This window comes from Bacillus sp. FSL H8-0545 (assembly GCF_038006105.1).
Lineage (GTDB): Bacteria > Bacillota > Bacilli > Bacillales > Bacillaceae_G > Bacillus_A > Bacillus_A cereus_U.
The window spans coordinates 578357-693699 of record NZ_JBBOUO010000001.1; the positions used below are offsets into that span (position 1 = coordinate 578357).

The window sequence follows — 115343 nt, forward strand, 5'->3', positions numbered from 1 at the left end:
TACATCATCCTCCTTACTTAAATTTCCTTTTTATCGTAACAAAGTGGTTAAATATGGTCAAATTACTTTACGATAGGTTATCAATTATAGACGATATTTTACAATATCATTACTGTACATTTCAGTGAGGTGAAAATATAACAAAAAGCCTGATAAAACAACGTTTGTAAGCAAAGTATTGCGATCCCTTTGTTTTGCTTTTTTATTGTATCATATAGTATAATATTCAAAATCAGGTGGGATTTTTTCTTGAACTGTGTGCTGATAAAAGTCGGAAAATTTTCTCAGCATTATAGGTTGATAAAGTTATGTCGTAACAGGAAATATAAGAACAGATATATAAATAAATAATAAAGAAAATAAAAAACGAAAATGAGGGGAATTTTATGAACCAAAACCAATTTGACTGTCGTATTTCAGAAGAAGACGTACAGATGTTAAGAGCATTAGCTCATCCATTGCGTCTACGTTTAGTAATGGAACTAATGCAGCGTGGAACATGTAATGTAACACAATTACAAGAGGTATTAGAAATTCCGCAATCAACTGTTTCGCAGCATTTAACGAAATTAAAACAAAATAAAGTAGTACGCTTTGAGAGACGCGGGTTAGAAGTGTACTATCAAATTCATAACGATAAAGTAAGTGAAGTAGTAAAAACATTATTTTCTTAATTTTTGAATATTATGGAAAGAAGACGTGTGAAATATACGTCTTTTTTTATTTGGAAAGGATGTAATAATAGGAAGATTTGAGAGCGTATATATTAGCGCGTGAGAAACAAACAAACTATCGGTTGAAGTACTAAATTGACGGAATATATTCTGAAGGGATATGAAAAGATAGAAAGGAGTGTTGTAAGCCAAAGGAGGAACAATATAATGGATGTAAAACGTGTGAAACAGATATTATCTTCTTCAAGTAGAATTGATGTTACATATGAGGGAGTCCCCGTATGGATTGAGAGCTGTGATGAGCAGAAGGGGAGTGCTCAAGTGTATGACATATCCAATCCAGGAGAGAGCGTTCACGTGGATGTGACGGCTTTAGAAGAGATGTAATAGAAAAGACGCTTCTAATTGTAGAAGCGTCTTTTTTGTGTTATTCCATCATACTTGCAACTTTTTTAGAGCAGAGAAGAAGTACAAATCCTAGGACGATAACGATAATACCGATACTTGCAAATACTTCAAGATAGCCTAATGATTGTGTAAAGGAAGCAAGCTTACCAGCTAACCAGTTAGCCATACCTGAACCAGCTAACCATACACCCATTAGTAATGATGCTAATTTAACAGGTGCAATTGCACTTACCATTGATAGACCGATTGGTGATAAGAATAGTTCGCCAATTGTATGGAACATATAAGTGATAACGATGAATAATAAGTTTGCTTTAACAGTTATATCAGCTTCATTACTTCCAGTTTTTAGAACCGCTAATGTTAAAACAAGGTAACCTATACCTAGTAAAATCATACCAAATGCCATTTTTGTTGGTACTTTTAAATCGCCACGCTTTGATTTAGAAAGTTTTAACCATAGCATAGATACGAATGGTGCAAGTAGTACGATGAATGCTGGGTTAACTGATTGGAACCAAGATGTTGGAACTTCCCATCCGAAAATTGTACGATCTACGAATTTATCTGTATAAAGTGTTAAAGAACTACCAGCTTGTTCAAATCCTGCCCAGAAGAATACAACGAAACAAGTTAAAATTACAATTGCCCAAGTGCGATTTTTTTCTTGTTTTGTTAAAGGTTTCTTTTCAGTTGCAGGTTGATTTTTTGTTTTTTTACCAACAACTGTTGTTCCTGCTGTACCAAGGTAGCGAGGAGCTAATAAGTTGAAAACAATTTGGCCAATAATCATACCGATACAAGCTGCTAAGAATCCGTATTTATATCCCATAACCATAACGCCATCAACGCTTGTTTTAAAGAAATCTTCTGCTAAAAATCCACAAATAAGTGGAGCGAAGAAAGCACCTACGTTAATACCCATATAGAAGATAGTAAATGCACTGTCACGACGTGAATCATTTTCGTCATACAATTCACCTAACAGTGTAGAAATATTTGGTTTAAAGAATCCATTACCAATAACTAATAGTACTAATCCAAGTAATAGTCCTGTTTTTGTATTCATGGAGAATAGTACAAAGTTACCAATCGCCATAATAATTCCGCCGAGAGTAATGGCATGACGTCTTGTAATATAATGATCAGTTAGCCATCCGCCTATAATTGGCATGAAATATACTGCCGCTGTAAAAGTACCATATAATTGCACTGCAACTGCCTTATCAAATCCTAACCCGCCACTAACAGCAGCAGTTGTTAAATAAAGAACTAAAAGGCCACGCATTCCATAATAACTAAATCTTTCCCACATTTCTGTTAAGAACAACAAATATAATCCTGGTGGATGTTTTTTTGGTGATTGTTGTTCTCCAGCTTTTTCTAATTTTAAAGCTGCATCCATTTTTGTTTCCCCCTAATCCTGTATAACGGATATTTATGTAATTATTTTAATTCACAAAATATTTAGAAGTCAATAGAATTATATGGAAATAGCAAGAAAATTTCTAAAAAAATCTATTTTTCTTCAACCGTTATTGTATTTTTCCCTGAAAACAAGATAATAAGCGTTTTCAAATGTAATAATTGAATTCTAAAAGAAAATAAAATAGTGATTAATCAGAAAATTTAGATTAAAAAATCTATTCTGATATAGAGAAAAAATATTTTATTTACTTTTATAATATAACATATTGGGAATAAAAATACAAAATGAAATAATGTGAAATTTAAATAAAATGAAAAATAACCAGCTCCATAGAAGGGGAACTGGTTAGAAAAATATTATTTAACAAAGCGTTTTTCGATATCATCTAATAGTAGGTTAGCAGCCATTACACCACCAGCTGTATTCCAAATAACGTCGTCAACTTTGTATGCTTTACCATTCTTCACTGCATTTAAATTTTTAAATAGAGGATCATTTATATATTCTTTTTCTAGTTCAGAGCCTTTTTTCTCATTTCCTTTATCGAATGTGAAGTAGAATAATACATCGCCATCCATTGCTGAAATACGTTCTTTAGATACGTTACGTTCTGCGAAATCATTTTTATTTTGATCACCAGGACGTTTAAATCCAAGTTCTTTTAAAATAACACCAGAGAATGTATCACCATGATAAATACGAACATCACCAGGCATAAAACGTACCATAGAAATTTCTTGATTTACTTTATCGCCAAGTTTGCCTTTTAAATCTTTCATACGTGATTCGTAATCAGCTAAAACCTTTTGACCTTCTTTTTCTTTATTTAATGCTTTCGCATAAAATTTGAAGTTATCTTTCCATTCACCGCGTAATGTTTCAGAGAACACAGTAGGTGCGATTGCTTTTAGTTGCTCATATACTTTTTCGTGACGCATTTTGTTACCGATAATTAAATCTGGTTTTAAAGAAGCAATTGTTTCAACGTTAACTTGTCCTTCGTCGCCAACAACTTTTACATCTTTCATTTTGTCCTTAATATGTGGATACCATGGATCACCAGTCCAAGACTTTACAGCACCAACTGGTTTCACACCTAATTCAAGTAAAGCTTCAGTTCCTTCATTCGTTAAAATAACGACACGTTTTGGATTAGCAGGAACTTCTGTTTTACCCATTGCGTGTTCAACCGTAATCATTTCTTTTTTATTATCTTCTTTTGTTGCTTCTTCTTTGTTATTTGACTTTCCACAAGCACTTAAAAGCAGTGAAAATGCTAGTAGAAATACAAATACTGTAAACGATTTCTTTTTCATGAAATTCATTATGTACCCCCTACATGTTGAGAAAATTTTTCAATTGCAAGCATGATATTAAAACTTTGCTGCTCGGTTGTCAATATATATCACTGAAAATGATTATCAGTTTTATTGACAATGCGAATTAAGTTGAAATAAACTAACAACGTATCATTATACATTGAAGGGGAAACGCTGCATGTTATTAAAAACAAATCAAGCAAAATGGATTGGATTATTTGTTGGGATCATTGCAGTCGTTATTTGTATTTGGGGAAGTATTATTTTCGGATATACAAATACGAGTTGGAAATTAGCGTTAGATGCTTTTTTCCATTTTAATGGTTCAAATGAACATATTATTATTCAAAATGTGCGTCTACCAAGGGCACTAATTGCAGCCAGTGTTGGTGCTAGTTTAGCCATAGCGGGTTGTTTAATGCAAACTTTAACAAAGAACCCACTTGCTTCTCCAGATTTTATTGGATTAAATTCAGGTGCTGCTTTCTTCATAGTTGTAGCAATTGTGATTTTTTCCGTTACATCATTATCAGCTTTCACTTGGATTGCCTTTTTAGGAACGGCAGTTGCAGCAGTACTAGTATTCGCTTCTAGTTCTTTAGGAAAAGAAGGGACAACCCCGCTCAAGTTAACATTAGCGGGTGTAGCGATAAGTGCTTTGTTTTCATCATTAACACAAGGGTTACTTGTATTAAATGAAAAGGCGCTGGAAGAAGTTTTATTTTGGCTTGCTGGATCTGTACAAGGGAGAAAGTTAGAAATTTTACAATCTGTATTCCCGTATTTATTAGTAGGTTGGATTGCATCTCTTATGATGGCAGGGAAAGTAAATACATTGATGATGGGAGAAGACGTCGCGAAAGGACTTGGACAACGAACAATTTTAATGAAATCATTCGTACTACTTATTATTGTACTGTTGTCTGGTGGTTCAGTTGCGGTTGCTGGCCCAATAGGATTTATTGGAATTGTTACTCCGCATTTTGCTAGATCTCTTGTTGGAGTTGATCACAGATGGAGAGTACCCTATAGCGGCTTGTTAGGTGCAATACTACTAATCTTGGCTGATATAGCAGCAAGATATGTCATTATGCCACAAGAAGTACCAGTAGGGGTTATGACAGCATTTATCGGAGCCCCATTCTTTATTTATATTGCACGTAAGAGAGGGCTTAGCAAATGAAGAAGTATATTCCGTTTCGTATAGGAAAAGATGGGTTCTCGTTTTTAATGTATAAACGAGCTATTCTAGTCTTATTAAGTTTACTAGCTATTTTAATAGGATTATTTTTTGCCAGTGCAGGGATGGGCGATATGAAAATTGCTCCTTATGATGTATGGCAAGCGATTACCGGAAATGGCGATGAGATGTCAAATATGGTTGTAAATAAGTTTCGTATGCCACGTATTTTAATTGCTATTCTTGTAGGAATCGCACTTGCTGTAGCAGGATGTATTTTACAAGGGCTCGTTCGAAATCCACTTGCTTCTCCTGATATCATTGGAATCACAGGTGGTGCAAGTGTTGCAGTTGTACTCTTTTTAGCGATATTTAGTGATAAAAATAATGCGCTAACAGTAAGCATTCATTATATGCCGCTCGCAGCTTTTGCTGGTGCGACGATTGTTGCGTTTTTTGTATATTTATTTGCATGGAGAAATGACGGGTTATCACCGATTAGTCTTGTTTTAATTGGTGTTGGATTTTGGGCATTAACGAAAGCGGCAACGACTTTATTTATGTTGTTAGCCCCAATTTATCAAGCAAGTCAAGCGAATGTATGGATTACAGGTACTGTTTATGGTTCTTCATGGCAAAATGTTATGGTACTTGCGCCTTGGGTTCTCATTTTAACGGTAATATCATTTATCGCTGCGAGACATTTAAATGCACAAGAGCTAGGGGATGATATAGCAGTGGGACTTGGTGTTCCTTTAACGAAGTCGCGTGTATTTATGTTGTTACTTAGTACAGCTTTAATTGGCGGGGCAGTTGCCTTTGCAGGAGGAATTGGATTTGTTGGTTTAATGGCACCTCATATTTCACGAAGGTTAGTTGGCTCTTTCTACGGTGCATTGCTCCCAGTTGCGGCGATTATCGGTGCAATTTTAGTACTTGCTGCAGATTTAATTGGGCGTACAGTTTTCACACCACTTGAAATTCCAGCAGGGGTATTTACATCAGCAATTGGTGCACCTTATTTTATTTATTTACTTTATAAAAGTCGGAATTCATAAAGGGAGATGAATATGCAAAAAGCATTGGAGACGAAACGCTTGACGCTGTCGTATGGTGAAACAATTATTATTGATGAGCTGAATTTAGAAATTCCAAAAGGGGAAATTACAATCTTCATCGGTTCTAACGGTTGTGGGAAATCAACTTTATTACGTTCACTAGCTAGATTATTAAAGCCAACAACCGGTGACATTTTGTTAGATAATCAAGCAATTCAAAGTATGCAAACGAAGCAAATTGCTCGTCAAATGGCGATTTTACCGCAAGGTCCACAAGCGCCAGAAGGACTTACAGTATTGCAACTTGTTAAGCAAGGACGTTATCCATATCAAACATGGCTGAAGCAGTGGTCAGAAAAAGATGAGGAAATGGTACAAAAAGCGCTTGCGGCAACGGGTATGACAGAATTTGCTGAGCGTGATGTTCATGCTCTTTCAGGTGGACAACGTCAACGTGCTTGGATTGCAATGACCCTTGCACAAGATACCGATATTATTTTACTGGATGAGCCAACTACATATTTAGATATGACTCACCAAATTGAAGTGTTAGATTTATTATTCGAATTAAATGAAACAGAGAAAAGAACGATTGTTATGGTATTGCATGATTTGAACTTGGCATGCCGTTATGCAGACAATATTGTAGCTATTCAGGATAAACAAATATATGCGCAAGGTAAACCAGAAGAAGTTGTTGATCAAAAGTTAGTTCGTGATGTATTCCGTATGGAGTGTCAAATAAGCGCTGATCCGTTATTTGGAACACCGCTCTGTATCCCGCACGGAAGAGGAAGAAGTGTACGTAAAGAAGCTGTTCAGGCGATGAGATAATAAAAAAACGATGAATAATTTTTTATTTAGAATCAAGAGAAAGGCGTTTGGTATATGCACACCAAGAATAATTATATAATGTGCAACATTATATAGACAAAAAGAAGAGGATAGAACAAACAGAGGAATTCTGCTTGTTCTATCCTTTTATTGTACTACAAATGACCTCATTTACTACTACAATGTATTTGCTTTTGTGTAAAGTGATAATAAAGTTATTGAATTTTGTTATGAAATATATATAAGCCTTGCACATTTTATTGTACTAAGGCTCTTTAAAGTTGTTTAATTTCTATCCATTTAATTGCATTTTGCACTCAAAAATCAATAATAAAGTTATTTAATCCTTATTGAACTAAAGCACCTGTTAGTTGAAGAACAACAAAATGAACTGACAAGCAACAGATATGGAAATTTGGCTAAAAAAGTTATCGATTGTATTTACTCGCTTGATTCGCAAACCGAATTGCTCCTAATTAGCCAGTCTTTGATTAGTTCTTGTACTATTTTACGTTTTTCTATTTGAAGCATATGACCAGCACCATCTAAAATGGAAAACGTAGCATTCGGAAATTTTTCTAGAAGAAAAAGGTGATCTTTATAACCACAGATTGAATCTTGTTTCCCTAGAATAATGAGTACAGGTTGTGTAAGTGTACCTACATCATTAAGCGGTTCTTCAGAAAGAAAATACCCTTTCTCTCTCCAATTTGACATTAAAAAATTTTTATTAGCTAATAATCGTCCAGGTTGGATTTCGTTTAAAAAGTAGTTGAGGTTCTCTTTATTTTGATAATTCATCAATGTTTCAAAAGCCATTCTTATATCAGAATCCAATTCTGTTAATAAATCTTCATCTTTTGTAACAACTATTTTTTTAGGAAGATCCCTATCTTTCAAATGAAGTGAAGTAGCCAGCAAACAAATACTCTTTACATTTTTATGTCTATGGTGCAAAACACCTTGTGCCAAATATCCTCCAAATGAAAAACCAATAAGAGAAAATGCTTGGTTAGGAATTGTCATATCAATAAAGTTCAAAATATTTAAAAGCATATCATCTGAAGAGTTGAAATTTTCGTCAATTAAACTTCGACCGTGAGCAGGTAAATCTATATATATCCTCTGAAAACCCTGAATCTTATCAAAAATTGGCTCTATCCAGGCTTTCATAGATTTATGGTCTGTACCCATTGAATGCATTATTAATATTGGAAAGCCATTCCCTACGATTTCATAATAAATACTACCCTTTGCAACTAAGCAATCCATCGGTATTTTTCTCCCTATTCATATCAATTTTATCCAACCTATTTTATGTCAACCTACTATGATATAGTTCTGTACTAAGTTGAAAATACCTTTTGACCGCTTGAAAGAAAGATTTTTAAATAACTTTATTATTTTTTAAATGACTATGTTGTGAATTAAACAACTTTATTGTCATTCTACATTTTGTAGTGGTACATAAAGATGTTCTATTGGAACTGCTCGAATTGCTTGGCTACCCACGCTTCATTGTTTTCTGCAATATATTGTTCTGCCAAGATGAGTCGTTGTACAAGTTCTTTCTTAGACATCTTTATATATTTTCGTTCGGTGTTTTCTATGCTTCGGTCTGCTCGTATACGTCGATAATCAACAGAAGTAAAGGCGACAGAACATTTTTGTAGAGACTGATTGGAATTTGATTTTTGCTTGTATGTTTTGCTGTGTTGTTTATAATACTCATTCAATTGTGGATTTGTCGTAATTGTGTTGGGGTGAATCCCTTTTCCTTCGGAATCAATCTCTTTGGACTTCTCCGATACAGTTTTTAGTGTAACAGGAAGGTTTTGTTTGACCAGAAGGTCAATTGCCCCCTTCCCTAACAGGAGGGAGCGTTGGCTTCGAGATTCATGAACTCCTTTGAGCCATGTTCGATTATTTTTTGAAGGAAATGTTCGGTTCATATGTCTGTTCCTCCCGATATTTTTCAATCAATTCAATCTCTTTTAATTCATTCCTTGCAAGTTTCCGCATCTGTTTTGCCTTATTTACTTCAATCGTCAAACCCATAGAAGCAAAACGCTTTTCCATATCCTTTGATAATTCAATTGTTTCAAGAAGTTCATGCTTCTTTTCAGGTTGCGGAATTTTTGCCACACATCCTAAACATGCCATTTTCACAGGACATACTTTGTCTGTTACACAAGTACCGCCTATCACGTTGTTGTATACACCTACTTTGGCTTTGTATTCCTCCCATTCCCGCTGAAGTTCTTCGGGACTTCGAAGAATCGCCTCATCTAAATCAATATAGTTAGCAATCACGTCATGTAATTCTCCAATTTTTTCAGCTACTTGACTTGGAGTAGGTTCCGAATAATATCTTGTTACATTCAAGTCATGCTGATGGAGCATTTTTGCTACAATGTCAATCGGAATTTCCTGACGTTGAACAGCTTCCGTTGCGAATGCATGACGTAGTAAGTGCGTTTTAATGACAACAGTTTCTCCCTCTTGCGTCTCAAAAAACAATCCATGCAAGAGAAGACGTAGGCAAGAAGTAATCGAATGTGTATTAAATGATTTCTCATTATACTGAAAGAAATAAGGTTTTGGTTCTGGAAATAGGTGCTTTCTGTCACCTCGATACTTTACACTTGGAATTGCGCCATTATAATGTTCTTTCAGCATCAAATTGACTCTCTTTATTAGTTGAAAGGTTTGCTTGCTGATTGGATAAGGTTCAAGCGCATCTCGCCCTTTTGGGATAGCATAAAAAGAGAATTTTAAATCTCCATTTACCTTAATAGCTTGTAGACAATCTTTTTCACTGTTAAGTTGTAATAGTTCGTTGAGCCTTGCTCCTGTTGTTGTGAGAATGTCTACCGCTAACAAACCGAAGGTTGTTGCGACATAAAATGGTTCTACATCAAATAGAATGCCTTCGGCTTTACTGCTGTGAAGAGAAACAAAGGTACTTGTAGATAGAATACCCTTTTGTCTGGACCAAAACGGTCCGGTGTTTCCTGTTAAATTTTCTTCTCCATATCCCCATGAAAACAAGAGTTTTCGTTTCTGCTTTATTTCTTCCTCTGTCGCATTTTGAAACCACATCCCCAACACGCCTGCTTGTAGGATTTCTGTAAACCATAGCCCCTCCGTTACATCGTCATCTTCCAATCGTTCGGCTTTCAAAAACTCTACAAAATAATGATTATTTTCCTTAGAATACGTTCCTGTACACTTTTGGGCTGAGTTTACAATAGATTTTGTAAATGTTTCTTTGTGATAGACGACAAAAGAAGGTTTGTCCCATAAACGAAAATAAAATCGCTCTCCAATGCGTTCAGGCTCTTCATAATGAAACTCTAAAGGTAACATGACATCTCCTTGTTCAGCTTGTAAGCAAGCTGTCAGAAAGGCTTCTCGTAATCGTTTCATCTGATTCCAGCGGAAGTTTGCTTCCGACCGAATTTGAGAAAGATGAGGCACGATGGCATCCGTTTCACTCTTGCGGGTGTTTCGAGCTTGTTCCTTTGCTTGCTTATTAAATGTAAAATCTCGAATATCAAACATAGGTATAGGGAGTAAGAATTGCTGAAAATATTCCTGTTGTTCTTGATTTAACTTTAATACGAGCCATTTCTTAGTGAAATAGGTAACTGCGGTGTAGTTTTGTAGAAATACTGCTCTTTGGCTATTTGAATGTTCGGGATAAATAAGACCTTTCAAATAGTCATACATATGCGTCTCTGTATCAAAATCAGTAAAGGATTGTAAGTCGTAAGCATGAAATATATTTTTAAACCTAACATTTATATATCTGATATTATTATATACTGTTCGTGCATCCAAATTTCTGTCTCCGCTAATAAGCATCGTCAATAGTAATTGATTCTGCCAAGGTGTATCTAAACAATTACTAAGGAAATATTTCACAGGGAATTCATCCAATTTATCTAACAGAAATACACCTCTGCTATCACGCAAATGAAGAATGTGTTCATCCACTTTACCTGCTAATTCCTTATAAAAAGGGGAGTTTGGTGAACTCGTAGTTGGTGTCATCATTCATCCTCCAAATCATCCAATAGTGCTTGTATATCTACTTCTAACTCTGTTTCTTTTGCTGTATCTATAACATTCAGAAGGGGTTTATTAATACGTTTCTGTTTCGGCTGTTCCATGTACTCTTTTTCTTTCTCTGCTATATTTTCAAGCATATTGTCATGAAAACTTCGATATCTTTCTTCGTCAAAGTGATGTTCGTACACTTCAATCGTGTCTTTTTGTTTCCACTTCATGTATTTAATGAGCTCATCTTTTCGCTGTTTAATTTCTGCATTTGTCTTGGAAACATTATAAATCTCACGCATACTTGTCGTGACATACCAATGTCTTGTTTTATGTGGATTTAACCTCATGTCCATCATCTTCATGATCTTATTCCAATGTGGATACCAAGCCTGATACGAAAATGGTGTTCCTCGTTCCGTCAGGAACATGGGTGCATCGTTAGGTAGAGAATCAAAATTCCGCCCTAAATGGTCAATTTTTTTACGCTCTTGATTGATATATTGAAACAGAAGCTTCGTTGTGTTTTTGCTGAACCTCAGAAACTTTGCTCTACGTCCATGACTGCCTTTGTTAAACGTGCTGACTTCTTCAAAGGACTTGCGGGAACGATAATCGCCAATGGTCAATTCAATTACCTCTGAAACTCTCGCCCCTGTCTCAAATAACATACGGACGATGACTTTTTCTCGCAATGACCAATTTACCTGATTACCTGCCTGTTTAACTTTATGATAGAGAAGAGGGTCATCAATAATTTCAGGTTGCCATTCCTCGTTAATGAGCTTGAAGTATGAATCTGTCAAACGTCTATGCACAATTGGGCTTTCTGTTCCTGCTTCGGCAGGCATTCGAGGTTTGTTCTCTCTCACACCTTCGGTATTTGTTTTGTAATCGTCCAATATCGCATGAGAATCGATAAGAGGATTCCGATAGCCATACTGTCTCAGTGTAATCAAGGACTTATAAAATGACTTGAGAGCGGAAAGGAAGCGATGAACGGTATTCGGACTTTTTTTGGAACGATTGACAAAGCGAAAAGAATCTTTTTCCCGTACTTTACAAGCCATTTCGTCCATCAAATAATCTTCCGCAGCGACCCGTATGGCTTCAGGATAATCACTCCATTGTACATGTTGCCCTTGATAGTTGCTGTATTTGTCTAACCAAGTGAAGAACGGCAGAAGGCATTGGAGATACGATAACGCCGTACTTTCTGAAATTTTTCTACTGGCATCATCATAAAATTCTGTCAGTGGTAGAAATACTTTGTTATTCGGTTCAAACACAAGTAATGTATATCGGCTTTGAACACCTTTTGGACAACGTAAGTGGTAATAACTATCTCTCATTTTCAAAGCCTCCTGTTAGATATTCAGACCCACTTATTCCTCTAACCAATTGAAAATAGGAACTTTTGATTGATATTCATGCTGTATTTGATTCCCCATCGCCTCATATTCCTGTTGGGTAAGGTCGTAGATGTGTTTACTTTGCTTCTTTGGTAATTTAAAAGGGATAGTTGTTGGACTCCAATTTTCTCGGATGGCTTTCTTAATAAATCCGTCAGGGTTTTTCACTTTGTTAGTAGATTGTTGCATAATCAATAGAATCTCTAATGTTCGTTTAATCCCAACAACGGACAGAAGAGTAAGAATTTCTTGCGTTGGAGATGTGAGTGTAACTGCCTCATATGCTAATTTGACTAACTCCAATTCGGCAATTTCTTCCTGTACCACTTGTTGACTTTGCTGAGAATCTTCTTTTACAAATCTTGTTCTTTGTTTGATATGTACAAGGTCGCTTTCAGGAATTCTCCATCCTTTTTTATCGCTATTGCAAAATGCGTTTGGAAACTTTCCAGACCGTAGCCATCGCTTAATTGTTTCTTCATGCTTCTGTAAAGTTAACGCCAATTCTTTTACTGTATACATGTTCATGTAAGCACCTCAAAAATAAATGGTTATTTAAAATGGAAACATACATTCTTGTTTAGTGTAACCACACTAATGTTGTTGTAAACAACATTTTTTATGAAATTGTTGTTGTATATGAGGTCATAAAGGGGTCTGCAAAATAAAAAAAGTACATCACTCTTATTGAGCAATGTACCAATACATATATAATGTGCAACATTATATACATCCTTTTGTTTTTGTAAGAGAGGATAACTATTGTTATTTCTTTATTTTACAGAGTACATCGTTTTTTTTATTTTTTGCAAGAAAATAGTAGGAAAAGGGGAATACGTAAGCGACGTTCATATTCTTCTTTACCCTGAAAATATTTTTGATTTGGTGTGGCTTCTTTTAAGTTTGTAATGGTAAATCCGGCTTGTTGTAATAATGTAAAATATTCTTCCGTTGTCCGATGATATTTAATAACTTCTTGATCAATCCACGGCTCAACTCGTTTCCCCGTTTTGAAATAATCATCGACGAGCCAGCTAGTTCTTTTACAACTTGTTTGTAAGCTTGCAAACGAAGAGGTAATAACGGGATGTTGAACGCTAAAGGTAAAGGTCCCGTTTGTTTTTAAAGTTTGAAACACATTTTGAAAAATGATATCAAGATGTTCAATATAATGTAAGGCGAGTCTAGATGTTACTAAATCAAAAGTAGAAGGAGGATAGGTATAGTCTTTGAGGTTTATAAAATGAACAGATCCATTTTTATTTTCTAGGTGCTTACTAGCTTTTTCATACATAAGCTCGGAGCCTTCAATGCCAGTGTAAGAGAGGCATCCATTTTCTAATAATTCTTCGCCAAATTTAGCGTCACCACAGCCTAAATCGAGAATTTGTTTTCCTTGTACATTACCAATGAGCTGAAAGAATGCTGGTTTTTCAAGTACTTCGTTTGGGCTATTTTCTCGATATCTTCGCTTCATATATTGTTCTAAAAACGATTCGTTATTATATATATCAGATTCAGTAAATGCCATGTTTGAAGCCTCCTTGAATATTTTTTTAATTCTATCAAATTCGAAAAGTAAATAATAGATTTCTTTTACTCAATAATATATAATCTAAAACTGTAAGCGTTTTCTTTAAACTATTTTTCTATAACAAATTTCGAAAACGTGTTAAGCTAGTAGAGGGATTATTGGAATTATTGAGATATTAATCCGCTTACATGAACGATGGGAGGCTTCACAATGTCTAGTAAAACACTTGCAAACTTTTTAGAAGAAAATTTAGAGGATTTAAAATCAAAGGGGCTTTATAACGTAATTGATCCGCTTGAAAGTCCAAATGGACCGATTATTACAATTGGCGGAAAAGAATATATTAACTTATCTTCAAACAACTATCTTGGATTAGCGACTGATAATCGCTTACAAGAAGCAGCAATTGGTGCAATTCATAAGTACGGCGTTGGAGCAGGAGCTGTTCGTACAATTAATGGTACTTTAGATTTGCATATCAAATTAGAAGAAACAATTGCAAAGTTTAAGCATACAGAAGCAGCAATTGCTTATCAATCAGGATTTAACTGTAATATGGCAGCGATTTCAGCTGTTATGGATAAAAATGATGCGATTCTTTCAGATGAATTAAACCATGCATCTATTATTGATGGTAGTCGTCTATCAAGAGCGAAAATCATCGTTTATAAGCATTCTGATATGGAAGATTTACGCAAAAAAGCAATCGAGGCAAAAGAATCAGGTCTTTATAATAAATTAATGGTTATTACAGACGGTGTTTTCTCAATGGATGGAGATATTGCAAAATTACCAGAGATTGTTGAAATTGCAGAAGAGCTGGATTTAATGACATATGTAGATGATGCACACGGTTCAGGTGTACTTGGCAAAGGTGCAGGTACTGTAAAACATTTCGGTCTTTCTGATAAAGTTGATTTCCAAATTGGTACATTATCAAAAGCAATTGGGGTAATTGGTGGATATGTAGCTGGAAAACAAAACTTAATCGATTGGTTAAAAGTGCGTTCACGTCCATTCTTATTCTCAACAGCTTTAACACCAGCTGATGCAGCTGCTTGTATGAGATCAATTGAAATTTTAATGGAAAGCACAGAGTTACACGATCGTTTATGGGAAAATGGTCGCTATTTAAAACAAGGGTTAAAAGAACTTGGCTTTAACATTGGAGAAAGTGAAACACCAATTACACCTTGTATTATTGGTGATGAAGTATTAACGCAAGAATTTAGTAAACGTCTAAATGAAGAAGGCGTATACGCAAAATCTATCGTATTCCCAACCGTAGCAAAAGGAATGGGACGCGTTCGTAATATGCCTACAGCAGCTCATACGAAAGAAATGTTAGATGAAGCAATTCGTAAGTATGAAAAAGTAGGGAAAGAAATGGGTATCATTTAATTAACGACATCTTTTGAATAGCTTGCAAATGAGGAGTGGGAAAAATGAAAAAAATTCTAGTAACCGGTTCTTTAGGGCAAATTGGTTCTGAACTAGTAATGAAACTTCGTGATGTATACGGCGCATCAAATGTTATTGCAACAGATATTCGTGAAACAGATAGTGAAGTGGTAACGTCTGGTCCATTTGAAACGTTAGATGTAACAGATGGACAAAAATTACATGATATTGCAAAGCGTAATGAAGTAGATACAATTATTCATTTAGCGGCTTTACTTTCAGCAACTGCAGAAAAAAATCCGTTATTTGCTTGGAATTTAAATATGGGCGGACTTGTAAATGCATTAGAAGCAGCACGTGAATTAAACTGTAAGTTTTTCACGCCAAGTTCTATCGGTGCATTTGGTCCATCAACGCCAAAAGATAATACACCACAAGATACAATTCAACGTCCTACTACAATGTATGGGGTAAACAAAGTAGCAGGAGAATTACTATGTGATTATTATCATCAAAAGTTCGGCGTTGATACGCGCGGCGTACGTTTCCCAGGCTTAATTTCTTACGTAGCTCCTCCAGGAGGCGGAACAACTGATTATGCAGTTGAAATTTATTATGAGGCGATTAAAAAAGGTACATACACCTCATACATTGCTGAAGGAACATACATGGATATGATGTATATGCCAGATGCTTTACAAGCGATCATTTCATTAATGGAAGCTGATTCAAGTAAACTCGTGCATAGAAATGCATTTAACATTACAGCAATGAGCTTTGAACCAGAGCAAATTGCAGCATCAATTCGTAAACACATCCCGAACTTTACAATGGATTACGCTGTAGACCCTGCTCGTCAAACGATCGCTGATAGCTGGCCAAACTCTATTGATGCAACTGCAGCAATGAAAGAGTGGGGCTTTAAAGCAGAATATGATTTAGACAAAATGACAACTGACATGCTTGCTAAGTTAAAAAAAAAGCTTGCAGATGAGTTAGTGATGAATTAATAGGAAGAGCTGATTCTTAGGAATCGGCTCTTAATTATTTTAGGAAGGGAGAAAAGCAACATGCAAAGAGTTGATGTTGTATATGCACTAATATACGATAGCGAAAAAGATAAAATATTAATGGTACATAATGTAGAACAAAACGTTTGGTCACTACCGGGCGGGGCAGTTGAAAAAGGTGAAATGTTAGAGGAAGCACTAGTAAGAGAAGTGAAAGAAGAGACAGGTTTAACTGCTGCACTCAGTGGACTTGTCGCATTAAATGAGAAGTTTTTTGAAGAGAAAGGACATCATGCATTATTTTTTACATTCCGAGCAAATGTAGTAACAGGTGAACTTGGTGCAGAAGATGAAGGAGAAATTTCCGCAATCGAGTGGGTAGATAGAAAAATCGCGAATGAGCGATTCCCATACTACGATGGAGGGTTCGAATTATTATTAGAAGTTTCCATTCCATACAAGTTTCAACCAGAAACAAAGTAAGTTAACGAAGAAAAACAGGAGCCTCGTGGCTCCTGTTTTTCTATTCAATCGTCTTCAGTAATAGTTTCTTCAACAATGGTTTAATCTTCAGGCGTAAATCTTCAGCATGATTTGCAACTAAGAAGTGATGGTTATAAATGTTTTTCATTAGTTGATAAGTCGCTTCTTTTGCTTCGCCTTCTTCGATAAAGATGCCGATTACTTCCATACCACTTTTACGAGCAAGTTTGACTGCTTCGTGCGTATCTAAAATTCCGTCTTGTTGATAGTCTAGTGCAGAAGGTTCACCGTCTGTAAAGACAAGTAAGAATTTATGTTTTTCTGGTCTTTTCGCAAGCTTTTCAGAAACGATACGAATAATATACCCGTCGCGGTTATCTTCTTCTTCGCGAAGTTGCATAATCTCTGGACCGACGTTTGGTAACGTTGAGTTTTTATATGTCACTACTTCATGGATAACGTTCGGTTTATCTTCAGGTTTAGCACTAGAAGCATCTTCCCAAAATCCGCTAATAGCGTGCGGGATTTTTAAAGATTTTAAAGCTTCATGGAATAGGACCACACTCTTCTTCGTTTCTTCCATTTTGTTATACATAGAACCAGAGCAGTCCACTAATAGTTGGAATGCAACGTCTAATTCTTGAGATTCTTGTCCTTTTTTATAAAACATACGCGGCTGCTTTTCAGTATAAATACGAAGGAATTTCTTACGAAGTCTTCCGTAATATTTATCACTATTTGCATTCGTTTTGTTTTCAATTGTTTTTTCGATGATTTTCTTTAATTCTTTTACATCTTTATTAACGACTGATTTGATAGCTTGGTAATCTTTTTTCTCATCAGGATTTGATTTGCGAGCTTCTTTAAATGTATGAGAAGCTCCCACATTATACTTTCCGTATGCGCCGTCGTTTTGGCTAGAAGCATGAGACGCTCTTGCTTCCTCTGTATCAGCACCATCAAAGTTAGATTGTGTACTTTTTTGGGAAGTACCTTGTACAGAACCAAGTGCTTGGTCACCATCTTCTGATTCACGAGCAGTATCACCCATCATATTTGTTTTTGTTCCGCTTTCTAATTCAAAGCGTAAAAAGTTCTCGTTTTCATTGTTTTTATTTTCACGGTGCCATGTCGAGAAGCTTTCATCCATTTTGTTTTTGTTATCATCGTCATCTAGGAGCTGCGTATCATCATTTGCTAATTTTTCAGCGCGACTGTCTTTCTCATCTGCAATAACAGATAAATAAAGCGGGGCATGTCCGAAATAATTATTAAGCATATCACTTTCAAGAAGCCCTTCTAAGCGATAGCGAATTTTCTCAACGATATACATAATATCTTCCGTATTACGGGCTTGGAATGTTTCATGCAAAATTGATTCAATTTGCTCGAAATATTCATTATTAAACATTTCATATTTATCACTCGTTAATGAAAGATAGCATAGACAAAATAGACGGTCACCGTGATAGTTACGAACACGATTTATTTCATTTTGTGAGCCAAAGTAATTGCGATACATTTCTTTTCGGCGTTTAAAAATGTGTTTTGTGCCAGGACGTAAATTTTTGACGATTTCCTCAACACGTAAATCTTCTAATAGAACAAATAATTGTGTTAAAAACTTTTTTAGAGGCGATTCTTGTAATTCAATCGCATAAGAACGAATTAAAGTCATGTCCGAGTAATGTTTATTACCAAGTGCCTTTAAGAACACTTCGCTTTTTAATCCGATTACTGTATCCTCTTCTTTTCGATCATCCCAAAAGTGACTAATGACAACCTTTTTTTCAATTTCGTCGTAGTATGCTTTATAGCCATACTCAAGATAGGCATCGTCTTCTTTTAGAAGAGCATACATTAAGTTTTCCATTTGTAGAAACAGCGACGCATCAATTTTTTTGTCACTAAAAATTTGTCTCATGAATTATTCCTCAAAGAAATAACTTTCTGCTAATTCACGGACAGTCATTTGTTCTGTTTCATCGTTTAATTTTGCGATAATACTACGTTCAATTGCACGCATAACAGGAATATATACACCTAAATCACATGCATCGATAATGCCACGAATACTAGCTGCTTCTTCACTTACGCGTCCATCACGAGCTAAAGGCATAAGATCGCTTGCGAATGCAACGAACTTTTCAATTGTTGCAACATCATTTAATTTTGATTCAGATAGTAATAGTTCTTTTAATGTATCACCTTGAATGTAAGGAACTTCAATAATAACGAAACGGTTTTTTAACGCTTCGTTTAGTTCACTTGTCCCAACATAACCTTCGTTAATCGCAGCGATTACGCGATATTCGTCATCACCGTATACAACTTCTTGTGTAAATGGGTTTGTAATCATTTTACGATAATCTAACGCACCATGAAGAAGTGGTAATGTTTCAGGTTTTGCCATATTGATTTCATCAATATATAAGAAATGACCGTTCTTCATTGCCTTCATAAGAGGACCATTAACGAATGTAACTTCAGATGCACCCTCTTTTGTTTGTAATGTGTTGTATCCTAAAATACCTTCTACATCTAAGTCGACAGAACAGTTAATGCTATGCATTGGTTTTTGGAATAAAGAAGAAAGAGTTTCCGCTAGTACTGTTTTACCACTACCAGTTGGTCCTTTTAATAGAATGTTTTTACCAAGTAAAAGTGCTGTAATGGCATCTTCAATAATGCTGTTATCAGATGCTTTATATATTTTCTTTCCAATTAAATGTGCATTTTCGCCAGCTTCTTGTTTGTTTTTTTCGTGAAGGGCTGAGAGCTGTTGTTTTAAATCAGCGTGTATATGAAATTGTTCTAACATGTATTTCCCACCTAACATTATTTTCATAAAGTAATACATCTTATGATAACTTGTTTTAATATGGTATGCAAAGAAAAGGAGAGAGGGGAAATGTAAAAGAAAAAGCAATCAATATTATATTGATTGCTTATAGCAAAGGAGAAATGAGTCGCATGAAAGACTCTAATATTCGTTTTTTGATACTTCTTTTTTGGAACGAGTTCCATTTAATTTCAGTGGAATGCTTAAAGTCTTCTTCAAAATCATGTTTAATATCATGAACGGTTTCTGATTCATAAAGTACACTAATAATTTCATAATTTAACTCAAAGCTACGTACATCCATATTTGCTGTTCCAATTGTTGCGATCTTATCATCAACGAGTACAATTTTCGCATGCATAAAACCATCTTTATAACTGTAAATGGAAGCACCGGCTTTTAAAAGTGGAGTGAAATAGGATTGAGATGCTTGATCACTAATAATACTATCACTTTTACCTGGATATAAAATGCGTACATCTATGCCGGATATTGCACTTAAGCGTAATAATGTTAAAGTTTCTTGATCGGGAATAAAGTATGGCGTAGCGATCCAAATAGATTTTTTGGCAGAGCCCATAACAGCTAGTAACGTATTACGAATACTTTTATCATCTGAGCTTGGTCCACTTGCTACAATTTGAACAGCACCTTCTGCATTCGAAATTTCTTTACCAGGGAAGTATTGTACATTCATAAATTGATCCCAAGAATAGTTACTTAAACCACTAGAGGCATAGAGCCAATCTTCTAGAAAGATTGCTTGTAATTTATATAATGCTTTTCCTTCTATTTTTAAATGACTATCACGCCAAACGGGAAATTTCTTTGAACGGCCGAGATATTCGTCACCGACGTTGAGTCCTCCAGTAAATCCAATTTCTCCATCTACAATAACAATTTTACGATGGTTACGATAATTGACTGTTTCAAGTAACCAAGCTGAAAAAATAGGATCAAATTCCACAATTTCAATTCCAGCTTCTTTCATAGGCTGTAAAAATCGTCTTCTTAACGTGTTACTTCCGAGTCCATCATAAAGGAAGCGTACAATAACCCCGGATTTTGCCTTCTTTATTAAAGCATCCCGAACTTTTGTACCAATCTCATCGGCTTTATAAATATAGTATTGAATATGTATATGGTGTTTTGCATGCTCAATAGCGTGCAGAATTTCTGAAAATGTTTGATCTCCGTTTGTTAAAAGTTTTGTAGTCGTTCTATCTGCGGCAGGACCGCCTCCAAATTTTTGTACTACTTCTGTTAAATGTATAGAACGCTCATGTAATGGAACTGTAAGAGAAAGTTCTAGTCGTCTTCCTTCTAATATTTCACGGAATAATTTTCTTTGTTCTTCTGAACGATGAAGATGTTTTTTTCTTCTCCAACGGCTACGACCGAAGAGGGAGTATAAAAGAACACCTACAACAGGAAGAAGTGCTAATACTAAAAACCACGCTAAGGTACTTTGAGGAGACCTGTTTTCGATAAAAATAACGAATGAAATTCCTACGATTGTGATGGACCATAGAGCACCAACAAACGTATATAACGAAATAACCGATGTATTTAATAGGAAAAGAACGATAGATACGATTGTAAATATTAATAATAATTGAACGATAGGCTTCTTCATTTCTATAAAATTCCTCTAATCTTTCTTAAATATAGACTTCTTATATAAAAGGTGTAATCTGACATTCTTATTATAAAGTGTTTTGTTTTTTTTACAAAATATAGACATTTTCCCCATGCTTTCCGCATTTGTCCTACATACAGTATATTATTACATTTTTATATAGAAAAGGGGATGAATAAAATGTATGGTCGTCCAGTTGGAGGGTTCGGACATGGCGGATTTCATGGGAGTTTTGGACATTCTCCATTTTTTGGCGGAGGATTCTTTCCTGGATTTGTAGCAGGGGCTTTACTTAGTCCTGCGTTTGGTTATGGCGGATATGGTTATCCATATTATTCAGATACACCATACTATACGGATTATCAGCAGAATCCTTATTATTCCACATATTAAAGAGAGGCAGAACTATATGCTAAAAGGAGAGGAAGAAAAATGAACTATAATGGAAATTATGGCGGATATGATCGGAATCATCACGGGGGTGGAGGGCACCATCATCACGGCGGGCATAATCATCATGGTGGACACAATCATTATGATCATCACCACCATCACGGCGGCGGATGGGGCTGGGGTGGCGGCTCATGGGGCGGAGGATTTTTCCCAGGAAGTTTTGCAGGAGGAGTAGTAGGAGGACTTACAGCTGGAGCGTTAACAGGTGCAGCTAGTGGTGGGGGATATTACCCAGCTCCATATCCAGTAACTTACCCAACGCCATATCCAGGTTACCAGCAAATATCGAATCCATATTATTAAACAAAAAAAGAGGATACCTTCTTTTTGTTTAATAATGTATATATTTATAAAATACTTCCAAAATAAAGGTAAAAATATGTTAATATTTTGTTATTGTAATTCAAAATATTAACTGCCAATTTTAATCTCTATTCCGTTAGTTTGTTGGCAGTTGGATTTACACCTTAATATTTCATGAAAGCAAAGAGATTAGGTGTGAGGCCACATTAGTAGGGAGCAGAGGCTAGTATTGATTAAATTGTCGCTTTATAAATTAAAAAAATGTAAGAGAATACGGTATAATAAGATCAGATAATCAGAGAAGTGAAAAGTCTCTACTATAATTAAAACGGCACTATATTGCTTTTTTTTATAAATAATATTATGTTATTTTAATCGGCCTATTTAGAAAAAATTTGTGATTTATCCCGCATTAACGGGCAGTAAGACTCCCACCTCAAAATTCGGTGAATGCGAGGAAGTTAGGTGGGAGATAACTGCCCGTAAAAGCCCGATTGGTGAAGGCTAATAATCAGTGGGGGATGGACAAAACCCCCACTGATTAAAGTTTCACTTTATGTAAAGGCATATTGTTAGAAAATGAAATATCTCTATTTCTATGAAGAGAAACGAATTGTGTTTTAGTCAGATAGGAAGCAAGGAGAGGTGCGCATGCTAGAACAAAGAGGTCATGCATTATATGACTCTTCATTGCAAGATTTAAAATTAGCATTAGATGAGTCTTCAATTGTTGCTATTACAGACCGAAATGGTCTTATTACATATGTGAATGATAAATTTTGTAAAATATCAAAATATAAAAGAGAAGAGTTAATAGGAAAAGATCACCGTATTTTAAATTCCGGATATCATCCGAAAGCATTTTTTCAAATCCTATGGAAGCGTATTTTGAGTGGAAAAGTCTGGACGGGGGAAATTCGAAATCAAGCAAAAGATGGTACGTATTATTGGGTTAAAACAACAATTGTTCCATTTTTAAATGAAAAGGGAGAACCCTATCAATTTATTGCAATTCGAAATGATATAAGTAGTAGGAAAGAAGCAGAGCAAAGATTACGATTAAGCGAAAGTCGTTATAGGGAACTTGCTTATCATGATGCGTTAACAAGTTTACCAAACCGTTTACAGTTAATTACGACTGTAAATAAGATGATCGCAGAGAAAATAGAGTTTGGCATGATTTACTTTGATTTAGATCGCTTTAAATTAGTGAATGATACGTTAGGTCATATGATAGGAGATTTACTTTTAAGTGAAGTCGCTTCCCGATTGCATTACGTACTAGGAGATAAAGATGTTCTGGCTAGGCTTGGTGGAGATGAATTTGTACTATTAACAAAAAAACATACACAAGATGAGATGAGGCAGTTAGCGACATCTGTGTTGTCATGCTTTCAAGCACCATTTATGCTGGAAGGTCATGAAGTATATATTTCAGCCAGTCTAGGACTTTGTTCCTATCCGCAAGATGGAAAAGACGTTGAAACATTATTGAAAAATTCAGATTTAGCCATGTATAGTGCGAAAGAGCAAGGAAGAAATGGGGCGTGCTTCTTTACAGATGAATTACGTGCGAAAATAAATCGTAGAATGAAAATAGAGTTTGCTTTGCAAAAAGCAATTCGTGACGAAGAATTAAAAGTGGCATTACAGCCCATTATTGATTTGAAAACAAAGAAATGTACTGGTATTGAGGCTTTAGTACGCTGTAAGACAGAAGAAGGTCCTATTTCACCAAGTGAATTTATACCTGTAGCTGAAGAGTGTGGACTTATTATAAAACTAGGAGACTGGGTACTAGAAAAGTCATGTCGATTGTTTAAAACTTTGCCAGAGTATCAAGAGGGACTGAAGTTATCTGTTAATTTATCAATACAACAATTGATGCAAAAGCGCTTTATTTTATCTGTTCGTAGTATATTGAAGCGAACAGGATTTCCACCAAATCGTTTAATATTAGAAATAACAGAAAGTATAGCTGTACGTCATTTTGATTATATTATTGCTACATTACAAGAATTAAGAAGTATGGGGATTTTAATCGCTTTAGACGATTTCGGAACAGGATATTCCTCATTATATTATTTAAAAAAACTACCACTTGATATTGTGAAAATTGATCGTAATTTTATTCGTGAGTTTCATTATGATCACGCACAGCCAGAGCGAACGATTGTAAAATCAGTTATTGAAATTGCCCATAGTTTAAATTTATTAGTGGTTGCTGAAGGGGTAGAAACGGTAGAACAAGAAAGTTTATTAAAATCAATGGGTTGCGACTTTGTACAAGGTTTTTATTATGCGAGACCGTTAGATGTAGGTGAACTAAAAGAAAAGTTATTAACTGACTTTTAATAAAAAAAAGAGAAGCGGAAAGCTTCTCTTTTTTATTATTTTTTTTGTGAATCTTTCATTAAAATTGGATAAAGAATAAGGCCTAATACAAACAACCCAATTCCTAAGAAGAACGTTTTTAAATCAGCAGTTCCTGTTTTAATAACCCAAATGGAATATAAAAATGCTAGTGCAGTAATGATCCCATCTTTTATTCGAGATCCAGGCATTATATCATACGTTTCTCCCGTAATAACTAATTTTAACTGGTACAAGGTAGAAACAAGGTACGGGATTAAATATGCTAATGTCGCTACAACAATAGCGAAATTATATGCTTCGGAAACAGTACCAGAAATCGTTGAAAATAAGAAAATTTGTGTCATCACATTTGTAATAAATAATGATTTTGAAGGACTTCCTTTTTTATTTGTTTTTCCGAAAAACTTAGGGAAAACCCCATTTTTTGCTGCTTGGTAAGGTACTTCTGAGCTAACAACGATCCATCCTACAGTAGAGCCGAATAAAGATACGAGTGCAAGTAAGGCCATTATATAAGCACCCTTAGTACCAATTGCTAAATTTAATGCATCTACTAATGGCTTTTGAGACTCTTTTAAAACGTCTTGTGGAAGAGCACCCATTGTTAGTAGAGTAATTGCCATGTAAATAAGAAGAGCGATGATTAATCCGAAAATCGTAGCTTTCTTAACATCGTGCTGAGATTTTGCGCGGTTAGAGAGCATAACTGCTGACTCAATGCCGATAAACGCCCAAAGTGTTGCAATAGCAGCTGAATTTATTTGTCCACCCAACGAAATAGGTTGTCCAGCTTCATTCATAAATGTTTGACCGTCCCCGAAATTAGAGGCATTGAAAATGAATAATGTGATTACAATAAACATTGTAAATCCGATGATTTTTGCGATTGTTGCAAGAAGGTTCATATTTCCTGCTCTATCAATATTTTGAGAAAGAATATATTGAATTCCCCATAGCATCATACTACATACTATGAAGGTTAAAGCTTTTCCAAGTTCTAATGAAAATCCGTTTGTTGAAAAGAGAATTTGCTTACTTTGTAAAACTGGGAAGAATGTTGATAAATATCCTGCAAAGGAAATAATTACAGATGCTGTAGCAGCCCAGTTAGCAGCCCAGTACCCCCAAGCCATACTATATCCTGCAACTTTACCTGCCTTTTGGGAGGTAAACATTGCTTGGGCGTAACTTTGTGGTCCTGCTTTTAATTCTGGTTTACGAATTGCTAAATTTCCAAATACGAGTGCAATCATAAATACACCAAGTCCTGTAATACTCCATGCAAGTGTAGATCCCATTGGACCTGATACGTGTGCTAAATTTGCTGGGAGCATAAATACGCCACCGCCAACCATATTCCCGATAACAAAAGCTGTTAAAATCCATAATCCCCATTTTTTCGTTTCCATTTTTGTTAACTCCTTTGTAGTAAGTTTTGCTTAAACATCATTTTTTACTAGCATTTTTTGCAATAAAAAAAGAGCCATGTAGATAAAAAATACCTACATGGCTCTTTGCCAAAGCGTAGGTACAATGGGAATAACCCTTGTACCTACGCGTAATTTTTCCGCTAGGTTTCAAGGGTTAAGTATGATGATGATGTTTTTGTGCAAATGTAACTACAGTTGTATAAGTAAGCATAGTTTTTTGCTCCCTTTCTCCTCTGATTTTGAAGTTAGTATACTACATGTTTTTTTGAATGAAAAGAGAAATATAAAAAAATTTATAAAAATACGTTTTAGAGACTAAATATTTACCTATAGTTTTCTTGTACTGGAAAATAAGTGAGAGATTGGCAGAAGAGTATAGCGTGGTATAATACATATAGAACTAGAAGGTGACAAGGGGCTATTGTAGATGATGAGTAAGTATGAACAAATTTATACAGAAATCAGCAAGTCTATTGATAATAAACAATTAAAAGAAGGATGCAAAATCCCATCAGAAACGGAATTAATGAAGCAGTATGAGGCAAGCCGGGGTACTGTAAGAAAAGCTGTAGATTTATTGCAAGAGCGTGGATATGTTCAAAAAATACACGGAAAAGGTGTTTTTGTATTAAAGCGCAAAAATATTGAATTTAACTTTGGTGGTATTGTAAGTTTTCAAGAAGAAAATGAACGTTTAGGACGTTACTGTATTACGGAAGTCGTGGAAATAGAGAAAATGACAGCTACGAAAGATGTAGCAAAGTTATTAAACGTGAAAGAAAAAACGGAAATAGATCATATTAAACGTGTACGAAATATTGATGGAGAAAAAGTAATTTTAGATATAAACCATTTTGTATCGGAGTATATTCCAGGATTAACGAGAGAAATTGCAACTGCATCGATTTATAAATACATTGAGAAAGAATTAGGGCTACATATTAGCTATTCACAGCGGGTAATTGAAGTACAACCATGTACAGATGATGACCGAAAGTATTTAGATTTAAATGGAACAGACTATGTTGTCGTTGTAAAAAACTTTACTCATTTATACGATGGGAGTCAGTTCGAATATACGGAATCACGTCACCGTTTAGATATTTTTCACTTTTCGGATGTGGCGCGAAGAAAATAAAGAGATGGGGCGAAATAATCGTTCCATCTCTTTATTTATAAAAAAATCATCAACTTATATATATGAGTGTTGACTAACTTATATATACGAGTTAATATGTAAGTGTAAACGGTATCAAAAAAAGAAAAGAGGGACGGGAATATGGGGAAAGACTATCGTAAAACAGCAGAAGAAGTGTTGCAGTATATTGGTGGGAAAGACAATATTGAACAAGCTGCGCACTGTGTAACGAGGCTCCGTATCGCTGTAAAAGATGAAAGTAAAATAGATAATGATAAATTACAGTCTGTTTCATTAGTAAAGGGAGCGTTTCATAACGCTGGGGTATTTCAAATTGTAATTGGTCCAGGCGATGTCGATCGAGTATACGCTGAATTGATAACGCTTGCAGGTATGGAAGAATCGACAGTAGCTGACGTAAAAGATTCTGGAAACCAAAAGTTAAATCCAGTTCAAAAGTTTGTAAAAGTATTTTCAGATGTATTTATGCCGATATTACCAGCGATTGTAACAGCTGGTTTACTGATGGGGATTAACAATTTATTAGGGGCAAAGGACTTATTTTTTGATGGTAAAAATTTATTAGATGTTTATCCGAACTTAGGCGGGCTTTGGGACTTAATTAATATGATGGCCAATACAGCATTCGTATTCTTACCGGCACTTGTTGGTTGGTCAGCGACGAAGCGTTTTGGTGGTAGTCCAATACTAGGTATTGTTATGGGATTAATGCTTGTGCATCCGGCCTTATTAAACGCGTGGGATTATGGAAAAGCAGCGACTGGTTTAGAGGGACAAAAGATTGAGTACTTCGATATTTTAGGGTTATTCCAAATTGAAAAGGTAGGGTATCAAGGTCAAATCCTGCCGGTTTTAGTAGCGGCATTCGTATTAAGTAAAGTGGAAATCTTTTTAAAGAAACATGTGCCAAACGCAATTCAATTATTAGTTGTGCCAATTACAACAATCGTTGTAACGGGTGTATTAGCATTAGGGATTATCGGTCCAGTTACACGTCATATTGGAGATTTATTAACAGCCGGATTAGTAGGAGTATATGAAACGGTACCAGCACTTGGGGCAATATTATTTGGAGCATTATATGCACCGCTTGTAATTACAGGAATGCATCATATGTTTATTGCAATCGACTTACAATTAATCGCGCAGCACGGCGGTACATTTATTTGGCCAATGATTGCTCTTTCTAACATTGCACAAGGTAGTGCGGCACTAGCGATGTTCTGGATTTCTAAAAATCAAAATGATAAAAGTATGGCATCAACATCAGCAATTTCAGCGTACTTCGGTATTACGGAGCCAGCGATGTTCGGTGTAAACTTACGAAATACATTCCCGTTCTATGCAGCTATTATTGGATCTGCTATTGCGGCGATATTCATTACTTTAAATGGTGTATTAGCACCTGCTATCGGGATTGGCGGATTACCAGCATTTATTTCTATCATTCCGAAATCGATTCCAATATTTATTGTCGGGATGATTATCGCGGTTGTAATTCCATTTACGTTAACATGGTTATTTGCAAAACGAGTAAAACAGAAGTAGGAGGAAGTTAAACATGAAGGATTGGCATAAAAGTGTAGTCTATCAAATTTATCCGAAGAGCTTTAATAGTTATTACAATAAAGAAACTGGTGATATAAAAGGAGTTACAGAGAAACTAGATTATTTAAAAGAACTCGGAGTAGATTATATTTGGTTAACACCGATATACGAATCACCACAAAACGATAATGGATACGATGTAAGTGATTATTACAGTATTGATCCATCTTACGGAACGATGGAAGAGTTTGAAGAGCTTTTAGAAAAAGCGAAAGCACGTAACATTGAAATCATGCTTGATATCGTTGTAAATCATAGTTCGACGGAGCATAAGTGGTTTAAGGAAGCGAAGGAAGATAGAAATAGCCCATATCGTAATTACTATATTTGGCGTGATGAAAAAAATAATTGGCAGTCTAAGTTTGGTGGATCTGCTTGGAAATATGATGAGAAGACAGAGCAATATTTTTTACATCTATTTGATGAGACACAAGCTGATTTAAACTGGGAAAACGAAAACCTTCGTGAAGAAGTGTATGATATGATGCGCTTTTGGCTGGAGAAAGGTGTAAAAGGATTCCGCCTTGATGTTATTAATTTAATTTCAAAAGATCAAAGATTTTTAAGTGATGAAGGCACCACGGCTACAAGTGATGGGCGTAAATATTATACGGATGGTCCACGCGTCCATGAATATTTACAAGAGATGAACCGAAATGTTTTTGAAGGGAAAGATGTAATTACAGTTGGAGAAATGTCATCTACGACAATTGATAATTGTATTAAATATTCAAACCCAGAGCGTAATGAACTAAGTATGACGTTTAGTTTCCATCATTTAAAAGTAGATTATCCGAATGGTGATAAGTGGACGAAAGCTGATTTTGATTTCATTAAATTAAAAGAAATTATGTCTGATTGGCAAAGTGAAATGCAAAAGGGCGGAGGATGGAATGCGTTATTTTGGTGTAATCATGACCAGCCTCGTATTGTTTCACGGTTTGGTGATGATGAGAAGTACCGAAATGAATCTGCTAAAATGTTAGCGACAGCTATGCATATGCTGCAAGGAACACCGTACATTTATCAAGGGGAAGAAATCGGTATGACGAATCCTAACTTCCATTCTATCGAGAAATATCGTGATGTAGAATCGTTAAATATATATGATATAAAACAAGAAGAAGGATTATCCAAAGAAGAGATTATAGAGATTTTAAAACAAAAATCTCGTGACAATTCACGTACTCCGATGCAGTGGAATGAAGAGGTGAATAGTGGTTTTACAACAAGTACACCTTGGATTTCAGTGGCTGAAAACTTTAAAGAAATAAACGTAGGGAAGGCATTAGAAGATAAAGAGTCTGTCTTTTATCATTATAAAAAGTTAATTGAACTTAGAAAAAAATACAATGTAATTACAGAAGGGAAATATGATGTTTTAGATGGGAATCATCCTAAGATTTGGGCATATACACGTACTGTAAATAATGAAGTATTGCTTGTTATCAATAACTTCTACGGAGAAGAAATAACGTATTCTGCACCAGTGAATGTTCAATTGGATGGAATGAAACAAGAAGTATTATTATCAAATTACAAAGATTCAAGTAAGGATATTACGAAACTTAACTTAAGACCGTATGAGTCAATTGTATATCGATATACGAAATAAAAAGGTTGTATGCCCGCTTGGCATACAACCTTTTTATTTTAAGACGCCGCTATATAAAATCTTTACTTCTACTTCCGGTTTAAATTTTACCTTTTCATAATCCTTATGCCAATTTTTTTTCTTCCATAGACAAATCAGATCGAGTTAATAGTGGTTCAAGAGCTAATTGGTGAATTAAATTGGGGTCTGTTAAAGATTCGATATATAAGATTTTTCCTTTTCCATTTTGAAAAGGAACATCTAATTTTTTATATCATCGGAATGAGAGAGCTTGTTTTCAATGTAATTAATATTTTCCGCAAGTGATGGAAACATAGGCTTCGTTTTATTCGTCTGTTGGTTATTGTTTTGTTCTGTCACATTGTCCACCCCTTTTAGGATTAAATTATCACTGTTAATTTTTGTTTTTTATGAAAAATTTATGCTTGGATTATTTGAAAAAAATTAACTTGAAAGTTACGTTACGTCATCTTCTATACTAAAGAAAATGAGAAGTAGGGGATGGTATATATGACTTTAAAATATATGTGGGGATGGAAAGAAATTTTATATTTATTTGTTTTTGTATTTATTATTGTTCCAGTAACAATTGAATCCATTTTTTATAAATATGCTTTAAATCTATTAGGGAATTCATTATATGCTGGGGTTTTAATGGGATTTATTATGGCAGTTGTATTTACTTTTTTAGTTTATGTGTTTTGCATAAAAAGATATAACTTGTCGTGGGCAGATATTGGGATTCGGAAGCTTTCATGGAAAGATTACTTGTGGACATTTGTAGCGGTTATTTCTTTGATTGTAGTTAGTATTGGTGTATTAATGATAATGGAGAAAATGGGTATTTCCTTTGAAAATAGTAAAACGGATACGGTCCAAAATGATAAATCAATATATTCATTTTGTATCGCGGTAATTGGAGCGGCGGTTATATCACCAATATATGAAGAGATTTTATATCGGGGTGTTTTTTATACGTTTTTTCGAGATAGATATGGCATATGGGGCGGTGTGCTTATAAGTTCAATAATATTTACAGTTGTTCATATTCCCACATATAACACATTACCGGTGAATTTTTTAAGCGGAGTAGTATTTGCGTGGTTATATGAGAAAACAAATTCTATTTTATCGGCTATGATTGCCCACGCATTATTCAATTTCATAGCAGTACTTCTCACATTCATGTCGAATTAATTAGAGGGTACATATAGGAGGGAATAAATATGGAAATAGCTGTGGAACGAGTTTTTACAAATGAGATTTTAGCAGAAGCTGCAAAGATATTTAATGTGAAAGTAGAAGAAAAGCCACTTGGTGATTTTGAAAATTATATTTTTACGGCGAAAGATAAAAATGATGAAGATTACGTATTACGCTTAACTCATTCTTCTCATCGTTCTAAAAAAGAGGTAGAGGCCGAACTAGATTTTTTACGGTATGTTGCGGAGCATGGGGCGAAAGTGGCGGGACCTCTTAATTCAATATCTCAAAATTTTGTAGAAGAAATCAGAGCGGAAGATGGCACTTTCTTTTTTGCGTCTTTATTTACATATGCAAAAGGCGAGCAAGCAAAAGGAGAAGAATCGCCTTATTGGGGAGATGCTTTCTTTGAAGCTTGGGGAAAAGCGATTGGACAACTGCATCGCCTTACAATGGATTATCCTAAAACAGACTACCGTGATACGTGGGAAGAGGATGAGAGTGCAATTGTTAGTGGATTAGAAGATACGAAGGTGAAAGAGATTGCTACTGTATTAATGGATGAAATAAAGGCTCTTCCAATTAAAAGAGAAACGTTCGGCCTTATGCATGGCGATATTCATCCAGGCAATTTTCATTATGATGGAAAAGAGCTAACAATCTTTGATTTTGATGACGCTGCCTATAATTACTTCATTCATGATTTGGCAATGGTTCTTTATTACTCTGTTCTTTTTACACCGTGGACATTGGAGAAAAAGACGGAATTTGCTCGTAAACAGTTACAAGTGTTACGAAAAGGGTATGAATATGAGCACAGACTGGCGGATAGTTGCTATGAAGCGTTACCGTTATTTTTACGTCTACGTGATATTGGTTTATACGGTACGCTTCAAAAGAAGTTTAAAGGGAAAGATATGCCAGATCATTTCCGAGAATTAGCAGAACAACTCTATGAAAGAATTATAAAGAAGGAAGCAATTGTGAATACATAATACATTCATCTCAAAACAAAGTATGTAAAATAAATATATACTTTGTTTTTTTATACAAAAATATGTTTGTTTTATTAAAATAATATTGTCATAGATTCGGTTTGCATTATATAATTTTATGTATATTCTGAATATTCTTTACAAAAAGGAGGAGGAATGTTGGAAGCTATCGTAAGTTGGATAAATAATATTGTTTGGAGTCCCGCACTTGTCTATTTATGTTTAGGAGTAGGCTTATATTTTTCCATTCGAACGAGGTTTTTACAAGTAAGACATGTAGGAGAAATGGTGAAGCTTACATTTCAAGGGGAAAAGTCTGATGCGGGTGTTTCTTCATTCCAAGCGTTAGCACTTTCGTTATCAGGGCGCGTTGGAACGGGAAATATTGCCGGTGTTGCAACGGCTGTTGCCTTTGGTGGTCCAGGGGCTGTCTTTTGGATGTGGGCGGTAGCCTTTCTAGGAGCTGGTTCTGCATATGTAGAATCGACACTTGCACAAATATATAAGACGAAGCATCAAGGACAATTCCGTGGTGGTCCTGCTTATTACATTGAAAAAGGACTAGGGGTTAAATGGTACGCATTAGTGTTTGTTGCAGCGACAATTCTTGCAACAGGAATGCTGCTTCCAGGTGTTCAAGCGAATAGTATTGCTGTAAGTCTAGAAACAGCTTTTGGTATTAATACTGCTGTATCCGGAGCAGTATTAGTAGCGGCATTAGCACTTATTATTTTTGGTGGAGTTAAGCGAATTGTTAACGTAGCGCAAGTTGTAGTACCGTTTATGGCGCTTGGCTATATTTTAGTAGCTTGTGTAATTGTAGGTATGAACATTGAAAAATTACCAGATGCTTTTATGTTAATTATAAAAAGTGCATTTGCATTAGAAGCAGCTTTTGGCGGGATTATCGGTTTAGCAATTTCTTGGGGTGTAAAACGTGGTATTTATTCAAATGAAGCAGGGCAAGGAACTGGGGCTCATGCAGCGGCAGCTGCTGAAGTATCACATCCAGCTAAACAAGGATTAGTACAAGCATTTTCCGTTTACATTGATACATTATTTGTTTGTTCAGCAACAGCATTTATGATGATTATTACAGGCATGTATAACGTATTTGATGCAAGCGGAAAAAACTTTATCGTCAATAAATTAAATGGTGCACAGCCAGGTCCTGGTTATACACAGGCAGCGGTAGAATCTGTTTTCCCTGGATTTGGAAACGGTTTCGTCGCAATCTCTCTACTATTCTTCGCATTTACAACAATTATGGCTTATTACTACATTGCAGAAACGAATATAGCTTACTTAAATCGTGATAAAGACCGCCCTTGGATGTCTATCGTACTAAAGTTTGTATTCTTAGGAGTTGTATTCTACGGTTGTGTAAAAACAGCAGAAACAGCATGGGCTTTAGGAGATATTGGTGTAGGAATTATGGCATGGGTTAACATTATTGCGATTTTATTATTACAAAAACCGGCATTGATCGCATTAAAGGATTATGAAAAGCAGAAAAAAGAAGGAAAAGATCCAGTATTCGATCCACAGTCATTAGGAATTAAAAATGCTGATTTCTGGGAGCATGAATATGGGAAAGATAAAAAAGAAGAAGTATCTTAATAGAATAGGAATGAGAGAGCAAAGGGAAATCCCTTTGCTCTTTTTATGGACAAAATGAAGCTGAAAGTTATTTTTTTGCCTATTTTTGAATATAAAAAGAATGTACATGCTTTGTTAGGGGAAGGGGGGAGTATGTTGATTGAGTTTCGTAAAGTTAATAAATATTACGGTAACTTTCAAGTTTTGAAAAATATTAATGTACAAGTGAAAAAAGGTGAAGTGGTAGTAGTTGTTGGCCCTTCGGGATCAGGAAAAAGCACGTTGCTGCGGTGTATAAATCAATTGGAGGCAATTACCGATGGAGAATTAATTGTACAAAATACGGAAGTACACAATGCGAAAACAAATATGAATGAATTGCGCCGAAATATTGGGATGGTCTTTCAACACTTTTATTTATACCCGCATAAAACAGTTCTTCAAAATATTACACTAGCACCGATTAAAGTAAATAAAGTTTCCAAAGAAAAGGCGGAGCAAACAGCGATGTTTTATTTAGAGAAAGTGGGGATCCCGGAGAAAGCAGGTGTATATCCACATCAATTATCTGGTGGACAACAGCAAAGGGTGGCGATTGCTAGAGGGCTCGCGATGCAACCGGAAATTATGCTATTTGATGAGCCTACGTCTGCTCTTGATCCAGAGATGATTGGGGAAGTGCTTGATGTTATGAAAGCGCTGGCTAAAGAAGGAATGACGATGGTTGTCGTCACACACGAGATGGGATTTGCACGTGAGGTAGCAGATAGGATTTTATTTATGGATGACGGTCAAATTATCGAAGATACAACACCAGCACAATTTTTTGCAAATCCTGAACAAGAAAGAGCTCGTCTATTTTTAAGCCGAGTGTTAAATCATTAAAGGAGGAATTTCATGCTTAAAATGAAAAAGCTGTTTACCCTAATCGTATTCTCATGTTTATTCGTGCTTATTGTTGCTGGATGCGGGGGTAAAAAAGACGAGGCGAAAGAAACAAATACGAAACAAGGCGGAGTTGTTGAACAAATTAAGAAGCGCGGGAAATTAGTAGTCGGAGTGAAAAATGATACGAATTTATTTGGATTGAAAAACCCTTCAACAGGGCAGGTAGAAGGATTCGATATTGATATCGCGAAGGCGCTTGCGAAAAAAATTCTTGGTGATGAAAAGAAACTAGAGCTGAAAGAAGTAACGTCTAAAACACGTATTCCAATGCTGAAAAATGGTGATATTGATGCCATTATTGCGACAATGACAATTACGGAAGAGCGTAAAAAAGAAGTGGATTTTTCAGATGTATATTTTAAAGCGGGTCAATCGTTACTTGTGAAAAAAGGGAGTAATATTAAAAATATTGATGATGTGAAACAAGGCGTTAAAGTATTGGCTGTAAAAGGCTCAACGTCAACAAATAACATCCGTCAAAAATCACCAGAAGCAACAGTATTAGAGTTTGAGAATTATAGTGAGGCATTTACAGCGTTAAAAGCAGGTAAAGGCGATGTTTTAACGACAGATAATGCGATTCTTTATGGAATGGCAAAACAAGATTCTAATTATGAAGTTGTAGGGAAAATTTTCACGGATGAACCGTATGGAATTGCAGTGCGAAAAGGTGCAAACGATTTAACGAAAGAGATTAATAGTTTATTAAAAGATATGAAAGCGAATGGGGAATACGATAAATTGTATGGAAAATGGATTGGTCAAAAGCAAGAAAAATAGAGTGAAACTTTAATAAGTGGGGAAGGGTTATCTCCTACTGATGATTAGCAGCTTATACCAATTGGGATAAATAGTAAGAGTGAGAGGATGAGGGATGCTCATCCTCTTCTTATAAAGAAAGAGGGGAGAATATGTGCCTGACTTTTCTATTTTGACGAATAATATTGATATGTATTTAGAAGGATTTAAATATACGGTAATGTCTAGTGTAGTTGCGCTAATAGGAAGTTTTGTTTTAGGAATTATTATGGCAGTGATGCGAATTTCACCTATTCGTATTTTGAATTGGATTGGCTCTGCTTATGTAGAGTTTGTTAGAAATATTCCACTCGTATTAATTGCATTCATTTTCTATTTTGCTTTTCCTGTAATAGGAATTACTTTCAACGGTTTTGTAGCAGGGACAGTTGCACTTACAGTTTATACAGCGGCTTTTATTGCGGAAGTAATTCGTGCTGGTATTTTATCAGTCGCGAAAGGTCAAATGGAAGCAGCGCGTTCTTCAGGATTAACTTATACGCAAGCGATGTATTATGTCGTCTTACCTCAAGCGATGAAAATCGTAATTCCTCCTCTAGGAAATCAATTTCTCAATTTAGTAAAAAACTCTTCAATACTCGGAATTATTGCTGGAACGGATTTAATGTATCAAGGAGACTTAATTTCAATGAAGACGCTTGTTACGTTTGATGTATATATATTTGTGGGGATGTTTTATTTAGTATTAACAATTCCGCTAAGTATGCTGGTGCGTTATTTGGAAAGACGCTTGGCAAAGGAGGGGGTGTAGATGGATTTTCAAGGTGCTATTACAGGAGATCATATACTCTTTTTATTAAAAGGATTGCTTATCACGCTAGAAGTCGCTCTTGTAGCGATTGTACTTAGTTTTATTATCGGTAGTGTAATAGGAACGTTGCGCTATGCAAAAATACCCGTCATCTCACAAATACTAGGCTTTATCGTTGAAGTTATTCGGAATTTACCACTTCTTTTAATTATATTTTTTACGTATTTTGCACTTCCAGAGGCAGGTTTGAAGTTAGAAATTATAACAGCCGCAATTGTTGCTTTAACGATATTTGAAGCAGCGATGATATCTGAAATTGTTAGAAGTGGCTTATTATCTATCGAAAGAGGACAAATTGAAGCGGCGCGCTCTTCAGGATTAACATATGTCCAAACGCTTTGGCACATTATTTTACCGCAAGCACTTAGAAGAATGGTTCCGCCGCTTGTTAGTCAATTTATTTCATTGTTAAAAGATACGTCATTAGCGGTTGTTATATCATTGCCAGAGCTTATGCATAATGCTCAAATTATTAGCGGGCAGAATGTAAATTATATGATTCCGACATTTATACTAGCAGCCTGTATGTATTTTGTTGTAAACTACGGTTTATCAATTTTATCTAGAAGATTAGAAATACGTTAACTCTTACAAAAAATGTAAGAGTTTTTTCCTTATAAATCCTTTTTTACCTCGAATTAGTATTGTAAGCTCTTAATAGTTGAATTTTTATATTATTTTATCAGAAAAGTTTTAATTTTATATAGAAATTGTAACCGCTTTCGTGTATATTTTTATTATCAGAAAATTTTAACAAGATATAGGGGTACTTGTAGGGGAGGATTAAGATGCAGCAAACAACGAATGAGCAATTACATCGTACGATGAAGAGTAGACATTTATTTATGATCGCACTAGGTGGTGTAATCGGAACTGGTTTTTTTCTAGGTTCAGGTTACACCATTAATCAGGCTGGACCAGGGGGAGCCATCCTTTCATATTTAGTGGGCGGAGTTATTATGTATTTAACAATGCTTTGTCTTGGAGAGCTAACGGTAGCAATGCCAGTTTCAGGATCTTTCCAAAAGTATGCGACGAAGTTTATTGGACCAGGAACTGGATTTATGATCGGCTGGCTATACTGGATTGGATGGGCAGTAACAGTAGGATTAGAATTAACATCGATCGGTTTAATGATGAAAAGATGGTTTCCGAATGTTGATGTTTGGGTGTGGTGTCTCGTATTCGGAGTTATTTTATATGCTTCAAATGCAATATCAGCGAAGAGTTATGCTGAATTAGAGTTTTGGTTCTCTAGTATTAAAGTAGTTACAATTATTGCATTCATTCTACTTGGTGGTAGCGCATTACTAGGATTTTTACCATACGACGGAAAAGAAGCAGCGCCTCTTTTCTCTAACTTTGTAAGTGATGGTGGGCTATTCCCAAATGGACTAGCTGCAGTGCTTCTTACGATGATTACAGTTAACTTTTCCTTCCAAGGAACAGAGTTAATCGGGATTGCAGCAGGAGAGAGTCAGAATCCTGAAAAAACAATTCCACGTGCAATTCGTAATACAGTATGGCGCATTATGTTATTCTTCATTTTAACAATGACAATTTTAGTAGGGTTAATTTCTTGGAAAGAAGCAGGGATAATTGAAAGTCCATTCGTAGTTGTATTTGATAAAATCGGTATCCCATATGCAGCTGATATTATGAACTTCGTTATTATTACAGCTCTTCTATCTGTAGCGAACTCAGGGTTATATGCAGCAACGCGTATACTATGGTCACTTGCAAATGAAGGAATGGCACCAACTTCTTTCAAGAAAGTAAATAAACGTGGTATTCCGATTACAGCGTTAGTCGTAACAATTGCTGTTGCGGCGTTATCTTTATTAACAAGCTTCCTTGCAGAAGATACAGTATATATGTACTTATTATCTATAGCTGGTTTATCTGCTGTTTCAAGTTGGATCATTATTGCTTTATCGCAACTTCGCTTTAGAAGTCAGTATTTAAAAGGCGGAGGAAAATTAGAGGACTTAAAGTATAGAACACCACTATACCCGCTTGTTCCAATTTTAGCTTTAATTACAAATAGTATCGTTGTTATTAGTTTAGCGTTTATTCCAGAACAACGAATGGCGTTATATTGTGGTATTCCATTTATCATTTTCTGCTACATATATTATTATATGAGTAAGAAGCGGAAGAAACCGATGAAAGTGGAGATGGAAGCAAAGTATGAAAATAAAAATTAAGCATGATGATATAGAGGCAGATTTATCGTATGGTTCATTGGCGATAGGGAAAGAAAACGGGTATTCACCGTTACAATTACTCGTTTCTTCTATTGCAGGGTGTAGTGCAATTGTTTTTCGAACGATTTTAGAAAAGAAACGCATTACATACGATACGTTTACAATTGAAACTGAAATTGGTAGAAGTGAAGCTCTATCAAAACCAGTTGAAAGTGTTCATTTGCACTATAAAATTAAAGCGCAAAACATTACAGAAGAACAATTAGACAAGGCACTGCAACTTGCAGTAAAGAATTGTACGATTGTTCAATCTGTAAAAGATAGTATAAAAGTTACGGAAACAATTGAATTAATAAAGTGAAACATAAAAACGTGAGAATAGGGCGCTCACGTTTTTATGTTTTTAGCAGAGGGGGAAGCATGATGGAATGTTTAGGTTGTAAATTAGCAAATGAAGAGGAAAAAATATATAGAGTATATGAAGATGAGTATGTAACGTGTTTTTTAGATCATGTGCCCTTCTACCCAGGACATACTTTAATTGTGCCGAAGCAGCATGTTTTAGAAGTAGATGAATTAGATGATGTTGTAGCAAAATCAATTATGGATGCTTCTAAGCTTATTGCAAAAGCGATTAAGGCATTATATCAACCTGATGGAATTACAATTTGTCAAAATGGTGGAATCTTTAACGAGTTAACGCATTACCATATGCATGTCGTACCGAGATATAAAGAGCGTTCGTTTGCTGAGTTTTATACGGTACAACCGGGAGAGAACCAGAGTCATGGCTTTGAAGAGGCACAGGTATTGTTAAAAGAAGCGATAGAGCAAATACTGCATACTGAAAAGGCGTAAGAGGGATGTTCTTAAGGGGACAGTCAGGAAATTTATAATATTAAAAAGCTCAATTTCTCAGTTAAAATAGAGAAATTGGGCTTTTTTATTCTATTATTCGATTTTACCTATTAAAGTCTTCTACATTCATGTCTTCAGTGTCACAAAGTATATTGCTCATTCGTTATATAGAATGAGAGGAGGAATTATATGAAAGTTACAAACAAAGATTACGAAAAGATGGAAGAGCTATACGAGTTGTATGAACAAAAAATTTATTATGTAGCTTATTCTATTTTAAATAATATTCAGCAGGCTGAAGATGCAGTTCAAGAGACATTTATTACTCTTTATAAGAACTTGGAAAAGCTTCATGGTTTGAACACTCAAGAGCTTAAACGGTATATTTTGAGGATTGCGAAAAACAAAGCGATTGATAGCTACCGGAAAAATAAACGACATGAAACATTTTTAGAAGAATATCAACGAGAATCAACAGAAGTAGTAGATGAAAATATTGAAGAGTGGGAAAAACGTCTAATGTCTGAGGTTCAGATTGATACATTGCTAAAAGAGTTAAATGAATCTAACAGACAGGTTTTTAAGTACAAAGTCTTCTATAACTTAACGTATCAAGAAATTTCAAGTGTAATGGGGATAACAGAGGCTAATGTCCGCAAGCAATTTGAGCGCGCTCGAAAACGAGTACAAAGTATTATAGGAGGTATACAAAATGACGAATTCAAAGAACTCCAAAGAAATGTATGACCTTGCTGAAAAAATTGCTTTAGATGATTTTGATAAACTGGATGAACAACATGAATTTTCACATACATATACGCGCAAAAAGAAATTGTTTATGGAGGAAATGAAGCTGAAAGGCGAGCAACCGCAGAAAAAGCGTAAAAAACATCGTATGTTAATCGCTGCTGCCTGCTTATTGATTGGCATGCCGACAACCGTTTTTGGTGCAGTGAAAGTCTATAATATGATTGTCCAAAAACAAAATTACGAAGTAAATGTTTCAGTAACAAATAAGGAATCGAAAAATATTGATAAGTGGTATAAGTTGAAAGTTGGTAAATTACCAGAAAATATGGAAGCAATTGATGACTCGGCTATGAAATATTCCTTTAAAGATAACTATGCAAAAGGGGGATTTTCATTCGCTCTTCGGAGAGTAGGGGGAAATACAGATTTTCAAACTCTGTATTCGAAAAGTTACGAAGAAAAAGAGATAAATGGTAGGAAAGCAGTAATTGTCCATAAAGAAACAGGAAACAACAATGTAATGTTTGACAGAAAGGTCTTTCTCTTTTTTGAGAAAGAAGGGATTATGTTAGAAAGTTATATTGGATCCGATGTAAACGAAGAACAAATGATGGATGTGTTAGGGAACATTTCACTTGAGCCTACGTCAAAAGAAAAGGCATCACATATAGCAGATTATGATGAAAATCGCTTTACCAAAGCAGCTGAAACGAAAGAAACTAAGGTTATTCCTTTGAAAAAAGATAGTAAACGACTATTTCATATAGGGCAAAAGGTTCCAGTAACGATAACGATGGATGACAGCCAAATTGAATATGTGATAGAAAAAGTTGAAGTTTTTGATTCAATCAAAGATTTTAAACAAGAGAACTTTAATGAATTTGGACTAGATAAACTAAGCAAGAATAAGGCTTTAGATCAGACAGGAAAACTGATACCGTACAGACGGGATGCATATAAAGTTGGAAATGGTAAAGATTCAATTGACAAATTAGTAGAGTCACAATTAGTTAATCTTAAATTTGTCTATTTGACAACAACAGTGAAAAATATTGGTAAACAGGCGACAGAGGAAATCTATATGCATCCATCCATAAAGTTGCTTAAATCCGAAGGTAATACATGGAACTACGCTAAAGAAGATGGAATTGCCGAGAAAAATATTATGACGGGCGAAGTTGATTATTTAGAACCTCACGGAGACGGGAAAAGCTTTTACAATATTGGCAGTATCCGACCAGGACAAACGGTAAAGGTTAACTTAGGCTATTTTGTAGATGAGGATAAACTAGATTCAATCTTCCTTGATGCTTTCCATTACAGAGGGAATGGTGGCACTGAAAATATGAATGCGGCATATCGTTGGTGGATTGATATTCGTCAATAGTAAAACAATAGGAACAAATACACTAAAAGCTGCTTATATTTAGCAGCTTTTTTCGTCTTCATACATATGTAAAACTTCTTTCGCACGTATGCGTAAACCATCTATTAATTCTTTCGGTTCTAAAACTTTTGCATCTTTTCCAAGTCTATAAAATAAAGGGGTAACAAAGTTAATTTCTCCTTTATCAATTGTTGTATTTATATATCATGTCCCATCTTCGTTTACTATAACGAACTCTTCAAGGTAGGGAACGCTTTTACATTGGCGCACGCCTTCTGTCGTTAATAAAACATGTAACTGAGTAGGAATGTTTATTACGTCAGAGTTAGAGGCAAACCATTCTTCTAAATTTATGAATGTATCTTCATTTTCTTCCGTTGATAATATAGAAAGAATACGATCGACGCGATACAGTAATACCTTTTTTCTACTAAAGTCATAGGATGGCAAATACCATAAACCGTCGTGAGCATATATACCGATAGGATGAACATGTTTTGTTTTTATTCCAGATTTAGATTCGTATTGAAAGTGTAAATTTTTATTTTCAATAGCCGCGGTTAACACTTCTTTTAAAAATGGTGTCTCAATTGTTCTCTTCGGATTCCAAAAAGCGATATAAGAACGTAGTTTATCGACTTTAACTTTCGCATCATTTTGTAGAGAGCTATACAGTTTATGAGTAACAGAATTGATTTCTGTATTAAAAGGCAAGTCTCGATAGTAGCTTAAAGATTGAAAAGCAAAAAAGATGGAGACTGCTTCTTCTTCGGTAAATAAAATGGGGGGAAGCATGTTGTTTGTTAATACTTTATATCCTCCGTTGCGACCTTGTTCAGCGTAAATGGGTAATCCCATATCACTTAAATCTAAAATATATCTATGGACAGTACGAACGGATATATTGAACTCATCAGCTATTTCTTGAGCTGTAAATTTTCTTTTCGCAGAAGCAAATATAAGAATGTCTAGTAAACGTTTTGCTTTTGACAAATATATCACTCGTTTCTTTTTTTAACATGACATTAATTGTCATGTTTTACGGTTAGTATATTGTTTATATCATAATTTTATCAAGATGAGACGCAAGGAGGAAAAGAAATGTCACGTAAAATTGTTTTATTTATTGCAGCGAGCTTAGATGGATTTATCGCGAAAGAAGACGATGATTTAGAGTGGTTAATCGAAACGGAAGGAGAGGGAGACAACGGTTATACGGAAATGTATGAGACAATTGATACAATAATCATGGGAAAGAGAACGTACGATTATGTAGTAGAGCATATGGAACCATTCCCGTACCTAGATAAGAAATGTTATGTTTTTTCTAATTCTGAAAAAGGTTCAAATGGACATGTGGAATTTGTAAATGGAGATGTAGTAGAGTTCACCAAAAGGTTGAAAGAGCAGGAAGGATCTAAAATATGGATGGTCGGTGGAGGGAGTCTACTGAGAGAGTTTTTTAGGAATAATCTAATTGATGAATATGTTGTTACGATTACACCTCACATATTAGGTTCTGGTATTCCGCTATTTAAAGAAAAGAACCCGGAAATTAATTTAACTTTAACGGATACAAAACGTTTTGGTCAGTTTGTAAATCTATATTATAAAGTAAAATCTTAAAGGATAAAGAAACACGACTACTGATAGTAGTCGTGTTTTTATATAGATGGCAATGAAATTGTAAAGCAAGATCCGTGATCAATTTCACTTGTGACAGTAATATTTCCGCCGTGTAGTTCTACAATTTCTTTTACGATGGAGAGCCCTAAACCAGTGCCTCCTGTAGCTCTGGAGCGCGCTTTATCAACACGGTAAAAGCGGTCGAAAATGTGAGGGAGGTCTTCAGGGGGAATACCTTCTCCTTCGTCCTCAACTTTGATGGAAATACGTTTATGTTCTTCTGTAACAGAAATATTAATATGAGAATGTTCTTTTGAATGTCTATAAGCGTTATTTAAAATGTTCACTACAACTTGTTCGAATCGCTGTTCATCCAAGTTTACTAACAGTGAAGGAGGACAAGTGAAAGAAACTTTAATGTGTCTTTCCTTATACATCGCGTTTACTTTTTCGGTCATGCGAGTAAGAAAGGTGTGTAAATGCACTTCCTTTACTTGAATGAAAAAGTTATGGTGTTCCATTTGAGCGAGTGAAAATAAATCTTGAACTAAGTTTGTAATATAATCAGACTCGTCTTTTATAATGGATAAGTATTGTAAACGTTGCTCAGGAGGTGTGCTTTCTTTTAATGCAATGTCAGCATAACCTCTTACATATGTTAGAGGTGTTCTTAATTCATGAGCAACACTTGCTAGAAATTCACTTCGCTCTGTTTTCATATAATGTAAATCATTTGCGAGCGTTTGAATAGATGATGCTAGTTCACCAATTTCGTCATTTCGAGTAGTCGTTAATGAAACTGATAAATCGCCCTTACTCATTTTTTCAGTCGCTTGTTTCATGTGTAACAATGGTTTTGTTAACAAACGTGATAATAGAAAGATGGTGATGGCTGTTAATAGAAAAGTAATGACTCCGGCGATAATGAATTGTCTTGTTAGCCCGTTAACCATTTCTTCGATTGATTCCGTTCCGAGAAACATATATACATAGCCTTCCGTTTTTCCTGCCACTACAATTGGACTAACTGTACATATATAATTAGATGTTTTCCAATGATTCTCTATAATCGCTCCATCATGATCTGTTCGTGTTTGCATTCCTTCAATATGGTTTTTTATAGTAGTATTTATTTCATTGGATTTAGCTAGTACTTCTTTATTTGCATTTGTAATAATAACAGTTGTTTCAGCTTCGGATTCCATTAAAGCAACATGGGAGATTGTTTGCTTATCAAAATACTTTTCAAGGACATCTCGATGACTATTTCCACGCTTTAATAAAGCAGTCATTTCTTCATTTGCTCTAGTGTTCACAAGGCTATAATAGAGCAAGACAAATAGAACACTTTCGATTAAAAGTGTAACAATTAGAAAATAAAATCCGAGTTGAATAGAAATTCGCTTCATCGCTTTGCTCCTTAATCTAGGGTATCAATCCATCGATACCCTACTCCGTAAACAGTTTTTAAATGGTGATCAATAGGGAAATTTACTTTTCGTAATTTATCACGTAAATTACGAATATGTGAATCGACTGTTCTATCTTCTGTATTTGTATTCAATCCCCAAATTCGTTCAATGAGCTGATCACGGCTTAATACGTAGTTCACATGACGTAAAAATAATCCGAGTAAAGAGAATTCGATTGGAGTGAGAAGAAGTTCTTCATTATAGACAGAAATGAAATGCTTGGCCTCATCCCATAAAATGCCTTGATATTGGATTTGCGCGTGTTGATTTGTTCGCCTTAAAACAGCTGCAATTCTTGCGAAAAGCTCCTCTTCATGGAAAGGTTTCGTCACGTAATCATCCGCTCCAAGTTTTAACCCTTGGATGACATCTACAGTTTGATCACGAGCAGTTACCATAATGATTGGAACGTTACTAAATGATTGAATTCTTTTGCACGTTTCCCACCCGTCCATCTTTGGCATCATAATATCGAGTAAAACAAATTTGAAGTTTCGATTTTCTATATGTGAAATAGCTTCTTCTCCGGACACTGCACATACGCAGTTGTATCCGATTGGAGTAAGATAAAGTGATAATAATTCAAGCATTCTCGGTTCATCATCTACAAGTAGTATATCGATCATAGAGTACCTCCGCATTTGTAGTTATTACTTAAATTGTAAGTCAAAATCATGAAGAAATGGTGCAGATTATAATGCATCTGCATAATTTCTTCAGAATTGCTTGTTATTGTAAAGTTGAAATTCCATTTTAGGTAATAAGATTGGTTCGAAAACAATTACGGGGGCGATATAGTGAAAAAGATGACCCGAATTTTTGGGATAACAATAATTGCGGCAGTCGGTCTTGCGGCATGCGGACAAACGAATACAGATCATAAAAATCATGAATCTACAAAAGAGAAGAAAACAGAGCAAAAGGAAATGAAAATGAATCAGGAGGTAACTGCGCCGAAAGAAATGAATGCCGGGGCATCAGATGATTTATTAACGACAAGTTTAAAAAATGTAACGAGATTAAATACAAATGATCCTCTGCAAATGGCAGTGTTAACTTCGCAAACAATATGGCCAGCAACGCATAAAGAGAATCAGCCAGGTGCTGTTATTTTAGTGCCAGTGAACGAGTGGCAATTAGGTATTGCAAGTGCGGATCTTATTCATCATCCGAATAACGGACCGATTTTATTTATAGAAAAAGAAGTGGTACCCGAAATGACGTTAAAAGAAATAAAACGATTAAATCCGCTCGGAACGAAAGATGGAACGCAAATTATGGTGATGGGGGATGTAGAGGCATCTACGCTTGAGCAATTAAAAGAATATAAAGTAAAGCAAATAAAAGAAACGGATTCAGCTAAATTTGCTAAAGATGTTGATAAAGAATATGCCGATATAACAGGGAATTATCCAAATAGCGTTATTATCGGTTCGTCTGAAGAAGAAGGACGTTTATATACAACACCAGCTGTAAATTGGATTTCTCATATGCCAGAGCCACTTTTATATACAGAAAAGGATAAGGTGCCAGAAGCGACGATAGAGGCATTAAAAATGAGAAAAGATAAAGCAAATATATATGTGTTAGGACCAGAAAAAATCATTTCAAAAGAAGTAGAAAAAGAGTTAAGTAAATACGGAAAAGTAACACGGATTAGTGGAGAGACCCCAACAGAAAATTCGATTGCGTTTGCGAAATTTAAAGATGAAAAAACGAAATTTGGCTGGGGGTTCACAAAACCTGGTCACGGTTTGTCGTTTGTTTCGAGTAAAACACCAGAATTAGCAATTGCGGGAGCACCGTTTTCACATATGGGTAAACATGCCCCTGTTGTTTTGCTTGAGGAAGGAAGAGCTTCACAACCAGTTTATGACTTCCTTGCTACTATTCAGCCGAAGTTTAAAGATGATCCAACACTTGGACCGTATAACCATGGTTTCCTATTAGGAAGTACTAGTGATATTTCATTTGAAACACAAGGGATATTAGATGAGAGGTTAGAGATTGTTCAGGAAAGTGGTCAAGGTCACGGTGGACATTAATGAAATGAGAAAAGACGCTGTTAAGGTAGCGTCTTTTCTTTAGGAAACTTTTACATAGCACAACATCCTTTGCTCGTTATATAATAGCCTTCGTGCAGTCGGCCTAGATTTTCTTACGGAGAGAATCAAATGATAAAAGAGTAGAGGGTGGTAGCTTGTTTCAAAAGATAAAAAATGAATGGTTTTCTAATGTGAGAGGGGACGTGCTATCGGGGATTGTTGTTGCTTTAGCATTAATTCCTGAAGCGATAGCTTTTTCTGTTATTGCAGGTGTAGATCCGACGGTTGGATTGTACGCGGCCTTTTGTATTGCGGTTACAATCTCATTTGTTGGCGGAAGACCTGGGATGATCTCGGCGGCAACGGGTGCGATGGCATTATTAATGGTGACACTCGTTAAAGATCATGGTTTGCAATATTTATTTGCTGTGACAATAGTAACAGGTATTGTTCAAATTATTTTTGGCTTGTTCAAACTGAGTTCATTTATGAAGTTTGTTCCTAAATCCGTTATGAGTGGTTTTTTAAATTCACTTGGAATTTTAGTTTTTACAGCGCAATTGCCACATTTTAAAAATGCAACTTGGCAAATGTATGCACTTGTCGCATTAGGACTTGCAATTATATATGTATTTCCACGTATTACGAAGGCTGTACCGTCTACACTGATTTCAATTATTATTGTGACAAGTATTGCACTTATGAGCGGATTACAGTTGAAAACAGTAGGGGATATGGGAAGCTTACCGAAAGAATTACCGTTCTTTAGTATTCCTGATGTGCCGTTTACACTTGAGACATTAGGTATTATTTTACCGTACTCAGTTATGCTTGCAATTATCGGCTTACTAGAGTCATTATTAACAGCTTCGGTTTTAGACGATATGACACATACGGAAAGCAATAAACATAAGGAAGCAGGTGGGCAAGGTATTGCAAACATTGTCGCTGGTTTCTTCGGAGGAATGGCAGGCTGTGCAATGATTGGACAATCTGTTATTAACATTAAATCAGGTGGTCGCGGGAGATTATCGACGTTTGTAGCCGGTGGTTTTTTAATCATATTACTATTTGTTTTAGGTGACTATGTTGTTCATATTCCGATGGCAGCTTTAGTTGCTGTTATGATTATGGTTTCGATTGGGACGTTTGATTGGAACTCTGTAGCAACAATTCATAAAGTACCAAAAGGAAACGCATTTGTTATGATCGTAACAGTTGTGATTGTCCTAATCACACATAATTTAGGATTAGGTGTAATTATCGGAACGATAATTAGTGCGGTTTTATTTGCATTCAATATGGCAAAGATTCACGTGAAACATTTGTATATTGAAAATAAGAAAATATATGAAATTCACGGCCAACTATTCTTCGCATCTACGGCAGAGTATATAAATGCTTTTTCATACAATGAAGATGTGAAAGAAATTGAGATGAACTTTACTCATGCACACGTATGGGATGATTCAGCAGTAGCGGCAATTGATAAAGTTATCATGAAGTATGAACAGAATGGTGTGAAAGTAAGGATCACAGGGTTAAATGAACGTAGCTCGAAGATTGTTTCAAATCTAGCTACTTATAATAAGAGAATTGCTAGTTAGAAGCCTCCTTTTTAGGGGGCTTTATTATATAATACGAGTAGGATAACGAAAAGGGGATTCAGCATATGTACAAACAAATTTTATTAGCATGTGATGGTTCTGAACATGCACTTCGAGCAGCCGAGCATGCAACATATATTGCGAAATTTAACGAAGAAACACATGTTGAAGTTGTGTACGTAGTAGATAATAGAACGGCAAAATCAGATATTATACAAGGACAAACGGATTTAGAAACAATATCAGCTAGTCGAAAAGATAAATTAAAAGAGATTGAGGGTTTATTAAAGAAAGAGAACATTTCCTACAAAATTACGATTCTACATGGCGATCCAGGAGATACGATTGTTCAATATGTAAATACAGGAGATATAGATCTTGTTATTGCTGGGAGTAGAGGGCTAAATACACTGCAAGAGATGGTGCTTGGTAGTGTAAGTCATAAAATAGCAAAGCGTGTGAAATGCCCGGTGATGATTATAAAGTGAAACTTTAATCAGTGGGGGTTTTGTTCATCCCCCACTGATTATTAGCCTTCACCAATCGGGCATTTACGGGCAGTTGATCCCCCACCTAACTTCTTTGCTTTCGCTGAATTTTGAGGTGTGGGTCTTACTGCCCGTTAATGCGGGATAAAATAAATTGAGTGAGATAGTCTGTATTGTAAGCGAGACCTTGATATAATTCGAGGTCTTTTTTGATGTATAGAGGGGGAGGTTATGGCCATACTAGATATAAGTTTAGAGGGAAATTGTTAACTTACAAATTTGTAAGTTAGTTGTCAGTGAAATCGATGTTATGAAATTTTTTCCATTGATAAAATAAGAATATCAAAGGGGATATAGGGAGGATGGAAGGTATGAAATCATTTCAAAATTTGTCTTATAGCCAAGGAGTAAGTTTAATTTGTTTAGGTGGATTTGCTGGATCTGTTATGTTAGCTGTTTTAATAAAGATGTTTCAGTAAATGTTTTAATCGTATTGTATAAGTAGAAGGGAAATGGTCATTATAAACTACAAAATTTGTACTTTAGAGATAAATAAAAAATAGCTCCTAGCGAAAGAAAGTATAGGCTAGGAGCTATTTTTATTTTATTTTTCTGTTTCTGCTTTATCGCTTGTTACGCTAACGTTACCCCACTTATATTGATCTTCTGGTGTGAATTTATAATCTTTTACGCGATTGTTTACACCTCTTAAGTCGAATTTATAATGAAGTGGAATTAATGGTACTTCATCATGAATTAGTTTTTGCCATTTATCGTATACGTCTTTACGGTACTTTTCATCAGCAGCTGCTGGAGAAATACCCTGTTTTAATAATTCATTATTTTTGTCATTAGACCAACGTGTGTAATTGAACGGTGCATTTTTAGCCCAAATACCAGAAGGATCTGGATCAGAGGCAGTTCCCCAAGCCCCAGAGAAAATATCAACTTTTGGATCATCCTTTTTAATCATATCGTAGAATGAGTTAAATTCATGTAAGCGACCATCAAGAAGCTCTACTTTTAGGCCGATGTCTTTCCAAGATTGAATAAAGAATTTTGCGAGTGGTTCACTTACATCGCTACCACTCATTGATAAGAAATTAGCTTTAAATTCTTTACCATTCGGATCTTCACGGAATCCATCCCCGTTCGTATCTTTATAGCCAGCTTCATCTAATAATTTTTTAGCTTTCTCTATATCTTTATCATAAGAACCAACTTTATTGTTATGATATTTTGGTAGAGATGGTGGGATTGGTGAGTTAGCCGGATAACGTAGGCCATGATATAATTTTTCACCAATTTCTTTTCGATCAATAGCATAAGCCATTGCTTGACGTACACGAACATCTTTAAATTTATCCTTATCCATAACTACTTCTTCTTTTTCTTTATCCATATGGCCTAATTTAAAGCCGATATAACTATAGTATAGATCGGTTTTTCCGACTAATTGTGCATTTTTTAATTTACTTACATTTGGATATTGATCTGCACTTACTTCAGCAATGTCAATATCGCCGTTTTTTAAGGACGCGTTAACAACGGAAGGATTGACAACTTTTAAAACCATGCTTTTCAGTTTTGGCTTTCCACCATAATAGTCATCAAAACGTTCAAATTCAACGGATTCTCCTGGCGTAATTTTCTTCACTTTAAAAGGCCCAAAGCCAATTGGATTTTTACGGATTTTATCAGATTCTGCTAATTTATCGATTGGTACATCTCCTAAGTATTTCTTATGAAGAGGGTATGTCCAAAGTCCAGTTTTCACTGAAGGATTAGGTTCTTTAAATGTAATAGAAATTGTTTTTGGATCCGTTACCTTTATACCTGAAATTTTTTCGGATTTTCCATTATGATAATCTTCCATACCTTCAATCATTTGCATTTGAGAGTCATAGCGAGAACCAGCATATAGTTTGCTACCAATCACCAGGTAAGAATATTCTAAATCCTCAGCAGTAACAGGGTTCCCATCATGCCATTTCACATTATCTTTAATTTTTAATGTAATTGTCTTTTTATCTTCAGAAAGTTCATATGTAGCAGCTCCATCATTAGTATATTCCCAGTTTTTATCATTTGATAATAAAGATTCATCGAAAATTGTAAGGACTTGATTATCAGGTTCTCCCTCATATACAGCGAAGTTTAAAAGGCCTTCAAATGGTGTGTTAGAAACAAGACCATATGTTAATGAACCATCTTTAATTTCTTTTTTGTCATTTTTAACAGTTGTACTAAATTTATTTGTATCTACTTTTTTTGTGCTGCTAGTTTTTTCACTACCACCACTGCCCCCACATGCTGAAAGTAGTAATGTTGAAACTGCAAGTGTACTTAATACTTTGAAAAATTTTGGTTTATTCGTCATTTTCTCCACCCCTTATCCTTTTCTCTGTCTTGCATCAGCCGAGCGGCGTAGCGCTTGACCAATAAAATTTATACACAGCATCAATGTTAAAATCATGATTGATGCGGGTAACCAAATCCACCATTTCTCTTGTAATACATCTGGGTTTCTAGCATAACTAACAAGTGTACCAAGGCTTGGTGTACTTTCTGGTAGACCGAATCCTAAGAAAGTTAGACCAGATTCAATACCGATGTTTCCAGCAAGATTTAATGTAACACTGACAATGATAATTGAGCTTAAGTTAGGTAGTACTTGAAAAAGAATGATTTTCCAGTTTGGTGTTCCTAATGTTTTTGATGCAGAGACATAATCGAGTTCTTTTTCAGTTAATACTTTTGAGCGAATTAATCTTGCCTTTCCTGTCCATAAGAAAACGGTCATAATTAAAATGAAAGTAAAAATATTGAATGTAGGAACAAGTGTAATAAAAACAATTACAAGCATTAAAAATGGTAAAACTATGACAAAATCGATAACGCGCATAATGATATTATCAATAGTTCCTCCAAAATAACCGGCAATTAATCCAATTGAAAGACCAATCAAACAAGAAAGAATAGTAATAGCTAATCCAATTGTAAATGAGTTACGTGTACCAATGATAAGTTGGCCGAAAATGTCGCGTCCTCCGTAATCTGTTCCTAACCAATGTTCAGCAGAGGGAGGAGCATAAATAGCGAATAAATCAACTCGTACAATCTCTTCTTGTTTCATAATAAAAGATGTTGCGTAGACTGCTAATAATAAGATTGCTAGGAAAAAAAGTGAAAACATTGCTAATTTATCTTTACGAAGTTCTCGCCACATAATAGTGAACCCAGAAGGACTTTTTTCGTAATGAATAACTTCAGTTTGTTTTTCAGGGTTTGCTAACATTAAAAACCCTCCTTTCTTTAATCAATACGAATACGTGGATCAACGATGCTTAGAATAATATCTGAAAGGAGAGTTCCAAGTAACGTTGCAAATCCAGTAAACATAACGAGTGCAGTTATTACACTAAAATCGCGTTGAGAGATAGATTGTATAAATAGTTGTCCAATCCCTGGATAACTAAAGATACTTTCCAAGAAGATGGCACCACCAACTAATCCTGTAATTTCATAACCTAAGAAAGCTGCAATTGGTAAGAATGAATTTCGTAAAATATGTCTAGAATAGACTTTTGATTCTGGAACACCCTTTGCTCTTACTGTACGTACAAAATCTTTATGTTTCGTATCGATAATTTCGCTTCGTAAATATTGAACAGTACCAACTGTCGCAATTAATGCGCCGGATAAAGCTGGTAATAGCATGTGATTGAATTTGCTTAAATAGTAAGCAAATGTACCTGTTGCAACTTGAGGATCTACGCTACCGCCAGTCGGAAACAGAGCAAACTTAAATCCGAAAAGGAAGAGCATAATTAGTGCAAATATAAATAGCGGTGTAGCAAAACCTAGATAGTTGTAAATGGTAATGAGTCGATCAGCCCAGGTGTCATTCCAACGCCCACTTATAACTCCCAGTGGAATGGCAATTAAGTAAGTAAGAATAAGAATAACAAGTGCTAAAGATACTGTATTTCCAAGTCGCTCACCAATTAAGTCGGTTACTTTCATTTTATGTGCATAGGAAATACCGAAGTCACCTTGGACGGCATTTTTAATCCAGCGTACATATTGTGTTGTAACCGGGTCATTTAATCCTAGCTTTTCACGTTGTTCTTCAATGACTTTTGGATCCGCTTTTGGGTTATTCATTGCTCTACCGGTTAAGGCATCGCCTGGCATTGCTTTAGCTAGTAGAAAGACAAGGATACTTAATACGAATAATTGCGGAATCATCACTAAGAATCTCCGTAGTATAAACTTCCACATGTTTTATCACTCCCTTATGGTAATGCCACCCGGTGAGTTGGCGAGATTGGTTTTAAATCGTAAGCACGACCGTTTTCATTGAAATACTTTTCGTATGATTTCTCGTACTCAGAACTCACTTGCTGACGTAATTTACGTTGCTGTTCTCGGTTTTCAGGACGAATATCAGGAATAGCTGATATTAAGCGTTTCGTATAAATATGTTGTGGATTATTATAAATTTCTGTACTAGTCGCTTCTTCGACAATGCGCCCGCGATACATTACACCGATGCGGTCACACATATGGCGAATTACTCCTAAATCGTGACTTATGAATAGGTACGTTAATCCAAGTTCAGATTGTAAATCTTGTAAGAAGTTTAAAACTTGCGCTTGTACCGACACGTCAAGTGCAGATACTGGTTCATCCGCGATAATAAGCTTTGGTTTTAATGTAAGAGCGCGTGCAATACCAATCCGCTGTCTTTGTCCACCGGAAAATTCATGTGGATATTTATAAATAGACTCTGGATTTAACCCAACTTTATCAAGGTATTCTTGAACTGCTCGACGCTCTTCATCGGGTGAGAGCTTTTCAAAATTCCGAAGTGGTTCGGCAATAATATCGATAACACGTTTTTTGGGATTTAATGATGAATACGGATCTTGGAAAATCATTTGGATATCTTTTCGTTGTTCTCTTAACTCAGAGCGACTTAATTTCGTTAAATCCCTATTATTAAAATGAATGCTACCGCCTGTAGCTTTCGTTAAGTGCATAATTGCTTTACCCGTTGTTGATTTACCGCTACCTGACTCACCAACGATTCCATACGTTTCACCAGGCTGCAATTCAAAACTTACGCCATCAACTGCTCGTACGTAATCTAATGTACGTCCGAAGAAACCACCTTTAATTGGAAAATGTACTTTTAAATCTTCTACTTTAAGCAGTGCCATGAGTTACGTCATCTCCTTTCTTATGTTGGAATTTGAAGTGCTTATAGCAAGTACAACGTACCCAATGGTCTGGTTTTACTTCATGTAAAACAGGATTTTCCTCATGCTGATCTGGTCTAACCCACGGGATTCGGGCTTGGAATCGGCATCCAGTGCGAGGAAGCTTCGCTAACGAAGGAACCACGCCTTGAATTACATGCAATTTTTCTTTTTCAGCATATGCAGATGGAATTGAGTTTAATAGAGAACGAGTATATGGGTGAAGCGGGTTATTAAAAATCTCTTCTACTGTTCCTGTTTCTACAACTTGTCCTGCATACATAACGACAATACGATCAGCTGTTTCGGCAACAACGCTTAAATCATGTGTAATTAAAATGATGCCCATTTTCGTTTGTTCTTGAATAGATTTTAGTAAGTCTAAAATTTGTGCTTGGATGGTTACGTCAAGAGCCGTTGTTGGCTCATCCGCAATAATGAGTGCTGGGTTACAAGCAATCGCAATAGCGATAACAATTCTTTGTCTCATTCCGCCAGATAATTCGTGAGGGTATTGTTTATATGTAAGTTCTGGTTTTGGAATACCAACATGATGGAGTAGTTCTAAGGTGCGTTCTTTCTTTTCTGCTTTCGAAAGGTTTGTGTGGTAGTCTAAGTTTTCTTCGATTTGTTTTCCAACTGTCATAAGAGGATCGAGTGCTGTAAGAGGTTCCTGGAAAATCATACCGATGTTTGATCCGCGTACTTTATTCATTTCTGCGGTCGACATAGTAAGTAAATCCTTATCCCTATAGTAAAGTTGCCCTTGTAATTTTGTATTTGCTTCATTATGCAGTCGCATAATGGAAAGGGCAAGTGCACTTTTTCCGCAACCTGATTCACCAACTATCGCGACAATTTCATTTTCATGGACAGTTAACGAAATGTTATCAACTGCTGCATGATATTGATCTTGTATACGAAAGGAAGTCTGTAAGTTTTCAATGCGAAGAAGTGGATTCTTCATGGCTATCCCTCCATCTTTTCTGAAAAAACTAAATATTTAGTATGTTGTTGCTATTTCAATATAAAATGACAATGTTTGACAAGAGTAAATATTCAAAAATCTTTTTATATAGAGATGAGACGCAGTAATATAAGGATAAAAACCTTTTTAAAACGCTAACAATTATGGATTGGATTGATAAATTATTTGTAATAAAAAAGTACTATATGTAGAAAAAAGAGAGGTGTTCTGGAAAGAACTGTCTCTCTTTTTTTTGTAAGTATAATATTAGTGTTTAAGCTTGTTTTTGTTTTGCAGATCCTGTATTTAAAGTAAGAGCAAGGAAGAACATTGCAAGCACACAAGAAGCAAGGAGCAAAATGAATCCGCCGTCCCATCCGAATCCATCTACAATAAAGCCCATGGCTGCGCTAGCAAAAGTAGCTCCACCTAGGTAACCGAAGAACCCAGTTAAACCAGCGGCAGTTCCAGCAGCTTTTTTTGGTGCTAAGTCTAGCGCGTGTAGACCGATTAACATAACAGGTCCGTAAATTAAAAATCCAATGGAAACAAGTGCGATACTATCAATGATTGGGTGACCAGCGGGATTTAGCCAGTAAACGAGAACGGCAATGAATACACCGACCATAAATAAAATACCAGCAGGTGCGCGGCGCCCTTTAAATAGTTTATCACTCATCCATCCGCAAAGAAGTGTACCTGGAATACCAGCCCATTCGTATAGAGCATAAGCTGTACGTGAGCTACTATGAGTAAAGCTTTTTTCTTCTACTAAATAAGTAGGAGCCCAGTCTACAACGCCGTAACGAACGAAATAAACAAAAACGTTAGCGATAGCGATGTACCATAAAAACTTATTGTTTAATATGTATGTAAATAAAATTTCCTTTACCGAAAGCTCGCGTTCACGGTCCGCTACTTTTTCATCTGATGGATATTCCCCAGTGTGTTCTTCAATAGAAGGTAATCCGCAAGATTGAGGTGTATCTCTCATCGTAATTAATACATAAATACCCACTAAAATTGAAAGAATACCTGGGAAGTAAAATATACTTTTCCAGTCATTTGCAAAGAAATATAAGCCTAATGTAACGAGAGAAGGCATAAGCGCGCCGCCGACATTATGAGCGACGTTCCAAATAGACATTTTTGTACCACGTTCACTAACGGAGAACCAGTGAACCATCGTACGGCCACAAGGAGGCCATCCCATACCTTGTACCCATCCATTTAAAAACTGAAGTACAAACATAAGTATAATGCTCGTTGTAATGAAAGAAAATGAGCCGAAAATAATATTAATGATACCTGATAAAAATAGCCCAGCTGCTAAAAAGTAGCGAGGATTACAACGATCGGATACGATACCCATAAGAAATTTACTTAATCCGTAAGCGATAGATACTGCTGAAAGGATAACCCCAAGTTCCCCTTTACTAAAGCCTTGTTCGATTAAGTATGGCATTGCGAGTGAAAAGTTTTTTCGAACAAAGTAGTAACCCGCATAACCGATGAAGATACCTAAGAATACTTGTAAACGCAATTTACGGTATTCGCTATCAGTGCGATCAGCTGGTAAGCGTTCTGCGTGGGGCGCAGGTTTAAATAATTGTGTGAAAAACATAAAATGAAAATCCTCCCCTAATTAATTCGGAGCGTTTTAAGACAGAGAGAACACAAAAAGGCTATGAAATATAAAAAAGTTCCCTTTTTTATGATTCATAGCCGTATACTCCGATTCTCCGTGACTGTCAATATTAACTTCGACGAAAATTATACAACTTTGTGACAGAAATGTAAACGTTTTTATAAAGAAAGTTGTTGACGTATTTTGTTTGTGGGATTAATATTTAAATACGTTAAATATTTTATTGCTTAAATAAGAGGTGGATAACATGCCAAATGATATGACTCATATTGATAAGATTCAAGCTCTTACATTCGCTATAGGAAAGAAAATGCAAACAGAGCTATTAGAACAAATGCAAGCATCAGGACTTACACCACCGCAGTTTTATATTTTAAAGATTTTAGATCATTACGGAGCTTCAAGAGCGACACAATTGGCGGAGAAAATGTACGTGAAACCGAGCGCGATTACAGTAATGATTGATCGTTTAATTGATCATGGGTTAGTAGAGCGCTATCACGACGATAATGATCGCCGCGTTGTTATCATTGAGCTAACGAAAAAGGGGAAAGCTACAGTAGAAGAAGCGATGGCGGCTCGTAATGAGCATATTGCAAAATACTTCTCACACTTAGAATTACAAGAGAGGGAAGATTTGTTACGCCTCTTTGAAAAGCTAGAAACAATTATTTGCGGGACACAAGAGAAAAAAGAGAAAAACTAAGAGGAATTGAGGAGATTACATGGAGCAACAAGAAAATCAGAATAGAAAGTTGTTGTTAATCGGTTTAGTAATCGCGATGCTATTTGCTGCATTGGACGGAACAATCGTTGGTACAGCAATGCCGCGTATCGTCGGTGAACTAGGTGGATTAAGTTTAATGACATGGTTAACAACAGCTTACATGTTAACATCAACAACGGTTGTACCGATTGCAGGTAAATTAGCGGATTTACTTGGGCGTCGTAACGTATATATAGCAGGATTAATTATCTTTATGGCTGGTTCAGCGTTATGTGGTATGGCAAACGGTATGACAGAATTAATTATTTTCCGTGGTATTCAAGGTCTTGGTGGCGGTATTATGATGCCAATGGCTATGATTATTATTGGAGATATGTTCACGGGAAAAGAACGTGCTAAATGGCAAGGTATTTTTGGAGCTCTATATGGTCTTGCCTCTGTAATTGGACCACAAGTTGGTGGTTGGATTGTAGACGCAGTGGACTGGAGATGGGTATTCTATATTAACTTACCAGTTGGTATTTTAGCGACAATCTTTATTGCAATGGGATTAAAAGCACATAAACAAACAGGACCAATTAAAATTGATATCGCTGGAATCTTCACGATGATTCTCGGTGTTGTAAGTTTATTACTTGCGTTAACGTTTGGTGGAAAAGATTATGCATGGGGTTCTTGGCAAATTATCGGGTTATTTGCACTAGCTGCCATTGGTATTGTTAGCTTTGTTATTGTTGAAACGAAGGCTGAAGAACCAATTTTACCGATGCACTTCTTTAAAAACCGCACATTTACACTACTGAATGCGATCGGTTTCTTTATGAGTATCGGAATGTTTGGAGCAATTATGTTCGTACCGTTCTTTATGCAAGGAATTGTAGGCGTAAGTGCTGCTGAATCAGGAACGATTATGACACCGATGATGATCACAATGATCGTTATGAGTATTATCGGTGGTCAACTTGTATTAAAAGTTGGTGTGAAACCACAAATTATTACAGGGATGCTTATTATGGCTAGTGGTTTCTGGTTATTAACAACGATGGATATGCACACAACTAAGCTTACCGCTACTTCTTATATGATGATTATCGGTTTAGGAATGGGTCTTGTTATGCCGATATTAACATTAGCATTACAAGAAAGCTTCCCGAAAAAAGATCTTGGTGTTGTAACATCATCAAGTCAATTCTTCCGTCAAATCGGTGGAACGTTTGGGATTACAATTTTAGGATCAATTATGAATAACACTTCAGGTACAACGTTAACAAATAAATTAGTACCTGTATTAGATACATTCCCAAAAGAAGCGGGACAAATGGTAACAAAATTGAAAGATATGATTCATACAGATCCACAGAGTTTATATTCTATGCTCTTTAGTCCAGAGGCATTAAAACAAATGCCAGAAGCATTTTCTAACAGTATCGTACCGGTTTTGAAAAGTTCTTTGGTGGATTCGCTTCATACTGTATTTTTAACAGGATTAGTATTTATCGTAGTAGGTGCAATCTTTACGATTTTCTTACAGAAGATTAAACTATCTGATCGTAAAAAAGCTGCAGAAGAGCCTGCTGTAGAAGAGAAAGAACAAACTGTATCATATTCATAATGAAAAAGCATCGCCTTATGGCGGTGCTTTTTTTGAGTATAACCTTAAAAGCTTTTTAGTGAGAAATGATTGACGTATTTTCATAAATGCGTTATATTATTTTCTGTAAACGGTTACATGAAATGAGGAGAAAAGAGAATGAGTACGATTAAAGACGTTGCAAAATTAGCAGGGGTATCTGTTGCGACCGTTTCCAGAGTGTTAAATAAAAATGGATATGTTCATGAGGATACATTAAAAAAAGTAGAGCGAGCAATTGAAATGCTAGATTATAAGCCTAGTACAGTAGCACGATCTTTATACAATAAAAAATCTCGTTTAATTGGCTTAGTTGTTCCAAATATCGTGAATCCATTCTTTCCAGAAGTTGCACGTGCCGTAGAAGATGTAGCACATAAGCAAGGTTACACAGTTGTCCTTTGTAACTCTGATGAAAATTTAGAAAAAGAGAAACAATACATTGATGTGCTTAGACAAAATAATGTGGATGGGTTTATTGTGGCAACGAATCCACAAAATAGTGTTAATTACATGAATTTGTCTATTCCAGTTGTTGCGATTGACCGTATGTTTAATGAGCGCATTCCTACTGTATATGCAGATAACTATGCAGGGAGTCAGGCGGCGACAAAGTTATTAATAGACAAAGGGTGTAAACATATTGCACATATTCGTGGACCTCGTGATGTGAGTACAGCCAATGAACGTTTTGAAGGTTTTGTAGATGTTATTACGCAAAATAATCTTTCTTATATGATTGCAGAGAGTACATTCGATCCAGCTAATAGTGAACAGGTCGCGGTGGAATTATTAGAAGAATATCCGCATATTGATGGAATTGTTGCTGGGAATGATTTAATTGCAATCGGCGTTGTAAAGGCTGCACTTCAAAAGGGAATTTCTATTCCAGACGATTTACAAATTATCGGATTCGATGGAATTTCTTTAACAGAAATGATGTATCCATCTATTACAACTGTTGCACAGCCAATTTATGAAATGGGGAAAATTGCAACAGAATTGCTTTTAGAGCAGATGGAAGGAAATCCATTAGAAGAGAAACACTATCGTTTACCGATTGAAATTATAGAACGAAATACAACGAAGTAAGGAGATGAGACAGATGCCAAATATTGCAGTAGTAGGTAGTATTTCAATGGACTTAGTGGCTGTTTCAAAAATACGGCCGAAAGCAGGAGAAACAGTAATTGGTGAAGCGTTTCATACGATCCCAGGAGGAAAAGGGGCCAACCAAGCAGTTGCTGCAGCTAGATTAGGAGCAAATGTAGCGATGGTTGGTGCAGTAGGAAATGATGATTACGGAACAGTAGTTAGAAAAAATTTGGAGAACGAACGCGTTTTTATCGACTATGTGGTACCGGTTACAGATAGAACGACAGGAATTGCTCATATCATTTTAGCAGAAGAGGACAACAGTATTGTTGTCGTACAAGGAGCAAATGCTCTTGTAAATGAGTCGATTGTAGATCGTTCAAAAGACCTTCTTGTAAAAGCAGATATGGTTGTTCTTCAACTAGAGATTCCGCTTGAAACAGTAAAATACGTTCTGGCTATTTGTGAGGAACATAAAATTCCAGTTATGTTGAATCCGGCTCCAGCACAATTTTTATCAGAAGATATTTTAGAAAAAGCGACTTATATTACGCCGAATGAACATGAATGTCGCATCGTATTAAATGATTTCACATCACCAATTGAAGAGTTACTGGCTAAGTATCCAAACAAACTACTGATGACAGAAGGCTCTAATGGTGTTCGTTTCCATAACGGAACGGAAGTTGTTCAAGTTCCAAGTATTGCTGTAGATGTAGTAGATACGACTGGAGCTGGTGATACATTTAACGGCGCGCTAGCAGTTGCGCTTTCTGAAGGAGAAACACTTCAAAAGGCAATTCGTTTTGCAAATATTGCTGGTGGTCTTTCTGTAACGAAACTTGGGGCACAGGGCGGTATGCCAACGAGAGATAGAGTACGTGAAGTGCAGGTGATTGTCGGATGAAAAAGCACGGTGTATTAAATAGTGAAATTGCGGCGGTCCTTGCTTCACTTGGACATACAGATACGATTGTAATTGCTGATTGCGGGTTACCTATTCCTGATGGAGTAAAACGAATTGATTTAGCAGTTGAAATTGGAAAGCCTAGCTTTTTAGACGTATTACAAGTTGTTGCTGATGATATGGCAATTGAGAAAGTGACGTTAGCAGAAGAAGTCATTATGAATAATGCGGTGGTAAATAAAGAAGTTGAGATGCGTTTAATAGAGCCAGCATTTGAATATGTGTCTCATAAGGAATTTAAAGAGTATACAAAGAAAGCGAAGGCGATTATTCGTACAGGAGAAGCAACGCCTTATGCGAATGTTATTTTACATGCAGGCGTGATTTTTTAATAAAGGGATGTGATGAGAATGCATATTGAAATGAAGAACATTTCAAAAGCGTTCAGTGGTAATCCTGTTCTAAAAAACGCACAGTTTATGATTGAAACAGGAGAAGTCCATGCATTGATGGGGGAAAACGGAGCGGGGAAATCGACGCTCATGAAGATTCTAACAGGTGTATATAAAAAAGACAGTGGAGCAGTCACAATTGATGGACAAGAACGAACTTTTAAAAATGCGAAAGAAGCGGAAGAGTACGGTATTGCATTTATCCATCAAGAGTTGAACATATTACCGAATTTAACGGTAGCTGAAAATATGTTTCTTGGAAAAGAGTTAATGTATGGGAAAACGGGCATTTTACGTACGCGTCAAATGAATGCGATTGCCCAGCAGCAATTGGCAGATCTTGGTCTACAAGTGAAAGGCGCTATGCTAGCGGGTGAATTATCTGTTGGACAACAGCAAATTATTGAAATTGCTAAAGCATTAATGACAAAGGCGAGCGTTATTATTATGGATGAACCTACAGCGGCATTAACAGATCGCGAAATTGAAACTCTGTTTATTGTTATTAATAAATTACGTAAAGAGGGCGTTTCATTCGTTTATATTTCACACCGGATGGAAGAAATTTTTTCAATATGTGATGCTATTACGATTTTGCGTGATGGAGAATATGTAGGGAAAAGATTAATTCCGGAGACATCATTTGATGAAGTAGTTAGCATGATGGTGGGCCGTAGTATTGGTCAACGTTATCCAGAACGAAATAGTCAAATTGGCGAAGTGATTTTTGAAATGCGTAACGGAACGAAAAAGGGGAAATTTGAAAATGTTTCGTTTCAAGTTAGAAAAGGTGAAATCCTTGGTGTTGCGGGCTTGATGGGAGCTGGTCGCACGGATATTATGAAAGCAATATTTGGATATGAACCGCTTGATTCAGGACAAATTTTTATGAATGGACAAGAAGTAAAAATTGATAGTCCAATTGATGCGATTAGACAACGAATTGCCTTTATTACAGAGGATAGAAAATCTGAAGGGCTTGTGTTAGATTTTTCGATTCGTGAAAATTTAGCTTTACCAAATTTAGAAAGTCTTTCAAAGGGAAGCGTTGTTAATAAAGGTTTAGAACAGCAATTTACAGAGGATATGATGAAGCTTCTTAATGTGAAAGCAGCAAACGGAGAGCAAGCTGTAAAATCTCTTTCTGGTGGAAATCAGCAAAAGATTGTAATTGCAAAATGGTTAGGTATTCATCCGCAGTTACTCATTTTAGATGAACCAACGAGAGGTGTAGATGTTGGGGCAAAAAAAGAAATTTACTCTATTATGAATAAGCTTACCGAGCAAGGAGATTCCGTTATTATGGTATCGTCTGAGCTTCCAGAAGTTTTAGGAATGAGTGATCGTGTTCTCGTCATTCATGAGGGGAAAATCGGTGGTATTTTAGAGAAGGATCAGGCATCGCAAGAGTCTATTATGGCACTAGCTACAGGGGGAGAGTAAGATATGGCTAAGAAGGGGAATGTATTACAACAACTTGGTTCTTTAATTGGATTAGTATTAATTATCGTAGTAATTACAGCTTTAAATCCAGCATTTATTGAAATTCCAAATTTATTTAATATACTGCGCCAAGTATCGATTAATGCACTCATTGCATTTGGAATGACCTTCGTTATTTTAACAGGGGGTATTGACTTATCGGTAGGTTCTATTTTAGCATTATCAAGTGCACTTGTTGCCGGAATGATGGCAAGTGGCATGGATCCGTTCCTTGCAATGGTAGTTGGATTATTAGCAGGTCTTGCAATGGGAATTATAAACGGTATCATTATTGCGAAGGGAAAAGTAGCTCCGTTTATTGCAACTTTAGCAACAATGACTATTTTTCGCGGGTTGACGCTTGTTTATATGGACGGACGTCCGATCACTGGTCTTGGTGATCATTTAATGTTCCAAATGTTTGGCCGTGGTTATTTCCTTGGTATTCCTGTGCCAGCCGTTACAATGATGATCGCTTTTGCAGTACTGTACTTTATTTTAAAGAAAACAACGTTTGGTCGCCGTACGTTTGCGATTGGTGGAAATGAAGAAGCGGCAGCTTTATCTGGTATTAATGTTACGAGAATTAAAGTAATGATTTACGGTCTTTCCGGAATTTTGGCAGCGCTTGCAGGTATTGTCTTAACATCAAGATTAGATTCTGCACAGCCGACTGCTGGTACTTCTTACGAATTAGATGCAATTGCTGCAGTTGTGTTAGGAGGAACGAGTCTTTCAGGTGGAAGAGGATGGATTGTTGGTACATTCATCGGTGTGCTTATTATTGGTGTACTAAATAACGGTTTAAATTTATTAGGTGTATCTTCTTTCTTCCAACAAGTTGTAAAAGGACTTGTAATCTTACTAGCTGTACTAATTGATCGTCGAAAAGAAGCGTAATGGAGGGGCAATTCATGAAAAAATGGTTACTGATACTCGTTGCATGCATCATGGTAGTTACTGCTGGTTGTTCAATGGAACCACCAGATTGGGCAAAGGATTCTAGCGATAAAGGTCGAAATAAAACTATTAAAGTTGGATTTTCTGTTTCCACTTTAAATAATCCATTTTTCGTCACGTTGAAAAAAGGTGCAGAAAAGAAAGCAAAAGACAGTGGCATTGAACTAATTGCTGTTGATGCACAAAATGATGCAGCGAAGCAAACAAACGATGTTGAAGATTTAATTCAAAAAGGTGTCGATGTAGTTGTTATTAATCCAACTGACTCAGATGCCGTTGCTTCAGCGGTAAGTGCAGCTAATGCAGCCAATGTTCCTGTTATTACAGTAGACCGAGTTGCGAATTCAGGTAAAGTTGTTTCTCACATTGCTTCTAACAATGTCGAAGGTGGTCAAATGGCTAGTGATTACATTCGGGAATTAGTTGGTGAAGGAACAAATGTTGCTGAGTTAGAAGGAATCCCAGGATCATCTGCTGCTCGTGAGCGTGGGAAAGGATTCCATAACGTAGCTGATAAGTCTTTAAAAGTAGTAGCAAAACAAGCAGCTGATTTCGATCGTGCAAAAGGGTTATCCGTTATGGAAAATATTTTGCAAGCAAATAGCGATATAAAAGCAGTGTTTGCTCATAACGATGAAATGGCATTAGGCGCACTTGAGGCGTTGAAATCTGCTGGCAAAACGGACGTAGTCGTTGTTGGATTTGATGCAACGGACGATGCTGTAAAAGCGGTTAAAGATGGGCGCATGGCAGCAACAGTCGCTCAAAAACCGGAATTAATCGGAGAGAAGGCGATGGAAACAGCGAAAGAAATAACGCAAGGTAAAAAAGTGGACAAATTTGTTCCGATTGAATTAGAGCTTATTAAGAAAAAATAAATAAATATAAAATGAAAATTAGGAAGGAAGAATAACAAATGAAATTTTTTATTGATACAGCAAACATTAACGAAATTAAAGAGGCAAATGCATTAGGTGTAGTAGCTGGAGTAACGACAAATCCATCACTTGTAGCAAAAGAAGGCGTAGATTTCCATGAGCGTATTCGTGAAATTTGCAGCTTTATTGAAGGACCTGTAAGCGCAGAAGTAATTAGCTTAGAAGCTGATAAAATGATTGAAGAAGGAAAAGAGTTAGCAAAAATCGCTCCAAACGTTGTTGTAAAAGTTCCAATGACAACAGAAGGCTTAAAAGCAGTAAAAGCATTCTCAGATTTAGGAATTCGTACAAACGTTACATTAGTATTCTCTGCAGTGCAAGCATTACTTGCAGCTCGCGCTGGTGCGACATACGTTTCACCATTCTTAGGTCGCCTAGATGATATCGGTCATAACGGTATGGACTTAATCCGCCAAATCGCAGAAATCTTTGCAATTCACGGCATTGAAACAGAAATCATTGCAGCATCTGTACGTCACAGTGTTCACGTAACAGAAGCAGCATTAAACGGTTCACATATTGCAACAATCCCAGCAAACGTAATCGCTTCATTAGTGAAGCACCCATTAACAGATCAAGGAATTGAGAAATTCTTAGCTGATTGGGAAAAAACACAAGAGAAATAATACGAAATGGAGAACCCAAGTTTAATTAACTTGGGTTCTTTTTTTTGTTTGAAAGAATTTTCATGCAATTGTGCATATTGTCTTTTAAATTTTTAATATAAGCTATTTAATATATAACAAATCACTCTTTATTTTTCACATTTCGACATAAAAAGATAGAGGGTCTGACCAGAAAACTGGAGGGCATGATTCTATAACAGAAAGCTTATTGCTTATAGAATCATGTCTTTTATTATACAAGGGAGGATAGATTACGTGTTTTTATCTGAAGTTTAAGATTGATACAAGGGGATGATTAAAATGAGAAAAAAAGCGCCATTTAAAGTGTTGTCATCATTAACGATCGCGACATTCATCGGATGCTCAGCTGTAATGAGTGCTCCGTTAGCATACGCAGAAACGCCAGCAAAAGAAAGTGTGTCTACAACGCCAATTGATCATAACTTAATTCAAGAAGATCGTTTAGCGGAAGCGCTGAAAGAAAGAGGAACAATTAATCCAGCATCATCAAAAGAAGAGACAAAAAAGGCTGTAGAGCAATATATTGAAAAGAAACAAGGGGATCAGGCAAATAAAGAAATTCTTCCAGATGATGCTGCTCAAGAAGCATCTGATTTCGTGAAAAAGGTAAAAGAGAAAAAGATGGAAGAAAAGGAAAAAGTAAAGAAAGCTGAAAAAAATGTTAGCCCTGAGCAAAAGCCAGAGCCAAATAAAAAGCAATTAGATGGGAAAGTTCCAACTTCTAAGGCGAAACAAGCTCCATATAGTGGATCTGTTCGCAATGATAAAGTGTTAGTGTTACTCGTTGAATTTAGTGATTATAAACATAATAATATTGAACAAACACCAGGTTATATGTATTCGAAAGACTTTAGTAGAGAACATTATCAAAAGATGTTATTCGGTAAGGAACCTTACACATTATTTGATGGTTCGAAAGTAAAAACATTTAAACAATATTATGAAGAGCAGTCTGGCGGTAGTTATACGACAGACGGATATGTAACGGAGTGGCTAACTGTCCCAGGCAAAGCATCTGATTACGGAGCTGATGGTAGCAGTGGTCATGATAATAAAGGACCAAAAGGTGCACGTGATTTAGTGAAGGAAGCTTTACAAGCAGCTGCTGAGAAAGGGTTAGATTTATCTCAATTTGATCAATTCGATAGATATGATACAAATGGTGATGGGAATCAAAATGAATCTGACGGTGTAATTGATCATTTAATGGTAATCCATGCTGGTGTTGGTCAAGAAGCTGGTGGCGGTAAATTAGGTGATGATGCGATTTGGTCACATCGTTCAAAATTAGCAAGAGATCCAGTAGCGATTGAAGGTACAAAATCAAAGGTAGATTATTGGGATGGAAAAGTAGCAGCGCATGATTACACAATTGAACCAGAAGACGGTGCAGTAGGTGTGTTTGCACATGAATTTGGACATGACCTTGGTTTACCGGATGAATATGATACGAAGTATACTGGAACTGGATCACCAGTCGAAGCTTGGTCATTGATGAGTGGAGGTAGCTGGACAGGGAAAATCGCAGGAACAGAGCCAACTAGTTTTTCTCCACAAAATAAAGACTTTTTACAAAAGAATATGGGCGGCAACTGGGCGGAAATTTTAGAAGTAGATTACGATAAAATTAAGCGTGGTGTAGGAGTTCCTACATATATTGATCAAAGTGTTACAAAATCAAATCGTCCAGGTATAGTACGTGTCAATTTACCAGATAAGAGTATCGAAACAATTAAGCCTGGGTTTGGAAAACAGGCATACTATAGTACAAGAGGCGATGATATTCATACGAAATTAGAAACACCGTTCTTTGATTTAACGAAGGGAACAAATGCAAAGTTTGATTATAAGGCGAATTATGAATTAGAAGCTGAGTGTGATTTCATCGAAGTACATGTTGTAACTGAAGATGGAACAAAAACATTGATTGATAGATTAGGAGAAAAGATAGTACAAGATGATAAAGATACAACAGATGGGAAATGGATTGATAAATCATACGATTTAAGTCAGTTCAAAGGGAAGAAAGTTAAACTACAATTCGACTATATTACAGATCCAGCTTTAACATATAAAGGTTTTGCAATGGATAATGTAGATGTAACAGTTGATGGACAAGTAGTATTTTCAGATGATGCAGAAGGACAATCTAAAATGAAGTTAAATGGATTCGTTGTTTCTGATGGGACAGAAAAGAAACCCCATTATTATTATCTAGAGTGGAGAAACTATGCTGGGTCAGATAATGGATTAAAAGCGGGAAGAGGTCCGGTGTATAATACAGGTCTTGTCGTTTGGTATGCAGATGATAGCTTCAAAGATAACTGGGTTGGGGTGCATCCAGGTGAAGGATTCCTTGGTGTTGTTGACTCTCATCCAGAAGCGTTAGTTGGCAATCTAAACGGGAAACCAGCGTACGGTAATACTGGAATGCAAATTGCAGATGCTGCATTTTCATTTGATCAAACGCCAGCATGGAGTGCAAATTCATTAACACGTGGACAATTTAATTATACCGGATTACAAGGTGTTACAACATTTGATGATTCAAAAGTATACAGCAACAAACAAATTGCTGACGCAGGACGAAAAGTTCCAAACCTTGGGCTTAAATTCCAAGTTGTTGGACAAGCAGATGATAAGTCTGCAGGTGCTGTTTGGATTAGACGTTAATAAAATAAAAGCACATTCTTCATATGAAGAGTGTGCTTTTATATTTGTACATTAAGTTATTATTTTAGCTTGTGTAATACAACTGTTTATCTATATGTAGTGTATCAAATTATGTGGGGAAAGGAAATATTTCCGAGGAAATTGTCGAAGTATCGTTGGTATTTATAAACTTTCTTTTTAAAAGAAGAGATGTAGCATTGCTTTTACAGTGCAATTTATTTACATTGTTATTTGGCTATACACAAAAGTAATATATTAGGCGAAAAAAGAGCTCTATTGGATAGAGCTCCTTTTTAATGACAGAAAGGAGTGAGTTATAAATGAAAGAAACAATTGCATGTCCACAATGTGAAGAGAGTATTACTGCACAACATATTATCGATATCCCACATCCTTTTTCATTAAGGTGTCCGCATTGTAAGGTAAAGCTGAAAGAAATGAGGATAACACCATGTTTAATATTAGCGGCAATTTGTATTATCCCACTGTTTATTATTATTGGAGAGAGTATTAAAGAATTGCTAGGAAAACATTTTTCTATTGTAGATCATGTACCAACCGTACTTATTTTCTTCTTATTTTGTTATCCGTTGTATTATTTCTATGAAAAATATAATGCCATATTATTCATTAAGTATGGTTTGTTGAAAGTTAAAAGTTGAATTGAATAGGAGATTATCATTATGTTGTGGAAAATTTATTTAGTAATTGTAGCGATATTAGCTATTACTTCGTTAGTAAGAGGGATGTTTCAAACACCGATTCAAAAGTTTGATTTTGTAGTGTCTATTATTACATGGATAGGACTATTTGGATTTGTTTTTGATGTACAAATATTGACGCCAATCGTTTGGCAATGCATCTTTGTGTTTAGCATCATTTGGACTTTAACTGCAGTTTTTGTTTTACGATTATATGAAGAGAAAGATGAGCCATTACCTTTTATATTTAAATTAATTGGCATTATCCCAACTTTTCCGTTATATTACGGATTATATCAATATGCATTTTAAAAAAAGACAATGATGGAATTAACCCATCATTGTCTTTTTTACTTTGCTTCTTACATAAATCATTCCGGCAAATGTTAATAAGAATGCTGTTCCGATAACAAAGCTAGCGCTAGGAGATGCTCCGATTGCTCCGACTGTAAAGGAGCCAGCAACAACTCCTAACGAGAAGAATGCATAAAACAATCCGAATGCTTTCCCTCGGTTACCATCTGTTGTATTTTCAACAAGTAAAGCATTAATTGCTGGGAAGAGGATAGCGAATCCAATTCCATAAATCATCATAACGATAAAGAGCATGCCTTTTGTTGCAAATAATCCGAGTAAAGATAACGCTAGTGCCATTACTGCAATCCCGATTAGCATTAGTTTTGAACGATTAAATCGATCGTAAATGCGATTTGTTGGCAGTAAGAAGAAGAGGATAGCGGTAATTCCGAATACACTTAACATCATGCCTGTTGTAGATGCTTTAAGTGCTAACGCCTCAACTTTTACTGGTAACATATAAGTGACAATCCCTTGTGAAAACATGAGTGTGAAAGCACCAATATATGCTTGTAATAAAGGTTCAGATCTCAATAGTTCAATCATATCTTCTTGGTTCATCATTTGTGTTCTTGATGTATCTTTCCTTGATACGTTATTTGGTAAGAAGAATAGAGATACGATTGTACCAAGGACCATTAAAATCGAAATGGTAATGAACACCCACTCTATACCAGCTGTTGCTTTCATAATGCCGCTGAAAGCAGGTCCTACGATTGCCGCTGTTCCAACAGCAGCACCAGATAGAGCCATTGCCTTACCTTGCCTTGCTGAATTTGTTTGTTTTGATAAAAACGTAAAGGCAGCAGGAATTAAAAATCCGTCACTAAAACCGTGCATAAAGCGCACAACTAATAGTTGTTCACCACTTTGAACAACGGTGTATAACAAGACTATGAAACTCGTAATTCCCATGCTTATATAAAGGATTTTTTTTGCACCAAATTTATCAACAGCGGCTCCAGCAATAATATTACCGATCATATTAGCGAATGAGTACATACCGACAACTAGCCCGATAACAAGAGGGGTTCCTCCAAGGCTTTGAGCGAAAGTACTCATAATAGGTAATTGTGAAAATGTATCTAAAAACGCTACGATAACAATAAAGTAAATAAAATATTTCAAGCGATATTCACCTCTCCTATGCTATTATGGCATAATGCTAATTTCAACCGCAATGAAATTGAATTAACAGATGTGGAAAAAAGTACAAAGTGACAAAATATTGAACGTTATTTGTTAAAAATTAGTGAAAACGAGATTGTTTTTTGAAATATATGGATAAAAGTATTATAATAGATTTGTAAACTTCACCAGGTTAAGTATATACATAGAGAGGAATGTATAAAATGAAAGCATTACTTTGGCATAATCAACATGATGTACGAGTAGAAGAAGTACCAGAACCAACTGTAAGACCAGGAGCAGTGAAAATTAAAGTTAAATGGTGTGGTATCTGCGGGACAGACCTGCATGAATATTTAGCAGGTCCTATTTTTATTCCAACAGAAGAACATCCATTAACACACGTAAAAGCACCGGTTATTTTAGGTCATGAGTTTAGTGGTGAGGTAGTAGAAATTGGTGAAGGAGTTACATCTCATAAAGTGGGAGACCGCGTTGTTGTAGAACCAATTTATTCTTGTGGTAAATGTGAAGCTTGTAAACATGGACATTACAATGTTTGTGAACAACTTGTTTTCCACGGTCTTGGTGGAGACGGCGGTGGTTTCTCTGAATATACAGTAGTACCAGAAGATATGGTTCATCATATTCCAGATGAAATGACGTATGAACAAGGTGCGCTTGTAGAACCAGCAGCAGTAGCAGTTCATGCAGTACGTCAAAGTAAATTAAAAGAAGGGGAAGCTGTAGCAGTATTTGGTTGTGGTCCAATTGGACTTCTTGTTATCCAAGCAGCTAAAGCAGCAGGAGCAACTCCTGTTATCGCAGTGGAACTTTCTAAAGAACGTCAAGAGCTAGCTAAATTAGCAGGTGCTGATTACGTATTAAATCCAGCAACTCAAGATGTACTAGCAGAAATTCGTAACTTAACAAATGGTTTAGGTGTAAATGTTAGCTTTGAAGTAACAGGTGTTGAAGTTGTACTTCGTCAAGCAATTGAAAGTACAAGTTTTGAAGGCCAAACTGTAATTGTTAGTGTGTGGGAAAAAGATGCGACAATTACTCCGAACAACCTTGTATTAAAAGAAAAAGAAGTTATCGGTATTCTTGGATATCGTCATATATTCCCAGCTGTTATTAAATTAATTAGCTCTGGCCAAATTCAAGCAGAGAAATTAATTACGAAAAAAATTACAGTGGACCAAGTTGTTGAAGAAGGCTTTGAAGCACTTGTAAAAGATAAAAAACAAGTGAAAATTCTTGTTTCACCTAAATAATATACAATAGAAAAGGGCTACTTTTTTTCTATACTGAAAGGTGATAGACTTTCCTTTAACTAAAGGTATTTTTGTTTGGAAGGGGAAGTCCAATGCTTTCATTTATGTTGACATTGAAACGGATGTTAAGAGCCTGTTTACGAGCATGGAAAGATAAAGAGTTTCAAGTGTTATTCGTATTAACAATTTTGACATTAACATCGGGGACGATTTTTTATAGTACAGTTGAAGGATTACGTCCTCTTGACGCTTTATATTTTAGTGTGGTCACGTTGACGACTGTCGGTGATGGGAATTTTAGTCCGCAAACTGATTTTGGAAAGGTATTTACGATCTTATACATATTTATCGGGATTGGATTAGTGTTTGGATTTATTCATAAATTGGCAATTAATGTGCAACTGCCAAGTATATTATCGAAAAGAAAAAAAGAGTAGAGCGGTTAATCGCTTTACTCTTTTTTTACATTAGTTTAGAAAATTATTTGCAGTAGCTTAACAATACTTTATTACACTGTAAGTGTATTCATTCATTACGTTCACTATGTATAAAGTTATAGTAATATGAACATTTGCATATTTTAATTTATTGATAGAAATTTTGTGAAAGGTGGGATATTCTAGTCATAGGTTAACCGGAAGACATCATAGGATCCTAAAAAAATATGAACAATAATTCAATTATAAAATGGAGGATTTCAGATGAAAAAGAAAGTTCTTGCTTTAGCAGCAGCTATTACGTTAGTAGCGCCATTACAAAGCGTTGCATTTGCTCATGAAAACGATGGAGGACAGAGAGTTGGAGTTATTCCGCGCTGGTCTGCTGAAGATAAGCATAAAGAAGGCGTAAACTCTCATTTATGGATTGTAAACCGTGCAATGGATATTATGTCTCGTAATACAACACTTGTAAAACAAGATCAAGTTGCACTATTAAATGAATGGCGTACGGAGTTAGAGAACGGTATTTATGCTGCTGACTATGAAAATCCTTATTATGATAATAGCACATTTGCTTCACACTTCTATGACCCTGACAATGGAAAAACTTATATTCCATTTGCAAAGCAGGCAAAGGAAACTGGAGCTAAATATTTCAAATTAGCAGGTGAGTCATACAAAAATAAAGATATGAAACAAGCATTCTTCTATTTGGGGTTATCTCTTCATTATTTAGGGGATGTAAATCAACCGATGCATGCAGCAAACTTTACAAATCTTTCGTATCCACAAGGGTTCCATTCTAAATATGAAAACTTTGTAGATACGATAAAAGATAATTATAAAGTAACGGATGGAAATGGATATTGGAACTGGAAAGGTACAAATCCAGAAGATTGGATTCATGGAGCGGCAGTAGTTGCGAAACAAGATTACTCTGGCATTGTAAATGATAATACGAAAGATTGGTTCGTGAAAGCGGCTGTATCACAAGAATATGCAGATAAATGGCGCGCTGAAGTTACACCAATGACAGGTACGCGATTAATGGATGCACAACGTGTTACTGCTGGATACATCCAGCTTTGGTTTGATACGTACGGAAATCGTTAAATATTTGAAAAAGGTCAAATCTCAGAATAGAGTATTTGGCCTTTTTATCACTACACAGTACATGGAGGTATGAAACGTGAAAGGTAAATTGCTAAAAGGTGTACTTAGCTTTGGTATTGGTTTAGGAGCTTTATATAGTGGATCTTCAGCTCAAGCAGAAATGTCTACAAATCAAAATGATACGTTAAAAGTAATGACCCATAATGTATATATGTTATCAACGAATTTATATCCAAACTGGGGACAAAATGAGCGTGCGGATTTAATTGGGGCAGCGGATTATATGAAAAATCAAGATGTTGTTATATTAAATGAAGTATTTGATAATAACGCTTCGAATCATTTGTTAGGGAATTTAAAGAAAGAATATCCAAACCAAACAGCGGTATTAGGTCGTAGTAACGGAAACGAATGGGATAAAACGTTAGGTAACTATTCATCTTCGACCCCTGAAGATGGCGGTGTAGCTATTGTAAGTAAATGGCCAATTGTTGAAAAGGTTCAATATGTATTCGAAAAAGGCTGCGGGCCAGATAACTTATCGAATAAAGGATTTGTATACACAAAAATTAAGAAAAATGATCGTTTCGTGCATGTAATTGGGACGCATTTACAAGCTGAAGATAATATGTGTGGACAAACTTTGCCAGCATCTGTACGTACAAAACAGCTACAAGAAATTCAAGAGTTTATTAAAAATAAAAATATACCAAATAACGAGTATGTGTTAATTGGTGGTGATATGAATGTAAATAAAATAAATGCTGAGAACAATAGTGACTCAGAGTACGCATCCATGTTCAAAACATTGCACGCTTCTATTCCATCTTATACTGGACATACTGCAACTTGGGATGCGATGACAAACAGTATTGCGAAATATAACTTCCCCGATAGCCCTGCCGAGTATTTAGATTATATTATTACAAGTAAGGACCATGCTAATCCATCGTATATAGAGAATAAGGTGTTACAGTCGAAATCGCCACAATGGACGGTTACGTCATGGCTCAAAAAATATACATATAATGATTACTCGGATCATTATCCAGTAGAGGCGACTATTTCTATGAAGTAGAGTAGCCTTGAAAAAGTTTCTTCGTAAAGAAGAAACTTTTTTTATTTGAAAACAGGAAAATCATTCTTTCTTTCCAATATGTATAAGACATATATAGAAGAGGAGAGAAAAATATGGATAGAGGAATTTTTAAGGAAGTTCCATTACCGTGTGCATTTTTAGATGAAGTGGCTTTAGAGAGGAATATTCAATCGATTATAGAGTTAAGTGGAGATAAGAAGATTCGCATAGCGAGTAAATCATTACGCTCTGTTCCAATTATGAAAAAGATTTTAGCTGCAAATAATCGCTTTCAAGGTATTATGTGTTTTTCTCCTAGAGAAGCTTTGTTTTTAATTGAACAAGGATTTAATGATCTACTGCTCGGATATCCTGCTTATGATGAAAGAGCTTTATATGAAATTAGTTTGCTAACAAAGCAAGGGCTCATTATAACTTGTATGGTGGATTGTGAAGACCATATTGTTTATTTAGAAAAAATTGCTGAGAAGTCTAAAGGGTGTTTTCGCGTTTGTTTGGATATTGATATGAGTAGTCGTTTTTTGAAATTTCATTTTGGTGTAAAAAGATCCCCGGTAAAAGATGTGCAGAGCGCTTTGAAAATAGTAGAAAAGGTGAAGGGCTCATCATACTTAATACTAGATGGTGTAATGGGATATGAAGCTCAAATTGCCGGGGTGGGGGATCATATACCGAATCAATGGATGAAAAGTAAAGTGGTTTCGTATTTAAAGAAGAAATCAGTGTTAGAGGTTAAAGAAAGAAGAGGACGTATCGTAAAAGAACTACAAAACCTTGGTATTGAACTAAGATTTGTAAATGGGGGAGGAACAGGAAGTATAAAAACAACTGAGCAAGATAACTCAGTTACGGAGATTACTGTAGGGTCCGCCTTTTACTCTCCTAAACTGTTTGATTATTATAAAGAAGTAAAATTTCAGCCAGCCGTTGGATTTGCTTTACCAGTTGTACGTAAACCGGCTCCTTTTATTTATACTTGCCTAGGTGGCGGATATATTGCCTCAGGTGCAGTTGGTAAAGATAAAGAGCCTGAGGTTTGGCGACCGGGTGGTGCAAAACTATTAGCTTTAGAAGGTGCTGGTGAAGTGCAAACGCCAATTTTTTATAACGGTGAGGAACGAGTAGCGATAGGAGATTCTATCTTGTTTCGTCATAGTAAAGCTGGAGAGTTATGTGAGCGTTTTCCTGTTTTGTATCGCATTAAACAAGGGGAAATTGTTGGAGAGTATTCAACATATCGGGGGGATGGACAATGCTTTCTATAAAGGGACAAAAATGGAGAAATTGGACAGGGAATGTAGAAGGAACACCGCATTATACGATGTATCCAAAAAGTATACAAGATGTAGTAGAAGTTGTGGGGCTTGCACGAAAAAAAGGAAAGAAAATTCGTGTTGTCGGTTCAGGGCATTCGTTTACACCTCTTGTGCAAACGGAAGAAATTTTAGTTTCTTTAGATGAATTGAAGGGCATTATGAATATTGATGCAGAGAAGATGACTGTTGAAGTGTGGGCGGGAACAAAGTTACATGATTTAGGGAAGTTACTTCAGGAAAAAGGTTATGCGCAAGAAAATTTAGGGGATATTGATTCACAATCTATTGCAGGAGCGATTAGTACGGGAACTCATGGGACGGGTGTTACATTTGGGAGTTTATCAACACAAGTTATAGAGATTACGGCAGTTTTATCAACAGGTGAGAGTATAGTTTGTTCAGAAACCGAAAACGCCGAATATTGGAAAGCATTTCAGCTGTCGCTTGGAATGCTAGGTATTATTGTAAAGATAAAATTGAAGGTTATCCCAGCGTATTCTCTCGTTTATGAAAGCGAAAAACAGTCATTAACTACTGTAATGAACAAACTAGAAGAATATAAGAAGAATCGTCATTTTGAATTTTTCGTTTTTCCTTATTCAGATGAAGTGCAAGTGAAATTTACAAACAAAACAACGAGTAAAGAAAGTGATTTGAAATGGCATAAACTAAAGGTGGAGTTACTTGAAAATAGGATGTTCTCTTTGTTATCTAAAGGGTGTAAATGGTTTCCTTCTATAAGTAAAGGAGTAAGTCGATTATCAGCTAAGGCTGTACCAAACACAAAAATAATTGGACCAAGCTATGAAGTGTTCGCTACATCACGTACGGTTCCATTTTATGAAATGGAGTACAGTGTCCCTTCAAAGTATATGAGGACTGTTGTAGAAGAGATTTCAAATCTTATTGAAAAGAAAAAGTATAAGGTACACTTCCCGATTGAATGCCGCTACGTGAGAGATGATGATATATGGCTCAGTCCAGCGTACGGAAGAGATTCAGCGTATATTGCTGTTCATATGTATAAAGGTATGAAATATGCCGCTTATTTTGGTGAAGTGGAGAAAATTTTTCTAAAGTATGAAGGGCGCCCACATTGGGGGAAAATGCATACGTTAACGTACGAAAAATTACAAAATATATATCCAGAATTGCATTCGTTTCTAAAAATGAGGAAGTCACTAGATGAAACAGGAATGTTTTTAAGCCCTTATACAGAAAAGTTATTTACGAGTATGAAAAAAAGCTGACAAATTATTATTTGTCAGCTTTTTTAAGTGTAATTGCATTTCTTGTATGACTAATACGCTCGTAAAATAGTAATTTATCACTGCTAAATACATGTAATAAAACATGAATAATAAATAGCCCGTTAATTACGAATTGGAATAACAGTATAACTAGTAATACTAAAGGCTCTGTATGATTTAAGATAGAGCTACTAGAAAGAATATAGTTGATTCCACCTAAAATGAAATAGAATATACCGTAACGGATGAATAGTTCCTTCATTGTAATACGATCTGACTTTCCTTTCACGTAAATACGAAGCAATGCTTTCCCAATTGTTTTTCCGTTCGTAAAGTATGGAATGATAATAAAGTAAATAAAGATCGAACATGTAATGAAAATGAGTTCGTATATATTTGTGTAAGATTGGATATTAGAAATAAATATAGAATTTCCTTTATTTTTAATGAATGGTACAACGATAGATAAGAAAATCCAATCAATTTGCATAGCGATCAAACGACGTACAAAACCAACTGGTTTCGTTTCCAAATCAATACGGCTATCTAACTCGTTTGCTTTCGGAAGGAAGTACGTAAATATTGGTGCGATAATAAAACCAATGATTCCTCCTAATGTATTTAAAAACAAATCGTCTATATCGAATAGGCGATAGGCACAATTATATATACCATATAATCCAGTCACCTGTGTTAGCTCGAAAAATAGTGAAAGACAAAAAGAAATACAAATAGTCTGTAAGAAACTACGTCGGAAATAATAACGTAAGTAAATACCGAATGGAACGGTTAATAGAACGTTAAAAGCAACTTGTAAAAATGCAGATTCTTTTAATAACAAGAAATAAGTAGTTGGTTTCGTTAAAATTGCCGATGTATGGTTACTAATCTCTTGTATGAAATAAAATGGTGAGAGTTGCATATGCTGTGTATTAGCGGGTTGTAGGCTACAAGTATCATACGTTTGTGGTAACGGCAAAATAACAAGAAAATAGGCATTTAATAAGTAAAGTAATAATGAGTATAAAATAAATGAGCGCCATTTATTTAAATAACCGTATTTTCGATAATTAAATATTAAAAAAGGAATTAATAGAAACATTGCTAAAATAGGAAATAAAATAAAAGCTGTTTTTACTGGAAATAAATATGCAGTCAAAATGAAGCTCCTTTCAATGAAAATTCGTTTATCATTATAGCGCTAAAAGGAGTTTAAAACAAAGTTAAAATATTTCGAAATAGAAAGAATTACAAATTTTATCGAAATTAAGTTATACTAAATCTAATATAAGGATATCGTGATTATATAAGTTGAGAGAGGGTACTAGATATGCGATATGAGCTTTTTTCGGTAAGCGGGGATCATATTACAACTTTTGAAAGCACATGGCGTTTTCAGGAGGGGGAACAGATTTTTGTTCATGATGATAATACAAAACGAAATTTTATTATTATTCGCTTAACACATGATTTATTTCAAAAAAATACACATGTTATTCGCTTGTATTGTCAGGAAAAGAAAGTTTATGCATAAGGAAAAACCTCTTACTGTATGAGGGCAGTAAGAGGTTTTTTATCCCGCTATTTGTGGGCAGTAAAACTCCCACCTCAAAATTCGGCCCGAGCAAAGAAGTTAGGTGGGAGCCCTGCTGCCCGTAAACGCCCGATTGGTGCGGGCTAATAATCAGTGGGGGATGAACAAAACCCCCACTGATTAAAGTTTCACTTTATAAGAAAATGATAGTTAGCACACCTACGATAATACAGTAGAAAGAGAAATATTTTAAATTTCCTTTTGCCATAATGTTCATAAACCATTTTAATGAAATATATGTCATGACAAATGTTGCGATGAAAGCAACAATATAAGGTACAAATAATGTATCTAAATTTGGATCGTTTGCAATGTCTGTAATACTTAACAATAAACCACCTAAGCTAACAGGAATGTATAGTAAGAATGAGAAGCGAAGAGCTGTTTCTTGCTTCATACCAAGTAACATTGCTGCCACGATTGTAGCACCTGATCTGCTTATACCAGGAATTAGTGCGCAAGCTTGTGCTAGACCAATAATGATTGCATCTTTCATAGAAAGGTCGCCATCATTTTTACGTCCACGCAAGTTTCGAATAATCCAAAGGCCGATAGCAGTAATAAGAAGGGAAATCCCAACCATTTTCACACCTTTTAAATAGTGGTCGATATAATCTTTAAATAAAACTCCAATTACACCTGCTGGAATGGTTGCAATAACAAGGTAAATAATAAAGAAGAAATCTGATTTTGCGTCTTCTGCTCTTGTAAATATATAAGATAGACCATTCTTCGTTAGACGAATTAAATCATTTCTATAAATAAGTAATACAGCTAATAATGAAGCTGAATTAACAAGTAGTTCGAAGCTAAACCCTTCTATTTTTAGTCCTAGCAAATGCTGTGCTAAAACGAGGTGACCGCTTGAAGAAATCGGAATTGGCTCTGTTAGTCCTTGGAACAGACCAAGAATTAAGTATTTTAAAATGTAGTAAAATTGTTCCATAACATCCTCCTTGTTAATTAGTCTAAAGAAACAACTTTTCCATTATAACAAAGATATAGATGAATATTGAGAAGGAATAAATATTCGAAATATAATAAAAACCCCTTATAGCGATATAAGGGGCTTTTATTGTTAATGAGAAGATACTGTTTCTTGAAGACCTTTAGTCAATTGAACATCGACTTTTTCAGCATCATGAATATGGCTCATAATAGTAGTATTTAATTTTTGGAACATTTGTTGAGTGTTTGCAAATTCTCTTAATATATCATCATTACAAGATTTTTGGTTTTCAATTGCTTGAATAACGTTTGTAGCACCATTTTGTAACGTTTGAATCATGATTAAAATATTTTCGATTCTAGCGTTTGTATCGGCACTCATTTCTACACCTTCATCGACCAAATGTAAATTATCTTTTGTGTTTTCGTATGCTTTTTCAATTTCTTCTTGAATTTTTTTCGTTAAGTTGCCGATATTTTTTGTACTCTCTGCCGTACTTTCTGCTAGTTTTCTTACTTCATTGGCAACAACCGCAAACCCTTTACCGTGCTCTCCAGCACGCGCAGCTTCAATACTTGCATTTAACGCAAGTAAATTTGTTTGTGCTGCAATGTTTTGAATGACTTCTACAATTTGCTCGATTTCTTTTGAGCGTTCACTTAAATGATTCATACTATTAGATGTGCGCTGAGATTGTTCACCTAATTTATTAATTACAATGAGTAAACGGTGAACAGATTCTTTTCCTTCATTAGAGCAATCGATAATTTCTTCAATAGATTGAATTAAGTTTTGCTCTTTTTGTAGCATTTCGTTATTTAATTCGTTGGAATGTGTAGTACGCATAGAAACATTTTCAAAGCATGCGTTCAATTGTTGAATTAAGTTTTGGAGTGTATGGTGCTGGTTATTTACAAGTTGATGCTCTTGCACAATGCTTTGTATACGATTGTGGATAGAAGAAATAGTCTCTTGTTTTTCAATATCTTTTTGTTTTAATTCTGCTTCTAATTCTTGTATACGATTTTCTAATTGATCAATTTTATGTTGGAGTGCCTTCTTTTGAGTAAACATGTATTTATTTCAACCGCCTTTAGAAGTTATATTTTCTCTATATTTGGATTTTAGCATCTTTTATAATTTTTAAATATAGGAATTGTTAAATATTTAAGAATCTATTACATTTTATTCACAATTCTCTTTTTTTTGTCATGAAAAATAAACTGTATTTAATGGTTTTGTAAACAAACTGTAAAATAAATCATGTATAACTGTATAAGAAGGGAGTCGGATTATGAACTATTTTAAGCGAATCAGTAGTCTATTATTAGCAGGAATTATTGTTCTTTCTAGTACAGTCGCTGTAAAAGCAGAGTCAAACGACGAAAAACTTAACAACATGCAACAGCAATTGCAGCAAAACGATGCAGATATGCAGAAGAAAGAGCAAGAGAAGCAAGCTGTTAGTAAAGAAATTCAAGGTATCGAAAATGAACTACATAATTTAAATAATACAATTGCAAAAAATAAAGAGGATCAAGCTGCTATTCAACATAAAATCGATGAAACACATAAGCAGATTGAACAAAAAAAAGCAGATATTATCGTTTTAGAAGATAAAGTCCTTGCTCGTAAGGATATTATGAAAAAACGTATGGTTTCTGTTCAAAATAGCTCAAATACGAGTTTAGTAGTAGAAGTTGTTGTAGAATCAAAAAACTTTGCAGATTTCATACAACGTATGAACGCAGTTACTACTATTCTAGAAGCAGATAAAGAAATTTTACGTCTACAAGAACAAGATCTTCGTCAAATTGAAGAAGATAAAAAAGCAATTGACGAAAAAGAAGCATCTTTAGTAGTAGATAAGCAAAAATTAGCAAAAGCACAAGCAGATTTGCAAGATAACTTGAAAAAACGTCAAGATAACTTACAAACGGTTCAAGCTAAATATAATCAGATTGCAAGCCAACTTAATTTAGCAGCGGAAGAGAAAGCAAAAGTTGAAGCAAATATGAAAGCAGTACAAGAAACAATTGCTCGTGAACAAGAAGCAGCAAGAATTGCAGCAGAAGAGCGCGCAAAAGCTGAAGCAGCTGCAAAGGCTGAGCAAGAAGAGTTGGCAAAAGCGAAGGCAGCAGCAGCTAAGCAAAAAGAAGAACAGGCAGCTAAGCCGGCAGAGCCTGTAGCTAAAGATACAACACCAGCTAAGCCGGATCCAAAACCAGCTCAAGGTGGAAAAGAATTTTATGTAACAGCAACTGCTTATACAGCTGATCCATCTGAAAATGGCTATAAACCGGGTGAAATTGTAAAGTCTAAGTTAGGACATAATTTGACTGCAAATCCAAACATGAAACTAATTGCTGTAGATCCAGCTGTGATTCCATTAGGTTCTACTGTATATGTGGAAAATTACGGTACGGCGATTGCTGGAGATACTGGTAGTGCGATTAAAGGTCATATAATTGATTTATTAATGCCAGATTCAGCTACAGCTAATAATTGGGGCAGAAGAAGTGTTAAAGTTACAATTTTAAACTAAAACGTAATCCAACTTTACGAAACGTAAAGTTGGATTTTTTTGTGAAAATAATGTTAAGTTGAGTTTACATTTTGTTAAGAGTAGCATACAATAATATTGAGAGGTGGTAAATTTGACCATTTTAAACAGAGTGAAGGAATTAAGAGCTCGCTTTAATTTTACGCAAAGTGTATTAGCAGAAAAGGTTGGGGTGACGAGACAAACAATCGCTGCAATTGAAAAAGGGGATTACGTTCCTTCATTGTTACTAGCGTTAACGATTTGTGATGTGTTCCAGTTAAAGATGGAAGATGTGTTTGTTTTAAATAAGGAGGGGGAAGAGGATGAATAGAATTGGGGTTTCTTATATCTTAAATGTGCTGAGATTTGTGATAGCTTTTTGGGCGTTTATTGAACTCTATTATGCTTGGATAGAGCTGGCAAATATTATTGAAACTGAGAAAGTACCGTTTGAAGTAACAATCAATATGATACCATTAGGATTGTTAACAATTGTAGCTATTATAACGACGGTTTTTTATAAAGTTCAAAAGAAGAAACATAAAGCTCTTTCTTATTGGATGTACCCGTTATTATTTCCACAAGAAGACGAGCGGGAAAAAGCAATTACACAAAAGGCATGCCGGACAACATTTATTTCATTCTGGTATGGAATAGTTATTGCTATTGGATTTTTAACACTTTCTCCTGTAGCTAATTTATATATTCCTGGATATCCATTATATATTTTATTTTTCATGTTTTTTATTCAAATGACAGTCTTTTACGTATCCCTGTACAGAAATAAATTAGTCTAAAAAGAACCCTTCTTGCATTAGCAAGAAGGGTTCTATTTCAGCTTACACTTGTACATATAGCAATATTGTCTTATCATTTTATATAGAGTAAGATTTTGTAACGGAAAGGAACTGTATATGAATAAGCAAAGAATTTATAGTATAGTAGCAATCCTTCTATTTGTTGTAGGTGGTGTATTAATCGGAAAGCCATTTTATGATGGATATAAGGCAGAGACGAAACAGACAGCGAATGTACAAGCTGTTCAAAAGATGGAATATGAAAAGCACGACACGGAATTTGTAGATGCTTCAAAAATTAATCAACCAGACTTGGCAGAAGTAGCGAGTGCATCGTTAGATAAAAAACAAGTAATCGGTCGTATTTCAATTCCGAGCATCTCATTAGAACTTCCTGTTTTAAAAGCGTCGACTGAAAAGAATTTATTATCAGGTGCGGCAACTGTAAGAGAAAATCAAGTAATGGGACAGGGGAATTATGCGCTTGCAGGGCATAATATGTCAAAAAAAGGTGTTTTATTTAGTGATGTATCAACTTTAAAGAAGAACGATAAAATTTATTTGTATGACAATGCAAATGAGTATGAGTATACTGTTACCGGTGTATCTGAAGTGACTCCTGATAAATGGGAAGTTGTAGAGGATCATGGGAAAGATGAGATAACACTTATTACATGTGTATCTGTTAAGGATAATTCTAAGCGTTTTGTTATTACGGGTGATCTAGTAGGAACAAAGGCGAAGAAATAAAGAAAAAAGAAGGTTCACTCTTTAAAGAGTGAACCTTCTTTTTTTATCCAATGTTAAGAAATAAAAGAATATTTTAGTTGGTATTTAAGTATTTTTCTATTTTTATATAATAAAGTAATGATTCTAGATTTTGGGAGGAACAAAAGTGAAACAGCAAGTAAAAAAACTTCTTTTAACAACAAGCGTAGCGTTATTGGTAGCGCCAATTTCTGCTTATGCACATCCAGGACGTACAGATGCTAATGGTGGACATACGTGTCGTACAAATTGTGAAAAATGGGGATTGCAGTACGGGGAATATCATTATCACAATAAACCAGCTTCTAGTAGTGGTACAACGAGTCCAGCCCCTAGCCAAAATAATAATGGTGCTGTAGAAGCTGAAAGACAAGCAGAAGCACAGCACAATGTGGAGGCAGAAAAACAACGTGCTGCAGAAGAACAGCGTAAAGCAGAGGAAGAGAGACAGCGCGCTGCAGAAGAACAGCGCAAAGTAGAGGAAGAGAGACAGCGTGCTGCAGAAGAACAATGCAAAGCAGAAGAAGCACGTAAGGCAGAGGAAGCGCAGCGTAAAGCTGAGGCTGAAAAGGGACAAGCTGAAGGGCAAAAAAACGGTGAGACAGATTTTAAAGCAGGAAAAAACAATGCAGAAGGACATGTAGCTGGAAAGTCAGATGCATATAAACAAGCATTTACAACTACTTATGCTGCGGCATGGTCTTTAGAAGAACAGAAAAAAGCACATTTTGAAAAAGGTAAAGATCAAGGGTTAGCACAAGAGGCAATGGACGATAGTCAAATTACTCCTGAGTTTAAGGTGAACTTTGCAGAAGGTTTCCAAGTAGGTAATAAAGAGAGAACCGAAAAGATTGAAAAAGAACAAGCGGAACTTGGTGAAAAGGCTGGTAAAGCATTAGCTGAAAAGAAACCTGGAAATACTTAAAAGGATACATATGTGAAAGCATATGAAACCGCGTATGAAACAGGATATAAGTCTGCCTAAAAAATGGAAAAAAAAGCTGGATATACATATGCATTTGAAAATTATGATTTGAAAGTTCCTGCTAAGTATGAAAAACACGAAGCATTAAAGAAATGGTTTACGGAAGGATTTAAATCAAATAAAAAGGCAGCAGAAATCCGAGAAGAAGGATATAAAAAAGGAGATAGCTGGCTTTCATTTTTCTATAAAAACTTCGTGCCAAGTGAATATAAAGAGCACAAAAATCTTTATGAACAAGCAATAGAAAAAGGTAAAAAAGCATAAAAAAAAGATGAGGAATTTTTCCTCATCTTTTTTAATCCATCCATTTCACTAATTTCTTAGAAATTAATAATAAAACACAACCTAAAATAATTGCTGCAGCTCCGATTACTGTAAATACTTCAGCATATCCAAGTGAAGTTGTGAAGCTTGCAAGCTGTCCGCCTATAATGTTGGCGATTCCTGAGCTTGCTAGCCATACTCCCATTAATAAAGAAGCAAGTTTTACTGGAGCAAGTGCGCTAACCATTGATAGTCCAACAGGTGATAAGAATAACTCACCTAACGTATGGAAAAGATACGTAAAGACGATAAATAGTAAGTTTGCTTTTTCTGTAATGTTATGTTCATCACTACCTGTTTTTAATGTAGCGATAACAAGAATGATATAACCGATACCGAGTAGGATCATACCAAGTCCCATTTTTGTTGGGATTTTTAAATCCCCATTTTTTCTAGTTGCAAGTTTTGCCCATAATGTTGAAATGACTGGAGCAAGTAAAATAATAAATAACGGATTGACCGATTGGAACCAAGATGTTGGAACTTCCCATCCGAACACAGAGCGGTCTACAAATTTGTTTGTATATAATGTTAACGAACTACCAGCTTGTTCAAATCCAGCCCAGAAGAAGACAACAAAGCATGTTAAAATGACGATAACTGTTGTACGTTGTTTTTCTTTTTTTGTTAACGGTGTATTTCCTACTGTTTGTTGTCCAGCAGCCGTTTGCAAATCGCGAGTTGGTTTTTTACCGATATCACCAAGGAAGCGATTTGATAGTGTTGTAAATAAAATTTGTCCAATGATCATTCCGATTGAAGCGGCTAAGAAACCGTAACGGAATCCGTAATGAACAACACCGTCCACTGTTGTTTTAAATAAATTTTCTGATAAAAATCCGCAAACGAGTGGAGCTAAAAATGAACCGACGTTAATACCCATATAGAATATTGTAAATGCACTATCACGTTTTGGATCGTGCTCTTCGTATAATTCTCCAACAAGTGTAGAGATATTCGGTTTGAAGAATCCATTACCGATAATAATAAGCGCTAATCCGAGGTATAGACCGGCTTGGTTTTGCAAGGCAAATAGTGTAAGGTTACCGATTGCCATTGTTATACCACCAATTGTGATGGCTTTTCGTTTACCTAGAAAACGGTCTGTTAAGTATCCACCGATCAATGGTGTGAAATAACAAGCACCAGTATAAAATCCGTAAATAGAGAGTGCCCAAGCGGGACTAAACCCAAGACCACCACTTACTAAAGCTGTTGTTAAATATAATGTTAATAATCCTCGTAATCCATAGTAACTAAATCTTTCCCACATTTCTGTAAAGAAGAGTAAGTACAAACCTGGAGGATGTTTCTTTTTTCTTTGTTGTTCTCTTTCTAGTTGTATCGTTGATTCCATGTGATTTTTCCTCCTGACACAAACAAAAAACAAAGTTAATAGTTTTGTATATTTAATATTTTACCTTATTAACTATTGGAAGTCAATAAAGGTTGATTTTTCAGAAGAAATTGGAAAAGGGAAGTAGATATAGAATGGGTGTTTCTTTTGTGGTAGACTATGGACTATGTTTTCTTTGTAAGGAAGCGGATTATCGCGTTTTTCCTACGTGTGGAATGGATCTCATGCGAGATGAAATTGAAGAAGGAGAAAGAAATGAAATTGTTACAGAAAAAAGAAATTTTGCTTATTAGTCTTATGTTATTCTCTATGTTCTTTGGAGCGGGGAATCTTATATTTCCACCTTTCCTTGGATACGAAGCGGGAGAGCATGTGTGGATTGCATTGCTAGGTTTTATTATGTCAGCAACAGGGCTTCCGATATTAGGTGTTATCGCTATTGCGAAAGCAGGGAGCTTTCAAACGTTAGCGGGCAGGGTTCATTCTTCATTTGCAATTATTTTTCCATGTATTGTGTACTTATTTATTGGACCAGGTCTTGGTATACCACGTGCAGGAAGTTTAGCTTTTGAAATGGGACCAGGTCAGTTGTTCCCAAAAGCGGGTAGCGTAGTTTTGTTATTGTACACGGCTATTTTCTTTAGCATTGTTTACTGGTTAAGTTTATCTCCGTCCAAATTAATGGGCTTGTTTGGAAAGGTGTTAACGCCTTTATTATTATGTATGATTGCCATTATATTTATAAAAAGTATGTTTACATCAGTAGGCGGTGTGAAAGAGCCTACAGGAAATTATGGACAAGCTCCTATGTTTCAAGGATTTTTAGATGGTTATTTAACGATGGATGCATTAGCGGCTTTAATCTTTGGGATTGTTATTGCAAATGCTCTGCGTGCAAAAGGTGTAGAGGATGATAAAGGTTTAGCGAAATATATGAGTATTGCTGGTATTGGAGCAGGGCTTTTATTATCTATTATTTATGTCATTCTTGGATATGTTGGTTCAATTAGTGGTTCATTGGGTACATTTGATAACGGTGCGAAAGTGTTAGCACAAGTTATGACGACATTATTTGGACAAGGTGGGCTAGTTTTATTAGGCCTTATTTTTACTGTCGCTTGTCTATGCGTTTCAATCGGACTTGTTACGTCGTGTAGTCAATTTTTCGCAAGTGTATTTCCGAAAGTATCTTATAAAGCTTGGGCATTTATATTAAGTTTTGTTAGTATGGTTTTAGCTAATTTAGGATTAACGCAAATTTTAAAAGTATCGGTACCGATTCTTGGATTTATTTATCCAGTTGCACTAACGCTTATTATTTTAGGGTTATTCCATAAGTATATTGGGAAGTATGTATACGTATATTCGGTAACGATTGGGCTCGTAGCGGCATTTAGTGCGATTGATGTTTTAAACAAAAATGTACTGATGAATAAATGGACACCACTACTAAAAATTCTTCCGTTTTATACAGAAGGTGTAGGATGGATTGTTCCGGCATTTGTAGGTGTCTGCCTCGGTGTAATTGTTAGTATTGCTATAAATAAGAAGAAATAAGTAAGAGGTGTTTTCCTATTTGGGAAAACACCTTTCTTTTTTGGGAAAAATAGTATTGAAAATGAATAGACTAAGAGTATGATAAAGGTAATTGGTAATATATAGGTCAAGTGAAAAATCGATGATGAGGGGGGATTGTATGAAGGAGGATTTAAATAAGAAAATAGAAGCGCTCGAAACGGCAATTGAAACGATGCAAGAGACACTTTATGAATTGAAAGCGAAACAAAGAAAAATAGAAGTAGATAAAGTTCAACAAAATGTTAATAAGGAAAAGAAAGAATATATTGAAGCAGTAAGTAATGAAAAGTTACAAAAAGATGTTGTTAAGAAGAGGGAGTCCATGCAAGAGCCAGAGGTGAAACAAGTAGATATATCTGCATTTAAACCAGAACCATTTAATATTATAAAGTTTTGTCAAACATGGTTACCACGCATATTTGTCGGTATTATGCTACTTGGCGTTATTTGGTTATTTAAAGCAGGGGTAAATGCCGGATTGTTAACACCAGCGATACGGGTTGTGTTTGGCATCGTACTATCTGCCGGTTTGTATTATGTAGGAGATATACAAATTAAAAGAGAGCGGCAAGCGTTAGGGTTAGTATTAGCTGGAGGAAGTATTACGGGAATTGTTTTAACAACGTTTGCGGCACATTATTTATATGAATTTATTCCTGCAAGTATTGCGTTTATTTGCAACATTATATGGGTTATTTCAGGGATTTATTTAGCGAAAAGATATAGATCGGAATATCTCGCTATTTTCGTGGCGGTAGGAGCATTTTTTGTTCCTTTCTTGTTAAATAGTACGACTCCTAATACGTATATTTTCTTTAGTTATGAGACGATATTAACAATTAGTCTATTATGGTATGCATTGAGAAACCGTTATAAGTACTTGTATATGATTTCTTATGTTGTGGCGGCAATTGTCCTAGTTGTCTTCTTTGCTGTTATGTCAATATTAGTAGAGAATGTGCAAGTACAGTTAACAGTTGTATACGGCGCAATTCATTTACTATTATTTTGGCATATGTTTTCGGAGAGAAGTTTTATACAAGAAGCAAGATTGGCGATATTTAGTGCGAATGCAGTTTTCTTTATTTTAGCCATTTCTCAAATTCCTGAATTTACAACGTGGGGATTAGTTATAAGTGCATTCGTGCATGTTGTTATGTTCGCACTTGAATATAGGAAGAATAAACATTCTGTATTTACAAATCTAATATTTGGCTTTGCAATGGGGTCATTTAGTTTAGCGATTTTATACGAGTACAGTTTGGTGAATGCAGCAATCGTATTATTGTTACAAGGTTTCCTTGGTATGGTTACTGCTATTAAAGTAAAGCAAAATATTAAATTATATGTAAGTGCAACGATTTATGCGATTGGAATGGTGCAGACGATTTTTAGCCCGTTTGATCATTTCATTTCGGCAGGATTTGTCGCTCATATTATTTTGATAGGAACGTTCTATTATTGCATGAGACAAGCGAAAGAAGTGTTAGCGAGTTTTGGTAAATATGTTTATTCGATAGCGCTCTACTCGTTAATGGTCATTGTATTTATTACAATTACTAGAATCGGTGAAGTTCTTTCTACAGATGGAAGTATAATTAGCGTATCTGTATCGTTATTATGGATGGTATATGCGTTATTTGCAGTTTGGTTTGGCCGTTATAGACAGATGAACGAAATATTATATGCTGGATTAGTCGTATTAGTAGTAACAGTAGGGAAGTTATTCCTTCTCGATTTACCAGAGGTGTCGATGATGATTAGGGCGGTGTTATTCTTAATCGTTGGTAGTATAGGTATCGTTATTTCAAGAATGTTTTTCTCAAAAGAAGAGAAGTGAAAAAAAAGGCAATCCATATGTGGATTGCCTTTTACTGTACTTTACTTCTTACCAATCGTTACAGTTTCACTATATTTCGCTGTTGTGTTTTGACGTAGACGAAGTGTTGCTTGTCCAGTTGTATTTGGATCAAGTTGTACATTTACAATTTTTTCAGCAGAACCTAGGCTGTTTGTTATGAAAGAGAACGTACTACTATATCCGAAAGTAGATGGCCAAGTGCCGTTTGTATTTTGTACTTTTGCTACTTGTGTTCCGCCAGTAGTGAAGATACCTAAAGAATAGTTGTTATAAGTTGTATTCGGTAATAAGTTATTTACTTGAATCTTCATTTGGAACACTTCATTGTTTGGTAGAATGCTAGGGTGCGTAATTACGTAATCACTCGTTGTCACTGCACCGTTATAGCCGTATGAACCTGGTTTGAAAGTATTTGTATTGAACCACTGGTAATCTTGACTTGGTGCGCTCCAAGGTTCTGGTTGTGGTTCTGTTGATAAACTTGGTTGTTCAAATGTTTGTAGAGCTGTAGGTGCATCAAGCTGTAAACCACTCACTTGATCTAAGCTTGTAAATGTTTCTTGCTTCGCTAACCAATTCACGATGTTTTCTAATAGAACAGCATCGTTTTCTTCTTTATAACCATCATAAGTTTTCTTTGATTGACCTGAATCTTCACGAACATATTTTGGCGTAGCATCTTCAACAGGAGAAGAATCACCAATAAAGGCTGCTTTTCCAAGGCCAACTTTCGAAATGGCAGCATAAGGCCCCTCTGCAACGCCACCACCGTTATAAACGCCGCTATCAACAGCGTTATTCCATTTTGATGGGTTTTCTGGAAGATATACAAGGCCTTTCGCTAGTTTTGGATTTGTAATCGCAAGAGTAGAGCCGGCATGCATTGCTACAGATGAAACGCCAGTTGTAATTCCGAATGATTGTGCAGGTGAGACAATATTTTTAGCTGAAACATCACCAAGTGCATTGTAACGGAAACGAATACCGAAATTATCGGATAGCCAATCAGAGCTTTCGACTCCTTGCATAGCCTGTGAATTTACTTCGTCACTAGACATGCCTTTTGCTGGATTATCCCATGCACCGCGTCTATATCCATTGAATACTTCTGAAGAGTCCCAACGGTTTTTATTACGATCTGCATTATAATGATCGGCAATGAAGAAGATACTTCCGCCATTTTTTACGTATTGTAACATTGCATCTTGTTCAGATTTTTTGTAAGGAATATTGGCTTCTGGAACGATAAACACATTGTAGTTTTTTAAATCTTCGTATGTAATAGGTGCTGATTTACGAAGTTCTTTTACATGATATCCGTTTTGGGCAATGCCATTTCCGAAATCAGAAAAACCGCCATCAATAACCCAGTCAGCTGTCCCGGCAGTTTGACCGTGCGTATTATCGAATAATACTTTTTTCCCATTGTTTTGATTTGCAATTTTCGCAGCAATTTCAGGAGCTGGATCTACAGAGCTTTCGGCATAAGTAGATGGAACATAAGCGCTTCCTAAACTGAGTGTAATTGCTGTTGCTAAAGAAAATTGAACCCATTTTTTATTCTTCATAGAAGAATCCCCCTAATAATAAATATATGTGCTTTAATAATGTAATTTATTTTTCTGTAAAAATAAAGATAGAAAATATTAAATAGTGTAAAGATAACGTTAATTAGATTGAGAAATATTTGTGTGAATAATGAAAAAATCTCTCCCTAGTAAAGTAGGAAGAGATCGTGGACTTAACTAATTTTTGAATTAGATGATTCATCAAGTTTATGGAACCCTTTCATGTAATACACGATAGCCAAGCCGATAAGCCAAATTGGACCGACGATTAATGCGATTCGTGTATCTTCTGAATAAGCCATTATACCTAGTACAAGTACAAGGAAGCCGAGTGAGAAATATGAACTTAATGGGTGTAAAGGCATTTTATATGTTAGTTTTTCCTTTTTATTAGATTGTAATCCTTTACGGAATTTAATTTGAGCGACTAATATTATACCCCAAGTCCAAATTGCGCCGAAAGTTGAAATACTAGTTAACCATGTAAACACTTTTGCAGGAACAAGATAGTTTAATATAACGCCAACGAGTAAAACGATTGCTGTTGCGATAATTCCTTGACTCGGAATACCGTTTTTATTTAAACGACCGAATCTTTCGGGTGCTTTCTTTTGTTGTGCTAATGTAAATAGCATACGGCCTGTACTAAACAAACCACCGTTACAAGAAGAAAGAGCTGCTGTTAAAACAACAAAGTTAATAATGCCCGCTGCCTTTGCGATACCAATTTGCTGGAATGTTAGCACGAAGGGACTTCCTTTTTCGCCAAGTTCGTTCCAAGGGTAAATTGCCATCATAACGAATAGAGCTCCAACGTAGAATATTAAAATTCTCCAAAATACATTATCAATTGCTTTTGCGAGTGTCTTTTTCGGATTTTGAGCCTCACCAGCTGTAACTCCGATAAGTTCGACTCCTAAATAAGCGAATAATACCATTTGTAAGGAAAGTAATAATCCAGAGAAGCCATTTGGGAACCAGCCCCCATGTTCCCAAAGATTTGAAATACCAGTTGCAACGCCGCCATTTCCAAATCCGAATAGAATAATACCAAAGCCAATCACTATCATACAGATAATTGTGACAATTTTGATGAGAGCAAACCAAAACTCAAGTTCTCCAAATACTTTCACAGATAAGAAGTTGAAAGCACTCATTAATAAAAGAGCTAGTAATGCCCAAGTCCAGCGCGGGATATCAGGGAACCAGTACTGCATGTAAATGCCTGCTGCTGTAATTTCCGCCATACAAGTAACAACCCATAAAAACCAGTAATTCCAGCCTGTAATATACCCAGCTAGTGGGCTGATGTAATCATTTGCATATTTACTAAAAGAGCCAGCAACCGGTTGTTCAATTGCCATTTCTCCGAGTGCGCGCATAATGAAGAAAATAACGAGTCCGGCGATCATATAGCCTAGTAAAATAGATGGGCCAGCTAGTTTAATAGCGGAAGCTGATCCTAAAAATAGTCCAACGCCAATAGCTGAACCGAGAGACATTAAAGTAATATGCCTTTGTTTTAAGCCACGGTTTAAAGTTTCAGATTTGTTTGTTTGCTGCATAAGAAGAATACCCCCTGTAGAGTGAACAATATTTGAATGAATCCACTAAATATTTAACTATTTCAAATTATAAAACATTTCTATCTGTTATGCTACAAAAATAATCATAATACACTGTACTACATCTGTATTTGTCAGACTTAAACTTAAAATTCTAACTATTAGAGAATATATTGACTCTTCTTTTTATTGATTGTTAAGATTAAGTATTACATTTTCTCACATACTAATAAGAAAAGAATGTGTGATAATAATTCAAATGTAGGAAGGTACATAAGTATGTTTCAATTACAAAAGTATAACACTTCTGTGAAGCAAGAAATTCTAGCTGGCATCACAACTTTTTTTACATTTGCGTATATTCTTGTCATCAATCCGAAAATATTATCTGATGCAGGTGTACCATTTGATCAAGCATTTACAGCAACTATTATTGCGACAGTTGTTGGAACGCTATGTATGGCGTTTTTAGCTAACTATCCAATTGTTATTGCTCCAGCTATGGGAATGAATGCATATTTTGCTTATTCTGTTGTTCAACAGGCAGAGGGGATTACATATGTCATTGCGTTTTCGGCAGTATTTGTAACAGGTATTATTTTTCTTTTATTATCTTTCACCTCGTTTAGGCAAAAGCTAATTGTCGCAATTCCTGACAGTTTAAAACATGCAATTGCAGGTGGAATCGGATTATTTATTGCTTTTATTGGATTGCGACTTTCGGGTATTATCGTTGACCATCCGTCTAACTTAGTTACAATCGGAGACTTTCATTCACCGGCTGTTATTTTAACAATAGTTGGTTTAGTGTTAGCGGCGGTATTAATGGTATTACGTGTTAGTGGTGCATTGTTTATTAGTATGATTGTGACAGGGATTATTGCTTTCTTTACAGGGCAATTAAAGTTTGAAAATAACATTGTCGCAATGCCACATTTACCAGAAGGAATTATTGTTTCAAACCCTATCAATGCATTTTCAGATGTAATTCAATACGGTTTATATGGGGTTATTTTTTCATTCTTACTTGTACTTTTATTTGATACAACAGGTGCGTTACTTGGTTTAATTAAACAAGCAGGTTTAAATACAGATAACACTGAAAAGCGCTTTGGTAAGGCGTTCATTGCAGATGCAATTGGCGGGACGACAGGTTCTATCTTTGGGACAAGCCCGACAGCAGCGACAATTGAATCGTCAGCTGGAATTGCGGCAGGTGGTAAAACTGGATTGACAGGTATTGTAGTAGTTTGTTTAACGATTATAACGGCATTCTTTAGCCCTGTTATTGCTTCTTTATCAAATGTAGCGGCTATTACAGCCCCATCACTAATTATAGTAGGGAGTTTAATGGCACAAAGCATTCGTGATATTAATTGGGATGAGTTTGAAGATGCATTACCAGCATTTTTAATTTTCGTTGGTATTCCGTTAACATCTAGTATTGCGAATGGAATTGCAATCGGATTTTTAGTGTATCCAATCTTAAAGATTGTGAAGGGAAAAGGGATGGAAGTACATCCGTTACTATACTTATTTACAATTTTGTTTGGATGTCATTTATTCTTATAATATAGATATAGAAAGGGGCTTCTTATGAGAGGCTCCTTTTTTGTGTATAATAAAGTGAAACTATAATAAGTGGGGATTTTGTTCATCCCCATTGATTATCAGCCCTCACCAATCGGGCGTTTACGGGCAGCAGGGCTCCCACCTAACTTCTTTGCTCCTGCCGACTTTTGAGGTGGGAGTCTTACGGCCCGTTAATTCGGGGTAAGGTGAAAATTAAATTAGTCACGTAAAATATAAATTACTTAATGGAATATATATGTTACAATAAAGATAGAGGAGGAACATGAATGGCTGTAAGTAAAATAAAAGTCGCGCGTGTTCAGTTAGATTTAACACAGCAACAATTAGCAGAAAAAGTAGGCGTTACAAGGCAAACGATTAGTTTAATTGAGAAGGGGAAATACAATCCATCTTTAGATTTATGTTTGAAAATTTGTTATGCGGTAGATAAAACATTGAATGATTTGTTTTGGGAGGAAAAGGAGTGATAGGGTGAAAATCGTGAAAGATGAACGTTTAATGATCGAGGGGTTAAAGCATATTAGACTAGCTTTCATCTTACAAAATATTGTCATACTAAGTATCGTGTTTTACCGTTATGTTTTTGCAAGGGGCAGGATATGAAAGTGTTTCGGATTTATTAATGGTATTTATGGGCGGGATAATAGTTATTAACTTTTTAAACTTAAAAAATTCGGTGGAAGTGTATGAGCATACAGGGGGAGTATCTCGTAGTTATTTCATGAAGCTATTATTCATTCCAGTAGGTATTGTTATTGGTATTTTAGCTATTTGTATCATTGTAACACCAGATATTTCGATAAAGGAAATTAGTATAACAGGACTTATTATGTTTGCTTGCTTTTTAATTCCTAGTTTGTTTATATACATATATATGAAAAAAATAAAAAGTGAAAATGAAATATAAGAAAAGCTTTCTGCAATATGCAGAAAGCTTTTCTTATATTTCATTATACATTACTTTATGTAGTCCTATTGGATCAATCTCGAAGATTTCACCATGCTCATGGAAACCTAATCGTTTGTAATAATCGGCTACGGTAATTCGGGCATTACACCATAGAATATTTGCTTCGCGTTCTTGGAGGACTTGTTCAGCTTTACGAATTAAGGAGCTGCCAGCATGCTGGTTTCGGAAATTAGGTAATGTTGCCATTCCTCGTAGACGATAGTGGGTACCAGCTTGTAAATCAGGATGTATTTCTTTAGAGAAGGAGGCGATGCTAACAAGTTCATCATGTAGAAATGCACCTAAATGAAAGGCGTCTGTTTCGTAATCTGAATCGTATTTACAATCTGCTAATGATTGATTGGGACGCAAAACCTTTTGGCGTAATAAGTATGTTTCAGATGCATCAATATGTTTCACTGTAATCATAATATCATCCTTTCTTATAAGCCTTTTTCTATAAGTTGTAAGAAGAAATATGCGGGTGCAACGAGAAGTCCTAGTATGCTAGCGGTTCCGAGAAGGAGTGAAAATAAGAGACAAAAGTACTTAATTCCATTTGATTTTTTCCATCCGTAGCTACAAATTTCAATGCTAATACCGATGAGAATAATGGCGACGAGTACTTCTGCTAATAATAAGAGAGCTAAAGTTGAAATAGACATAATGTTATTCATCCCCATAATACGTGATAGTAACATTTTACCATATGAAAATGAAAAAATGCCCCTCATTTATGTGAGGGGCATTTTCTACTCTAATATATTTTTCATTGTATCAATATGTTCTTTTGAACCCGTTACAAGTAAAGTATCGCCATACTGTAACTTCGTATCACCATGTGGTATTAATGCTTTATTACCACGGTAAATTTGAATGACAAGTACATCACCTAAAAACGGAAGGCGACGAAGTGCTAAGCCGTTATATTTATTACTTCGTAGTGCAACCTCACGCACCGTTTCATTTGCTGTTGTAATTAAGCGAACGAGACTTGGTTTATCAATAAGTGCACGTAATAAAATACGTGTAGAGTTAATAGTCGAGAATACAGCGATATGTTCTTGAGTCGCCTTTTCTTGTAGAAGGGGATCTTCTACACTTGCGATGACGTGTTCAACACCTAATTCTTTTGCGTGTTCTGCTAATAATAAGTTTTGTTCATCATCACTTGTCGCAACAACAACACGGTCTGCTTCGAAAGCTTTTTGTTCCATTAAAGATTGAATAGTAATCTCATCTAATTTTACAATAGGGAAGTCATGAGATTTCGCTTCCTCATCATTTATTTTATTTTGACGTATCATATATAGTGTTACGTCATACTCTTCACGTTTTAAATCAAGTGATAGCGGAAGGGTAATTCTGCTTGCACCAATAATAGATACTTTCGGTTTTGGTGTTTCCACTTTTGGAAACATCTTGTTAAATAATATAGGTGCAAAAATACAAGTAATAACTGCGCTTAAAATAAGAGATGCTGATAAACTTGGGCTAATGATGCCTAGCTTTTCACCGATTTGTGCAGCCGCAATAACTAAAGAAAGTGTTGATGTTAACAAAATGGCACTTCCGAGTACGATATTGCGTGGGTACCATTTTCGTAAGACGAGTGATGGCAACAGTTTTGAAATAAAGAGTCCCACAATTAGAATTGGGATCATTAGCATACTAGAAGGCTCTTTAAAAATAGACCATACTTCTAGATTTACACCAACCATTACGAAGAAAATAGGGATGAAGAAACCATATCCGATGGAATCAAGTTTTTCAACCATATCTTCATTTGGTGATAATAAAGATACGAGTACACCTGCTAAAAAGGCTCCCAAAATATTTTCTGCCCCAACAGATTCAGATAATCCAACTAATATTAAGATGAGTACAAAAACAGCTCGTGTATCAATTTGTACACTACCGGCTTTTAGGCTTTCTAGGTATGGAATATTTTTAAAACGTCTTGCGACAAAGTAAATTACAATACCAGCACCGAATAGAAGAAGTAGAAGCCACATACTTTGGCCACTTTCGGAATTTAATCCGACGAATACCGCGAGTAAAATCATTGTAACTAAGTCTGCAATAACAGCGACTAATAAAATGATTTGCCCGATTGCGGTTTTTCCTAAGTTATTTTCTTTTAATGTGGGCACAACGACACCTAAAGAAATAGTTGAAATAATTAAAGTCATGAACATTGCATTGTCTACGAATCCTAGCCATACGAATAGTAATGATAGGGCATAAGATAAAATGAAAATAAATAAGAAGATAATGCTTGCTGCTTGGAATGTGTTTGGTTCGTTTGTCGTATTCTTTTTCCCTTTTTGCTTAAAGATCGAAAAGTCAATTTCTAAACCACTTAAAAACATTAGGAAGATAAACCCTAGTGTTGATAAGACTTGAAGCCACATATCTGGCTCAATGATGTTAAATCCACTTTTACCTACAAAGATTCCTGCGATAATTTCTGCAACAACGACAGGAAGTGCTTTTAATTTAAAGCGCTGTAACAAAAGGGGAACGAAAAACGTGATTGCGACAACAACCATCAGTGATAGAACAGAAGAATGATGTTCCACTGCGTTCTCTCCCTTCAAATAAATATAGTACCTATTTAGCCATATAATAGGTAGAAAAGCAACGCATATGGATTCGATTTCATAAAGAATGAGTTTTCTTAACATTTGTCATAATAAGTATATTTTTCATGATTTTGTTGTTAATTCCGTAATGTGGATGTAATAGGGGGAGAGAATAAAAAAAGACTGCCGAGGAATCTCAGCAGTCTTTTTCATGCAAATTACATTGAGAAGAAAATCCATACAGTAAGACCAACTGTTGCAATTGCAACGAAGAAACTGTATATCATTGTAAGGATTTGAATGCTTCCTTCTCCTTCTTTTAAGTGCATGAACATAATTAATTGTAATAACGCTTGCGCAACTGCCATGATGATGATAGTTGTTAATATCGTTGAAAGTGGCAGGTTTGTGTAAAGTGCCACGTATAACGCTAGAAACGTTAGTGCAAGCGATAAAATAAATCCGAAAACGTGTGACCATGGGAATCCGCTATGCGCATTTGCTTGATTGTTATTTTGATCCATTTACGCCACCATCCCGTTCAAGTAAACTAGTGTGTAAATAAAGACCCAAACAAGATCAAGGAAATGCCAGTATAAGCTGATAATAAATACTTTACGAGCTGTAACTGGTGTTAAACCTCGTTTTAAAATTTGGATAATAACACAAGTTGCCCAAATGATACCACCTGTTACGTGGGCACCATGCGTTCCAAGAAGAACGAAGAATGCAGATAAGAAAGCACTTGTTTGAATAGTTGCGCCTTCACCAACGTACAAAATGAATTCTTCAATTTCAAAGAATAGGAAGCCTGCACCTAAAAGTAAAGTCAGGATAAACCAAGCTAACATTCCTTTTTGATTGTGTTTACGCATTTCGTGAATTGCGATACCACATGTAAAACTACTTGTTAAAAGTAACAGTGTTTGAATTAAAAGTGTTTTAACTTCAAACAATTGCGCTGGTGTTGGGCCATCAGCCGTACGACCAGCAAGGACTAGATAAGAGGCGAAAAGTGTTGCGAACAGCATAATTTCAGCCCCAAGAAAAATCCAGAATCCTAGGATATTCAATCTGCTTTGTTCAGATTGATATTCCAAAGGTAAGCTTTTATCTAAAGCCGCCATGTCATTTCACCTCTCATGCTATATGTTCTGTTTCTTTAATTTCTTCAATGCTTACGTAGTAGCCATCATCATAATCGAATGAACGATAGATTAAGCAACCTAAAATACCAATACCACCGATTGCTGCAATCCAGAACCAGCTAAATACTAATGCAAAACCTGCAAGACCGAAGAATGCAGACATAATAATAGGCACACCAGAATTACTTGGCATGTGAATTGGTTTTAATTCATCTGCTGTTGGTGTAATTGTTTCTCCACGTTTTTTCATGAACCAGAAAGCATCAGCTTCTTTAATTTCAGGAAGTTTCGCGAAGTTGTAATGTTGTACAGGAGAGTGAGTTGCCCATTCAAGTGTACGGCCATCCCATGGATCTCCAGTTGTGTCACGTTCACCGTGACGTGCACTCCAAATTACGTTGTAACAAAGAATTACGAATCCGATACCCATCATTACTGCGCCGACAGATGCGATTTGGTTCAACCAACCCCATCCAAGGCTTTCAGAGTAAGTGTACATACGACGAGTCATACCATCTAAACCTAGGAAGTACATTGGGAAGAAACAGATGTTAAATCCGCTCATAAAGATCCAGAATGTCCATTTACCAAGGCGTTCATTTAGCATATGACCTGTCATTTTTGGATACCAGAATGTGAATCCAGCAAGCATAGCGAATACTGTACCTGCGATTAATACGTAGTGGAAATGAGCGACTAGGAAGTAGCTGTTATGGTATTGATAATCAGCTGCTGCCATTCCAAGCATAACCCCTGTAACTCCACCAACTACGAAGTTTGGAATAAATGCCAATGACCAAAGCATTGGAACTGTAAAACGAATACGTCCTTTATACAGCGTAAACAACCAGTTAAATATTTTAACACCGGTTGGAATCGAAATCGCCATTGTCGAAATCGAGAAGAACGAGTTAACCGCTGGACCTGCACCCATCGTGAAGAAGTGATGAAGCCATACGACGAAACTTAGTAAAGAAATTGCAACCATTGAGTATACCATCGCACTGTAACCGAATAGACGTTTACGTGAGAATGTACTAATGATTTCAGAGAAAATACCGAATGCCGGTAAAATAACGATATATACTTCAGGGTGACCCCATACCCAGAACAAGTTGGCCCAGAGCATTGGCATACCGCCGCTCGCCATCGTAAAGAAGTGAGCATCAAATAGACGGTCAAATGTCATTAATGCAAGAGCTACTGTTAATACTGGGAAAGCGAAAATAATGATTACACATGTAATTAAAATAGACCATGTAAACATTGGCATTTTCATTAATTTCATTCCAGGTGTACGCATTTTTAAAATAGTAACTAGGAAGTTAATACCTGTCATTAACGTACCAAGACCTGAAATCTGTAAGGCGATTGCGTAGAAGTTATTTCCTACACCAGGAGTAAACTCTGTACCCGCCATTGGGAAGTAAGAAGTCCACCCAGCGTCTGGAGAACCACCGATTACGAAAGCGATGTTGAATAACATTGCTCCAATAAAGAATAACCAGAAACTTAAAGCATTTAAGAACGGATATGCAACGTCACGAGCACCAATTTGTAATGGTACAACGACGTTCATTAATCCTAGAACGAATGGCATCGCCATGAAAAGAATCATAACTGTACCATGTGTTGTAAAGATTCCGTTATAGTGTTCAGCGTTTAAATATGTTGTATCTGGGAATGTTAACTGGGCACGAATCATTAAACCGTCCATACCACCACGGAATAACATTATAACGGCAGAGATAATATACATGGTTCCTATTTTTTTATGGTCAACAGTTGTTAACCATTCATCCCAAAGCCATCTCCATTTTTTGTACTTTGTTAGTACGAAAAGAATCGCTAATGTCACAAGAACGATAGATGCGTCAGCTCCGTAAATAATCGGGTCACCTGTGACAAAAAATTCATCAAGCTTCACTGTGTTCACTCCAATCTGTTGGAATAATAGCTATTATTTTTTGTTTTTGTAGTAGTTGTAATCACAATATTCAAGTGATTTTGGATCTACATAACTTAAGTGATGACTAGAGAATGTCATACGACCAACTACACCAGGTTTAACAATATCGTTGTACTTATCTTCTGTTAGTTTAGGAGCAGTTTCTTGTACTTCTTTTACCCACTTGTCATACTTTTCTTTTGTTTTTGCTTCAACTTCGAACTCCATGTGAGTGAATCCTTCACCAGAGAAGTTCGAGCTACGACCTAGGTAAGAACCTGGTTTGTCAGCTTGTAAATATAAGTCCATGATCATGCCATCCATTGTATACTTCATACCACCAAGTTCTGGTACCCAGAAAGCATTCATTGGACCTACAGAAGTCAGTTTAAATTGAATTGGTACACCAGCTGGGATGTTTAAATAGTTAACGGTTTCAATTTTTTCCTCCGGGTAACTAAATAACCATTTCCAGTTTGCAGATGTAACATAAATTTCAACTGGTTTAATATGTTTGGACTCTTGCGGAACCTCTTCCGAAGCATAAGTTGCTTTAACTGTTGGAATCGATAATGCGATAACGATAATAACAGGAATAATCGTCCAAATGATTTCTAATAATGTGTTACCGTGTTGATCAGGTGGCTCATAGTCCATATTCTCTGGTTTTTCACGATAACGAATCAAGATGACTGTAAACAAGATGAATACAATTGCGATAATTAATGACATAAGCAAGAATGACCAAACAATTAAATCATACTGTGCCTTTGCAACAGGTCCTTGCGGGTTTAATACTGCTAGTTTTTTATCACAGCCACCGAGGAACAGAACTAATGATAACGGAAGAAGCGAAGCCAACTTCCAAAATGCTTTCTTTAGTTGCACGATTGAAAATCTCCTTTCTCCTTGGATTGAAACTATGCCAATAAAACAATATAAACCTATTAATTTATAGTTGGCAATAGTTTTTATTATATTGTTAAAAAATAGACACAAATGCACGCTTTTTAAGGTGAATATCATTTGTAACTTGATAACATTGTAAACTATTTTCCAGATAAAAACGTTATTGTGAGAATTTTAAGATAAATAAAGTTATACCAACATATCCAATAAATAGAAAAAAATTATCTTATCATAAGAAAGGTTACTGAATTTTTAGTATATTCAACTTGTTACCTAGGTTATATTTCTTTTTTGTTCAAATGTGACAACTTTCCGAATGTTTAATTTGGTATAAAATGTAGCAAATGATTATAAATGGAATCCCGCAAGACAGAGAAATTCTCTGATCTGGAATAAAGGCTAAACTAACAAATGTAAGGAAATTGAATGAGAAAGCTACGATTGGAACTATTGGATAAAGTGGTGTACGGTATTTTAAATCTGCTTGTTCTACTTGTTGATTCATATGCCCCTCCCCCCATATTTTTTTGTATGTGTTAATTAGATTTCATTCGGTACTTTTAATCATTAGCGGGGTGAAAAACATACTCGGTTTATTTTGTTGTGAACTGAGTATGTAAAGGAAAAACTAACTATGACTAAATACCTTAGAATGTTTATTAACATAGTGAAGGAAACGCGATTCTTTCACTATGTTAATAATTTTGTTGTTAGTAAAACGTTCTGAAAAAGCATATCATTTTTTCTTTTTGTCGAAAAAATTAGAATTTTACGATGATATTTGCGAATAATAATTTACAGAATCTTTCTAGCAAACTAGTAAGAAGAAAGGTACAATGATAGAAGTTGCGCCTTTAAATAATTGATATAATGGAGTTTGGTTTATGATGAAAAAGTTAAAATATATTTTTATTTTCGGTATTATATTTGCTGTCGTGTTTTTTTTCGAGAAAGATAAAATTATGAGAAAGGCACAAGAATTACGGTTAGACCTTTTCTCTGAGATGAAAGAAAGTGCAATGATTACAGAGGTTCCGTTTATTAGACAGTTACCTGAATTACCTAGAGGTTGTGAAGTGACAAGTTTAGCTATGCTACTGCAACATAAAGGTGTACAAGTAGATAAGATGCAACTTGCTAGTGAGATTCATCGCGTCCCATTTGAACAAAATGGTTTGCATGGAAATCCTTATGAGGGATTCGTTGGAAATATTTATACGAAAGCTGAGCGAGGATACGGTGTATATAATCAACCAATTTTTAATTTAGCAGAAAAGTATGTTCCTGAAAAAGTAATTAATTTAACGGGCAGAGACGTGCAAGATCTATATAAAGTAATTAGTTCTGGTTCTCCGGTATGGGTAATTATTAATACAACGTTTAAACCATTAGCTGAAAGTAGTTTTGAAACATGGAATACGAGTTCAGGTGAAGTGAAAATTACATATTATGAGCATAGTGTTGTAGTAATTGGATATGATCAAAACTTTGTATACGTAAATGATCCTCTTGCAAACAATCCACGAAAAGCTGTTCCTCGTGCTGAATTTGAAAAGGCGTGGGAGCAAATGGGGAAACAAGCGATTACTATTTTATAAAATGAAAAGTCATCTTGAGATGGCTTTTTATTTTTGAATATTTATTGCAGAAAATTCTGAAGATTCTTTTAAAAGTTAACAGTTCGCGCTATACTAACATTTAACTTGGTAAAGAAGGGGAGAAGAGAAATGGATGTCGCAAAGGAACTGGTTTTATCAAAGAATCAGTTGATTGAGTGGAGAAGGCATTTTCATAAGTATCCAGAGTTATCTTTTCAAGAGGAGAAAACATCTCAATTTGTATTCGACATACTTCGGGAAATCCCGTATTTAGAAGTCTCAAGGCCTACTAAATATAGTGTAATGGCAAGGTTAATTGGTAAGCAGCCTGGTAAAACTATCGCGGTTCGTGCTGATATGGATGCTCTTCCTATTCATGAAGAAAATAAGTTTGATTTTATTTCTACATATCCAGGTGTGATGCATGCGTGTGGTCACGATGGTCACATGGCAATATTGCTTGGTGTAGTACATAAGTTGGTAGAGGAAAGAGAGAAAGTTAAAGGAGAGATTCGCTTTTTATTTCAACATGCAGAAGAAAACTTTCCGGGCGGTGCAGAGGAAATGGTCGCAGCGGGAGTGATGGCAGGTGTGGATTACATTATTGGTGCTCATCTTTGGGCGTCATTAGAGGTTGGAAAAGTAGGTGTAATTTATGGTCCTGCGATGGCGGCGCCGGACGTTTTTAAAATTACGATAGAGGGAAAAGGTGGGCATGCTGGAATTCCGCATGAAACAGTTGATAGTATCGCCATTGGTGCACAAGTTGTTTCGCAAATTCAGCAAATTGTATCTCGCCTCACGAATCCGTTAGATTCTCTCGTAGTATCTGTTACACAATTTCATTCTGGGACAACTCATAATGTTATCCCGGAACAAGCGGAGATTGAAGGGACAGTGAGAAGTTTAAGGCATGAATTAAGAGAAGAAACAAAGAAGAAGCTTGAAAGGATTGTAAAACATATTACAGAATCCTACGGTGCTAAGTATACATTTTCTTATGAGTATGGATATCGACCAGTTGTGAACGATTATGAAGTTACAGAGCTTATTGAACATACGGCATTACAGCTGTATGGAAGAGAGAGAGTTGTTCGTTTACAACCAACGATGGCAGGAGAAGATTTTTCGGCATTTTTACAAAAGGCACCAGGAACATTCTTTTTTATTGGGGCAGGCAATGAAGAGAAAGGAATTATATATCCGCATCACCATCCTCGTTTTACAATTGACGAAGACGCATTACCAATTGGAGTGGAAGTCTTTGTATCATCCATTATGAATTTTATAAGTAAAGGAGAATGAGATGAAGAAAATACACGTGCTAGTACTTATTCCAGTTTTTTGTTTAGTGATTGGACCAGTATTTGCAAATTCGGTCACTCCTTACGTGCTTGGGATGCCATTTCTATTATTTTGGGTACTATTATCAGTGCTCATTACGTCTTTTTGTATGGGTCTTGTGTACGTATTCGACCCTGCTAATAAGGGGGATGTAAAATGACAGCATTACTTATCATTATTTTCTTCTTATTTCTAGCACTATTTTTAGGAATTCGAGCACAACGTGGGAAAGATATGAATTTAGAGCAATGGTCAGTTGGAGGAAGAGGGTTTGGAACTATTTTCGTTTTTCTCCTTATGGCAGGCGAAATTTATACGACATTCACATTTTTAGGAGGAAGTGGCTGGGCGTATAGTAAAGGAGCTCCTACTTTTTATATTTTAGGGTATGGTGCATTAGCTTATATTTTATCGTATTTCTTATTGCCTCCAATTTGGAAATATGCAAAAGAGCATAACCTCGTTTCGCAGTCCGATTTTTTTGCGAAGAAATATAGAAGTAAGACGCTTGGGATAATTGTTTCAATTATTGGTGTTATTTCTATCATCCCATATCTCGTTTTACAGCTAAAGGGGTTAGGGATCATCGTTTCGGAAGCTTCCTATGGAAGAGTGTCACCTGTTATTGCGGTATGGATTGGCGCTATTGTTATAACTATATATGTAATGGTTTCAGGTATACATGGTTCTGCTTGGACAGCTGCTTTGAAGGATATTATGATACTATTCATCGTTATGTTTTTAGGTATATATTTACCGTATCATTATTATGGAGGATTTCAGCCGATGTTCGAAGCTGTAGAAGCTGCGAAACCAGGGTTTTTATCTTTACCTGAAGAAGGAATGAGTATTTCTTGGTTTGTTTCTACTATTATATTAACGGCCCTCGGTTTCTACATGTGGCCTCATACATTTGCCTCTGCTTTCTCTGCAAAAAATGAAAAAATATTTCGTAAAAATGCGGCAATCATGCCACTGTATTCTTTAGTTTTGCTTTTCGTATTCTTTGCAGGGTTTGCTGCTATATTACAAGTTCCAGGATTAAAGGGAGCGGATGTAGACCTTTCGTTATTCCGTCTTGCTCTTCAAACTTTTGATCCTTGGTTTATTGGGATTATTGGTAGTGCGGGGGTATTAACGGCGTTAGTTCCAGGTTCCATGCTTGTTATGGCCGCTTCCACACTATTGGCAAAAAATATTTATCGAACAATGGTGCCATCTGCTTCAGATAGACAAGTTGCTAAAGCTGCAAAATTATTTGTGCCTGTAGTAACGCTCGTAGCAGTATTGTTTACATTTAAAGGAGGAGAAACGATAGGTGCTCTTCTTTTAATGGGATACAGTATAGTTACGCAACTTTTCCCTGCACTTGTATGTAGTTTGTTTCCACGGCAGATTATTACGAAGCAAGGAGCGATTGCAGGGATGGGGATTGGGTTGTTAATTGTCGCATATATTACCTTATCTGGTTCAACTATAGCTACGATGTTTCCGAGTTTTCCGCAATATATAAAAGATTTAAATGTAGGTATAGTCGCATTGTTAATGAATATGATTGTGATGTTTATCGTTAGTGGATTCACGAAAAGTGTATCTATAAAGAAAGACAATATAATAGTAGAAAAGTAACCCGCGTGTTAGAGCTATCTTCGAAAAGAGATAGCTCTTTTTTGTATATATTTTCTTCTATTAGCGGAATCTAACTAAAAACTTGTTGAAAAGGAAGTTAGGTGGGGAAATTGTTAGAGCTAAAAGGTAACTTGTTTGAAGTTATGAAGGAAATTAGAGATGAGTTAGGTTCACCTAATGATTTAACAATTAGAGAAGTTGCTCTTGCTGGTAGCATTACACGTTGTGCGGTTGTTTTTTTATGTGGATTGACAGATAAGGATAATGTTTATAAATACGTAGTTCGTACACTTCAATATGAAGAAATACCAAATGAAGCAGCTGTGGTTCAGACATTGTTGGATCGTTTTATTTCTATTGCAGAAGTCGGTATGAAGACAACTTTTCCAGACATTATAAATGCGGTTTTAGCAGGAGATACAGTCATATTAATTGATAATATTCAAACGGCTATTGTTGTTAACAGTAGGGCTTGGGAGAAAAGAAGTCTAGAACCGCCAGTGACAGAAGATTTAATACGTGGACCGAGAGTTGGATTAAATGAAGATATTAATGTGAATAAAATGTTAATTCGCCGTGGTTTACGTGATCCGAAGTTACGGTTTCAATCTTATATTATGGGGAAGCGATCGCAGAAAGAAGTAACCCTAGTATATATAGAAGATATTATTAACCCTTACATCGTAAAAGAGCTAGATCGGCGCCTTCAATCAATAGTGACAGATGTCATTTTTGAGACAGGAACGATTGAGCAATTAATTCAAGATAATAATTTGTCTCCATTTCCGCAGTTTTTAAATACAGAAAGACCAGATAATATAGTGGCTGCATTGGCGAAAGGGAAAGCGGCCATTTTAGTAGATGGGTCACCATTTGCTCTTATAGCTCCACTAGTGTTTGTTGATATTTTTCAATCTGTAGAAGATCATTATGAGCGTTGGGTAATTGGAACGTTATTAAGAATTTTACGTATGGGATCAGGTATCGCTGCTGTTTTATTACCTGCCATGTACGTAGCGCTTGTATCGTATCATCAAGGGCTCATCCCATCTAAACTAGCTTATTCTATTGCGGGAGCGAGAGAAGGGGTGCCATTTCCTGCTTATATTGAAACCCTAATGATGGCATTAACGATGGAATTAATACGAGAAGCCGGGATTAGGCTTCCGAAACCGATGGGGCAAACAATTGGTATCGTAGGTGGTCTTGTAATTGGAGAAGCGGCAGTAAATGCGGGGATTGTAAATCCGTTTTTAGTAATTATTATTGCGGTTACCGCAATTGCTACATTTTCACTTCCTGTATATAGCATTACGATTACATTTCGAATTTTACTTTTCGTCTTCGTGTTAGCTGCAACTGCTTTTGGGTTGTACGGAATCATTTTAGCTCTTATTGCACTTGCGGTTCATATTACAAATTTAAAGAGTGTTGGGGTTCCGTATACAACACCTATTGCTCCTGCTTTTTATAAAGATTGGGAAGAAGAATTGGTTCGCCTACCAAAATCAATGTTAAAAGAGAGACCGGAATATTTACAAACAAAAGATTCTACAATACGTCCAAAGGAGCGAAAATAATTGAAACCATTTGAGTATGGCGATGAAGAGATTGGATCTCGGGAAATTGGCTTTGCGGTATCGTCAACCATTATTGGTATAGGGGCATTGTCTATGCCGAGAGATATTGCCGATCAAACTTTATTTTCGGACGGTTGGATTATTTTACTTTTGGGTGGATTGATATGTGCGGTTTTAGGTTGGTTTGTAACGAGGGTAGCTATTTTATTCCCAAAACAAAACTTTGTTCAATATACAAGTGCGCATTTGACGAAACCTGTTGCGTACACAATTAGTAGTATTTTAGTATTAACGTTTGCAGCTTTGACAGCATATGAATCGCGAATGATTGCGGTTATTTCACAAACATATTTATTTAGTGATACACCAATACAGCTATTGTCTTTCTTCTTCTTATTAGTTGTTATTTATGGAGTAGCGGGATCGAGAGCGGCTTTATTAAGGTTAAATGTTCTATTCTTACCAATTGTTTTAATTGCGATAGTGCTTCTTTCTTTATTGAATGTGAACTTAATGGAAATAGATAATTTACTACCGGCTTTTCAAACGAATGTCAGTCAGTATGCTGTAGGAGTTAAGAATTCTATTTTTACATTCATCGGATTTGAGGTAGCTCTGTTTTATGCTGTGTTGTTGAACGATAAGACAGCGAAAAAAGCGCCAATGGCAGTTGCAAAAGCGGTGATAGTAAACGTGTTGTCATACATTTTAATTTACGTAACTTGTATTAGTGTTTTTACGTATATGACAACACGTGGATTGACATATCCAACAATTGAATTAGGGAAAGAAATTGAAATTGGTGGAGGGTTTTTAGAAAGATTTGATGCGATTTTTTTTACTACTTGGATTATTACTATTTATAATACTACAGCAATGTATTATGACGTCGCATCTTTATTATTTTGTGCTATGTTTCCGAAAGTGAAGAAACATATTTTCATTTTTGTAAGTGCCCCGATTATTTTTATGGTGAATATGATACCTAGTAATTCGAAAGAATTGTCAAATTACGGGACTTATTTAGCTTGGATAGATATGGGGTTTGTCGTGCTAGCGCCTTTGTTAGTTTTTATTGTATATAAAATAAAAAGAAGGAATGGTAGAAATGAAACACCTTCTTAAAATTATAATGGTTATGGTTTTAGCTGGATCTATAAGTGGGTGCTCTGAGTTAGAAGAAATAGAAGAAAGAGGATTTGTAGTAGGTGCAGCTTACGATATTGTAAAGGCAAAGAAAGCAAATCCAATTATGAAAGGGACTTATCAGATGGTACTTCCCAGTAAGTTAGCGCAGCAAGGTGGACAAGGTGATGGAGATGGCGAAAATTATATTAATGTTAGTGCGAAAGCAGATAGTGTGTTTGAACAAATAAGAATTATTGCTAAAAAGATTAGTCGTACATTATTTTTTCCGCATATACAAGTAATTATTTTCTCTGAAGAATTACTATCGAAACCGTATATTTTACAAAATACGTTGGATGTATATATTCGTGATCATGAGATGAGAAGAAATATTCGTTTGTTTGTTTCTAAGAAAAATGCAGAAGCTATTTTAAAACAAAGTGCAAAACCTGAAAATTTACCAGCGCAATACATTGATATGTTAGCTGAGCATCCTCCGAAAAATGCTCAAATGATCGAGGCTGCAAGAATTGGTGAGGTACAGCAAAAAATGATTGCTAACCAAAGTTTCGTATTACCTATTCTCGAACTAACAAAACAAGGGGTACAAATGAATGGGGCAGCGCTGTTTCGTGGGAAGGATAATAAGTGTGTAGGCAGTTTAAGTGGAGAACAAACATTAGGAATGAATTATATAATAGGTAAAAAAATTGGAGGTTTTTTTACTATCCGCAAAAAAGACCAGCTTATTACATATGAAATTCATAAGATGCACCGAAAGATTAAAGTATCTACGGAAAATGCTACAAAACCAAAGTTTAATATTCACTTATCTCTGGAAGGTACATTGGCTGAGTTGCACTTTAGTGATCATAAAAAGGTTTTGAATGAAAAGCGTTTAGAGAAGGATATTTCAGAGGAAATGGAGAAACGCATCCAAAAATCGATTAAGCTTGTTCAAAAAAAATATAAGGTAGATGTATTAGCATTAGGGGAAGTATATAAGCGACATAATTATAAAGAGTGGAAAAAGATAAGTAAGAATTGGGATCAAGGCGAAAATTACTTTAGTAATGCTGAAATTACTGTTCATGTTCATCCAACAATTGCACATTCAGGTTCAGCTTTACCGAAGAGAGTGAAATAAGGTGGTGGAAGTTGTTTACTGGATTGGGAATTAGTTGCACGATATTAATGGCGGTTCTTCCAGGGACTATATATTTTATTCATAAAAAACTTACAACGTATGGTGCCCAGCCGTGGAAAAAGGATGCGCAAAAAAAGAAACCTGAATAAGTTTCAGGTTTCTTTTTTTGCACAAAGCATATGTTGAAGGGGGATACCTTCTATGTATACTTTGCTTATACAAGCCCTAACCAATGTACCAATTGTGTAGAGAGGAATGTAACAACAATGGCAATAACGGTAGGGATTGCGAACGATAAGAATGTCCATTTTGCACTTTTTGTTTCTTTATATATGTTAACTAGTGTTGTTCCGCATGGGAAATGAAGGAGTGAGAACAACATTGTGTTTAGCGCAGTTAACCAAGTCCAACCGTGTTCTAAGAATAGATTTTTAATTTGATTAAAATCATCTATTTCAGTTAAAGAACCAGTTGATAAGTAAGACATTAATAAAATTGGAATAACAATTTCATTAGCTGGTAGCCCAAGGATAAATGCCGCTAGAATAAAACCATCAAGTCCTAACAATTTAGCGAATGGATCTAGGAAGTTTACGAAATGCATAAGTAAGCTTGTGTCACCGACGAAAATATTAGCAAGTATCCAAGTTAATACAGCGGCAGGTGCAGCTACAATTACAGCTCGTTTTAAAACATATATTGATTTATCAAGCGTTGAACGTACAATTGTATTCCAAATTTTTGGTTTACGGTATGGTGGTAACTCTAACGTATAGTGAGTTGGAACGCCTTTTAGAGCAGTTTTTGATAAAACCCAAGAAACAGTTAAAGTTACAATAACGCCAATTACAACCATTCCAACGACAACGCCGGCAGTAACAAGTGTTTGCATGCTGCCTGTATATCCAGCAGCCATAAATAATGAAGCCATTAAGATTAATGTAGGCCAGCGTCCATTACATGGGACGAAGTTGTTTGTTAAAATGGCAAGCATACGCTCACGTGGTGATTCGATAATACGTGTTGACATAATAGCGGCAGCGTTACATCCGAACCCCATTGCCATAGTTAAAGATTGTTTCCCATGCGCGCCAGAGCGTTTAAATAAACGATCCATGTTAAACGCAACGCGTGGTAAATATCCATAGTTTTCTAATAGGGCAAACATAGGGAAGAAGATTGCCATAGGTGGTAACATAACGCTAATAACGGCTCCGGTACCACGGAATAAACCAAGTATTAAAACACCATGTAGCCATTCTGGTGCATGCATTGCTTGGAACCAAGATGTTAAATATCCTTCGACCCAGCCAAAAAATTCAGCAATCATCTCGGATGGCACGTTAGCACCGGCGATTGTAAGATAAAAAATAATAGATAAAATACCGAGCATAATTGGAAATCCCCAAATAGGAGAAGTGAAAATCTTATCTAATCTTTCTGAACGATATAATTTGTCAGTATTCGTATATTGGACAGCTTCTTTACATATACTTGCGGAGGTTCGATAAATATCTCCGACAATGTCATCTCGTATGTCCTCTTTTGAAAGTGTTTGTGCATGTTGAACAATATAGTCCAGCGGAAGAGCTTTACTGGCTGAGTGAGATTCCATTTATTATGACCTCCCTTACAAGTGGTTCGTTATGATGTTTTTGAAGTGCAGTTAAGAAATTTTTATCTCCATCTAAAATACGTAGCGCAATCCAACGTGCTGGATACGTATTGCCGAACACTTTATAAATTTGTGGTTCTAATTCTTGAATCATATTTTCAATTTTTTCATTATAAGTAATTTTAATTGGTGTTGGAATGATTTTTTTATTTGCTACTTTAGCAACGACGCTTAGTAAATGTCCGATACCAACTCGGTTTCGGGCTGAAATTTTAACTACCGGTACACCGAGTGATTTTGCTAATTTCTTTTCGTCAATAATGATTCCTTTTTTCTCCGCTTCATCAATTAAGTTAATACAAATGACCACATCGTTTGTCATTTCCATCACTTGGAGTGCTAAATTTAAATTTCTTTCCATTGCAGTTGCGTCTATAACAACTACAGTTACTTCTGGTTTTTCAAATATAATATAATCTCGTGCGACTTCTTCATCTGCCGAATTTGAATACAGTGAGTAAGTTCCAGGTAAATCTATTATTGTATATATATTTCCGCCATGCTTATATTCCCCTTCAGCCTTTAAAACAGTTTTCCCCGTCCAGTTTCCAGTATGTTGTTTTAAGCCTGTTAAAGTATTAAATAATGTACTTTTCCCGGTATTAGGGTTACCAGCTAACGCAATGCGATGGTTACTCATCTGAAATCATCTCCTATTAATACCCCGAAAATAAGGGAGCTTTCTTCACTACGCAGTGCAATAGTTGTGTTGCTTACTTGATAAGCGACTGGGTCTCCAAGTGGGCTGCGTTGTAATACTTTAATTGTCGCTCCAGGAAAAAAGCCTAAATCTAATAAACGTCGTTTCATAGTTCCTTCTAATTGTATCTTCTCAATTTGTACAAATTCCCCTGTTCTGAATTCGGAAAGGGGTTTAGTATTAGCCGATACCATAAAAGTTACCTCATCTCTATATTTTTAGTTTTAGTTTAAAAAGTTTCCTTAGGTAAACTTTTTGATACTAATATAGTAGACTACATTTAATGATGCTGTCAATTAGTACTTTAAAAATATTCAAATATTTTTAGAATTGTTCCAATTTATTGAGTTGTACCGAAAAATATTACTGAAATTCTTCTTAATGTAAATAAAGTAAGAGTGTAAACTTTTAAAAATATAGTGGATTTGTAAATATAGCTTTAACTTAAAGGGCAAAATAAAGAAAAATATTTACATTGGATTTACATTGTTAAGAATAAATTTACAATACTGCGTGTTTAGTGTGGGTTTTGTTGGCTTTTTTAACTCTAAATGTTGGGATGTCTAGCTTTTATGAGATGTTATCTCTATTTACTTAAACTTAAAAATTGCTTAACACTCACATAATATTGTTGTCCTACAATGAATTTGTGTTCGAAAGAAGATGAATTCGAAAAGTGATAATCCAAATGGGGGTACAAGACATGATTATGAAAAAGGGTATTAAATTTTCTTTAGCGGCTTTAGTTGTTGCAGGTGCATTAGTTGGATGTGGAAAAGCAGAAAGTACGGATAATAAGGAAGCTGCTAAAGGTAGCGATGCAAAACAAGAATTATCAGGTACGATTGCAGCGGCTGGCTCTACAGCTCTTCAACCTCTTGCGGAGGAAGCTGGAAAGAAATTCATGGAGAAAAATTCAAAAGTTTCTATTCAAGTTCAAGGTGGCGGTAGTGGAACTGGGATTAACCAAGTAGCATCTGGTGCAGTACAAATTGGTAATTCGGATGTTCCGGCTTCAGATAAAATAAAAGATGCTGAAAAAGCGAAAGAATTAGTAGATAACAAGGTAGCGGGTATCGCATTCGCGCTTGTCGTAAATAAAGATGTAAAAGTTGATAACTTAACAGCAAAACAAGTACAAGATATCTTCACTGGAAAAGTGACGAACTGGAAAGAGTTAGGCGGAAAAGATGAGAAAATCAATGTAATTAATCGTCCAGCTTCATCTGGTACACGTGCTACATTTGAAAAAACAGTTATGAAAGAAGCTAAAATTAATGATGGAACTGGTACAACACAAGATTCTAACGGTGCAGTAGAGCAAGCAATTAACTCTACTCCAGGTTCAATCAGCTATTTAGCAATGTCTTACATGGTTGGCGATAAAAAAGGTGCATTGCAAACTGTGAAAATTGATGGTGCTGAACCGAAAGTTGAAAACATCTCTGCTGGTAAATATCCATTCTGGTCTTACGAGTACATGGTAACTAAAGGTGAGGCAAAAGAAGCGACAAAAGCTTACATTGACTATGTAAAAGGTAAAGATTTCGAAAAACAAGTAGAAGATATGGGTTACATCCCAATGTCTAAATTAAATAAGTAATAAAATTTTATGGGGCTGGCTGCAAGGCCAGTCCTGTTCATTTCAATCTATGAAGTGGGGTCTGTCCTGTGATGAAGGGGAAAAAACAAATTAATTACGTAAAGAGTGAATATATAGGTAGATCACTTGTTACGTTTTGCGGTATCTTTATTGTTTTAATTACATTAGCTATTATTGCATTTATTTGCGGCAAAGGAATTCAATCTTTCACGCAAAGTGGTATCTCATTTTCTGAGGTGTTAACTTCGACAAAATGGAATCCAAATGCTGATCAAGGTACGTATGGTGCTGTAATCTTTATTGTCGGTTCGACGCTTGTGTCGCTAGGTGCTGTTGTCATTAGTGCACCAATTGCTATAGCTCTTGCTATATTCATGAATTTAATTTCGCCGAAGTTTGGGAATAAAGTATTAAAGCCTGTTTTAGAATTATTAGTTGGTATTCCATCAGTTGTATACGGATTATTAGGGGTTACGATCTTGGTTCCTCTATTACGTGATTCGTTTGGTGGAGTGGGCTTTAGTTTAATTGCGGGTATTATTGTCCTGAGTATTATGATTTTACCTACTATTGCTAGTATTGCCTCTGATGCAATACGCTCTGTTCCGTTTGATTACTTGGAAGCTTCTTACGGTCTAGGATCGACGAAATGGCAAGCGATTAGCCGAGTTATTGTTCCTGCTGCAAAACAAGGGATTTTAACAGGTATAGTTTTAGGGTTAGCGCGTGCTTTTGGTGAAGCGTTAGCGGTTCAAATGGTAATCGGGAACACGATTAAATTACCGGAAGGAATATATAGTC

At 35.7% G+C, this 115343-nt stretch carries 105 protein-coding genes and 5 pseudogenes (1 of these 110 cut by a window edge); 70 read left to right on the forward strand and 40 right to left on the reverse strand.

Annotated features, from left to right (window positions below; translation table 11 throughout):
- The first annotated feature begins 386 nt into the window (after window positions 1–386).
- On the forward strand, window positions 387–674 hold the full coding sequence (locus MHI07_RS02980) for an ArsR/SmtB family transcription factor (protein WP_001075217.1): 288 nt from the start codon (window positions 387–389) through the stop codon (window positions 672–674).
- Between the two features lie 207 nt (window positions 675–881).
- Window positions 882–1061 (forward strand): acid-soluble spore protein H, encoded by a 180-nt coding sequence (locus MHI07_RS02985; protein ID WP_215598089.1) that lies wholly within the window; start codon window positions 882–884, stop codon window positions 1059–1061.
- Between the two features lie 40 nt (window positions 1062–1101).
- Here the strand turns inward: MHI07_RS02985 and MHI07_RS02990 are convergent, their stop codons facing one another.
- Both MHI07_RS02990 and MHI07_RS02995 read right to left on the reverse strand, forming a co-directional pair.
- Window positions 1102–2487, reverse strand: a complete 1386-nt coding sequence (locus MHI07_RS02990) for a peptide MFS transporter (RefSeq protein WP_002169176.1) — start codon at window positions 2485–2487, stop codon at window positions 1102–1104.
- Window positions 2488–2867: 380 nt separating this feature from the next.
- Window positions 2868–3836, reverse strand: coding sequence for an ABC transporter substrate-binding protein (locus tag MHI07_RS02995; protein ID WP_016103511.1), 969 nt, complete (start codon window positions 3834–3836; stop codon window positions 2868–2870).
- A gap of 172 nt (window positions 3837–4008) precedes the next feature.
- Here MHI07_RS02995 and MHI07_RS03000 point away from each other — a divergent pair, with 172 nt between their 5' ends.
- From MHI07_RS03000 to MHI07_RS03010, 3 genes are read left to right on the forward strand one after another with little or no spacing between them, the layout of a single operon-like run.
- Window positions 4009–5013, forward strand: coding sequence for a FecCD family ABC transporter permease (locus MHI07_RS03000; RefSeq protein WP_002159320.1), 1005 nt, complete (start codon window positions 4009–4011; stop codon window positions 5011–5013).
- Window positions 5010–6068: a FecCD family ABC transporter permease gene (locus MHI07_RS03005; RefSeq protein ID WP_002114017.1), complete on the forward strand. Its 1059-nt coding sequence runs from the start codon at window positions 5010–5012 to the stop codon at window positions 6066–6068. Before MHI07_RS03000 ends, MHI07_RS03005 begins: the two co-directional genes overlap by 4 nt.
- Window positions 6069–6080: 12 nt before the next feature.
- Entirely contained in the window at window positions 6081–6902 is an 822-nt protein-coding gene (locus MHI07_RS03010; RefSeq protein ID WP_002114020.1) for an ABC transporter ATP-binding protein, read from the forward strand.
- Between the two features lie 441 nt (window positions 6903–7343).
- Here the strand turns inward: MHI07_RS03010 and MHI07_RS03015 are convergent, their stop codons facing one another.
- The 6 genes from MHI07_RS03015 to MHI07_RS03040 form a co-directional block, all read right to left on the reverse strand.
- Complete coding sequence (locus tag MHI07_RS03015) at window positions 7344–8174, reverse strand: alpha/beta fold hydrolase (RefSeq protein ID WP_078173852.1); 831 nt, start codon at window positions 8172–8174, stop codon at window positions 7344–7346.
- Window positions 8175–8380: 206 nt separating this feature from the next.
- The gene (locus MHI07_RS03020; RefSeq protein WP_078173851.1) at window positions 8381–8854 is read right to left on the reverse strand and encodes a hypothetical protein; all 474 of its coding nucleotides are present in this window, start codon (window positions 8852–8854) and stop codon (window positions 8381–8383) included.
- Window positions 8826–10958, reverse strand: coding sequence for a site-specific integrase (locus MHI07_RS03025; RefSeq protein ID WP_078173850.1), 2133 nt, complete (start codon window positions 10956–10958; stop codon window positions 8826–8828). Before MHI07_RS03025 ends, MHI07_RS03020 begins: the two co-directional genes overlap by 29 nt.
- Window positions 10958–12316 carry a tyrosine-type recombinase/integrase gene (locus tag MHI07_RS03030; RefSeq protein WP_340821870.1) on the reverse strand — a complete coding sequence of 453 codons (1359 nt, stop codon included), beginning with the start codon at window positions 12314–12316 and terminating at the stop codon, window positions 10958–10960. Before MHI07_RS03030 ends, MHI07_RS03025 begins: the two co-directional genes overlap by 1 nt.
- A gap of 33 nt (window positions 12317–12349) precedes the next feature.
- Complete coding sequence (locus MHI07_RS03035; RefSeq protein WP_078173848.1) at window positions 12350–12904, reverse strand: helix-turn-helix domain-containing protein; 555 nt, start codon at window positions 12902–12904, stop codon at window positions 12350–12352.
- A gap of 271 nt (window positions 12905–13175) precedes the next feature.
- The gene (locus MHI07_RS03040; protein WP_088077467.1) at window positions 13176–13907 is read right to left on the reverse strand and encodes a class I SAM-dependent methyltransferase; all 732 of its coding nucleotides are present in this window, start codon (window positions 13905–13907) and stop codon (window positions 13176–13178) included.
- Window positions 13908–14120: 213 nt separating this feature from the next.
- Between MHI07_RS03040 and MHI07_RS03045 the strand changes: the two genes are divergently transcribed.
- From MHI07_RS03045 to MHI07_RS03055, 3 genes are read left to right on the forward strand one after another with little or no spacing between them, the layout of a single operon-like run.
- Complete coding sequence (locus MHI07_RS03045) at window positions 14121–15311, forward strand: glycine C-acetyltransferase (protein ID WP_000095918.1); 1191 nt, start codon at window positions 14121–14123, stop codon at window positions 15309–15311.
- A 44-nt stretch (window positions 15312–15355) separates the two neighbouring features.
- Window positions 15356–16321, forward strand: coding sequence for an L-threonine 3-dehydrogenase (locus MHI07_RS03050; RefSeq protein ID WP_078173847.1), 966 nt, complete (start codon window positions 15356–15358; stop codon window positions 16319–16321).
- A gap of 60 nt (window positions 16322–16381) precedes the next feature.
- Window positions 16382–16804: an NUDIX hydrolase gene (locus tag MHI07_RS03055; RefSeq protein ID WP_078173846.1), complete on the forward strand. Its 423-nt coding sequence runs from the start codon at window positions 16382–16384 to the stop codon at window positions 16802–16804.
- A 40-nt stretch (window positions 16805–16844) separates the two neighbouring features.
- Here the strand turns inward: MHI07_RS03055 and MHI07_RS03060 are convergent, their stop codons facing one another.
- The 3 genes from MHI07_RS03060 to MHI07_RS03070 all read right to left on the reverse strand — a co-directional run bounded on the left by MHI07_RS03060 (window position 16845) and on the right by MHI07_RS03070 (window position 21282).
- Window positions 16845–18728, reverse strand: a complete 1884-nt coding sequence (locus MHI07_RS03060) for a vWA domain-containing protein (protein ID WP_002114034.1) — start codon at window positions 18726–18728, stop codon at window positions 16845–16847.
- A gap of 3 nt (window positions 18729–18731) precedes the next feature.
- Entirely contained in the window at window positions 18732–19625 is an 894-nt protein-coding gene (locus tag MHI07_RS03065; RefSeq protein WP_002201800.1) for an ATP-binding protein, read from the reverse strand.
- A gap of 127 nt (window positions 19626–19752) precedes the next feature.
- Complete coding sequence (locus MHI07_RS03070; RefSeq protein ID WP_078173843.1) at window positions 19753–21282, reverse strand: cardiolipin synthase; 1530 nt, start codon at window positions 21280–21282, stop codon at window positions 19753–19755.
- A gap of 183 nt (window positions 21283–21465) precedes the next feature.
- On the opposite strand from MHI07_RS03070, the gene MHI07_RS03075 reads away from it, so the two are divergent.
- The 3 genes from MHI07_RS03075 (at window position 21466) to MHI07_RS03085 (ending at window position 24396) form a co-directional block, all read left to right on the forward strand.
- Window positions 21466–21678, forward strand: a complete 213-nt coding sequence (locus MHI07_RS03075) for a hypothetical protein (RefSeq protein WP_199661448.1) — start codon at window positions 21466–21468, stop codon at window positions 21676–21678.
- Between the two features lie 39 nt (window positions 21679–21717).
- Window positions 21718–22041, forward strand: coding sequence for a hypothetical protein (locus MHI07_RS03080; protein WP_340821877.1), 324 nt, complete (start codon window positions 21718–21720; stop codon window positions 22039–22041).
- 651 nt (window positions 22042–22692) lie between these two features.
- A complete protein-coding gene (locus MHI07_RS03085; protein WP_002114053.1) occupies window positions 22693–24396 on the forward strand; it encodes a putative bifunctional diguanylate cyclase/phosphodiesterase in 1704 nt (567 codons plus the stop codon).
- A gap of 35 nt (window positions 24397–24431) precedes the next feature.
- On the opposite strand, the gene MHI07_RS03090 is transcribed toward MHI07_RS03085, so the two are convergent.
- Window positions 24432–25826: an amino acid permease gene (locus tag MHI07_RS03090; protein WP_002114055.1), complete on the reverse strand. Its 1395-nt coding sequence runs from the start codon at window positions 25824–25826 to the stop codon at window positions 24432–24434.
- Between the two features lie 448 nt (window positions 25827–26274).
- Between MHI07_RS03090 and treR the strand changes: the two genes are divergently transcribed.
- From treR to treC, 3 genes are all read left to right on the forward strand, one after another.
- Window positions 26275–26985: a trehalose operon repressor gene (gene treR / locus MHI07_RS03095; RefSeq protein WP_002114059.1), complete on the forward strand. Its 711-nt coding sequence runs from the start codon at window positions 26275–26277 to the stop codon at window positions 26983–26985.
- Window positions 26986–27126: 141 nt separating this feature from the next.
- On the forward strand, window positions 27127–28554 hold the full coding sequence (treP, locus tag MHI07_RS03100; RefSeq protein ID WP_340821882.1) for a PTS system trehalose-specific EIIBC component: 1428 nt from the start codon (window positions 27127–27129) through the stop codon (window positions 28552–28554).
- A 13-nt stretch (window positions 28555–28567) separates the two neighbouring features.
- Window positions 28568–30229, forward strand: a complete 1662-nt coding sequence (gene treC / locus MHI07_RS03105; protein ID WP_340821884.1) for an alpha,alpha-phosphotrehalase — start codon at window positions 28568–28570, stop codon at window positions 30227–30229.
- Between the two features lie 118 nt (window positions 30230–30347).
- On the opposite strand, the pseudogene MHI07_RS03115 reads toward treC, so the two are convergent.
- Window positions 30348–30544 (reverse strand): annotated as a pseudogene (locus MHI07_RS03115) (hypothetical protein); the annotation flags it as partial.
- Window positions 30545–30739: 195 nt separating this feature from the next.
- On the opposite strand from MHI07_RS03115, the gene MHI07_RS03120 reads away from it, so the two are divergent.
- The 12 genes from MHI07_RS03120 (at window position 30740) to MHI07_RS03175 (ending at window position 41806) form a co-directional block, all read left to right on the forward strand.
- On the forward strand, window positions 30740–31426 hold the full coding sequence (locus MHI07_RS03120; protein ID WP_002159308.1) for a CPBP family intramembrane glutamic endopeptidase: 687 nt from the start codon (window positions 30740–30742) through the stop codon (window positions 31424–31426).
- Between the two features lie 29 nt (window positions 31427–31455).
- Window positions 31456–32427 (forward strand): phosphotransferase enzyme family protein, encoded by a 972-nt coding sequence (locus MHI07_RS03125; protein ID WP_340821888.1) that lies wholly within the window; start codon window positions 31456–31458, stop codon window positions 32425–32427.
- 159 nt (window positions 32428–32586) lie between these two features.
- Complete coding sequence (locus tag MHI07_RS03130; RefSeq protein WP_340821892.1) at window positions 32587–34047, forward strand: alanine/glycine:cation symporter family protein; 1461 nt, start codon at window positions 32587–32589, stop codon at window positions 34045–34047.
- Between the two features lie 45 nt (window positions 34048–34092).
- Entirely contained in the window at window positions 34093–34911 is an 819-nt protein-coding gene (locus tag MHI07_RS03135) for an amino acid ABC transporter ATP-binding protein (RefSeq protein ID WP_033714299.1), read from the forward strand.
- A 12-nt stretch (window positions 34912–34923) separates the two neighbouring features.
- The gene (gene glnH / locus MHI07_RS03140; protein WP_340821896.1) at window positions 34924–35754 is read left to right on the forward strand and encodes a glutamine ABC transporter substrate-binding protein GlnH; all 831 of its coding nucleotides are present in this window, start codon (window positions 34924–34926) and stop codon (window positions 35752–35754) included.
- Window positions 35755–35887: 133 nt separating this feature from the next.
- Window positions 35888–36544, forward strand: a complete 657-nt coding sequence (locus MHI07_RS03145) for an amino acid ABC transporter permease (RefSeq protein ID WP_340821899.1) — start codon at window positions 35888–35890, stop codon at window positions 36542–36544.
- A complete protein-coding gene (locus MHI07_RS03150) occupies window positions 36545–37189 on the forward strand; it encodes an amino acid ABC transporter permease (RefSeq protein ID WP_078180786.1) in 645 nt (214 codons plus the stop codon).
- 203 nt (window positions 37190–37392) lie between these two features.
- Window positions 37393–38811, forward strand: coding sequence for an amino acid permease (locus MHI07_RS03155; protein WP_002159301.1), 1419 nt, complete (start codon window positions 37393–37395; stop codon window positions 38809–38811).
- A complete protein-coding gene (locus tag MHI07_RS03160; RefSeq protein WP_002159300.1) occupies window positions 38795–39172 on the forward strand; it encodes an OsmC family protein in 378 nt (125 codons plus the stop codon). The genes MHI07_RS03155 and MHI07_RS03160 overlap by 17 nt, the downstream gene beginning before the upstream one ends.
- Window positions 39173–39183: 11 nt before the next feature.
- Window positions 39184–39669 (forward strand): HIT family protein, encoded by a 486-nt coding sequence (locus tag MHI07_RS03165; RefSeq protein WP_340826864.1) that lies wholly within the window; start codon window positions 39184–39186, stop codon window positions 39667–39669.
- Window positions 39670–39858: 189 nt separating this feature from the next.
- Window positions 39859–40416: an RNA polymerase sigma factor gene (locus MHI07_RS03170; protein WP_215598099.1), complete on the forward strand. Its 558-nt coding sequence runs from the start codon at window positions 39859–39861 to the stop codon at window positions 40414–40416.
- A complete protein-coding gene (locus tag MHI07_RS03175) occupies window positions 40382–41806 on the forward strand; it encodes a DUF4367 domain-containing protein (protein ID WP_215598100.1) in 1425 nt (474 codons plus the stop codon). Before MHI07_RS03170 ends, MHI07_RS03175 begins: the two co-directional genes overlap by 35 nt.
- 39 nt (window positions 41807–41845) lie before the next feature.
- Here MHI07_RS03175 and MHI07_RS03180 read toward each other — a convergent pair.
- A pseudogene (locus MHI07_RS03180) lies at window positions 41846–42799 on the reverse strand (helix-turn-helix transcriptional regulator).
- A gap of 108 nt (window positions 42800–42907) precedes the next feature.
- Between MHI07_RS03180 and MHI07_RS03185 the strand changes: the two are divergent.
- Window positions 42908–43432 (forward strand): dihydrofolate reductase family protein, encoded by a 525-nt coding sequence (locus MHI07_RS03185; protein ID WP_078173832.1) that lies wholly within the window; start codon window positions 42908–42910, stop codon window positions 43430–43432.
- Window positions 43433–43470: 38 nt separating this feature from the next.
- Here MHI07_RS03185 and MHI07_RS03190 read toward each other — a convergent pair whose 3' ends face one another.
- Window positions 43471–44841, reverse strand: a complete 1371-nt coding sequence (locus MHI07_RS03190; protein ID WP_340821906.1) for a sensor histidine kinase — start codon at window positions 44839–44841, stop codon at window positions 43471–43473.
- An 11-nt stretch (window positions 44842–44852) separates the two neighbouring features.
- Window positions 44853–45530 carry a response regulator transcription factor gene (locus MHI07_RS03195; RefSeq protein WP_340821908.1) on the reverse strand — a complete coding sequence of 226 codons (678 nt, stop codon included), beginning with the start codon at window positions 45528–45530 and terminating at the stop codon, window positions 44853–44855.
- 171 nt (window positions 45531–45701) lie between these two features.
- Here MHI07_RS03195 and MHI07_RS03200 point away from each other — a divergent pair, with 171 nt between their 5' ends.
- The 4 genes from MHI07_RS03200 to MHI07_RS03215 all read left to right on the forward strand — a co-directional run bounded on the left by MHI07_RS03200 (window position 45702) and on the right by MHI07_RS03215 (window position 49523).
- Window positions 45702–46949, forward strand: coding sequence for a cell wall-binding repeat-containing protein (locus MHI07_RS03200; protein ID WP_340821910.1), 1248 nt, complete (start codon window positions 45702–45704; stop codon window positions 46947–46949).
- 155 nt (window positions 46950–47104) lie between these two features.
- Window positions 47105–48556 (forward strand): SulP family inorganic anion transporter, encoded by a 1452-nt coding sequence (locus tag MHI07_RS03205; RefSeq protein WP_340821913.1) that lies wholly within the window; start codon window positions 47105–47107, stop codon window positions 48554–48556.
- Window positions 48557–48621: 65 nt separating this feature from the next.
- Window positions 48622–49044: a universal stress protein gene (locus MHI07_RS03210; RefSeq protein ID WP_002159291.1), complete on the forward strand. Its 423-nt coding sequence runs from the start codon at window positions 48622–48624 to the stop codon at window positions 49042–49044.
- Window positions 49045–49415: 371 nt separating this feature from the next.
- The gene (locus MHI07_RS03215; protein WP_131231982.1) at window positions 49416–49523 is read left to right on the forward strand and encodes a DUF4027 family protein; all 108 of its coding nucleotides are present in this window, start codon (window positions 49416–49418) and stop codon (window positions 49521–49523) included.
- Window positions 49524–49648: 125 nt separating this feature from the next.
- Here MHI07_RS03215 and opp4A read toward each other — a convergent pair whose 3' ends face one another.
- The 6 genes from opp4A to glpT form a co-directional block, all read right to left on the reverse strand.
- Window positions 49649–51424, reverse strand: coding sequence for an oligopeptide ABC transporter substrate-binding protein (opp4A, locus tag MHI07_RS03220; RefSeq protein ID WP_088077492.1), 1776 nt, complete (start codon window positions 51422–51424; stop codon window positions 49649–49651).
- 12 nt (window positions 51425–51436) lie between these two features.
- On the reverse strand, window positions 51437–52342 hold the full coding sequence (locus tag MHI07_RS03225; RefSeq protein WP_088077493.1) for an ABC transporter permease: 906 nt from the start codon (window positions 52340–52342) through the stop codon (window positions 51437–51439).
- Window positions 52343–52359: 17 nt separating this feature from the next.
- Window positions 52360–53328, reverse strand: coding sequence for an oligopeptide ABC transporter permease (gene opp4B / locus MHI07_RS03230; RefSeq protein WP_012260312.1), 969 nt, complete (start codon window positions 53326–53328; stop codon window positions 52360–52362).
- Between the two features lie 14 nt (window positions 53329–53342).
- Window positions 53343–54269, reverse strand: coding sequence for an ABC transporter ATP-binding protein (locus MHI07_RS03235; protein WP_088077495.1), 927 nt, complete (start codon window positions 54267–54269; stop codon window positions 53343–53345).
- Window positions 54256–55275 carry an ABC transporter ATP-binding protein gene (locus MHI07_RS03240; protein WP_340821919.1) on the reverse strand — a complete coding sequence of 340 codons (1020 nt, stop codon included), beginning with the start codon at window positions 55273–55275 and terminating at the stop codon, window positions 54256–54258. Before MHI07_RS03240 ends, MHI07_RS03235 begins: the two co-directional genes overlap by 14 nt.
- Before the next feature lie 274 nt (window positions 55276–55549).
- Window positions 55550–56899: a glycerol-3-phosphate transporter gene (gene glpT / locus MHI07_RS03245; RefSeq protein WP_215598105.1), complete on the reverse strand. Its 1350-nt coding sequence runs from the start codon at window positions 56897–56899 to the stop codon at window positions 55550–55552.
- A gap of 271 nt (window positions 56900–57170) precedes the next feature.
- On the opposite strand from glpT, the gene MHI07_RS03250 reads away from it, so the two are divergent.
- The 12 genes from MHI07_RS03250 (at window position 57171) to MHI07_RS03305 (ending at window position 69447) form a co-directional block, all read left to right on the forward strand.
- Entirely contained in the window at window positions 57171–57629 is a 459-nt protein-coding gene (locus MHI07_RS03250) for a MarR family winged helix-turn-helix transcriptional regulator (protein ID WP_002114114.1), read from the forward strand.
- Window positions 57630–57648: 19 nt separating this feature from the next.
- Window positions 57649–59262, forward strand: coding sequence for an MDR family MFS transporter (locus MHI07_RS03255; RefSeq protein ID WP_002114116.1), 1614 nt, complete (start codon window positions 57649–57651; stop codon window positions 59260–59262).
- 138 nt (window positions 59263–59400) lie between these two features.
- The gene (gene rbsR, locus MHI07_RS03260; protein WP_113937912.1) at window positions 59401–60372 is read left to right on the forward strand and encodes a ribose operon transcriptional repressor RbsR; all 972 of its coding nucleotides are present in this window, start codon (window positions 59401–59403) and stop codon (window positions 60370–60372) included.
- Between the two features lie 13 nt (window positions 60373–60385).
- The gene (gene rbsK / locus MHI07_RS03265) at window positions 60386–61282 is read left to right on the forward strand and encodes a ribokinase (RefSeq protein WP_002204438.1); all 897 of its coding nucleotides are present in this window, start codon (window positions 60386–60388) and stop codon (window positions 61280–61282) included.
- On the forward strand, window positions 61279–61674 hold the full coding sequence (gene rbsD, locus MHI07_RS03270) for a D-ribose pyranase (RefSeq protein ID WP_340821926.1): 396 nt from the start codon (window positions 61279–61281) through the stop codon (window positions 61672–61674). Before rbsK ends, rbsD begins: the two co-directional genes overlap by 4 nt.
- 18 nt (window positions 61675–61692) lie before the next feature.
- A complete protein-coding gene (rbsA, locus tag MHI07_RS03275; RefSeq protein WP_340821928.1) occupies window positions 61693–63177 on the forward strand; it encodes a ribose ABC transporter ATP-binding protein RbsA in 1485 nt (494 codons plus the stop codon).
- 3 nt (window positions 63178–63180) lie between these two features.
- Entirely contained in the window at window positions 63181–64116 is a 936-nt protein-coding gene (locus MHI07_RS03280) for an ABC transporter permease subunit (RefSeq protein ID WP_002114125.1), read from the forward strand.
- A 14-nt stretch (window positions 64117–64130) separates the two neighbouring features.
- Complete coding sequence (rbsB, locus tag MHI07_RS03285) at window positions 64131–65054, forward strand: ribose ABC transporter substrate-binding protein RbsB (RefSeq protein ID WP_002159286.1); 924 nt, start codon at window positions 64131–64133, stop codon at window positions 65052–65054.
- A 38-nt stretch (window positions 65055–65092) separates the two neighbouring features.
- A complete protein-coding gene (gene fsa, locus MHI07_RS03290) occupies window positions 65093–65740 on the forward strand; it encodes a fructose-6-phosphate aldolase (protein WP_000667669.1) in 648 nt (215 codons plus the stop codon).
- Between the two features lie 300 nt (window positions 65741–66040).
- The gene (gene inhA2 / locus MHI07_RS03295; RefSeq protein WP_340821933.1) at window positions 66041–68434 is read left to right on the forward strand and encodes a M6 family metalloprotease immune inhibitor InhA2; all 2394 of its coding nucleotides are present in this window, start codon (window positions 66041–66043) and stop codon (window positions 68432–68434) included.
- A gap of 320 nt (window positions 68435–68754) precedes the next feature.
- Window positions 68755–69096 carry a hypothetical protein gene (locus tag MHI07_RS03300; RefSeq protein ID WP_002159284.1) on the forward strand — a complete coding sequence of 114 codons (342 nt, stop codon included), beginning with the start codon at window positions 68755–68757 and terminating at the stop codon, window positions 69094–69096.
- A gap of 21 nt (window positions 69097–69117) precedes the next feature.
- On the forward strand, window positions 69118–69447 hold the full coding sequence (locus MHI07_RS03305) for a hypothetical protein (RefSeq protein ID WP_002159283.1): 330 nt from the start codon (window positions 69118–69120) through the stop codon (window positions 69445–69447).
- Window positions 69448–69465: 18 nt separating this feature from the next.
- Here the strand turns inward: MHI07_RS03305 and MHI07_RS03310 are convergent, their stop codons facing one another.
- Window positions 69466–70620, reverse strand: coding sequence for an MFS transporter (locus MHI07_RS03310; RefSeq protein WP_340821936.1), 1155 nt, complete (start codon window positions 70618–70620; stop codon window positions 69466–69468).
- A 224-nt stretch (window positions 70621–70844) separates the two neighbouring features.
- On the opposite strand from MHI07_RS03310, the gene bdhA reads away from it, so the two are divergent.
- The 6 genes from bdhA (at window position 70845) to MHI07_RS03340 (ending at window position 77115) form a co-directional block, all read left to right on the forward strand.
- The gene (gene bdhA, locus MHI07_RS03315; protein ID WP_002114142.1) at window positions 70845–71897 is read left to right on the forward strand and encodes a (R,R)-butanediol dehydrogenase; all 1053 of its coding nucleotides are present in this window, start codon (window positions 70845–70847) and stop codon (window positions 71895–71897) included.
- Window positions 71898–71989: 92 nt separating this feature from the next.
- Window positions 71990–72334, forward strand: coding sequence for a potassium channel family protein (locus tag MHI07_RS03320; RefSeq protein WP_131231990.1), 345 nt, complete (start codon window positions 71990–71992; stop codon window positions 72332–72334).
- Between the two features lie 264 nt (window positions 72335–72598).
- Complete coding sequence (cerA, locus tag MHI07_RS03325; RefSeq protein ID WP_002114146.1) at window positions 72599–73450, forward strand: phospholipase CerA; 852 nt, start codon at window positions 72599–72601, stop codon at window positions 73448–73450.
- A 76-nt stretch (window positions 73451–73526) separates the two neighbouring features.
- Window positions 73527–74528 carry a sphingomyelinase C gene (gene sph, locus MHI07_RS03330; protein WP_340821941.1) on the forward strand — a complete coding sequence of 334 codons (1002 nt, stop codon included), beginning with the start codon at window positions 73527–73529 and terminating at the stop codon, window positions 74526–74528.
- A gap of 113 nt (window positions 74529–74641) precedes the next feature.
- Window positions 74642–75814, forward strand: a complete 1173-nt coding sequence (locus MHI07_RS03335) for an amino acid deaminase/aldolase (protein WP_340821944.1) — start codon at window positions 74642–74644, stop codon at window positions 75812–75814.
- On the forward strand, window positions 75802–77115 hold the full coding sequence (locus tag MHI07_RS03340; RefSeq protein ID WP_340821946.1) for a D-arabinono-1,4-lactone oxidase: 1314 nt from the start codon (window positions 75802–75804) through the stop codon (window positions 77113–77115). The genes MHI07_RS03335 and MHI07_RS03340 overlap by 13 nt, the downstream gene beginning before the upstream one ends.
- Before the next feature lie 7 nt (window positions 77116–77122).
- Here MHI07_RS03340 and MHI07_RS03345 read toward each other — a convergent pair whose 3' ends face one another.
- Window positions 77123–78274 (reverse strand): VanZ family protein, encoded by a 1152-nt coding sequence (locus MHI07_RS03345; protein ID WP_016103552.1) that lies wholly within the window; start codon window positions 78272–78274, stop codon window positions 77123–77125.
- A 171-nt stretch (window positions 78275–78445) separates the two neighbouring features.
- On the opposite strand from MHI07_RS03345, the gene MHI07_RS03350 reads away from it, so the two are divergent.
- A complete protein-coding gene (locus MHI07_RS03350; protein WP_016103553.1) occupies window positions 78446–78649 on the forward strand; it encodes a hypothetical protein in 204 nt (67 codons plus the stop codon).
- 193 nt (window positions 78650–78842) lie between these two features.
- Here the strand turns inward: MHI07_RS03350 and MHI07_RS03355 are convergent, their stop codons facing one another.
- Entirely contained in the window at window positions 78843–79655 is an 813-nt protein-coding gene (locus tag MHI07_RS03355; protein ID WP_002010553.1) for an undecaprenyl-diphosphate phosphatase, read from the reverse strand.
- Window positions 79656–79787: 132 nt separating this feature from the next.
- Window positions 79788–80732: a methyl-accepting chemotaxis protein gene (locus tag MHI07_RS03360; protein WP_131231992.1), complete on the reverse strand. Its 945-nt coding sequence runs from the start codon at window positions 80730–80732 to the stop codon at window positions 79788–79790.
- A gap of 220 nt (window positions 80733–80952) precedes the next feature.
- Here MHI07_RS03360 and MHI07_RS03365 point away from each other — a divergent pair, with 220 nt between their 5' ends.
- From MHI07_RS03365 to MHI07_RS03385, 5 genes and pseudogenes are all read left to right on the forward strand, one after another.
- On the forward strand, window positions 80953–82203 hold the full coding sequence (locus tag MHI07_RS03365; RefSeq protein WP_078180763.1) for a 3D domain-containing protein: 1251 nt from the start codon (window positions 80953–80955) through the stop codon (window positions 82201–82203).
- Between the two features lie 112 nt (window positions 82204–82315).
- Window positions 82316–82534 (forward strand): helix-turn-helix transcriptional regulator, encoded by a 219-nt coding sequence (locus tag MHI07_RS03370; protein WP_000154019.1) that lies wholly within the window; start codon window positions 82316–82318, stop codon window positions 82532–82534.
- The gene (locus MHI07_RS03375) at window positions 82527–83000 is read left to right on the forward strand and encodes a DUF2178 domain-containing protein (protein ID WP_340821950.1); all 474 of its coding nucleotides are present in this window, start codon (window positions 82527–82529) and stop codon (window positions 82998–83000) included. The genes MHI07_RS03370 and MHI07_RS03375 overlap by 8 nt, the downstream gene beginning before the upstream one ends.
- 117 nt (window positions 83001–83117) lie before the next feature.
- The gene (locus MHI07_RS03380; protein WP_131231995.1) at window positions 83118–83750 is read left to right on the forward strand and encodes a class A sortase; all 633 of its coding nucleotides are present in this window, start codon (window positions 83118–83120) and stop codon (window positions 83748–83750) included.
- Between the two features lie 145 nt (window positions 83751–83895).
- Window positions 83896–85017 (forward strand): annotated as a pseudogene (locus MHI07_RS03385) (YHYH domain-containing protein).
- A gap of 31 nt (window positions 85018–85048) precedes the next feature.
- On the opposite strand, the gene MHI07_RS03390 reads toward MHI07_RS03385, so the two are convergent.
- The gene (locus tag MHI07_RS03390; protein ID WP_340821953.1) at window positions 85049–86434 is read right to left on the reverse strand and encodes a peptide MFS transporter; all 1386 of its coding nucleotides are present in this window, start codon (window positions 86432–86434) and stop codon (window positions 85049–85051) included.
- Window positions 86435–86689: 255 nt separating this feature from the next.
- Between MHI07_RS03390 and brnQ1 the strand changes: the two genes are divergently transcribed.
- Window positions 86690–87991: a branched-chain amino acid transport system II carrier protein BrnQ1 gene (gene brnQ1 / locus MHI07_RS03395; RefSeq protein WP_445661744.1), complete on the forward strand. Its 1302-nt coding sequence runs from the start codon at window positions 86690–86692 to the stop codon at window positions 87989–87991.
- 139 nt (window positions 87992–88130) lie between these two features.
- The gene (locus MHI07_RS03400; protein ID WP_340821957.1) at window positions 88131–89852 is read left to right on the forward strand and encodes a DUF2339 domain-containing protein; all 1722 of its coding nucleotides are present in this window, start codon (window positions 88131–88133) and stop codon (window positions 89850–89852) included.
- Between the two features lie 41 nt (window positions 89853–89893).
- On the opposite strand, the gene MHI07_RS03405 is transcribed toward MHI07_RS03400, so the two are convergent.
- Together MHI07_RS03405 and MHI07_RS03410 are read right to left on the reverse strand one after the other, a co-directional pair.
- Complete coding sequence (locus MHI07_RS03405; protein WP_340821959.1) at window positions 89894–91441, reverse strand: DNA-binding protein; 1548 nt, start codon at window positions 91439–91441, stop codon at window positions 89894–89896.
- Window positions 91442–91614: 173 nt separating this feature from the next.
- Window positions 91615–93006 carry an amino acid permease gene (locus MHI07_RS03410; protein ID WP_340821961.1) on the reverse strand — a complete coding sequence of 464 codons (1392 nt, stop codon included), beginning with the start codon at window positions 93004–93006 and terminating at the stop codon, window positions 91615–91617.
- Between the two features lie 279 nt (window positions 93007–93285).
- On the opposite strand from MHI07_RS03410, the gene MHI07_RS03415 reads away from it, so the two are divergent.
- The 3 genes and pseudogenes from MHI07_RS03415 (at window position 93286) to MHI07_RS03425 (ending at window position 95506) form a co-directional block, all read left to right on the forward strand.
- The gene (locus tag MHI07_RS03415) at window positions 93286–94578 is read left to right on the forward strand and encodes an NCS2 family permease (RefSeq protein ID WP_002159265.1); all 1293 of its coding nucleotides are present in this window, start codon (window positions 93286–93288) and stop codon (window positions 94576–94578) included.
- Window positions 94579–94865: 287 nt separating this feature from the next.
- Entirely contained in the window at window positions 94866–95066 is a 201-nt protein-coding gene (locus tag MHI07_RS03420) for a helix-turn-helix transcriptional regulator (protein WP_000301182.1), read from the forward strand.
- Window positions 95067–95070: 4 nt separating this feature from the next.
- A pseudogene (locus MHI07_RS03425) lies at window positions 95071–95506 on the forward strand (hypothetical protein).
- Window positions 95507–95539: 33 nt separating this feature from the next.
- Here MHI07_RS03425 and MHI07_RS03430 read toward each other — a convergent pair.
- From MHI07_RS03430 to MHI07_RS03465, 8 genes and pseudogenes are all read right to left on the reverse strand, one after another.
- Entirely contained in the window at window positions 95540–95977 is a 438-nt protein-coding gene (locus MHI07_RS03430) for a GNAT family N-acetyltransferase (RefSeq protein ID WP_078173804.1), read from the reverse strand.
- A gap of 14 nt (window positions 95978–95991) precedes the next feature.
- Window positions 95992–96282 (reverse strand): DUF4022 family protein, encoded by a 291-nt coding sequence (locus MHI07_RS03435; RefSeq protein WP_002114192.1) that lies wholly within the window; start codon window positions 96280–96282, stop codon window positions 95992–95994.
- Window positions 96283–96300: 18 nt separating this feature from the next.
- Window positions 96301–98130 (reverse strand): monovalent cation:proton antiporter family protein, encoded by a 1830-nt coding sequence (locus MHI07_RS03440; protein WP_340821965.1) that lies wholly within the window; start codon window positions 98128–98130, stop codon window positions 96301–96303.
- Between the two features lie 221 nt (window positions 98131–98351).
- Complete coding sequence (gene qoxD, locus MHI07_RS03445; protein ID WP_002159260.1) at window positions 98352–98657, reverse strand: cytochrome aa3 quinol oxidase subunit IV; 306 nt, start codon at window positions 98655–98657, stop codon at window positions 98352–98354.
- On the reverse strand, window positions 98658–99260 hold the full coding sequence (qoxC, locus tag MHI07_RS03450) for a cytochrome aa3 quinol oxidase subunit III (protein WP_002029841.1): 603 nt from the start codon (window positions 99258–99260) through the stop codon (window positions 98658–98660). It abuts the gene before it with no gap.
- A 13-nt stretch (window positions 99261–99273) separates the two neighbouring features.
- A complete protein-coding gene (qoxB, locus tag MHI07_RS03455) occupies window positions 99274–101208 on the reverse strand; it encodes a cytochrome aa3 quinol oxidase subunit I (RefSeq protein WP_002159259.1) in 1935 nt (644 codons plus the stop codon).
- Window positions 101209–101241: 33 nt separating this feature from the next.
- Window positions 101242–102117 carry a cytochrome aa3 quinol oxidase subunit II gene (locus MHI07_RS03460; protein ID WP_002159258.1) on the reverse strand — a complete coding sequence of 292 codons (876 nt, stop codon included), beginning with the start codon at window positions 102115–102117 and terminating at the stop codon, window positions 101242–101244.
- Window positions 102118–102411: 294 nt separating this feature from the next.
- Window positions 102412–102619, reverse strand: a pseudogene (locus tag MHI07_RS03465) (amino acid permease); the annotation flags it as partial.
- Between the two features lie 406 nt (window positions 102620–103025).
- Here MHI07_RS03465 and MHI07_RS03470 point away from each other — a divergent pair.
- From MHI07_RS03470 to MHI07_RS03505, 8 genes are all read left to right on the forward strand, one after another.
- Complete coding sequence (locus MHI07_RS03470; protein WP_033710649.1) at window positions 103026–103736, forward strand: C39 family peptidase; 711 nt, start codon at window positions 103026–103028, stop codon at window positions 103734–103736.
- A gap of 129 nt (window positions 103737–103865) precedes the next feature.
- Window positions 103866–105041 (forward strand): amidohydrolase, encoded by a 1176-nt coding sequence (locus tag MHI07_RS03475; protein WP_340821969.1) that lies wholly within the window; start codon window positions 103866–103868, stop codon window positions 105039–105041.
- Between the two features lies 1 nt (window position 105042).
- Window positions 105043–105240, forward strand: a complete 198-nt coding sequence (locus tag MHI07_RS03480) for a DUF3311 domain-containing protein (RefSeq protein ID WP_340821970.1) — start codon at window positions 105043–105045, stop codon at window positions 105238–105240.
- On the forward strand, window positions 105237–106709 hold the full coding sequence (locus tag MHI07_RS03485; protein WP_340821972.1) for a sodium:solute symporter family protein: 1473 nt from the start codon (window positions 105237–105239) through the stop codon (window positions 106707–106709). Before MHI07_RS03480 ends, MHI07_RS03485 begins: the two co-directional genes overlap by 4 nt.
- A gap of 101 nt (window positions 106710–106810) precedes the next feature.
- Window positions 106811–108289 (forward strand): spore germination protein GerLA, encoded by a 1479-nt coding sequence (gerLA, locus tag MHI07_RS03490; RefSeq protein WP_078181719.1) that lies wholly within the window; start codon window positions 106811–106813, stop codon window positions 108287–108289.
- Window positions 108290–109414, forward strand: coding sequence for a spore germination protein GerLB (gene gerLB, locus MHI07_RS03495; RefSeq protein ID WP_002159253.1), 1125 nt, complete (start codon window positions 108290–108292; stop codon window positions 109412–109414).
- Window positions 109398–110564, forward strand: a complete 1167-nt coding sequence (locus MHI07_RS03500; RefSeq protein ID WP_002116283.1) for a Ger(x)C family spore germination protein — start codon at window positions 109398–109400, stop codon at window positions 110562–110564. The genes gerLB and MHI07_RS03500 overlap by 17 nt, the downstream gene beginning before the upstream one ends.
- A gap of 11 nt (window positions 110565–110575) precedes the next feature.
- Window positions 110576–110713, forward strand: a complete 138-nt coding sequence (locus MHI07_RS03505; RefSeq protein ID WP_087945977.1) for a hypothetical protein — start codon at window positions 110576–110578, stop codon at window positions 110711–110713.
- Window positions 110714–110778: 65 nt separating this feature from the next.
- On the opposite strand, the gene MHI07_RS03510 is transcribed toward MHI07_RS03505, so the two are convergent.
- From MHI07_RS03510 to MHI07_RS03520, 3 genes are read right to left on the reverse strand one after another with little or no spacing between them, the layout of a single operon-like run.
- On the reverse strand, window positions 110779–112179 hold the full coding sequence (locus MHI07_RS03510; RefSeq protein ID WP_078181720.1) for a nucleoside recognition domain-containing protein: 1401 nt from the start codon (window positions 112177–112179) through the stop codon (window positions 110779–110781).
- Window positions 112157–112879, reverse strand: coding sequence for a FeoB small GTPase domain-containing protein (locus tag MHI07_RS03515; protein ID WP_002159251.1), 723 nt, complete (start codon window positions 112877–112879; stop codon window positions 112157–112159). The genes MHI07_RS03510 and MHI07_RS03515 overlap by 23 nt, the downstream gene beginning before the upstream one ends.
- Window positions 112876–113133, reverse strand: coding sequence for a FeoA family protein (locus tag MHI07_RS03520; protein WP_002090873.1), 258 nt, complete (start codon window positions 113131–113133; stop codon window positions 112876–112878). The genes MHI07_RS03515 and MHI07_RS03520 overlap by 4 nt, the downstream gene beginning before the upstream one ends.
- 509 nt (window positions 113134–113642) lie before the next feature.
- Here MHI07_RS03520 and MHI07_RS03525 point away from each other — a divergent pair.
- Window positions 113643–114542, forward strand: a complete 900-nt coding sequence (locus MHI07_RS03525; RefSeq protein ID WP_002114243.1) for a phosphate ABC transporter substrate-binding protein PstS family protein — start codon at window positions 113643–113645, stop codon at window positions 114540–114542.
- Between the two features lie 71 nt (window positions 114543–114613).
- Window positions 114614–115343: the 5' portion of a phosphate ABC transporter permease subunit PstC gene (pstC, locus tag MHI07_RS03530; RefSeq protein WP_002159250.1), read on the forward strand. The gene runs 161 nt beyond the window's last position; only the first 730 of its 891 coding nucleotides appear in the window; the start codon lies at window positions 114614–114616; its stop codon lies off the right edge, out of view.

Coding starts and splice junctions, on each gene's coding strand:
- MHI07_RS02980 (WP_001075217.1), top strand. CDS start 387: ATGAACCAAAACCAATTTGACTGTCGTATTTCAGAAGAAGACGTACAG.
- MHI07_RS02985 (WP_215598089.1), top strand. CDS start 882: ATGGATGTAAAACGTGTGAAACAGATATTATCTTCTTCAAGTAGAATT.
- MHI07_RS02990 (WP_002169176.1), bottom strand. CDS start 2,487: ATGGATGCAGCTTTAAAATTAGAAAAAGCTGGAGAACAACAATCACCA.
- MHI07_RS02995 (WP_016103511.1), bottom strand. CDS start 3,836: ATGAATTTCATGAAAAAGAAATCGTTTACAGTATTTGTATTTCTACTA.
- MHI07_RS03000 (WP_002159320.1), top strand. CDS start 4,009: ATGTTATTAAAAACAAATCAAGCAAAATGGATTGGATTATTTGTTGGG.
- MHI07_RS03005 (WP_002114017.1), top strand. CDS start 5,010: ATGAAGAAGTATATTCCGTTTCGTATAGGAAAAGATGGGTTCTCGTTT.
- MHI07_RS03010 (WP_002114020.1), top strand. CDS start 6,081: ATGCAAAAAGCATTGGAGACGAAACGCTTGACGCTGTCGTATGGTGAA.
- MHI07_RS03015 (WP_078173852.1), bottom strand. CDS start 8,174: ATGGATTGCTTAGTTGCAAAGGGTAGTATTTATTATGAAATCGTAGGG.
- MHI07_RS03020 (WP_078173851.1), bottom strand. CDS start 8,854: ATGAACCGAACATTTCCTTCAAAAAATAATCGAACATGGCTCAAAGGA.
- MHI07_RS03025 (WP_078173850.1), bottom strand. CDS start 10,958: ATGACACCAACTACGAGTTCACCAAACTCCCCTTTTTATAAGGAATTA.
- MHI07_RS03030 (WP_340821870.1), bottom strand. CDS start 12,316: ATGAGAGATAGTTATTACCACTTACGTTGTCCAAAAGGTGTTCAAAGC.
- MHI07_RS03035 (WP_078173848.1), bottom strand. CDS start 12,904: ATGAACATGTATACAGTAAAAGAATTGGCGTTAACTTTACAGAAGCAT.
- MHI07_RS03040 (WP_088077467.1), bottom strand. CDS start 13,907: ATGGCATTTACTGAATCTGATATATATAATAACGAATCGTTTTTAGAA.
- MHI07_RS03045 (WP_000095918.1), top strand. CDS start 14,121: ATGTCTAGTAAAACACTTGCAAACTTTTTAGAAGAAAATTTAGAGGAT.
- MHI07_RS03050 (WP_078173847.1), top strand. CDS start 15,356: ATGAAAAAAATTCTAGTAACCGGTTCTTTAGGGCAAATTGGTTCTGAA.
- MHI07_RS03055 (WP_078173846.1), top strand. CDS start 16,382: ATGCAAAGAGTTGATGTTGTATATGCACTAATATACGATAGCGAAAAA.
- MHI07_RS03060 (WP_002114034.1), bottom strand. CDS start 18,728: ATGAGACAAATTTTTAGTGACAAAAAAATTGATGCGTCGCTGTTTCTA.
- MHI07_RS03065 (WP_002201800.1), bottom strand. CDS start 19,625: ATGTTAGAACAATTTCATATACACGCTGATTTAAAACAACAGCTCTCA.
- MHI07_RS03070 (WP_078173843.1), bottom strand. CDS start 21,282: ATGAAGAAGCCTATCGTTCAATTATTATTAATATTTACAATCGTATCT.
- MHI07_RS03075 (WP_199661448.1), top strand. CDS start 21,466: ATGTATGGTCGTCCAGTTGGAGGGTTCGGACATGGCGGATTTCATGGG.
- MHI07_RS03080 (WP_340821877.1), top strand. CDS start 21,718: ATGAACTATAATGGAAATTATGGCGGATATGATCGGAATCATCACGGG.
- MHI07_RS03085 (WP_002114053.1), top strand. CDS start 22,693: ATGCTAGAACAAAGAGGTCATGCATTATATGACTCTTCATTGCAAGAT.
- MHI07_RS03090 (WP_002114055.1), bottom strand. CDS start 25,826: ATGGAAACGAAAAAATGGGGATTATGGATTTTAACAGCTTTTGTTATC.
- treR (WP_002114059.1), top strand. CDS start 26,275: ATGATGAGTAAGTATGAACAAATTTATACAGAAATCAGCAAGTCTATT.
- treP (WP_340821882.1), top strand. CDS start 27,127: ATGGGGAAAGACTATCGTAAAACAGCAGAAGAAGTGTTGCAGTATATT.
- treC (WP_340821884.1), top strand. CDS start 28,568: ATGAAGGATTGGCATAAAAGTGTAGTCTATCAAATTTATCCGAAGAGC.
- MHI07_RS03120 (WP_002159308.1), top strand. CDS start 30,740: ATGACTTTAAAATATATGTGGGGATGGAAAGAAATTTTATATTTATTT.
- MHI07_RS03125 (WP_340821888.1), top strand. CDS start 31,456: ATGGAAATAGCTGTGGAACGAGTTTTTACAAATGAGATTTTAGCAGAA.
- MHI07_RS03135 (WP_033714299.1), top strand. CDS start 34,093: ATGGACAAAATGAAGCTGAAAGTTATTTTTTTGCCTATTTTTGAATAT.
- glnH (WP_340821896.1), top strand. CDS start 34,924: ATGCTTAAAATGAAAAAGCTGTTTACCCTAATCGTATTCTCATGTTTA.
- MHI07_RS03150 (WP_078180786.1), top strand. CDS start 36,545: ATGGATTTTCAAGGTGCTATTACAGGAGATCATATACTCTTTTTATTA.
- MHI07_RS03155 (WP_002159301.1), top strand. CDS start 37,393: ATGCAGCAAACAACGAATGAGCAATTACATCGTACGATGAAGAGTAGA.
- MHI07_RS03160 (WP_002159300.1), top strand. CDS start 38,795: ATGAAAATAAAAATTAAGCATGATGATATAGAGGCAGATTTATCGTAT.
- MHI07_RS03170 (WP_215598099.1), top strand. CDS start 39,859: ATGAAAGTTACAAACAAAGATTACGAAAAGATGGAAGAGCTATACGAG.
- MHI07_RS03175 (WP_215598100.1), top strand. CDS start 40,382: ATGACGAATTCAAAGAACTCCAAAGAAATGTATGACCTTGCTGAAAAA.
- MHI07_RS03185 (WP_078173832.1), top strand. CDS start 42,908: ATGTCACGTAAAATTGTTTTATTTATTGCAGCGAGCTTAGATGGATTT.
- MHI07_RS03190 (WP_340821906.1), bottom strand. CDS start 44,841: ATGAAGCGAATTTCTATTCAACTCGGATTTTATTTTCTAATTGTTACA.
- MHI07_RS03195 (WP_340821908.1), bottom strand. CDS start 45,530: ATGATCGATATACTACTTGTAGATGATGAACCGAGAATGCTTGAATTA.
- MHI07_RS03210 (WP_002159291.1), top strand. CDS start 48,622: ATGTACAAACAAATTTTATTAGCATGTGATGGTTCTGAACATGCACTT.
- MHI07_RS03215 (WP_131231982.1), top strand. CDS start 49,416: ATGAAATCATTTCAAAATTTGTCTTATAGCCAAGGAGTAAGTTTAATT.
- opp4A (WP_088077492.1), bottom strand. CDS start 51,424: ATGACGAATAAACCAAAATTTTTCAAAGTATTAAGTACACTTGCAGTT.
- MHI07_RS03225 (WP_088077493.1), bottom strand. CDS start 52,342: ATGTTAGCAAACCCTGAAAAACAAACTGAAGTTATTCATTACGAAAAA.
- opp4B (WP_012260312.1), bottom strand. CDS start 53,328: ATGTGGAAGTTTATACTACGGAGATTCTTAGTGATGATTCCGCAATTA.
- MHI07_RS03235 (WP_088077495.1), bottom strand. CDS start 54,269: ATGGCACTGCTTAAAGTAGAAGATTTAAAAGTACATTTTCCAATTAAA.
- MHI07_RS03240 (WP_340821919.1), bottom strand. CDS start 55,275: ATGAAGAATCCACTTCTTCGCATTGAAAACTTACAGACTTCCTTTCGT.
- glpT (WP_215598105.1), bottom strand. CDS start 56,899: ATGTTTTTCACACAATTATTTAAACCTGCGCCCCACGCAGAACGCTTA.
- MHI07_RS03250 (WP_002114114.1), top strand. CDS start 57,171: ATGCCAAATGATATGACTCATATTGATAAGATTCAAGCTCTTACATTC.
- MHI07_RS03255 (WP_002114116.1), top strand. CDS start 57,649: ATGGAGCAACAAGAAAATCAGAATAGAAAGTTGTTGTTAATCGGTTTA.
- rbsR (WP_113937912.1), top strand. CDS start 59,401: ATGAGTACGATTAAAGACGTTGCAAAATTAGCAGGGGTATCTGTTGCG.
- rbsK (WP_002204438.1), top strand. CDS start 60,386: ATGCCAAATATTGCAGTAGTAGGTAGTATTTCAATGGACTTAGTGGCT.
- rbsD (WP_340821926.1), top strand. CDS start 61,279: ATGAAAAAGCACGGTGTATTAAATAGTGAAATTGCGGCGGTCCTTGCT.
- rbsA (WP_340821928.1), top strand. CDS start 61,693: ATGCATATTGAAATGAAGAACATTTCAAAAGCGTTCAGTGGTAATCCT.
- MHI07_RS03280 (WP_002114125.1), top strand. CDS start 63,181: ATGGCTAAGAAGGGGAATGTATTACAACAACTTGGTTCTTTAATTGGA.
- rbsB (WP_002159286.1), top strand. CDS start 64,131: ATGAAAAAATGGTTACTGATACTCGTTGCATGCATCATGGTAGTTACT.
- fsa (WP_000667669.1), top strand. CDS start 65,093: ATGAAATTTTTTATTGATACAGCAAACATTAACGAAATTAAAGAGGCA.
- inhA2 (WP_340821933.1), top strand. CDS start 66,041: ATGAGAAAAAAAGCGCCATTTAAAGTGTTGTCATCATTAACGATCGCG.
- MHI07_RS03300 (WP_002159284.1), top strand. CDS start 68,755: ATGAAAGAAACAATTGCATGTCCACAATGTGAAGAGAGTATTACTGCA.
- MHI07_RS03305 (WP_002159283.1), top strand. CDS start 69,118: ATGTTGTGGAAAATTTATTTAGTAATTGTAGCGATATTAGCTATTACT.
- bdhA (WP_002114142.1), top strand. CDS start 70,845: ATGAAAGCATTACTTTGGCATAATCAACATGATGTACGAGTAGAAGAA.
- MHI07_RS03320 (WP_131231990.1), top strand. CDS start 71,990: ATGCTTTCATTTATGTTGACATTGAAACGGATGTTAAGAGCCTGTTTA.
- cerA (WP_002114146.1), top strand. CDS start 72,599: ATGAAAAAGAAAGTTCTTGCTTTAGCAGCAGCTATTACGTTAGTAGCG.
- MHI07_RS03335 (WP_340821944.1), top strand. CDS start 74,642: ATGGATAGAGGAATTTTTAAGGAAGTTCCATTACCGTGTGCATTTTTA.
- MHI07_RS03340 (WP_340821946.1), top strand. CDS start 75,802: ATGCTTTCTATAAAGGGACAAAAATGGAGAAATTGGACAGGGAATGTA.
- MHI07_RS03350 (WP_016103553.1), top strand. CDS start 78,446: ATGCGATATGAGCTTTTTTCGGTAAGCGGGGATCATATTACAACTTTT.
- MHI07_RS03355 (WP_002010553.1), bottom strand. CDS start 79,655: ATGGAACAATTTTACTACATTTTAAAATACTTAATTCTTGGTCTGTTC.
- MHI07_RS03360 (WP_131231992.1), bottom strand. CDS start 80,732: ATGTTTACTCAAAAGAAGGCACTCCAACATAAAATTGATCAATTAGAA.
- MHI07_RS03365 (WP_078180763.1), top strand. CDS start 80,953: ATGAACTATTTTAAGCGAATCAGTAGTCTATTATTAGCAGGAATTATT.
- MHI07_RS03375 (WP_340821950.1), top strand. CDS start 82,527: ATGAATAGAATTGGGGTTTCTTATATCTTAAATGTGCTGAGATTTGTG.
- MHI07_RS03380 (WP_131231995.1), top strand. CDS start 83,118: ATGAATAAGCAAAGAATTTATAGTATAGTAGCAATCCTTCTATTTGTT.
- MHI07_RS03390 (WP_340821953.1), bottom strand. CDS start 86,434: ATGGAATCAACGATACAACTAGAAAGAGAACAACAAAGAAAAAAGAAA.
- brnQ1 (WP_445661744.1), top strand. CDS start 86,690: ATGAAATTGTTACAGAAAAAAGAAATTTTGCTTATTAGTCTTATGTTA.
- MHI07_RS03400 (WP_340821957.1), top strand. CDS start 88,131: ATGAAGGAGGATTTAAATAAGAAAATAGAAGCGCTCGAAACGGCAATT.
- MHI07_RS03405 (WP_340821959.1), bottom strand. CDS start 91,441: ATGAAGAATAAAAAATGGGTTCAATTTTCTTTAGCAACAGCAATTACA.
- MHI07_RS03410 (WP_340821961.1), bottom strand. CDS start 93,006: ATGCAGCAAACAAACAAATCTGAAACTTTAAACCGTGGCTTAAAACAA.
- MHI07_RS03415 (WP_002159265.1), top strand. CDS start 93,286: ATGTTTCAATTACAAAAGTATAACACTTCTGTGAAGCAAGAAATTCTA.
- MHI07_RS03420 (WP_000301182.1), top strand. CDS start 94,866: ATGGCTGTAAGTAAAATAAAAGTCGCGCGTGTTCAGTTAGATTTAACA.
- MHI07_RS03430 (WP_078173804.1), bottom strand. CDS start 95,977: ATGATTACAGTGAAACATATTGATGCATCTGAAACATACTTATTACGC.
- MHI07_RS03435 (WP_002114192.1), bottom strand. CDS start 96,282: ATGAGGGGCATTTTTTCATTTTCATATGGTAAAATGTTACTATCACGT.
- qoxD (WP_002159260.1), bottom strand. CDS start 98,657: ATGGATCAAAATAACAATCAAGCAAATGCGCATAGCGGATTCCCATGG.
- qoxC (WP_002029841.1), bottom strand. CDS start 99,260: ATGGCGGCTTTAGATAAAAGCTTACCTTTGGAATATCAATCTGAACAA.
- MHI07_RS03470 (WP_033710649.1), top strand. CDS start 103,026: ATGAAAAAGTTAAAATATATTTTTATTTTCGGTATTATATTTGCTGTC.
- MHI07_RS03475 (WP_340821969.1), top strand. CDS start 103,866: ATGGATGTCGCAAAGGAACTGGTTTTATCAAAGAATCAGTTGATTGAG.
- MHI07_RS03480 (WP_340821970.1), top strand. CDS start 105,043: ATGAAGAAAATACACGTGCTAGTACTTATTCCAGTTTTTTGTTTAGTG.
- MHI07_RS03485 (WP_340821972.1), top strand. CDS start 105,237: ATGACAGCATTACTTATCATTATTTTCTTCTTATTTCTAGCACTATTT.
- MHI07_RS03500 (WP_002116283.1), top strand. CDS start 109,398: ATGAAACACCTTCTTAAAATTATAATGGTTATGGTTTTAGCTGGATCT.
- MHI07_RS03510 (WP_078181720.1), bottom strand. CDS start 112,179: ATGGAATCTCACTCAGCCAGTAAAGCTCTTCCGCTGGACTATATTGTT.
- MHI07_RS03515 (WP_002159251.1), bottom strand. CDS start 112,879: ATGAGTAACCATCGCATTGCGTTAGCTGGTAACCCTAATACCGGGAAA.
- MHI07_RS03520 (WP_002090873.1), bottom strand. CDS start 113,133: ATGGTATCGGCTAATACTAAACCCCTTTCCGAATTCAGAACAGGGGAA.
- MHI07_RS03525 (WP_002114243.1), top strand. CDS start 113,643: ATGATTATGAAAAAGGGTATTAAATTTTCTTTAGCGGCTTTAGTTGTT.